The sequence below is a fragment of the Streptomyces sp. NPDC006529 genome (assembly GCF_040611795.1).
GTDB lineage: Bacteria > Actinomycetota > Actinomycetes > Streptomycetales > Streptomycetaceae > Streptomyces.
This window is the reverse complement of record NZ_JBEXPB010000007.1, coordinates 1-115,343: the sequence shown is the minus strand read 5'-3', so window position 1 is coordinate 115,343 and position 115,343 is coordinate 1. Positions and strand designations below refer to the sequence as shown.

The 115,343-nt window shown below is 73.0% G+C and carries 90 protein-coding genes, 1 tRNA gene and 1 rRNA gene (1 of these 92 running past the window's edge); 29 read left to right on the top strand and 63 right to left on the bottom strand.

Annotated features, from left to right (window positions below):
• From ABZY31_RS08420 to ABZY31_RS08410, 3 genes are all read right to left on the bottom strand, one after another.
• Nucleotides 1-1,171 carry the 5' portion of a cation acetate symporter gene (locus ABZY31_RS08420; protein WP_356406155.1) on the bottom strand. It extends 422 nt beyond the left edge of the window, so only the first 1,171 of its 1,593 coding nucleotides appear in the window; the start codon lies at nt 1,169-1,171; the stop codon falls past the left edge of the window.
• On the bottom strand, nt 1,168-1,683 hold the full coding sequence (locus tag ABZY31_RS08415) for a DUF485 domain-containing protein (RefSeq protein ID WP_356406153.1): 516 nt from the start codon (nt 1,681-1,683) through the stop codon (nt 1,168-1,170). Before ABZY31_RS08415 ends, ABZY31_RS08420 begins: the two co-directional genes overlap by 4 nt.
• Before the next feature lie 253 nt (nt 1,684-1,936).
• Complete coding sequence (locus ABZY31_RS08410; protein WP_356406151.1) at nt 1,937-4,057, bottom strand: DNA topoisomerase IV subunit B; 2,121 nt, start codon at nt 4,055-4,057, stop codon at nt 1,937-1,939.
• 444 nt (nt 4,058-4,501) lie between these two features.
• Here ABZY31_RS08410 and ABZY31_RS08405 point away from each other — a divergent pair, with 444 nt between their 5' ends.
• Nucleotides 4,502-4,735 (top strand): hypothetical protein, encoded by a 234-nt coding sequence (locus ABZY31_RS08405; protein ID WP_356406149.1) that lies wholly within the window; start codon nt 4,502-4,504, stop codon nt 4,733-4,735.
• A 158-nt stretch (nt 4,736-4,893) separates the two neighbouring features.
• Here ABZY31_RS08405 and ABZY31_RS08400 read toward each other — a convergent pair whose 3' ends face one another.
• The 7 genes from ABZY31_RS08400 to ABZY31_RS08370 form a co-directional block, all read right to left on the bottom strand.
• Complete coding sequence (locus ABZY31_RS08400; RefSeq protein ID WP_356406147.1) at nt 4,894-5,733, bottom strand: serine protease; 840 nt, start codon at nt 5,731-5,733, stop codon at nt 4,894-4,896.
• A 102-nt stretch (nt 5,734-5,835) separates the two neighbouring features.
• The gene (locus tag ABZY31_RS08395) at nt 5,836-7,437 is read right to left on the bottom strand and encodes an RNA polymerase sigma factor (RefSeq protein WP_356406145.1); all 1,602 of its coding nucleotides are present in this window, start codon (nt 7,435-7,437) and stop codon (nt 5,836-5,838) included.
• A 365-nt stretch (nt 7,438-7,802) separates the two neighbouring features.
• The gene (locus ABZY31_RS08390; RefSeq protein ID WP_356406143.1) at nt 7,803-8,744 is read right to left on the bottom strand and encodes a FadR/GntR family transcriptional regulator; all 942 of its coding nucleotides are present in this window, start codon (nt 8,742-8,744) and stop codon (nt 7,803-7,805) included.
• A 137-nt stretch (nt 8,745-8,881) separates the two neighbouring features.
• On the bottom strand, nt 8,882-10,714 hold the full coding sequence (locus ABZY31_RS08385; RefSeq protein WP_356406141.1) for an ABC transporter ATP-binding protein: 1,833 nt from the start codon (nt 10,712-10,714) through the stop codon (nt 8,882-8,884).
• A 245-nt stretch (nt 10,715-10,959) separates the two neighbouring features.
• A complete protein-coding gene (locus ABZY31_RS08380; protein ID WP_356406139.1) occupies nt 10,960-11,709 on the bottom strand; it encodes an NUDIX domain-containing protein in 750 nt (249 codons plus the stop codon).
• A 132-nt stretch (nt 11,710-11,841) separates the two neighbouring features.
• Nucleotides 11,842-13,809: a glycogen debranching N-terminal domain-containing protein gene (locus ABZY31_RS08375; protein WP_356406137.1), complete on the bottom strand. Its 1,968-nt coding sequence runs from the start codon at nt 13,807-13,809 to the stop codon at nt 11,842-11,844.
• 251 nt (nt 13,810-14,060) lie between these two features.
• The gene (locus tag ABZY31_RS08370; protein WP_356406135.1) at nt 14,061-15,419 is read right to left on the bottom strand and encodes a DUF4192 domain-containing protein; all 1,359 of its coding nucleotides are present in this window, start codon (nt 15,417-15,419) and stop codon (nt 14,061-14,063) included.
• Nucleotides 15,420-15,530: 111 nt separating this feature from the next.
• On the opposite strand from ABZY31_RS08370, the gene ABZY31_RS08365 reads away from it, so the two are divergent.
• Nucleotides 15,531-17,690, top strand: a complete 2,160-nt coding sequence (locus tag ABZY31_RS08365; RefSeq protein WP_356406133.1) for a RecQ family ATP-dependent DNA helicase — start codon at nt 15,531-15,533, stop codon at nt 17,688-17,690.
• A gap of 216 nt (nt 17,691-17,906) precedes the next feature.
• Nucleotides 17,907-18,536 (top strand): hypothetical protein, encoded by a 630-nt coding sequence (locus ABZY31_RS08360; RefSeq protein ID WP_356406131.1) that lies wholly within the window; start codon nt 17,907-17,909, stop codon nt 18,534-18,536.
• A gap of 142 nt (nt 18,537-18,678) precedes the next feature.
• Here the strand turns inward: ABZY31_RS08360 and ABZY31_RS08355 are convergent, their stop codons facing one another.
• From ABZY31_RS08355 to ABZY31_RS08345, 3 genes are read right to left on the bottom strand one after another with little or no spacing between them, the layout of a single operon-like run.
• On the bottom strand, nt 18,679-19,326 hold the full coding sequence (locus ABZY31_RS08355) for a hypothetical protein (protein ID WP_356406130.1): 648 nt from the start codon (nt 19,324-19,326) through the stop codon (nt 18,679-18,681).
• A 59-nt stretch (nt 19,327-19,385) separates the two neighbouring features.
• Nucleotides 19,386-20,096 (bottom strand): ribonuclease HII, encoded by a 711-nt coding sequence (locus ABZY31_RS08350; RefSeq protein ID WP_356406128.1) that lies wholly within the window; start codon nt 20,094-20,096, stop codon nt 19,386-19,388.
• A 57-nt stretch (nt 20,097-20,153) separates the two neighbouring features.
• A complete protein-coding gene (locus tag ABZY31_RS08345) occupies nt 20,154-20,756 on the bottom strand; it encodes a TetR/AcrR family transcriptional regulator (RefSeq protein WP_356406126.1) in 603 nt (200 codons plus the stop codon).
• Between the two features lie 142 nt (nt 20,757-20,898).
• On the opposite strand from ABZY31_RS08345, the gene ABZY31_RS08340 reads away from it, so the two are divergent.
• The gene (locus tag ABZY31_RS08340; RefSeq protein ID WP_356406124.1) at nt 20,899-22,452 is read left to right on the top strand and encodes an MFS transporter; all 1,554 of its coding nucleotides are present in this window, start codon (nt 20,899-20,901) and stop codon (nt 22,450-22,452) included.
• Between the two features lie 109 nt (nt 22,453-22,561).
• Here ABZY31_RS08340 and ABZY31_RS08335 read toward each other — a convergent pair whose 3' ends face one another.
• From ABZY31_RS08335 to nrdR, 8 genes are all read right to left on the bottom strand, one after another.
• The gene (locus tag ABZY31_RS08335; RefSeq protein ID WP_356406122.1) at nt 22,562-24,136 is read right to left on the bottom strand and encodes a DUF4173 domain-containing protein; all 1,575 of its coding nucleotides are present in this window, start codon (nt 24,134-24,136) and stop codon (nt 22,562-22,564) included.
• 429 nt (nt 24,137-24,565) lie between these two features.
• Complete coding sequence (locus ABZY31_RS08330; protein WP_356406120.1) at nt 24,566-25,480, bottom strand: ADP-ribosylglycohydrolase family protein; 915 nt, start codon at nt 25,478-25,480, stop codon at nt 24,566-24,568.
• Between the two features lie 11 nt (nt 25,481-25,491).
• Complete coding sequence (locus ABZY31_RS08325; protein ID WP_356406118.1) at nt 25,492-26,151, bottom strand: histidine phosphatase family protein; 660 nt, start codon at nt 26,149-26,151, stop codon at nt 25,492-25,494.
• 150 nt (nt 26,152-26,301) lie between these two features.
• The gene (locus ABZY31_RS08320; RefSeq protein WP_356406116.1) at nt 26,302-26,907 is read right to left on the bottom strand and encodes a YdbC family protein; all 606 of its coding nucleotides are present in this window, start codon (nt 26,905-26,907) and stop codon (nt 26,302-26,304) included.
• A gap of 33 nt (nt 26,908-26,940) precedes the next feature.
• Nucleotides 26,941-27,771 (bottom strand): arylamine N-acetyltransferase, encoded by an 831-nt coding sequence (locus tag ABZY31_RS08315; protein WP_356406114.1) that lies wholly within the window; start codon nt 27,769-27,771, stop codon nt 26,941-26,943.
• A gap of 78 nt (nt 27,772-27,849) precedes the next feature.
• Nucleotides 27,850-28,542, bottom strand: coding sequence for a DUF6215 domain-containing protein (locus tag ABZY31_RS08310; protein WP_356406113.1), 693 nt, complete (start codon nt 28,540-28,542; stop codon nt 27,850-27,852).
• A 177-nt stretch (nt 28,543-28,719) separates the two neighbouring features.
• A complete protein-coding gene (locus ABZY31_RS08305) occupies nt 28,720-31,605 on the bottom strand; it encodes a vitamin B12-dependent ribonucleotide reductase (RefSeq protein WP_356406111.1) in 2,886 nt (961 codons plus the stop codon).
• A 116-nt stretch (nt 31,606-31,721) separates the two neighbouring features.
• A complete protein-coding gene (nrdR, locus tag ABZY31_RS08300; protein WP_356406109.1) occupies nt 31,722-32,234 on the bottom strand; it encodes a transcriptional regulator NrdR in 513 nt (170 codons plus the stop codon).
• 484 nt (nt 32,235-32,718) lie between these two features.
• Here nrdR and lexA point away from each other — a divergent pair, with 484 nt between their 5' ends.
• Nucleotides 32,719-33,510: a transcriptional repressor LexA gene (gene lexA, locus ABZY31_RS08295; protein ID WP_356406107.1), complete on the top strand. Its 792-nt coding sequence runs from the start codon at nt 32,719-32,721 to the stop codon at nt 33,508-33,510.
• A 122-nt stretch (nt 33,511-33,632) separates the two neighbouring features.
• Here lexA and ABZY31_RS08290 read toward each other — a convergent pair whose 3' ends face one another.
• The 4 genes from ABZY31_RS08290 to ABZY31_RS08275 all read right to left on the bottom strand — a co-directional run bounded on the left by ABZY31_RS08290 (nt 33,633) and on the right by ABZY31_RS08275 (nt 40,228).
• On the bottom strand, nt 33,633-35,603 hold the full coding sequence (locus ABZY31_RS08290) for an ATP-dependent DNA helicase (protein ID WP_356406105.1): 1,971 nt from the start codon (nt 35,601-35,603) through the stop codon (nt 33,633-33,635).
• A 248-nt stretch (nt 35,604-35,851) separates the two neighbouring features.
• Entirely contained in the window at nt 35,852-36,508 is a 657-nt protein-coding gene (locus tag ABZY31_RS08285; protein ID WP_356406103.1) for a GNAT family N-acetyltransferase, read from the bottom strand.
• A 139-nt stretch (nt 36,509-36,647) separates the two neighbouring features.
• Nucleotides 36,648-38,549, bottom strand: a complete 1,902-nt coding sequence (locus ABZY31_RS08280; RefSeq protein ID WP_356406308.1) for an IucA/IucC family protein — start codon at nt 38,547-38,549, stop codon at nt 36,648-36,650.
• Nucleotides 38,550-38,680: 131 nt separating this feature from the next.
• Complete coding sequence (locus tag ABZY31_RS08275; RefSeq protein WP_356406102.1) at nt 38,681-40,228, bottom strand: diaminobutyrate--2-oxoglutarate transaminase family protein; 1,548 nt, start codon at nt 40,226-40,228, stop codon at nt 38,681-38,683.
• Nucleotides 40,229-40,866: 638 nt separating this feature from the next.
• Between ABZY31_RS08275 and ABZY31_RS08270 the strand changes: the two genes are divergently transcribed.
• Nucleotides 40,867-42,048 carry a hypothetical protein gene (locus ABZY31_RS08270; RefSeq protein WP_356406100.1) on the top strand — a complete coding sequence of 394 codons (1,182 nt, stop codon included), beginning with the start codon at nt 40,867-40,869 and terminating at the stop codon, nt 42,046-42,048.
• Nucleotides 42,049-42,168: 120 nt separating this feature from the next.
• On the opposite strand, the gene hflX is transcribed toward ABZY31_RS08270, so the two are convergent.
• From hflX to miaA, 6 genes are all read right to left on the bottom strand, one after another.
• Nucleotides 42,169-43,674: a GTPase HflX gene (gene hflX / locus ABZY31_RS08265; RefSeq protein ID WP_356406098.1), complete on the bottom strand. Its 1,506-nt coding sequence runs from the start codon at nt 43,672-43,674 to the stop codon at nt 42,169-42,171.
• A gap of 191 nt (nt 43,675-43,865) precedes the next feature.
• The gene (locus tag ABZY31_RS08260; RefSeq protein ID WP_356406096.1) at nt 43,866-45,308 is read right to left on the bottom strand and encodes a M1 family metallopeptidase; all 1,443 of its coding nucleotides are present in this window, start codon (nt 45,306-45,308) and stop codon (nt 43,866-43,868) included.
• Between the two features lie 200 nt (nt 45,309-45,508).
• Complete coding sequence (locus ABZY31_RS08255) at nt 45,509-47,614, bottom strand: HD domain-containing protein (protein ID WP_356406094.1); 2,106 nt, start codon at nt 47,612-47,614, stop codon at nt 45,509-45,511.
• A 141-nt stretch (nt 47,615-47,755) separates the two neighbouring features.
• A complete protein-coding gene (gene dapF / locus ABZY31_RS08250) occupies nt 47,756-48,637 on the bottom strand; it encodes a diaminopimelate epimerase (RefSeq protein WP_356406092.1) in 882 nt (293 codons plus the stop codon).
• Between the two features lie 34 nt (nt 48,638-48,671).
• Nucleotides 48,672-49,250: a hypothetical protein gene (locus ABZY31_RS08245; RefSeq protein ID WP_356406306.1), complete on the bottom strand. Its 579-nt coding sequence runs from the start codon at nt 49,248-49,250 to the stop codon at nt 48,672-48,674.
• A gap of 132 nt (nt 49,251-49,382) precedes the next feature.
• Nucleotides 49,383-50,321, bottom strand: a complete 939-nt coding sequence (gene miaA, locus ABZY31_RS08240; protein WP_356406090.1) for a tRNA (adenosine(37)-N6)-dimethylallyltransferase MiaA — start codon at nt 50,319-50,321, stop codon at nt 49,383-49,385.
• Nucleotides 50,322-50,580: 259 nt separating this feature from the next.
• On the opposite strand from miaA, the gene ABZY31_RS08235 reads away from it, so the two are divergent.
• Together ABZY31_RS08235 and ABZY31_RS08230 are read left to right on the top strand one after the other, a co-directional pair.
• Nucleotides 50,581-50,703: a hypothetical protein gene (locus ABZY31_RS08235; protein ID WP_356406088.1), complete on the top strand. Its 123-nt coding sequence runs from the start codon at nt 50,581-50,583 to the stop codon at nt 50,701-50,703.
• A 26-nt stretch (nt 50,704-50,729) separates the two neighbouring features.
• Nucleotides 50,730-50,975, top strand: a complete 246-nt coding sequence (locus ABZY31_RS08230; protein WP_356406086.1) for an antitoxin — start codon at nt 50,730-50,732, stop codon at nt 50,973-50,975.
• A gap of 87 nt (nt 50,976-51,062) precedes the next feature.
• On the opposite strand, the gene ABZY31_RS08225 is transcribed toward ABZY31_RS08230, so the two are convergent.
• Together ABZY31_RS08225 and miaB are read right to left on the bottom strand one after the other, a co-directional pair.
• The gene (locus tag ABZY31_RS08225) at nt 51,063-51,782 is read right to left on the bottom strand and encodes a hypothetical protein (RefSeq protein WP_356406084.1); all 720 of its coding nucleotides are present in this window, start codon (nt 51,780-51,782) and stop codon (nt 51,063-51,065) included.
• 648 nt (nt 51,783-52,430) lie between these two features.
• A complete protein-coding gene (gene miaB, locus ABZY31_RS08220; protein ID WP_356406305.1) occupies nt 52,431-53,924 on the bottom strand; it encodes a tRNA (N6-isopentenyl adenosine(37)-C2)-methylthiotransferase MiaB in 1,494 nt (497 codons plus the stop codon).
• Nucleotides 53,925-54,023: 99 nt separating this feature from the next.
• Between miaB and ABZY31_RS08215 the strand changes: the two genes are divergently transcribed.
• Nucleotides 54,024-55,019, top strand: coding sequence for a TAXI family TRAP transporter solute-binding subunit (locus tag ABZY31_RS08215; protein WP_356406082.1), 996 nt, complete (start codon nt 54,024-54,026; stop codon nt 55,017-55,019).
• Between the two features lie 9 nt (nt 55,020-55,028).
• Here ABZY31_RS08215 and ABZY31_RS08210 read toward each other — a convergent pair whose 3' ends face one another.
• The 3 genes from ABZY31_RS08210 to ABZY31_RS08200 all read right to left on the bottom strand — a co-directional run bounded on the left by ABZY31_RS08210 (nt 55,029) and on the right by ABZY31_RS08200 (nt 61,410).
• Nucleotides 55,029-55,952, bottom strand: a complete 924-nt coding sequence (locus ABZY31_RS08210) for an ROK family protein (RefSeq protein WP_356406303.1) — start codon at nt 55,950-55,952, stop codon at nt 55,029-55,031.
• A 101-nt stretch (nt 55,953-56,053) separates the two neighbouring features.
• Nucleotides 56,054-57,091, bottom strand: a complete 1,038-nt coding sequence (locus ABZY31_RS08205; RefSeq protein WP_356406080.1) for a LacI family DNA-binding transcriptional regulator — start codon at nt 57,089-57,091, stop codon at nt 56,054-56,056.
• Between the two features lie 11 nt (nt 57,092-57,102).
• On the bottom strand, nt 57,103-61,410 hold the full coding sequence (locus ABZY31_RS08200) for a glycoside hydrolase (RefSeq protein WP_356406078.1): 4,308 nt from the start codon (nt 61,408-61,410) through the stop codon (nt 57,103-57,105).
• Nucleotides 61,411-61,766: 356 nt separating this feature from the next.
• Here ABZY31_RS08200 and ABZY31_RS08195 point away from each other — a divergent pair, with 356 nt between their 5' ends.
• Complete coding sequence (locus tag ABZY31_RS08195) at nt 61,767-63,017, top strand: glycosyl hydrolase (protein ID WP_356406301.1); 1,251 nt, start codon at nt 61,767-61,769, stop codon at nt 63,015-63,017.
• A 52-nt stretch (nt 63,018-63,069) separates the two neighbouring features.
• On the top strand, nt 63,070-65,184 hold the full coding sequence (locus ABZY31_RS08190) for an endo-beta-N-acetylglucosaminidase (RefSeq protein ID WP_356406076.1): 2,115 nt from the start codon (nt 63,070-63,072) through the stop codon (nt 65,182-65,184).
• A gap of 39 nt (nt 65,185-65,223) precedes the next feature.
• Here ABZY31_RS08190 and ABZY31_RS08185 read toward each other — a convergent pair whose 3' ends face one another.
• Entirely contained in the window at nt 65,224-66,636 is a 1,413-nt protein-coding gene (locus ABZY31_RS08185; protein ID WP_356406074.1) for a HAMP domain-containing sensor histidine kinase, read from the bottom strand.
• An 11-nt stretch (nt 66,637-66,647) separates the two neighbouring features.
• Nucleotides 66,648-67,364 (bottom strand): response regulator transcription factor, encoded by a 717-nt coding sequence (locus tag ABZY31_RS08180; protein ID WP_356406072.1) that lies wholly within the window; start codon nt 67,362-67,364, stop codon nt 66,648-66,650.
• Nucleotides 67,365-67,623: 259 nt separating this feature from the next.
• Here ABZY31_RS08180 and ABZY31_RS08175 point away from each other — a divergent pair, with 259 nt between their 5' ends.
• From ABZY31_RS08175 to ABZY31_RS08140, 8 genes are all read left to right on the top strand, one after another.
• The gene (locus ABZY31_RS08175) at nt 67,624-68,409 is read left to right on the top strand and encodes an amino acid ABC transporter ATP-binding protein (RefSeq protein ID WP_356406070.1); all 786 of its coding nucleotides are present in this window, start codon (nt 67,624-67,626) and stop codon (nt 68,407-68,409) included.
• Between the two features lie 82 nt (nt 68,410-68,491).
• A complete protein-coding gene (locus ABZY31_RS08170) occupies nt 68,492-69,349 on the top strand; it encodes a glutamate ABC transporter substrate-binding protein (RefSeq protein WP_356406068.1) in 858 nt (285 codons plus the stop codon).
• Nucleotides 69,350-69,432: 83 nt separating this feature from the next.
• Nucleotides 69,433-70,107 carry an amino acid ABC transporter permease gene (locus tag ABZY31_RS08165; protein ID WP_356406066.1) on the top strand — a complete coding sequence of 225 codons (675 nt, stop codon included), beginning with the start codon at nt 69,433-69,435 and terminating at the stop codon, nt 70,105-70,107.
• Nucleotides 70,104-71,000, top strand: coding sequence for an amino acid ABC transporter permease (locus ABZY31_RS08160; protein ID WP_356406064.1), 897 nt, complete (start codon nt 70,104-70,106; stop codon nt 70,998-71,000). Before ABZY31_RS08165 ends, ABZY31_RS08160 begins: the two co-directional genes overlap by 4 nt.
• A gap of 164 nt (nt 71,001-71,164) precedes the next feature.
• The gene (locus tag ABZY31_RS08155) at nt 71,165-72,772 is read left to right on the top strand and encodes an FAD-dependent monooxygenase (RefSeq protein WP_356406062.1); all 1,608 of its coding nucleotides are present in this window, start codon (nt 71,165-71,167) and stop codon (nt 72,770-72,772) included.
• Between the two features lie 40 nt (nt 72,773-72,812).
• The gene (locus ABZY31_RS08150) at nt 72,813-72,899 is read left to right on the top strand and encodes a putative leader peptide (protein ID WP_311318651.1); all 87 of its coding nucleotides are present in this window, start codon (nt 72,813-72,815) and stop codon (nt 72,897-72,899) included.
• Between the two features lie 62 nt (nt 72,900-72,961).
• Nucleotides 72,962-73,516 (top strand): cysteine dioxygenase, encoded by a 555-nt coding sequence (locus ABZY31_RS08145; protein ID WP_356406060.1) that lies wholly within the window; start codon nt 72,962-72,964, stop codon nt 73,514-73,516.
• Entirely contained in the window at nt 73,513-73,920 is a 408-nt protein-coding gene (locus ABZY31_RS08140) for a rhodanese-like domain-containing protein (protein WP_356406059.1), read from the top strand. Before ABZY31_RS08145 ends, ABZY31_RS08140 begins: the two co-directional genes overlap by 4 nt.
• A gap of 79 nt (nt 73,921-73,999) precedes the next feature.
• On the opposite strand, the gene recX is transcribed toward ABZY31_RS08140, so the two are convergent.
• Nucleotides 74,000-74,578: a recombination regulator RecX gene (recX, locus tag ABZY31_RS08135; protein WP_356406299.1), complete on the bottom strand. Its 579-nt coding sequence runs from the start codon at nt 74,576-74,578 to the stop codon at nt 74,000-74,002.
• Complete coding sequence (recA, locus tag ABZY31_RS08130; protein WP_356406057.1) at nt 74,575-75,711, bottom strand: recombinase RecA; 1,137 nt, start codon at nt 75,709-75,711, stop codon at nt 74,575-74,577. The genes recX and recA overlap by 4 nt, the downstream gene beginning before the upstream one ends.
• A 275-nt stretch (nt 75,712-75,986) precedes the next feature.
• Between recA and ABZY31_RS08125 the strand changes: the two genes are divergently transcribed.
• Complete coding sequence (locus tag ABZY31_RS08125; RefSeq protein WP_356406055.1) at nt 75,987-76,274, top strand: hypothetical protein; 288 nt, start codon at nt 75,987-75,989, stop codon at nt 76,272-76,274.
• Between the two features lie 73 nt (nt 76,275-76,347).
• A complete protein-coding gene (locus ABZY31_RS08120; protein ID WP_356406054.1) occupies nt 76,348-76,782 on the top strand; it encodes a hypothetical protein in 435 nt (144 codons plus the stop codon).
• 84 nt (nt 76,783-76,866) lie between these two features.
• Here the strand turns inward: ABZY31_RS08120 and ABZY31_RS08115 are convergent, their stop codons facing one another.
• The 3 genes from ABZY31_RS08115 to ABZY31_RS08105 all read right to left on the bottom strand — a co-directional run bounded on the left by ABZY31_RS08115 (nt 76,867) and on the right by ABZY31_RS08105 (nt 79,689).
• On the bottom strand, nt 76,867-77,484 hold the full coding sequence (locus tag ABZY31_RS08115) for a TOPRIM nucleotidyl transferase/hydrolase domain-containing protein (RefSeq protein ID WP_356406053.1): 618 nt from the start codon (nt 77,482-77,484) through the stop codon (nt 76,867-76,869).
• Nucleotides 77,485-77,578: 94 nt separating this feature from the next.
• Nucleotides 77,579-78,499, bottom strand: coding sequence for an RNA polymerase sigma-70 factor (locus tag ABZY31_RS08110; protein WP_356406051.1), 921 nt, complete (start codon nt 78,497-78,499; stop codon nt 77,579-77,581).
• Nucleotides 78,496-79,689, bottom strand: a complete 1,194-nt coding sequence (locus ABZY31_RS08105) for an FAD-dependent oxidoreductase (protein WP_356406049.1) — start codon at nt 79,687-79,689, stop codon at nt 78,496-78,498. The genes ABZY31_RS08110 and ABZY31_RS08105 overlap by 4 nt, the downstream gene beginning before the upstream one ends.
• 155 nt (nt 79,690-79,844) lie before the next feature.
• On the opposite strand from ABZY31_RS08105, the gene ABZY31_RS08100 reads away from it, so the two are divergent.
• Together ABZY31_RS08100 and gap are read left to right on the top strand one after the other, a co-directional pair.
• Entirely contained in the window at nt 79,845-80,810 is a 966-nt protein-coding gene (locus ABZY31_RS08100) for a helix-turn-helix domain-containing protein (protein ID WP_356406047.1), read from the top strand.
• A 101-nt stretch (nt 80,811-80,911) separates the two neighbouring features.
• Nucleotides 80,912-81,910 (top strand): type I glyceraldehyde-3-phosphate dehydrogenase, encoded by a 999-nt coding sequence (gap, locus tag ABZY31_RS08095; RefSeq protein WP_356406045.1) that lies wholly within the window; start codon nt 80,912-80,914, stop codon nt 81,908-81,910.
• Between the two features lie 72 nt (nt 81,911-81,982).
• Here the strand turns inward: gap and ABZY31_RS08090 are convergent, their stop codons facing one another.
• From ABZY31_RS08090 to ABZY31_RS08080, 3 genes are all read right to left on the bottom strand, one after another.
• Entirely contained in the window at nt 81,983-82,828 is an 846-nt protein-coding gene (locus ABZY31_RS08090) for a serine protease (RefSeq protein WP_356406043.1), read from the bottom strand.
• A gap of 342 nt (nt 82,829-83,170) precedes the next feature.
• Nucleotides 83,171-84,616, bottom strand: a complete 1,446-nt coding sequence (locus tag ABZY31_RS08085; RefSeq protein ID WP_356406041.1) for a glyceraldehyde-3-phosphate dehydrogenase — start codon at nt 84,614-84,616, stop codon at nt 83,171-83,173.
• Between the two features lie 72 nt (nt 84,617-84,688).
• Nucleotides 84,689-85,618, bottom strand: a complete 930-nt coding sequence (locus tag ABZY31_RS08080; protein WP_356406039.1) for a TIGR04222 domain-containing membrane protein — start codon at nt 85,616-85,618, stop codon at nt 84,689-84,691.
• 181 nt (nt 85,619-85,799) lie between these two features.
• Between ABZY31_RS08080 and ABZY31_RS08075 the strand changes: the two genes are divergently transcribed.
• A complete protein-coding gene (locus ABZY31_RS08075) occupies nt 85,800-86,534 on the top strand; it encodes a Clp protease N-terminal domain-containing protein (protein ID WP_356406297.1) in 735 nt (244 codons plus the stop codon).
• Here the strand turns inward: ABZY31_RS08075 and ABZY31_RS08070 are convergent.
• From ABZY31_RS08070 to ABZY31_RS08050, 5 genes are all read right to left on the bottom strand, one after another.
• Complete coding sequence (locus ABZY31_RS08070; protein WP_356406296.1) at nt 86,467-87,621, bottom strand: AI-2E family transporter; 1,155 nt, start codon at nt 87,619-87,621, stop codon at nt 86,467-86,469. The two genes, ABZY31_RS08075 and ABZY31_RS08070, sit on opposite strands and share 68 nt — an antisense overlap.
• 157 nt (nt 87,622-87,778) lie before the next feature.
• On the bottom strand, nt 87,779-87,973 hold the full coding sequence (locus ABZY31_RS08065; protein ID WP_356406037.1) for a DUF3046 domain-containing protein: 195 nt from the start codon (nt 87,971-87,973) through the stop codon (nt 87,779-87,781).
• Between the two features lie 27 nt (nt 87,974-88,000).
• Complete coding sequence (locus ABZY31_RS08060) at nt 88,001-88,309, bottom strand: AzlD domain-containing protein (RefSeq protein ID WP_356406035.1); 309 nt, start codon at nt 88,307-88,309, stop codon at nt 88,001-88,003.
• Entirely contained in the window at nt 88,306-88,965 is a 660-nt protein-coding gene (locus ABZY31_RS08055; protein WP_356406294.1) for an AzlC family ABC transporter permease, read from the bottom strand. Before ABZY31_RS08055 ends, ABZY31_RS08060 begins: the two co-directional genes overlap by 4 nt.
• A gap of 406 nt (nt 88,966-89,371) precedes the next feature.
• Nucleotides 89,372-90,235, bottom strand: a complete 864-nt coding sequence (locus ABZY31_RS08050; protein WP_356406033.1) for an AraC family transcriptional regulator — start codon at nt 90,233-90,235, stop codon at nt 89,372-89,374.
• 79 nt (nt 90,236-90,314) lie between these two features.
• Here ABZY31_RS08050 and ABZY31_RS08045 point away from each other — a divergent pair, with 79 nt between their 5' ends.
• The 4 genes from ABZY31_RS08045 to ABZY31_RS08030 all read left to right on the top strand — a co-directional run bounded on the left by ABZY31_RS08045 (nt 90,315) and on the right by ABZY31_RS08030 (nt 97,539).
• Entirely contained in the window at nt 90,315-94,931 is a 4,617-nt protein-coding gene (locus ABZY31_RS08045) for a DEAD/DEAH box helicase (protein ID WP_356406031.1), read from the top strand.
• 168 nt (nt 94,932-95,099) lie between these two features.
• The gene (locus ABZY31_RS08040; RefSeq protein WP_356406029.1) at nt 95,100-95,756 is read left to right on the top strand and encodes a hypothetical protein; all 657 of its coding nucleotides are present in this window, start codon (nt 95,100-95,102) and stop codon (nt 95,754-95,756) included.
• 83 nt (nt 95,757-95,839) lie between these two features.
• A complete protein-coding gene (locus tag ABZY31_RS08035) occupies nt 95,840-96,631 on the top strand; it encodes a DNA-formamidopyrimidine glycosylase family protein (protein WP_356406027.1) in 792 nt (263 codons plus the stop codon).
• A gap of 32 nt (nt 96,632-96,663) precedes the next feature.
• Nucleotides 96,664-97,539: an SDR family NAD(P)-dependent oxidoreductase gene (locus ABZY31_RS08030; RefSeq protein WP_356406025.1), complete on the top strand. Its 876-nt coding sequence runs from the start codon at nt 96,664-96,666 to the stop codon at nt 97,537-97,539.
• On the opposite strand, the gene ABZY31_RS08025 is transcribed toward ABZY31_RS08030, so the two are convergent.
• From ABZY31_RS08025 to ABZY31_RS07985, 9 genes are all read right to left on the bottom strand, one after another.
• Entirely contained in the window at nt 97,487-97,693 is a 207-nt protein-coding gene (locus ABZY31_RS08025; protein ID WP_356406292.1) for a hypothetical protein, read from the bottom strand. The two genes, ABZY31_RS08030 and ABZY31_RS08025, sit on opposite strands and share 53 nt — an antisense overlap.
• A 199-nt stretch (nt 97,694-97,892) precedes the next feature.
• Nucleotides 97,893-98,276 carry a helix-turn-helix transcriptional regulator gene (locus ABZY31_RS08020; protein WP_330332964.1) on the bottom strand — a complete coding sequence of 128 codons (384 nt, stop codon included), beginning with the start codon at nt 98,274-98,276 and terminating at the stop codon, nt 97,893-97,895.
• A gap of 109 nt (nt 98,277-98,385) precedes the next feature.
• The gene (locus tag ABZY31_RS08015) at nt 98,386-98,874 is read right to left on the bottom strand and encodes a nicotinamide-nucleotide amidohydrolase family protein (protein ID WP_356406290.1); all 489 of its coding nucleotides are present in this window, start codon (nt 98,872-98,874) and stop codon (nt 98,386-98,388) included.
• 77 nt (nt 98,875-98,951) lie between these two features.
• Nucleotides 98,952-99,608, bottom strand: a complete 657-nt coding sequence (gene pgsA / locus ABZY31_RS08010) for a CDP-diacylglycerol--glycerol-3-phosphate 3-phosphatidyltransferase (protein WP_356406023.1) — start codon at nt 99,606-99,608, stop codon at nt 98,952-98,954.
• Entirely contained in the window at nt 99,605-101,122 is a 1,518-nt protein-coding gene (gene rimO, locus ABZY31_RS08005; RefSeq protein WP_356406021.1) for a 30S ribosomal protein S12 methylthiotransferase RimO, read from the bottom strand. The genes pgsA and rimO overlap by 4 nt, the downstream gene beginning before the upstream one ends.
• Nucleotides 101,123-101,257: 135 nt before the next feature.
• Entirely contained in the window at nt 101,258-102,142 is an 885-nt protein-coding gene (locus tag ABZY31_RS08000) for a RodZ domain-containing protein (protein WP_356406019.1), read from the bottom strand.
• 249 nt (nt 102,143-102,391) lie between these two features.
• Entirely contained in the window at nt 102,392-105,190 is a 2,799-nt protein-coding gene (locus tag ABZY31_RS07995) for a DNA translocase FtsK (RefSeq protein WP_356406017.1), read from the bottom strand.
• Between the two features lie 189 nt (nt 105,191-105,379).
• Nucleotides 105,380-106,060 carry a response regulator gene (locus ABZY31_RS07990; RefSeq protein ID WP_356406015.1) on the bottom strand — a complete coding sequence of 227 codons (681 nt, stop codon included), beginning with the start codon at nt 106,058-106,060 and terminating at the stop codon, nt 105,380-105,382.
• Nucleotides 106,061-106,334: 274 nt separating this feature from the next.
• Nucleotides 106,335-111,893, bottom strand: coding sequence for a HAMP domain-containing protein (locus tag ABZY31_RS07985; RefSeq protein ID WP_356406013.1), 5,559 nt, complete (start codon nt 111,891-111,893; stop codon nt 106,335-106,337).
• Nucleotides 111,894-112,117: 224 nt separating this feature from the next.
• On the opposite strand from ABZY31_RS07985, the gene ABZY31_RS07980 reads away from it, so the two are divergent.
• On the top strand, nt 112,118-114,640 hold the full coding sequence (locus ABZY31_RS07980; RefSeq protein ID WP_356406011.1) for a SpoIIE family protein phosphatase: 2,523 nt from the start codon (nt 112,118-112,120) through the stop codon (nt 114,638-114,640).
• Between the two features lie 15 nt (nt 114,641-114,655).
• Here the strand turns inward: ABZY31_RS07980 and ABZY31_RS07975 are convergent, their stop codons facing one another.
• The 3 genes from ABZY31_RS07975 to rrf form a co-directional block, all read right to left on the bottom strand.
• Nucleotides 114,656-114,847: a hypothetical protein gene (locus ABZY31_RS07975; protein WP_356406009.1), complete on the bottom strand. Its 192-nt coding sequence runs from the start codon at nt 114,845-114,847 to the stop codon at nt 114,656-114,658.
• 160 nt (nt 114,848-115,007) lie between these two features.
• Nucleotides 115,008-115,083: transfer RNA gene (locus ABZY31_RS07970), tRNA-Thr, on the bottom strand.
• A gap of 5 nt (nt 115,084-115,088) precedes the next feature.
• Nucleotides 115,089-115,205: ribosomal RNA gene (gene rrf / locus ABZY31_RS07965) — 5S ribosomal RNA — on the bottom strand.
• Nucleotides 115,206-115,343: the final 138 nt, after the last annotated feature.

Below are 115,343 nucleotides of genomic sequence, written 5' to 3'. Positions count from 1 at the left end.
TCGCCACGGCCACCTCGCCGCGCTGGCGGGCGTGGCGCCGCTTCAGCGAGGCGTACAGGTCGTGCGCGACGGAAGCGGAGGAGGCCAGCGTGATCCCGGCGACCACGGCCAGGATCGTCGCGAACGCGATGGCGGCGACGATCGCGAACAGCACGGCGCCACCGGTGGAGTCGGCCCCGCCGCCCAGATGGGCCGCGAGCAGCGGAACCGCCGTGTTACCCGAGGCGTTGGAGGCCCTGACCTGGTCCGGGCCCAACAGCGCGGCCGCGCCGAAGCCGAGCACGATGGTCATCAGGTAGAAGCCCCCGATGAGCCCGATCGCCCACACCACCGAGCGGCGGGCCGCCCGCGCGGTCGGCACCGTGTAGAACCGCGACAGGATGTGCGGCAGTCCGGCGGTACCGAGGACCAGCGCGAGCCCGAGGCTGATGAAGTCCAGGCGCGCGGCCCAGTCCCCGCCGTACCGCAGACCGGGGCCCAGGAACTTCCTGCCGTGGCCGCTGCGGTCGGCGGCGGTGGTCAGCAGCTGGTTGAAGTCACCGTGGAAGCGGATCAGCACGAGCACCGTGAGCGCCACGGCCCCGCCCATCAGCAGGACCGCCTTGACGATCTGGATCCAGGTGGTGGCGCGCATGCCGCCGAAGGACACGTAGATCACCATCAGCGCACCGACCCCGATCACGGTCCAGGTCCGGGCGCCGGTGCTCGAAGCGCCGAGCAGCAGCCCGATCAGGCTGCCCGCGCCGACCATCTGCGCGACGAGGTACAGCACCGAGACGGTGACGGACGAGACGCCCGCGGCGATCCGCACCGGCCGCTCGCTCATCCGGGACGCGACCACGTCGGCGAGGGTGAAGCGGCCGCAGTTGCGCACCAGTTCGGCGACGAGGAACAGCACCACGAGCCAGGCCACGAGGAAGCCGACGGAGTAGAGCATGCCGTCGTAGCCGAAGAGGGCGATCAGACCGGAGATCCCGAGGAAGGACGCGGCGGACATGTAGTCGCCCGCGATGGCGAATCCGTTCTCCATGGGGGAGAACAACCGCCCCCCGGCGTAGAACTCCTCCGCCGAACCGTGCCGGTTGCGGCTCACCCAGGTGGTGATGCCGAGGGTGACCGCGATGAAGAGGCTGCAGAGGATGAGGGCGAGCGTCTGGTGTTCGGTGGTCACCGGCCGGCCCCCCGCGTGCGCTCCTGGTCCCGTTCCTGCTCGAAGACGGTCCAGCGCAGGTCGAGGGCCGCTCGATCCCGGCGCAGCCGCGCGTGCCGCGTATAGGCCCAGGTCAGCAGGAAGGTGCTGAGGAACTGGCCGAGTCCGGCGAGCAGGGCCACGTTGACGGCGCCGACGACGGGACGGGCCATCAGGTCCGGCGCGACGGTCGCCGCGATGATGTAGGCGAGGTACCAGAGCAAGAAGCCGACGGTGGCGGGGACCACGAATCCGCGGTAGCGGCCGCGGACCTCCTGGAAGGCGGCGCTGCGCTGCACCTCGAGGTAGATGTCGGCCGCCCTGGGGCCGTACCGTCCGTCGTCCGCACCGCCGGCCGGACGCGGTCCGGGAACGCCCGGGACTGCCCCGTCGCTCTCCCCCTCGCCTTCGCCCCAGCCCGCGGCGAGGGCCTCGTACCAGGGGTCGTCATACCGGATAATCGTTCCGGCGTCTGGCCCTTCTTGCTTGTCCACCGGGCTCTCCTTGTCCGCGGCCGCAGTAGCCGCGTACCGCCAAGGATGGCGGGAGGGAAGGGCCCGAAACCAATCTCAGGGCCCTCTTCACTCCATTAGGTGATGGCCGGGCGTGGCGCGCGGAAACGCCGGTCGATCCGTGCGGGCCCCACCCGCGGACGGGTCGCGGGAGGGGCTCCGGAGACCGGGCGCGGGCAGCCCCCGGGAGCCGGCGTGGACGGCCCCCGGGGAGCGGCGCAGGTGCGCCCGCGGGTCAGGCGTCGATCCGCGAGCGGTCCAGGGTCGCCGCCGAGCTGGTGATGAACTCCTTGCGGGGGGCGACCTCATTGCCCATGAGCAGGTCGAAGACCTGCTCGGCCCCGTCCAGGTCACCGATGTTGATCCGGCGCAGGGTGCGGAAGCGGGGGTCCATGGTGGTCTCCGCCAGCTGGTCGGCGTCCATCTCGCCCAGACCCTTGTAGCGCTGGATGGTGTCCTTGTAGCGGATGTTCTTGCGCTGATACTCCAGCAGCGTCTGGCGCAGCTCGTTGTCGGAGTAGGTGTAGACGTACTTGTCCTGGCCCTTCTTGGGCTGGACCAGCTCGATCCGGTGCAGCGGCGGTACGGCCGCGAACACCCGGCCCGCCTCGACCATCGGGCGCATGTAGCGCTGGAAGAGGGTCAGCAGCAGGCAGCGGATGTGGGCGCCGTCCACATCGGCGTCGACGAGCAGGACGATCTTCCCGTACCGGGCGGCGTCGATGTCGAAGGTGCGGCCCGACCCGGCTCCTATGACCTGGATGATCGCGCCGCACTCGGCGTTCTTGAGCATGTCCGAGACCGACGACTTCTGGACGTTGAGGATCTTGCCGCGGATCGGCAGGAGGGCCTGGAACTCGGAGTTGCGCGCAAGCTTGGCCGTGCCGAGGGCGGAGTCGCCCTCGACGATGAACAGCTCGCTGCGGTCCACGTCGTCACTGCGGCAGTCGGCCAGCTTCGCGGGCAGCGAGGAGGACTCCAGCGCGGTCTTGCGGCGCTGCGCCTCCTTGTGCTGGCGGGCCGCGATGCGGGTCCGCGCCGCCGCGACGATCTTCTCCATCACGGAGCGCGCCTGCTGCTTGTCGTCGCGCTTCGTGGAGGTCAGGAACGCCTTGAGCTCCTTGGCGACCACCGCGGCGACGATCCGGGTGGCGGCCGAGGTCCCGAGGACCTCCTTGGTCTGGCCTTCGAACTGGGGTTCGGCGAGCCGGACGGTCACGACCGCGGTCATGCCCTCCATCGCGTCGTCCTTGACCACGTCGTCCTCGGCCACGCGCAGCAGCTTCGCCGAGCGGAGCACCTCGTTCACCGTCTTGGTGACGGAGCGCTCGAAGCCCGAGATGTGGGTGCCGCCCTTGGGGGTGGCGATGATGTTGACGTAGGACCGGACCGTGCTCTCGTACCCGGTGCCCCAGCGCAGGGCGATGTCGACGCCCAGCTCGCGGGTGACCTCGGTGGGGGTCATGTGTCCGCGCTCGTCCAGGACCGGGACGGTCTCCTTGAAGGTCCCCGAGCCGGTCAGCCGCAGCACGTCGCAGACGGCCTTGTCCTGGGCGAGGTACTCGCAGAACTCGCTGATGCCCCCGTCGAAGCGGAAGGTCTCTTCCGTCTTGCCCGCGCCCTCCAGGGCCCGCTCGTCGCGGACGACGATGGTCAGGCCGGGCACGAGGAAGGCGGTCTGCCGGGCACGCTGGTAGAGCGTGTCCAGGGTCAGCCGGGCGTCCTTGAGGAAGATCTGGCGGTCGGCCCAGTAGCGCACCCGGGTGCCGGTGCGGCCCTTGGTGACGCGCTTGACCTTGCGCAGGCCGTTGGCCGGATCGAAGGGGCTGTCGGGGCCCGGCTCGGTGAACATCCCCGGAACGCCGCGCCGGAAGCTGATCGCGTGCGTGGAGCCGTTGCGGTCGACCTCGACGTCGAGGCGGGCGGAGAGCGCGTTCACGACGGAGGCGCCGACGCCGTGCAGGCCGCCGGAGGCCGCGTACGAGCCGCCGCCGAACTTTCCGCCGGCGTGCAGCTTGGTCATCACGACCTCGACGCCGGACAGCCCCGTCTTCGGCTCGACGTCGACCGGGATGCCCCGGCCGTTGTCGCGCACCTCGACGGAGGCGTCCTCGTGGAGGATCACCTCGATGTGGTCGCAGTAGCCCCCGAGGGCCTCATCGACGGAATTGTCGATGATCTCCCAGAGGCAGTGCATGAGGCCACGGCTGTCCGTGGACCCGATATACATGCCGGGGCGCTTGCGGACGGCCTCGAGGCCCTCGAGGACGAGCAGGTGCCGCGCGGTGTAGTTGGAACCGTCCCGGTCTGCTCCGGACAGCAGCGCGCTGGAAGGCACGGACGTGTCGGCGGTCACGCAGTTCGCTCCTCGCTGAATTTCTTTTCTGGCCCGGTCGGGCGCAGGGGTGGCTCGGGTGCCGGTCAGAGGGTACCGAGGCCTGGTAGAGCCGATGTAACGCCACCCTCGTGATCCTTCAGCCTAGTGCAGGCCCGCACGGATGTTCGATCGCTCGCGGGAGTGAAGCAAACATCACGTTCCCTTCCAGGCATGAACCATTTAGTGTTCGGGCACGTCCTCATCAACAACCGGCGCTTCGCCGGAGAGGGCCGAACCTGCAAGAAGCAACGACAGACAACGCGAAACCGTAAAGCAAAGCAATACGGCTCCTTCGCCGCCAACCGGCAACAGCCGGCCAGCTTCGGAAGGAAGTTTCGAGGAAAAGCCGCGAGCGGGAACGTTTTCGGCCTGGTTGGATGTTGACCCTGGTACGACAGCTCGTCGAGCTAGAGAAGAGGCGACGTGACTACTGTTCTGACACCCGCGACCCCGCTGACGGCCGCCGATCGATGCGACCGTTGCGGCGCCCAGGCATACCTGCGCGTCGTCCTGCTGAGCGGCGGTGAACTGCTCTTCTGCGCCCACCACGGACGCAAGTTCGAGCCGGAACTCAAGAAGATCGCCGCGGAAATACAGGATGAGACCGAGCGGCTCGCGACGGCTCCGGCCGCCGTGGCCGACCCCGAGGACCGCTGACACAGGCCTTACCTCGCATCCCGACGAGCCAGGACCGGCGCAGGCCGGTCAACGGGCGGCACCCCTGAGACCCAGGGGGACCGCCCGTTCTCATGTCCGGGTACGGGGCGACCCGGGCTTCCCGCGGCGCCCGACGGCGGCCCCGGCGACCGGGCCGCTCATCCCAGCCGACCCGTCCCGCCGACGAAACCGATCAGCGGGGCGATCCGCGTGTACACACCCGGGCTGTCAGCGCGCCCGCAGCCCCTCCCCCAGGACACCAGCCCGATGAGCCTCCCCTGGGCCACCAGAGGCCCCCCGGAGTCCCCCTGGCAGGCATCCCTGCCGCCTCCCCGGACCCCGGCGCAGACCATGGACGCCTCCTGGTACTGCCCGTCGGCGTCCCCGGGGTAGGCGCGGCGGCACTCCGCGTCCGCCAGCACCGTGACCGGGGCGGCATGCAGGGCGTACGCGTAGTCACCGAAGCCGCTGGTGTCCCCCCAGCCGTATACGGTCGCGTCCGCACCGGGGGCGTAGCCGGGATGCCCGGCGGCGGCCATCGCGAGCACGTACGCGGCGGGGACGGCCTCGCCCAGTTCCAGTACGGCGATGTCCCCGGCATTGGTCACCGGGTCGTAGGCGGGGTTCACCCGCGCCGCCCGCACCTTGATCTCACGGCCTTCGGCGCCCGTCAGCTCGGTCCGGCCGGCGATCACCACGAGGTCGGGCACCGAGGCCACCGGCCCGCCCAGGACGTTGTCGCCAAGGCAGTGCGCCGCCGTGACCACCTTCGTCGGCCCGACGATCACGCCCCCGCAGAACTGCCCGGCCCGGGTACGCCCGAACCGGTCACGGCTGGCCAGTGCCACCACCCAGGGACTGTCGGCCACCTTCACGGGCTGCCCGCCGATCACCACCCCGTCCGCGAGGGCGCGCGGTGCCTGGACCAGCGGGGCCACACCCGCCCCCGCCACCAGGGTCAGCACACCTGCCAGAGCACGGGCAAAGGGACGACGCATAGGGCCTCCTGACTCTGTGTGTACACGACTCCACCCAGAGTGGAATGCCCGGAGGCCGCGCGCACCCGCGCACGGCCTCCCACGCCGCCCCCGACGGGGCTGCTAGTCCAGATAGTCGCGGAGCACCTGCGAGCGCGACGGGTGCCGGAGCTTCGACATCGTCTTCGACTCGATCTGGCGGATCCGCTCGCGCGTGACGCCGTACACCTTGCCGATCTCGTCGAGGGTCTTCGGCTGGCCGTCGGTGAGGCCGAAGCGCATCGAGACCACCCCCGCCTCGCGCTCGCTGAGGGTGTCGAGGACCGAGTGCAGCTGCTCCTGGAGGAGCGTGAAGGAGACCGCGTCGGCCGGGACGACCGCCTCGGAGTCCTCGATGAGGTCACCGAACTCGCTGTCGCCGTCCTCGCCGAGCGGCGTGTGCAGCGAGATCGGCTCGCGGCCGTACTTCTGGACCTCGATGACCTTTTCGGGGGTCATGTCGAGTTCCTTGGCCAGCTCCTCCGGGGTGGGCTCGCGGCCCAGGTCCTGGAGCATCTGACGCTGGACGCGGGCCAGCTTGTTGATCACTTCGACCATGTGCACCGGGATGCGGATGGTGCGGGCCTGGTCGGCCATGGCGCGGGTGATCGCCTGGCGGATCCACCACGTGGCGTAGGTGGAGAACTTGTAGCCCTTGGTGTAGTCGAACTTCTCAACGGCTCGGATCAGACCCAGGTTCCCCTCCTGGATCAAGTCCAGGAAGAGCATGCCGCGGCCGGTGTAACGCTTGGCCAGCGAGACCACGAGGCGGAGGTTGGCCTCCAGCAGGTGGTTCTTGGCCCGGCGGCCGTCCTCGGCGATGATCTCCAGCTCGCGCTTGAGCTTGGGGGCGAGCTTGTCGGAGTTCGCCAGCTTGTCCTCGGCGAAGAGGCCCGCCTCGATCCGCTTGGCCAGCTCCACCTCCTGCTCCGCGTTGAGGAGGGGGACCTTGCCGATCTGCTTGAGGTAGTCCTTGACCGGGTCGGCGGTGGCTCCCGCGACCGCGACCTGCTGGGCGGGGGCGTCGTCCTCGTCGTCGGAGAGCACGAAGCCCTTGGCCTCGCCGCCCTCCTCCTCTTCGCCGTCCTCGGCCTTGGCGGCGCCGGGGGTGCCCTCGGCGGACTCGTCGTCGGCCGCGTCGTCGCCGTCCTTCTTGGCCGCCGTCTTCTTCGCCGCGGTCTTCTTGGCGGTGGTCTTCTTGGCCGCCGTCTTCTTGGCCGCGGTCTTCTTCGCCGCCGCCTTCTTGGCGGGCGCGGGAGGCTCGGCTTCGGTCCCCGCCGCCGTCACGTCCTGCGAGCCGCTTACCTCCGCGAGCGCGTCCGCCTGCTCCGGGTCCGCCGCCCCGGCCCCGGGGGCCGTGGGAGCGACGGGAGCGGCCGCCGTCTTCCCCGTGACCGTCTTCGTGGCCGTCCGCTTGGCGGGGCTCTTCGCCGCCACGCTCTTCCGAGGGCGCTTGGGCGACTCCGCGGCACTGACCATCAGCGTCACACCCTCTTCCTCGAGGATCTGGTTGAGGCTGCGCAGAACATTCTTCCACTGGGTCGGCGGAATCTGGTCAGCCTCGAAGGCCCGACGCACGTCATCGCCGGCGATCTGCCCCTCGGCCTTGCCCCGCTCGATGAGAGCCATCACGGAATCCGACTCGGCGATCTCCGGCGGGAGCGTACGGGATGTGCTGGCCGACACGAACAACCTCTCGGAACGATGGAAACGGCTTCCGACCCCGGCCTGGTCCTGAACCGGAGCCGACGACCACCGACTGGGGATGGGCCGGCGGCGCGGGGAACGGCCGGGGAGCTGCACAGCACCGGGAACGGCTGCTGTGTTCCTTCCGTCGGCCATCACCTCTTAGGTCATCGCGTGACCTCGCAGAGCGTTACGCCCAATCTTCGTGGCCCGAGTCACATCCCGCGTGCTCCCATGCCGGTCATTCGGGCACGGGTCCCCGAGTTCGCGTCGCCCGGACGCCGGTGTCGCCGGACCCGACCGGGCCCGGCGACATGCGTCCATCCCATCCTCGCGCTCCTCGCGCCGGTCCGCGGCCGGGTGCGTCAGTGCTCGCGCGGTGCGGGAACCACGCGCTCGACCTCCGGATGGACCGTCAGGAGCTGGCGCATCGCGGTCTCCGCGCCGGTGGCGTCGCCCGCGGCGATCGCCTCGACCATCCGCGCGTGGTGCGCGACGCCGCTCTCGCTCGGGCGCTCGCAGGCGGTGATCGGGCTGCCGGACACCTGGAGGGCGCAGGAGACGATGCCCGAGAGGTGCTCCAGCATCCGGTTGCCGGCGACCTGGATGAGCAGGGAGTGGAACTCGTTGTCCGCGCGGGCGAAGGTGATCCCGTCGCCCTGGCCGAGGGCGTGGCCCATGATCTCGACCATGTCGGCGAGCCGCTGCTGGATGTCGGGGCGGCCGTGGCCGGCGGCGAGGCGGGCGGCGAGGGGCTCGATCGTCCAGCGCATCTCGTTCAGCTCGCGCCGCTGGTCGTCGCGCTGGGGTCCGTAGGCGCGCCACTCGATGATGTCCGGGTCGAGCAGGTTCCAGTCGGCGACCGGGCGGACCCGGGTGCCGACGTTGGGGCGGGCGCTGACGAGGCCCTTGGCCTCCAGGACCCGCAGCGATTCGCGGACGACCGTGCGGGAGACCTCGAAACGCTGCCCGATCTCCTCGGGGACCAGCGGACGGTCCGCTCCGAGGTCGCCGGAGACGATCATCTGGCCGAGCTGCTGGACGAGTTGGCCGTGCAGCCCGCGGCCACGGCTGCCCGCCGTGCGGCGGCCCACCCGGCTCAACTCGACGTCGGCTCCGTCCCAGTGGGGTGCACCGACGCGGTCGGTGCCGGAGGCCTCCGCGTAGGGGTAGCGGTCGAGCTCGCCCGGGCCGGCGAGGCCGGTGTCGGCGTGGCGGGCGGCGGTCATCATGGTGTGCGCAAGGGTACTCACGAATCCTTTGTCGGCCGTGCTCCGGCGACCCTTGAGGTCTTTGGTGAAAAGCACACGAAAGGGTGATCGGTGCCCCCTACGCAATTGACGACTTATCGTAAAGAACCGGGCTTTTTACAAGGACTTGCGATCCTGTTCGAGTGAACCGGGCTCCAACGGTCGCCCGGTGTCCCGGTTGCGCTTCGCACCGGTCACCAACGGACGCGGCCGCGCAGGCCGGTGAACCCGTAGGCGCACAACAGGACCAGCAGGGACAGCGCCAGGGCCGCGCCCACGGGCTGGGCCATCACGCGCAGGGCCCCGAGCACGAGCCGGTCGGCCTCGGGGGGCCACTGCGCCCAGGACAGGCCGCGCAGTCGGGCCGCCAGCCCGGACGCGGGGTAGGCGGACGGACCGTCGAGGGCCTTGCGCAGGAGCGGTACGACGAGCAGCGGTACGGAGACCACCGCGCCCAGGCCCGCCAGGGCGGAGCGGAACACCCCGGCGGCCAGCACCCCGGACCACGCGCAGCCGACGAGCAGGCCGGCCCACGCGGCGGCGGGGGCGATCCACTGCGCCGGGGGCCGCAGCGGCCCCCGGTCGAAGACCAGCGCGAGGGCGGCCGCGTCGGCCGTGACCGCGAGGGCGCCGAGCAGCAGCGCGAGAGCCCCGCAGACCCCGAGCTTGGCGATGAGCAGGCCCAGTCGGCGCGGCACGGTGCCGCGGTCGGCGGCGAGCGCGGGATACCGGTACTCCTCGCCGAAGGCCAGGGCGCCGAGCAGTCCGGCGCCGAGGGCTGCGGGCGGCAGCGGGAACGGCTCGGGCCACGCGGCGAGCAGGCGGTTCTGCGGTGTGTGCCCGAGCCGGGCGAGCAGCAGGGCGGTGACCACGGAGACGGCCACCACCACGGCGGCCGTCAGCAGCGGGGTGGCGGTGCCGAAGGCGCGGCGCAGCTCGTAGCGCAGCGGCCGCAGGGGACCGCCCACGCGCCGAACGGGTGACGCGGGCCGCGGGGAGCCCGGCCGGCCCCCGCGCCCTTCGACGCCCCCGGTGCGGGCCGGGACGCGGGCACCGGGGACCGCGGCCTCCTGTCCACCGGCCGCGGCCGTGACGGTAGCGCCCGAGGCGGTCGCGCCCGGGGCGGTCGCGGTACGGGCCTGAGGTACCGGTGTCCCGCTGTCGCCGGTCTCGTCGGCGAGCTGGTGGACGAGCACGCCGTGCCGGAAGGCGGCCTCGCCGACTTCGGCGCAGGTACTGCCGTAGACGGAGAGGCGGCTGCCGCTCTCCTCGACGACCTCGACGGCCCGCTGGGCGGCCCGCGCCTCGCGGCCCAGTACGTCGGCGAGCCGGGCGGCGTGCGGGGTCCTTACGGCCACTCGCGGGCGCAGCCGGGTCCGGGCGAAGTCGGCGGCGTCCTGGTCGGCCACGAGGCGCCCCGCCTCGATGCTGACCACGCGGTCGGCGCTGCGGGCGGCTTCCTTGGCGTCGTCGGTGGTGAACAGCACCGCTCCGCCGAGGGAAGCGTGCCCGCGCAGCAGCCCGTGCAGCCAGTTCCGCTCCCGGGGGGAGAGCCCGGCGGCGGGCTCGTCGAGGAGCAGGGTGCACGGATCGGCCAGCAGGGCGGCGGCGATCCCGACCCGGCGGTCCATGCCGAGTGAGAGCGACCCGAGCCGCTGGTCGCGCAGGCCCGCGATGCCGACGACTTCGAGCATGGCGTCCGCCCGGGAGGCCGGGACCCCGGCGGCGGCGCAGAGCATCCGCAACTGCCCGCGGACCGTGCGGGCGGGGTGCCCGGGCACATCGCCGAGCAGGACGCCGACCTCGCGCCCCGGGTGCGGAATCCGGTGCAGGGGGCGCCCGCGGAAGTACGTGACGCCCCGGCCCGGTTCGAGTTCGAGCATGAGCCGGAGCGCGGTGGTCTTGCCCGAACCGGGCGCGCCCAACAGGGCGGTGACCTGACCGGGGCGGGCCTCGAAGGTGAGGTCGTCCACCCTGGGCGGAAGGTCTCGGCGGGGTGCACTGGTGAGTCCGATGGCCTGGAGCATCGCTTCTCTCGCGGGGTGTGAGACCACTGTGCGGCAGTGTGAGTACCACGGGAAAGATAACGCGATATGTCCTTTTTGCCCCGGAACCGCACCGCGGCGGTGTCGGATCGTCTGACTTTCGCCCACCAGAAGCCGGGAGGGTGGTCTCCCCAGGGAGGCACTGCCTGGGGGCGGTCTCCCGGACGGCGGACTCCCGGGTGTCGGGCTCCGGGGAATCAGACGTCCGAGTAACAGACTTCCGGGTATCAGACTTCCGGCCGCAGCATCGGCGGGTTGAGCAGGGTGGCTCCCCCGGCCCTGAACAGCTGGGCGGGCCGACCGCCCTGACGGGTCGTCGTTCCTCCGGCCGGGACCAGGAACCCCGGCGTGCCGGTGACCTTGCGGTGGAAGTTGCGCGGGTCCAGAGCCACGCCCCACACCGCCTCGTACACCCGGCGCAGCTCACCCACGGTGAACTCGGGCGGGCAGAAGGCCGTGGCCAGCGAGGAGTATTCAATCTTCGACCGGGCCCGCTCCACCCCGTCCCCCAGGATCCGCGCGTGGTCGAAGGCGAGTCCCGTGGACGCCTCCTCGGCGGTGGCGAGCACTTCGTCGACGGGGGCCCAGCGCGCGCTGTTGGCGTCCCCTCCGGCCCGGGGCGCGGGCAGGTCGGGGGCCAGCACCAGGTGCGCCACGCTGACCACCCGCATCCGCGGATCCCGCCGCGGGTCACCGTAGGTGGCGAGCTGTTCCAGATGCGCGCCGTGCCCGGCGTCGCCGCCTGCGGCCGACTCGTGGGCGCACAGTCCGGTCTCCTCCGAGAGCTCCCTCGCGGCCGCGGCCGCCAGGTCCTCGTCGCCGCGGACGAAGCCGCCGGGCAGCGCCCATCGTCCCTGGAACGGCTGCTCACCCCGTCGCACGACCAGCGCGCAAAGCGCGTGGCGCCGCACGGTGAGCACGACCAGGTCGACGGTGACGGCGAAGGGCGGAAAGGCCGACGGGTCGTAGGGCGACATGCGGCGATCATAGTCGTCTGCCTGACGATAAACAGCGCTTTGGTGATCCGGAAGACCACTCTCGACAGGCCGGACTCCTCGTGGCCCGCCCTCGGGGGTGCGGCGCGGGCCGTGCGTCGCATCCGAAGGGCGTCAGACGCCCAGTTGCAGTGCATCGGAGGCCTCCTCCACCATGCCCAGACCCAGCCGGCTGATGCGGACCGCGAAGGGCTCCCCCGCCACCCGCAGTCCGGAGAGCCGCACCTCTCCGAGCGGCGCACCGGGCAGCGGAGCCAGCGCCACCGTGCCCGCGGGGGCGTCGGGGCGGATCCCGGCCAGCGCGGCCAGTACGTGGATCGCGGCGGCAGCGGCGACGGCGGCCGGCCGACAGGCCGCCGGGTGCGGTAGCGGAGCGCTGCCCGCCGTGCGCTGCTCGGCGGCGTACATCTCGGGCAACCGGTACCCGAAGCGCTCCGCCGCGTCCAGGAGGCCCCGGAGCAGCCCGACCGCCTCCTTCTCGAAGGCGGCGGCCGCCAGCCCCGCCACCGCGACGGCGCTTTCGTACGCCCGCACGGCGCCCGAGTGGTGACCGAACGGGTTGTGTCCCGGCTCCCGCACCGCCATGCTGCGCAGCCCCCAGCCGGAGTCCATCGCCGGCGCACTCAGCAGGCGGGCCAGCTGCTCGGTCCGGATCCGGTCCAGCAGGCCGGGCGCGAGCCGCCCGCCGCCCAGTAGTCCGGTGTCCAGCAGGTGCGCCGCCGCTCCGGTCAGCCGGGGCAGCGGTCTCCCGTCCGGATGCAGCGCCGCCGCGGGCCGGCCCCCGTCCGGACCGTCGAGCCAGAAGGCCCGCGCGAAGCGGCTCCGCAGGGCGGCGGCCCACTCGCGCCATTCCTCGGCGCCGGGCCGCCCGCACCCGTCGAGCAGGTCTGCCCCGAGCAGCGCGGCCCGGTGCGCGTGGGCCTGTGTCTCGCAGCGCCGCGGCCCGGGATCGGGGTCGGCCAGGAAACCGTCCTCGGACAGTGCCCCGCGCAGCCAGTCCAGGCACCGCTCCGCCGTGGGCAGCAGCCGCTCCACCTCCGGTTCCGCCAGCCCCCAGCGCCGGGCCTCGGCGAGCACCGCGGGGAAGGCCAGCGTCGCCTCCGTGCCGGTGCAGCCGGGCGGTAGCTGCGGCCCGGCGGCCCGCAACGGCCCCGGGATCTTCCCGGCGCCGGGTCCCTGTCCGGTCTCCTGGGTCCGGGCCAGGACGCGCAGGGTCGCTGCGGCGAGGCCGGTGCCGAGGGGAAGCGCCATCCGGGCGGCCCACAGCGATTCGGCCGGAGCCAGCCCGCAGCGCCACGGGACACCTGCCGCGGCGAAGGCGTCGGAGGGATCCCCGGTATCCCTGAGCAGCAGGGCTCCCAGGTCGTCGATGCCGGTCCGGAGCCAGGGGCCGACCCTGGGGTCGTCGCACTCGGCGCTGGCGGGGGCGAGGGGGTTCGCGACCTGCCCGGCGGAGGCCCGCGCGCCCCGGTCCTGGGAGGTCCGCAGTTCGATGGTGTGGGACTCCCCGGGCGCCAGCTCCAGCTGCCAGCGCAGCAGGCCGGTCGCGGCGAGCGCGTCATCGGGAGCGGGGTCCGCCGTCGTGACCGCCTGGACCCGGCCCGTACTCCAGCGCAGGCCCCCGGCGTGCACGGCGGCGGGCAGTTCGGGCCCCCCGCGCCCGGTGGTGATAGCGGCCAGTTCGGCCAGGTCGGTGGCGAGCGAGATCTCCACGGGCAGCCGCACCCGGCGGGCGGTGTAGCTGCGCAGGGTGATCCGCTCGGTGCCGTCGGCGTGCCGGATCCGCTCCACGCCGATGTCCGGGTCGGGCCCCGGTTCCGCGCCGATGCGGACGGTCGCGGTGAAGGCGGCCCGGTCGGCGCCGAGGCTGCGGCCCTGCACGGCGACCGGGTCGCGGCCGCCGATCCGCAGCACGCAGCGGGACAGCAGCCGGCGGCCGGAACGGTAGATCCCGTCCACCCCGTGCCCGGTCAGCTGCCCGTGTTCGGGCGAGATGACGAGACAGGGAGCGGCGACGCAGATGAGGGCGCCGTGCACGGGCGGCAACTCGGGCCGTCGGGCGGGGGGAACGGGGTGCACCATGCGTCGCCTTGTCTGCGTTCCGGTCGGTTGCGCAGGGCGGCGGCTCGACCAGGGCCCCGCCACCCCACAGCTGAACGCCCTCACCCCCGCCCGGGACACGGCCGATGGGGGCGGCTGCGCGCGGGCGGCGGCTTCGCGGCGGCCGAAGGCGGCGCCCGCCGCGCTCCACCAGCGGTGCGCCGCACGTCGTACGGCCGCCGCGTCGCCCAGGCCGCGCCGCGGTGCGCGGTGCCGCGCAGCCCGGTGCCGGTTCACTGCTCGCTCCCCGCCGTGGGGCGCGGCTCGCGACGGGTGGCCCGGGTGCGGCGCCCCGGCGGGCGGGTGACGGCGGCGGCGCGCTTGCGGCGCGGCTCGCGGCGGCCCCGCTCCGCGCGCAAGCAGGCGCGGAGGTCTTCCGGGTCGAGGCCTTCGTTGCAGGCGTGGTGCAGGAGTTGGGCGAAGCGGTAGTCGGCATCGGCCCGCAGGGCCAGTCCCAGGGCGATGCGGGCGGTCGGCTCGTCGCCGGTGGACCACGAGACCCAGCCCGCCAGGGTCAGCGGGGCGGCCGCGTGCTCGCCGTAGGCGCCGACACAGCGGCGGGCGAGGGCGCGCCACAGACGCAGCGCCGGGGCCGCTTCCTCGTCCTCCATCCACTCCGCGGCGATGTCCCTGATCTCGCGGTCCTGGAGGCCGAGGATGAGGGAAGCCGCCTCGTCGTGTCCGAGGAGCGCGTCGTCCCAGTCCTCGGCGCAGGGCCCGCCGTCGGCGGGCGGGGCGAGGGTGAGCCGCCGCATCACCGTCCGGGCGAGGTCCAAGGTGTCCGCGCCCACCTCCTCCCGGGTGGCTCCGTCGAGGATCTTCGGCACCAGGGCGGTGGCGGCCCGGTCCAGGGCCCGCTCCTGCTCGTCGGCGAGGGGTCCGCGCAGCGGTGCCATGCGGCCTTCGATCTCCTGCAGCGAACCGCGGACCCGGAGCCCGGCGTAGGTGGCGGCCGCTGCCATGACCGAGGTTCCCGGCACGCTCAGGGCGGTCCCCTCCGCCGGGCAGCACCGGGCGTCGGGGCAGCAGTAGGACCAGTACCGCCCGCCGGAGACGCACAGGGCCTCCAGCACGGGCACGTCCAGCGATCCGCAGGCCAGCCGGATGCGCTGGGCGAAGGGGCGCAGCCGGGTCATCACGCGCTGCCCGCTCTCCCCGCCCCGCGGATCCTGGCAGAGGAAGACGACGATGCCGTCGGGCTTGCCCCCGCGCCGTTCGCTGCCGAGCACCAGGCAGTCGGCGACCTGGCGGGCGGTGTCCTCCCATTCCCCGTGGTCGGCGGGAATGCCGACCCGCAGCCGACCGCCGAAGCGGCCGCCCTCGCCGTGCACGGCCACCATGACGAGGGAGTCGGTGGGGTGGAAGCCGAGCATGTAGGGCAGGGCGTCGGCCAGCTCGGCCGGGCTGCGCAGGGTGATCTGCGGGTCGCCGGCCGGAGCGGCCGGCGCGCCCGCGAGAGCGGCGTGGTTGACGGCGGGCCGGACGACGGACTGGTTGGTGCGCCGGGCGCCGGGCTTGGTCGGTGGCTTTCCGGGAGACGCCTTGCGGGGCCTGATTCCGGACGGGTCGGGTGATTCCTGGTTCTTCGTCATGGCTCGACGGTCCCGTGATCTCTCCGATCGGGAAACCCCTGTGGATAACTTTATCCACAGGCACGGAGGTGCCATTGGCGCGATGTCACAGGCATCGGGTTGCATGGGGGCATGAACCCTGACCTGAGGTCTTCCGCCGATTCCGTTCTCGCCCGCCTCGTCGGCGATCCGACGGGCACCGCTCGGCTGCGTGAGGACCAGTGGCGGGCGATCGAAGCCCTGGTCGCGCACAAGCGCCGGGCTCTGGTGGTCCAGCGGACCGGCTGGGGCAAGTCCGCCGTGTACTTCGTCGCGACCTCGCTGCTGCGGGCGAGCGGGGCCGGACCCACCGTGATCGTCTCCCCCCTGCTCGCGCTGATGCGCAATCAGGTCGAAGCGGCGGCCCGCGCCGGGATCCGGGCCCGCACCATCAATTCCGCCAACCCGGAGGAGTGGGAGGGGATCCAGGCCGAGGTGGCCGCCGGAGAGGTGGACGTCCTGCTGGTGAGCCCCGAGCGGCTGAACAATCCGGACTTCCGCGACCAGGTGCTCCCCAAGCTCTCCGCCGCCACCGGTCTCCTGGTGGTGGACGAGGCGCACTGCATCTCGGACTGGGGGCACGATTTCCGGCCCGACTACCGGCGACTGCGCACGATGCTCGCGGACCTGCCGCCCGGTGTGCCGGTGCTCGCGACGACGGCGACGGCCAACGCGCGGGTGACGGCCGACGTCGCGGAGCAGCTGGGCACCGGAGCGGCCACGGACGCGCTGGTCCTGCGCGGTCCGCTGGACCGGGAGAGCCTGAGCCTGGCCGTGCTCGCGCTGCCCGACGCCGCGCACCGGCTGGCGTGGCTCGCCGACCACCTGGGCGATCTGCCGGGGTCCGGGATCATCTACACGCTGACGGTGGCCGCCGCCGAGGAGGTGACGGCGTACCTGCGGCACCGCGGGCACACCGTCTCCTCGTACACGGGCAAGACCGAGAACGCGGACCGCGAGCAGGCGGAGAACGACCTCCAGGCCAACCGGGTCAAGGCCCTGGTGGCGACCTCCGCGCTGGGCATGGGATTCGACAAGCCCGACCTCGGCTTCGTGGTCCACCTGGGTTCTCCGTCGTCGCCGATCGCCTACTACCAGCAGGTCGGCCGGGCCGGCCGCGGCGTGGAGCACGCCGAGGTGCTGCTGCTGCCCGGCCGCGAGGACGAGGCGATCTGGCAGTACTTCGCGTCGGTGGCCTTCCCGCCGGAGGAGCAGGTCCGCCGCACTCTGGACGTGCTGGCCCAGGCCGGGCGGCCGTTGTCGCTGCCCGCGCTGGAGCCCCTGGTCGACCTGCGGCGGACCCGGCTGGAGACCATGCTCAAGGTGCTCGACGTGGACGGGGCGGTGCACCGGGTGAAGGGCGGCTGGACCTCGACAGGTGAGCCGTGGGCGTACGACGCCGAGCGGTACGCGTGGGTGGCGCGCCAGCGCGCGGCCGAACAGCAGGCGATGCGCGACTACGCGGCGTCCACCGACTGCCGGATGGAGTTCCTGCGGCGCCAGTTGGACGACGAGCAGGCCGCTCCGTGCGGCCGCTGCGACAACTGCGCGGGGGCCCGCTTCACGGTGGAGGTGTCCTCGACGGCGCTGGACACCGCGCGCGGTGAGCTGGGGCGCCCGGGCGTGGAGCTGGATCCGCGCAAGATGTGGCCGACCGGTCTGGCGGCGGTCGGGGTGGACCTCAAGGGGCGCATCCCCGCCGGGGAGCAGGCCTCGACGGGGCGGGCCCTGGGGCGGCTGTCCGACATCGGGTGGGGCAACCGGCTGCGCCCGATGCTGGCGGCGCAGACCGCCGACCAACCGATTCCGGACGATGTCGCCCAGGCCGTGGTGGCCGTGCTGGCGGACTGGGCGCGAGGACCCGGTGGCTGGGCCTCGGGGGCGCCGGGCGCGCCCGCGCGGCCCGTGGGGGTGGTGGCCCTGCCCTCGCGGAGCAAGCCCCAGCTGATCGGATCGCTGGCCGCGCGGATCGCCGAGGTGGGCCGCATGCCCCTGCTCGGGTCGCTCGCGTACACCGATCAGGTGCCGGAGTACGGGCTGCCCTCCTCCAACAGCGCTCAGCGCGTGCGGGGACTCCACCAGGCCTTGACCGTGCCTCCTGAGCTCGCTGCGACGCTCGCGGAGACCCCCGGTCCCGTGCTCCTCGTGGACGATCGCGCGGAGAGCGGATGGACCCTGGCCGTCGCCGCCCGACTGCTCCGGCGGGCCGGCGCTCAGGAGGTGTTTCCGCTGGTACTGGCGGTCCAGCCGTAACCGGATGCGTCATCGTCGGCGTGGCGGGGCAAGGATATGAACGGCATACCGGCCAATTACGGTCCGCGGTGCCGATTGCTCGTTGCCGCATGCTCGCGGGCCGCGCGAGAATTGCAGTGTTCCCGCTCGGCCCGTCGGCGCTCGTGATGGCCGCGCTGCGGCGTGCCCGCAACCCAGCTGTGCCCATCAGCGGCTCGTGTACCCGGAGGGAGGACCGTGACCTTCGGATTCGCCCCGCCCGCGACCACCTCGCCGGGCATGATCACCGGCGGGCCCAGCCGGCACGGCAGACTGCTGGAGCCCGCCGAATGGACCGCCGCCGGGGTCCCCCTGCTGCGCAATCCGCGCGAGGTCGTCAGCGGGCTGCACTCCCGCCACGCTCCGGTGCCATCGACCGCCGTGATCGCGGTGCTCGGCCCCGAGGAACGGCTCGTCGCAAGTGCCTCGTTCGTCCAGGGCGCCGTGTCGGCGGACGGCTGGGAGTACCGCAACGCACTGCTGGCGCGGCTGCGCCGGGTGCTGCCCCACGACCTTCGCAGACGGACGCCGGTGCGGACGGCCGTGCTGCTCTACTGCCGCGACGGCGACGAGCGCTGGACCGAGGAGGACGGGGCCTGGATGTGGGGGCTGCGGGACGCCTGCACCCTGCACGGGCTGCGCTGCGGCGCGTACATCACCCTGACCCGGGGCGGCTGGCAGGTGCTGGGCGAGGGCCGGGGCGGCCGGCAGCCCAGTTCGGATTCCCGGCCGGTCCGGATCGGCGAGATCGTGTCGGATCCGGCTCCGCTGACCCTGCGCACCGGTGGGGGCGCGGCCGAGGCACTGCGCCGTACCGCCGCCCGCTGAACCCCGGCCAAGGCACCGCGCCCCACGCCTGCCCCGCGCCGCGTGCGCACGCGGCGCGGGGCAGCGCGGGAACCGCGGGCCGCGGCGGGGCCGGCACAGGGCCCGCCCCGCTGCTCGCCCGCGGGCGGCCGGGAACGGGACGTCAGACGCCCGCGCCCAGCACCGAGTTGATCCGCTCCGGGTCGCCGCACACGACCAGCAGCGCACCGGCACGCGTGAGCGCGACCGGCAGGGCCGCCGCGATCGCGTCGGCCGTTCCGCCGTTGGCCGCGAAGACCACGACCGGGCGGCCGGTGGCGCGCTGTACGTGCGCCGCGTCCGCGTAGAAGACGTCGTCCCGGGCGTCCTGCTGGGCCCAGTACGCGCTTTCGCCGAAGGACAGCTCGTGCGCCGCCCACGGGTGCGGGTCGCCGCTGGTGAGCACCAGGATGTCGCCCGGCGCGCGGCCGGTGTCGAGCAACAGGTCCACGGCCTCTTCGGCCGCGTCCAGCGCGCCCTCGGCCGAAGCCGGGATCAGCTGGATCTGCGGCACCGCGGCGGAGACCGACGGTGCGGTGGGGGCCGCGGGCGCGGCCGGGGTGACGGAGGGGGTTCCGGAGGTGGCCTGCTGCGGCACGCGCTGGGCGGGCGGAGCGGGCCGGACGGGACCGGGACGCCCGGGCCGGGGTACGGCGGCCGGACGCGGACCAGGTACGGGGCGGGGGGTCTGCGCGGTGCGGCTCGCGGCCGGGGTGACGCGGGGACCCTGGGCACTCTCGTGAATCTGAGGCTCCTCGTGGGTGAGAGGCATGAGTGGACATCAATCAAACACCGGTGCGAAACGTACCGGTGGGCCGCACGTGAGTGCGATCAGAATTCGAAGCCGAGCTGGCCTCCGTTTTCCAGTTCGAGCGATTCCTCGCTGCGGCGCACCTTTTTGAGGTGGCGCCACCGGGGCAGTGCGTCCAGGTAGGACCACGAGAGCCGGTGGTACGCGGTGGGCCCCCGCTCCTCGAGCGCCGCCCGGTGCACGGGCGAGGGGTATCCGGCGTTGGCGCCGAAGGCGAAGTCCTCGATGCCGTCGCCCGGTTCGCCGAGTCCGGCCATCATCCGGTCGCGCCACACCTTGGCGATGACCGAGGCCGCGGCGACGGCGACGCAGGACTGGTCGCCCTTGATCACCGTGCGGACCCGCCACGGAGCGCCGAGGTAGTCGTGCTTGCCGTCGAGGATCACCACGTCGGGCCGAACGGGCAGCGCCTCCAGGGCGCGCACCGCGGCGAGCCGCAGCGCGGCGGTCATCCCCAACTCGTCGATCTCCTGCGGGGAGGCGTGCCCGAGGGCGTGCGCCGTCACCCAGCCCTCCAGGACGACCGCGAGCTTGTCGCGCCGCTTGGGAGTGATCAGCTTGGAGTCGGTGAGGCCTTCGGGCGGGCGGCGCAGGCCGGTGACGGCCGCGCACACGGTGACGGGTCCGGCCCAGGCCCCTCGTCCGACTTCGTCGACCCCGGCTACGACCTTGGCGCCGGTGGTTGCGCGGAGGGAGCGTTCGACGGCGTGTGTGGGTGCTTCGTACGGCATGGCGCCAGCAAGGTTACGCCGCCCGGCGCCGCCTGCACACCCCGGGCCGGTCCTGGCTCACGCACGGAGCAGCGGCATCAGGACCTGGTCGATCATTTCCCGGATGTCCGGGTCCCCCCATTCGCTGCCGCACACCTTCGACCGGTACATCATGAGCGCCGGGATGACGTCCGCGACGAAGGCCCCGGTGGCATCCGGCCGGACGTCACCACGCTCGATTCCACGCTGCACCAATGCGAGGAAGAGCCGGTGGGAGGGTTCCGTGAGCCCGGTCCGGATCAGTTCGTGGAACCGGTCGGCGCTCACCGTGTCGCATTCGTGAAGGACCGAGCGAAGAGCGGTTCCGGCGCGCGAGATCATCGCGTCCCGCATGCCACGGCACAGGACGACGAGGTCCGCCCGGATGGAGCCGTGATCGGGGATCTCACCGAGCGGCGGCAGCCCCGCCCGCAGCACGTCCGCGACGAGGTCCGCCTTCGAGGACCAGCGCCGGTAGACGGCGGCCTTGCCGGTACGGGCCCCCGCGGCCACCCCCTCCATCGTGAGCCCGTTCCAGCCGACGGTGCTCAACTGCTCCAGGGCCGCGTCGAGAATCGCCGAGTCCAGCTCGACCCCCCGTCTGCGCCCCAGTGACCGAGCTGACCAGCTCGAATCCACCACTGCCGCCACCTCCGCCCGATCCACCCGCCGGTCGCACACGTTTCCAGCCTTAATGAACGCTTGCGTTCACTAGATCGCAGCTCCTACCTTGGGCCCCGCAGTGAACGAATGCGTTCACTATTTCACTTTGGGGGGATCCTCAGTGACAAGTCCGCAACTCGCCAAGCCCCGGATACCGGGCGCCGCCCGGCGCGAAGGCCGCCCCGGAGTGGCGTTGGCCGTCATCGCCGCGTGCCAGCTCATGGTGGTCCTGGACGCCACCATCGTGAACATCGCGCTCCCGCACATCCAGGACGCCCTGTCCTTCTCCACCACCGACCTCTCCTGGGTGCTGAGCGCCTACACCCTGACCTTCGGCGGCCTGTTGCTGCTCGGCGGCCGGGCGGGCGACATCCTGGGCCGGCGCCGCGTGTTCATGGCCGGAATCCTGCTCTTCACCCTCGCCTCCCTGCTCGGCGGCTTCGCTCAGGAACCCTGGCACCTGCTGGCGGCCCGCGCCCTCCAAGGGGCCGGCGGGGCCATCGCCTCCCCCACCGCCCTCGCCCTGATCACGACGACGTTCCCGGAAGGGCCCGCACGCAACCGGGCCTTCGGGGTGTTCGCCGCCGTCTCCGCGGGCGGCGGCGCCCTGGGCCTCCTCACCGGCGGCATGCTCACCGAGTGGCTCGACTGGCGCTGGGTGCTCTTCGTCAACGTCCCCATCGGCGCCCTGATCGTGGTCCTCGCCCCGCTGTACATCAGCGAATCCGAACGCCACCCCGGCCGCTTCGACCTCGCGGGCGCGCTCACCTCCACCAGCGGCATGGCCTCGCTCGTCTACGGCTTCATCCGGGCCTCCGAGAACGGCTGGCGCGACGGGCTGACCCTCGGCTCCTTCGCCGCCGCCGTCGTCCTGCTCGCGCTCTTCGCCCTCGTCGAGTCCCGGGCGCGCGAACCGATCACGCCCCTGCGGATGTTCGCCGACCGCAACCGCGCGGGCACCTACCTGATCATGCTCAGCCTCGCCGCTGCGATGTTCGGCATGTTCTTCTTCATCGTGCAGTTCGTCCAGAACGTCCTGGGCTTCTCCCCGATCAGGTCCGGCTTCGCCTTCCTGCCGGTAACCGTCGCGATCGGCGCCGCCGCCGGCCTCTCGCAGCGCTTGCTGCCGCGCTTCGGCCCCAAGCCCTTCATGGTCGTCGGCTCCACGCTGGTCGGCTGCGGCCTGGCCTGGCTGACCTTCATCCGGACCGATTCCTCGTACGTGTCCGGCGTCCTCGGACCCATGCTGCTCTTCGGTTTCGGCATGGGCCTGAACTTCGTGACCCTCACCCTGACCGCCGTCTCCGGAGTGGCCCCCGAGGAAGCGGGCGCGGCGTCCGGGCTCCTCAACGCCAGCCAGCAGGTGGGCGGCTCGCTCGGCCTGTCCATCCTGGTCACCGTCTTCGGCACCGCGAGCCGGACGGAGGCAGACCGGCAGATCCCCGACTTCCTGGCCCACGCCGACCCGGACCAGCTGGCCGCGTTCAAGGAGAGCCGACGGCTGCCCGGGGCCTGGGGGCACGCGGTGCTGACCCAGGGCATCTCCACCGCGTTCATCGCCGCCGTCGCCATGGCGGCCGTCGCCCTGCTGTCGGCGACCCTGGTGATCCGGGTCCGCGCGAGCGACCTGGAGGCCCTCAACGGCGCGGCCGCGCAGGCAGGTTCGGCGGCGTGACGGCGCGCCGGGAGGCCGTACGGACAGCCCGTACGGCCTCCCGGCGCAGGCCCCGGCCTCCGGCCTCGGCTTGGGCTTGGGCTTGGGCTTGGGCCGAGCGTCCGGCCGATCAGTACTCGCTCCGGCTCCTGAAGGTGCCGAGCCCCGCGCACGTCTCGAAGGATGCCTTCACCGGACGCTCCCGCAGGATCTCGCGGGCCCGGCGGTCGCCCAGGCTCATGCCGTACCACGGCACCTCGCCCTCGTCCGCCAGGTCGTCGTTGATGCCGCGCAGCGCGCAGGAACGCAGTGGTTCCGGCAGCCGGTCCAGTGCGGGCACGGCGTCCGCGGACAGCGACTGGAAGTACGCGAGGTCGATCTTGCCCTGCTCCGTGTAGCGTCCGACGTTGCTCTCCGCGACCATCCCGTCCGGTGACAGCAGCCCGAGGGCCAGTACGGTGGCCCCCGCGCTCGCCATCACGGCCCGGGGCAGCCACCGCGCGCCGAAGACCCCGGCCGCGATGATCAGTACGATCACCACGCCGAGCCACAGCTCCATCGTGACCACCGACACCCGGAGCCGGGTGAGTCCGAAGGCGTGCACGTAGAAGTCCATGCGGCGCACCGCGGAAGCCACCACGACCAGCGTGAGCAGGCACAGCGCACCCAGCACACCGCGCACGAGCCGCCTGTCCCGGGGTCCCGAACGCGGCGCCCAGCGCAGGGCGAGGGCGATCACCACGAGCGTGAGAACCGTGGCCCACAGCAGCTGCCAGAACCCCTGCCGGGCGTACTCAGCCGGGAGCAGACCGGTGCGCTCCTTCACGTTGCCGTACCCGCCGAAGAGGACGGCGAGCTGGACGCCGATGAAGCCGGCGAAGAGCAAGTTGAGCAGCACCAGTGGAAGCGCCCACTCCACCGGGGACCGGGGCGTGCCGGGAGCCACGGTGACGCGGTCCCAGCGCAGCGGTGCGCCCGCGGCTCGGGCGGCCGCGAGGGCCACGACCACGCCGAGCACGAAGAGCGCCACCCGCACCGGACCGTCCGACACGGACACGTCGGGAACCACCCCACCGAGGACATCGGCGAACGCCGCGTCGGCGGACGCGAACAGTGCTCCGAAGACCACCAGCAGGGCGATTCCCACACCCGCTGCCTTCACAACGGGCCACACGTTCCGGGCGTTCCCGGTGCGCCGCGCCCGCACTCCCTGCCACGCCCACCGGACCCCGGTCGGCGCCGCTTCGAGGAGTCCGAGGGGGCTGAGCAGCACCCCGGGCCAGGTGCGGCTGCCGAAGAGGGCGAGGGCGCCGAGACCGATGGCGGCCAGGATCGCCAGTGTGGAGGGCCAAGCCGACTCCCGCAGCGCCGGTACGACGAGCAGCGCCAGGCTGCCGACCCCCCACACCAGGGTCCACGGCCGGGGCCGGCGCCCCGCGGCACGGGCGGCGACGTAGGCCGCCGCGACGGCGGGCACGGCGGCGATCAGGAGCCCCGGACCGACCCCGTCGCCGAGCAGCAGGGCGGCGATGAGGCCGCTCGCCAGGGCGGCGATGAGGGTCTCGGTGCGGATCGGCACCGGCTCGACGGGCCGCAGCGCGGCGGACCAGTCGATGCTCCGGGCCCGCTTCCGGGCCAGGCGCTCCGCTTGGCGGGCGGCCTGCTGCGCCTCCCAGTACCGCTGGCGCTCCACGTGCTGGGCCATCCTGGCCTGCTCGACGCTCGGTCGCGGAGCCGCCGACTGCGCGGCGGGCTGCGGCGCGGGCCCCTGCCCGACGTGCTGACCGCCTCGTTGCGCGGCAGCTCCCGCCGAAGTCCCGGGGCCCGGTGCAGCGGCTGCGTCGGCCTTCTTTGCCCCGGCCGCCCCTGTGGCCTCAGTTGCACCCTTGTGCTCATCAGGCTCATTGGCCCCGCCCGTCATGTTTTCCGTCATGCGATCCCCTCCCGACAACCGCCCCCGATCGCTCGGCAGAGGGGCGGCGAAGCGGTCAGAGTAGGGGCCTGACGTGCGCTTTCGGCCGATCGGGGAGGCGCCTGTGGCAGGACCGTGACAAAACCCCGCGAGCGCCGCGGAGGGGACGCACAGAAGCGGATTCACCGCCTCCGCGCCCTGGACGGACGCGACGCGCCGGTCCTAGACCGCCGCCGCGGCCTCCGGCAGCCAGGCGGGCAGTGCCTCCGTCTGCGCCGTCCAGGCCGTCGGCAGCACCTCGTCCCCGCGCGCGCCCAGCACCCCGCCGACAATGGCGCAGGTCGTGTCGACGTCCCCGCCGACCTGCGCGGTCGTCCAGAACGCCTGCTCGTAGTCGTGCAACGAACGCGCCGCCGACCACAGGGCGAAGGGCACCGTGTCGTGGGCGCTGGTGCGCCGTCCGCAGCCCAGTACGGCCGCGACCGTGGTGGCGTCGGCGTAGTCCAGCATGTCCCGCGCGCGGCGCAGTCCGGCCCCGACCGCACTGCGCGGCACCAGGGCGATCACCCCGTCCAGCAGCGCGCCGGGCGTCGGCGGTCCGGCCGGCGCGGCCGCCAGTGCGGCCGCCGCGGCCACCGCCATCGCCCCGCACACGGCCTCGCGGTGCTGGTGGGTGGTGTAGGCGGAGATCTCCGCCTGGTGCGTGGCCTGCTCGGGGTCGTCGGCGTACCAGGCTCCGAGGGGTGCGATGCGCATCGCGGCGCCATTGCCCCAGGAGCCCTGCCCGTTGAAGAGGGCCGAGGACAGCTCGCGCCAGTCCTGTCCCTCGCGGACGAGCCGCAGCATGCGGTTGACGGCGGGCCCGTAGCCACGGTCGAAGTCGTGGTGCTCCGCGAAGGAGCGGGCCAGCGCGTCCTGGTCGATCCGCCCGTGGTCGGCGAGGACGGCGGCGACCGAGCACGCCATCTCGGTGTCGTCGGTCCACTGCCAGGGCCCGGGCGGCAGCTCGCGCCGCTTGAGCAGGGGGTAGTTGACGGGGACGAAGAACTGGGAGCCCAGCGCGTCACCCAGCGCCAGCCCGCGCAGGCTGGCCATGGCGCGTGCGTAGCGCCGGTCGGAAGCGGGTTCAGGGGTCATCGCGGGTCACTCTAGCCGTCCAGATCGTAGGGCTCGGGTGTGGTCCACCGTTCGAAAGGGCGGTCCATCCGGTAGCGGTCGTCGTCCCCCAGCCGCAGTACCCGGAAGTCACCGTTCGGGGGGTTCGACAGGCACTCGAACTCGGACACCGACCAGTGGAACCAGCGCATGCAGAACAGCCGCATGGTCAGCCCGTGGGTCACCAGCAGCACGTTCGGCGGATGGTCCGGGGCCTCGAAGCTGCGGTAGAGGCTCTCCAGGAAGGCTCCGACCCGGTCGTAGACGTCCGCCCCCGACTCGCCCTGCGCGAAGCGGTAGAAGAAGTGCCCGTAGGCGTCCCGGTAGGCCTTCTGCAGCCGGACGTCGTCGCGGTCCTGCCAGTTGCCCCAGTCCTGCTCGCGCAGCCGCGGCTCCTCGCGCACGCGGACGCGGGCCGGGTCCAGCTTGAGGTCGCGGAAGGTCTGCAGGGTGCGCCGGTACGGGGAGACGTACGCGCTGACCGAATCGTCGCCGAAGAGGGCCCGCAGCCGCTCGCCCGTGGCGGCCGCCTGCTCGTGCCCGGTGGGGGTCATGCGCAGGGCGTGGTCGGGTTCCCGTTCGTACACCGAGTCGTCGGCATTGCCCTCCGATTCCCCGTGCCGGACGAGGACGATGCGCCGCGGTCGTGCCATCCCATGACCCTAATCCGGCCATCGCCGCGGAACGAGCGGAGCGCGCCGATCACGCCTGTGGTCCTGGTGACATTCCTACGGTCACACCGCCACCCGACCACGGGCGCCCGGGCCGCGGCCGCGCGGCCGGACAGCCCAGCGGCCACGCGATCAGACCGTCCAGGACGGTTCCAGGTCGACGACGTCCCCGGTCAGCGCCTCGACGTCGGCCTCGGTCTGCGCCCGCAGGGTGAGCCGTTCGACCCGTTCCTGGCGGTACTTGCCGTGTTCGGCCGCCGCGTGCCACATGGACAGCACCAGGAACTCCCGGCCCGGAGCCTCGCCGAAGAGCCCGCGCAGCATCCCGGGCGAGCCCGCCATGGCCGGATTCCACACCTTCTCCTGCATGAGAGCAAAGTGGTCCGTCCGCCCCTCCCGCACTTTGCAGTGCGCCACGCGCACCACGTCGGCGTCGGTGAAGCGCGGCTCGAACCCCGTCTTCACGTCGAAGCGGTGGTCGAAAAGGGTGACCCGCGGACTCGTGAACGTGCCGTGCTGGGCCGCGGCCAGCCGGTCGTGCGAACGCGCCATGAAGGAGTCGTAGAACGAACGGCTCTCCCAGAACGTGAAGACGTGCGCGACCCCTTGCCGGCCCCGGCTCCAGCCGCCGCCCTGCCCCCGGAATCCGGGTTCACCCGGCAGCCCCGCCCATTTCCGCTGCCCCCGCTCGAACCCGCGTCGGTCCGTCACCGTGCAGCGAATCCACTTGACCAGCACCGCGCCATCGTACGGTGCCCGGCACGGCCCGGGTCAGTACTCGGCCCGGTACATCCGTACCAGTTCGCCCGCGTCCCGCTCGGAGAGCCGGATCCCGAACTCCCGGTCGAGGACCGGGATCAGCTCCTCGGGCGGGACGCGCCTCCGCTCGGTCCGCCCGTCTGGGTGGAGCCGGGTGAACTCGTCGCGGACGAGCGAGATCCGGTGGTCGGCCCCGGGCACCGCGGGTCGGTGCGCGACCAGTTGCCCGATGAACGCGGAGCGCGGGTGCGAGGAGCTGTAGTGGTTCATCAGGACGTAGTCGACCGGGTAGGCGGCCTGCGGGCCGAAGGCGTACAGATCCCGCCAGGCGCCCTCGCGCAGGAAGGTCAGGACGAGCACGCCGTCGGCCTCTTCCCGGATGCCGTACGTCCACTCCCCCTGGCGCGCTTCGGCGCCCGGCCGGCTCAGCGGGACGGGCTCGCGCGGCCCCTGGTGACCGAAACCCGCGTCGCACAGCCAGGGTTCGCCGTCCACGGTGACCACAAGAACGGCATGCGTGACGGGCAGCAGCGCGTCGCCGCGGGTGCGGTTGCGGGCACCGCGCCCGGCGACGGTGAAGCCGATCCGCTCCAGAGCGGCGGCGAGCAGCGTGTTCTGCTCGTAGCAGTACCCGCCGCGGCGGCTGTGCACGAGCTTGTCCTCGATGCTCTTGACGTCGAGCGCGAGGGGGCGGCCGAGCAGGACGTCGATGCTCTCGAAGGGGATGGCGGCGGTGTGCGCCCTGTGCACCGCGTACAACGTGTTCAGGTCCGGGACGAGTTCCCCGGCGTATCCGATCCGGTCCAGATAGGCATCCAGATCGAGTGCGTCACCGCTCCACATGTCTCCCCCGCTTCATTCGTCCGCTTCCCCGTCGGCGCGCGACCGGGTCGGCGCGCCCCCGCACCATGATCCCCTCCGTCAGGCGGCGCTCCAGCCCGGGACCGTCGGCAGCACCTGCTCGGCGAGGCGGAGCAGCGCGGCGTCGTCGGGCAGCAGGCCGTCCTGGCGCCAGACGACCAGTTCGAAGGAGCCGCCGCCGTCCTTCCCGTCCCTGGCGACCAGCAGGCTGCGGGCCATCACGCCGGGGGCGGCGCTGCCCTTGCCGCCCGCGAGGTTGAGGGTGAGGGCCATGGTCCGGTCGGAGGAGAGGACCGCCTGGTGTCCCAGGACCGTCTGCTGCTGCGCGCTCGCCCCCAGCAGGCCGGCCAGCTGGGCGACCGGGAAACGGTCGTAGGACGACGTGAGCTTCACGTGGTGGGTCTTCAGCTCGACCTCCGCCGCGGGGGTGGCCGTCCTGGTGCCGTCGGCGTGCTCGATCGCGCCGTCGCTGCCCCAGGCGGTCACCGCGTGCTCCCCCGGCGTGCCGAGCAGTGTCGCCAGGTCGGCCCGGTTCAGCGCCGCGCAGATCTGCGCTCCGGAGACGTACTGCGAAGCGGGCGGCGCACTCCGCGCCGGCGAGCAGGTCGCCGGTTCGTTCGCGCCCCGCGTGGTGCCGGACGCGCCCTGGAGCCCCCACAGCGCGCCGAAGAGCCCCCCGACCGTCACCACCGCGGCGATCACCTGCGCCCCCGCGCTCATCCCCTTGCCGCTTACCGCATTCTCGTCGGCCATGTTCCCCACCTCGGCGTTCGCGCCCGCATGGCGCGCTGATGGAGCCTAACCGGTGATCGTTTCGGGGGAAACGGACAACCGTACCCGCTGGTAAGGGCGGGGGAAACGCAGAGGGCGGTGGAGCCCTTTCGGCTCCACCGCCCTCGACCGCTAGATCACATCAAGCGGAATCCGCGATCAGCTGCATCCGCTGGTCGAGCCGCAGCCCTCGCAGATGTAGCAGGACCCCGCGCGCTGCATCTTCGTACCGCAGGAGAAGCACAGCGGTGCGTCGGCGCTCACGCCGAGCTGCATCTCCACCAGTTCCGCGCTCGAGTGCGCCTGCTTGGGAGCGGGCACCTCCACCGCGGGCTTCGGCGCGGCCGGGACGACCGTGAGCGGGGCGGCCGGAGCCAGCGACTCCGTGTCCAGCTCGTCCTCCTCCAGCGGCTCGTACGAACCGGTGTCGAGGTGGCGCTGGCGCTCTTCGGCGGAGTGGATGCCGAGGGCGGAGCGGGTCTCGAAGGGCAGGAAGTCGAGCGCGACGCGACGGAAGATGTAGTCGACGATCGACTGCGCCATCCGCACGTCCGGGTCGTCCGTCATGCCGGCCGGCTCGAAGCGCATGTTCGTGAACTTGGAGACGTACGTCTCCAGCGGGACGCCGTACTGCAGACCGACCGAGACCGCGATGGAGAAGGCGTCCATCATGCCCGCGAGGGTCGAACCCTGCTTGGACATCTTCAGGAAGACCTCGCCCAGACCGTCGTCCGGGTAGGAGTTCGCCGTCATGTACCCCTCGGCGCCACCGACCGTGAAGGAGGTGGTGATGCCCGGGCGGCCCTTGGGCAGGCGCTTGCGGACCGGGCGGTACTCGATGACCTTCTCGACGGCCGTGCGGATGATCTCCTCGGCCTTCTCGGTGACCTCGGCCTTCTCCTCTTCCTTCTTCTTCGCGGAGAGGGGCTGGCCGACCTTGCAGTTGTCGCGGTAGATCGCGAGGGCCTTGACGCCGAGCTTCCAGGCCTCGAAGTAGATCTCCTCGATCTCTTCGACGGTCGCCGTCTCCGGCATGTTGACCGTCTTGGAGATCGCGCCGGAGATCCAGGGCTGGATCGCGGCCATCATGCGCACGTGGCCCATCGCGGAGATGGAACGCTCGCCCATCGCGCAGTCGAAGACCGAGTAGTGCTCGGGCTTGAGGCCCGGGGCGTCCACGACCACCCCGTGCTCGGCGATGTGGGCGACGATCGCCTCGATCTGCTCTTCCTGGTAGCCCATGCGACGCAGGGCCTGCGGCACGGTGCCGTTGACGATCTGCATCGAGCCGCCGCCGACGAGCTTCTTGAACTTGACCAGGGCCAGGTCCGGCTCGACGCCCGTGGTGTCGCAGGACATCGCGAGACCGATGGTGCCGGTCGGCGCGAGCACGGAGGCCTGCGCGTTGCGGAAGCCGTTCTTCTCGCCGAGGCGGATCACGTCCTGCCAGGCCTCGGTGGCCGCGGCCCAGATCGTGTTGTCCAGGTCCTCGGTGCGCGGCGCGACCGCGTTGGCGTCGGCGTGCTGGCGCATGACGCGCTTGTGCGACTCGGCGTTGCGGGCGTAGCCGTCGTACGGACCGACGATCGCGGCCAGCTCGGCGGAGCGCTTGTACGCCGTGCCGGTCATCAGCGAGGTGATCGAAGCGGCGAGGGTGCGGCCGCCGTCCGAGTCGTACGCGTGGCCGGTGGCCATCAGCAGGGCGCCGAGGTTGGCGTAGCCGATGCCCAGCTGGCGGAAGGCGCGGGTGTTCTCGCCGATCTTCTGGGTCGGGAAGTCCGCGAAGCAGATGGAGATGTCCATCGCGGTGATGACCAGCTCGACGACCTTGGAGAAGCGCTCGGCGTCGAAGGACTGGTTGCCCTTGCCGTCGTCGTTGAGGAACTTCATCAGGTTCAGCGAGGCGAGGTTGCAGGACGTGTTGTCCAGGTGCATGTACTCGCTGCACGGGTTCGAGGCGGTGATGCGGCCGGACTCGGGGCAGGTGTGCCAGTTGTTGATCACACCGTCGTACTGGATGCCCGGGTCGGCGCAGGCCCACGCGGCCTCGGCGAGCTTGCGGAAGAGCGCCTTGGCGTCGACCTTCTCGATGACCTCGCCGGTCATGCGGGCGCGCAGGCCGAACTCGGTGCCGTTCTCGACGGCCGTCATGAACTCGTCGTTCACGCGGACGGAGTTGTTGGCGTTCTGGTACTGGACGGACGTGATGTCGTCGCCGCCCAGGTCCATGTCGAAGCCCGCGTCGCGCAGGGCGCGGATCTTCTCCTCTTCCTTCACCTTGGTGGCGATGAAGTCCTCGACGTCCGGGTGGTCCACGTCCAGGACGACCATCTTGGCCGCACGGCGGGTGGCGCCGCCCGACTTGATCGTTCCGGCGGACGCGTCGGCGCCGCGCATGAAGGAGACCGGGCCGGAGGCGTTGCCGCCGGAGGAGAGGAGCTCCTTGGAGGAGCGGATGCGGGAGAGGTTCAGGCCGGCGCCGGAGCCGCCCTTGAAGATCATGCCCTCTTCCTTGTACCAGTCGAGGATCGACTCCATGGAGTCGTCGACGGCCAGGATGAAGCAGGCGGAGACCTGCTGCGGCTGGGGCGTGCCGACGTTGAACCACACCGGCGAGTTGAAGCTGAAGATCTGGTGCAGGAGCGCGTAGGTCAGCTCGTGCTCGAAGATCTCGGCGTCGGCGGGCGAGGCGAAGTAGTCGAAGTCCTCGCCGGCCTTCGTGTAGGTCTTCACGATCCGGTCGATCAGCTGCTTGAGACCGGTCTCGCGCTGCGGGGTGCCGACGGCCCCGCGGAAGTACTTGCTGGTGACGATGTTGACCGCGTTCACCGACCAGAAGTCGGGGAACTCGACGCCACGCTGCTCGAAATTGACCGAGCCGTCGCGCCAGTTGGTCATGACGACGTCACGACGTTCCCAGGCCACCTCGTCGTACGGGTGCACGCCGGGCGTCGTGTGGATGCGCTCGATCCGAAGGCCGCTCTTGGCCGCCTTGGTTCCCTTGGTGCGGGAACCTCGTGCCGAGCCGCTCGCCGTCTCTGTCATTGCCGCCTCCCATATACGGGCGAAACGCCCTGATGTGCCAGTGAAATTCCGTGGCACGGTGTTGTGTGATCTACGTACGTGGCCTGGCTGATCCCGGCCGCGCAGCGGCCGCCCGGTCAGTCGGCGGCGGAGGCGGGCACGGGGACCGGGGAGGTCCCGCCGGGCTCGCACTCTCGGGGCTGAGCCCGCCGGTCACGGAGTTCCGTGATGGCGGTCTCGAAGTCTTCAAGCGAATCGAACGCTTTGTACACGGACGCGAACCGCAGGTACGCGACCAGGTCCAGCTCCTGCAACGGTCCGAGTATGGCCAGGCCCACGTCGTGGGTGGTCAGCTCGGCGCTTCCGGTGGCGCGCAGCGCCTCCTCGACCCGCTGGCCGAGTTTGGCGAGGGCGTCCTCGGTGACCGGTCGTCCCTGGCACGCCTTGCGGACGCCGGAGATGACCTTGGTACGGCTGAAGGGCTCGGTCACCCCGCTCCGCTTGATCACCATCAGTGACGCGGTCTCGACCGTGGTGAAACGGCGAGAGCAGTCCGGGCACTGACGGCGCCTGCGGATCGACGTTCCGTCGTCCGTGGTGCGGCTGTCGACGACGCGGCTGTCGGGGTGCCTGCAGAAGGGGCAGTGCACGGCTCCCAACCCTCCTTCTCGGCACGACTGAATCACTTCCCGGAAAGCCCGGTGAGCAGCGGCCGACAACAGAGTCAGGGCTCTGTCACGGGCTCGGGAAGCAGCCACCAGCATATGCGATGTCGGGGAGCCCGGCAGACCCGGGGACCACAACCTCTGGGTGACTTCGCCCATCCAACCACTAGATCTTGGGTTGTGGAGGATTTACGGCGTTCCGCGTGTCGCGGCCCGCGATGGCCTGATCCAGGGGCTGGGAGTGCCAAACTGGGCGCGGACCCGGGCGGGGCGATTCAACCGGCAAGGGTACCGTAAGCGGAAGATGCGGGACCGAACCTGCGTTCGGTCGGACGCTCGCCTATACACCTCTTAATACCGCCAAGATGAGCGATCCGCGATTTTTCACTCGAACGTGTGTTTGGCGCAACCTTTCGAAAGCAACTACCGTTGTCCAGCGAGGGAGAACATTTCGAGAGGGGCCGCAGACGTGACCACCACCGCAGACAGTGCCACCATCACTGCCCAGAACCGCTCCCAGAGCCGACTCGAGCCGGTGCATGCAATGAACGACTCAAGCCTGAACCCGGAGGCGGAGCCCGCACGCGCCGCGCGCTCGCTGCCGGGGCGCCCTCCAGGCATCCGCGCCGACAGCTCCGGACTCACGGACCGGCAGCGGAGGGTCATCGAGGTCATCCGCGACTCGGTGCAGCGCCGCGGCTACCCGCCGTCGATGCGGGAGATCGGCCAGGCGGTCGGCCTGTCCAGCACGTCTTCGGTCGCCCACCAGCTGATGGCTCTGGAGCGCAAGGGCTTCCTGCGCCGTGACCCGCACCGGCCGCGTGCGTACGAAGTACGGGGCTCCGACCAGCCCAGCTCGCAGCCCACGGACACCACCGGCAAGCCCGCCGCGTCGTACGTCCCCCTGGTGGGCCGGATCGCCGCCGGCGGCCCGATCCTCGCCGAGGAGTCGGTCGAGGACGTGTTCCCCCTCCCCCGGCAGCTCGTCGGCGACGGTGAGCTGTTCGTCCTCAAGGTGGTCGGCGACTCCATGATCGAGGCCGCCATCTGTGACGGCGACTGGGTCACGGTCCGCCGCCAGCCCGTGGCGGAGAACGGCGACATCGTCGCCGCGATGCTCGACGGCGAGGCCACGGTCAAGCGCTTCAAGCGCGAGGACGGCCACGTCTGGCTGCTCCCGCACAACTCCGCGTACCAGCCGATCCCGGGTGACGAGGCGACGATCCTCGGCAAGGTGGTCGCGGTACTGCGGCGGCTCTGACAGCCGCTGCCACCATCCGGCCCCGGGACTCACTGCGCCGTGTCCCGGGGCTGCTTCATGCCCGCGGCCCCTTTGCCCGCCGTCGGCGCAGGTGTCCGGCTCTACCTGCAAGTGGCCGGCTCCTACTTGCCGTCGGCCTTCGCCGTCGCGTCGATGGCGGCCAGTGAGCGGCGCACCTGGTTGCGGTCCGTGGTGTACCAGAAGTCCGGCAGCGTGGCGCGCACGAAGCTGCCGTAGCGGGCGGTGGCGAGCCGGGGGTCCAGCACCGCCACCACGCCGCGGTCGCCGGAAGCCCGTACCAGCCGGCCCGCGCCCTGGGCCATGAGCAGGGCCGCGTGGGTCGCGGCGACCGCCATGAAGCCGTTCCCGCCCCGCTCCTCGACCGCCTTCTGCCGCGCGCTCATCAGCGGGTCGTCGGGCCGGGGGAAGGGAATGCGGTCCATGACCACCAGCTGGCAGCTGGGGCCGGGCACGTCGACGCCCTGCCAGAGCGAGAGCGTGCCGAACAGGCAGGTCTTCGGATCGGCGGCGAAGGCCTTGATCAACTCGCCGAGCGTCTCCTCGCCCTGGAGCAGGATCGGGTGGTCGAGGCGCCCGCGCAGTTCCTCCGCGGCCGCCTTGGCTCCGCGCATGGAGGAGAACAGTCCCAGCGTCCGGCCGCCCGCCGCCTCGATCAGCTCGGCCAGCTCGTCGACCATGTCCCCGCGGGTGCCCTCGCGCCCGGGGGTGGCCAGGTGCTTGGCGACGTAGAGGATGCCCTGCTTCGGGTAGTCGAACGGCGAGCCGACGTCCAGGCCCTTCCAGACCGGCGCCTCGTCGCCCTCGACCCCTTCGGGGGACAGGCCCATGGAGGCCGCGACGCCGTTGAAGTCGCCGCCGAGCTTGAGCGTCGCGGAGGTGAGGACCACGGAGCGGTCCTCGAACAGCTTCTCGCGCAGCAGGCCGGACACCGAGAGCGGGGCGACCCGCAGGGTCGCGCCGAAGCGGTCGTGCCGCTCGTACCAAACCACGTCGTACGGGGAGCCCAGGGTGATCCGCTCCGCCACCCCGTGGATGCTCTCCACGGCGGCGAGGGCCTGCTTGCGCACCGCGTCCTCGTCCTGGACGGACTTGTCGCGGGTGCCGCCGATCGCCGAGATCACGTTGCGCGAGGCATCGCGCAGGGCGAGCAGCGCGTAGCCGAGGTCCTCCGGGATCTCTTCGAGGCGTCCGGGCAGGGCCAGCTCCATCACCCGCTCGAAGGTCTCGGCGGCGGTCTGGAGGGAATCGGCGATCTTCTCGTTGACCAGCTTCGCGGACCGCTTCACGGCGCGGTTGACCTGGCCGGGGGTGAGTTCGCCGGTGGCGACGCCGGTCACCCGCGAGACCAGCTCGTGGGCCTCGTCGACGATCAGCACCTCGTGCGACGGGAGCACCGGTGCGCCTTCGATCGCATCGATGGCGAGGAGGGCGTGGTTGGTGACGACGACGTCGGCGAGTTTGGCGCGCTCGCGGGCCGCCTCGGCGAAGCACTCGGCGCCGTACGCGCACTTCGTCGCGCCCAGGCACTCGCGCGAGGAGACGGAGATCTGGGACCAGGCCTTGTCGGATACGCCGGGGGTCAGGTCGTCCCGGTCGCCCGTCTCGGTCTCGTCGGACCAGTCGCGCAGCCGGATCAGGTCCTGGCCGAGCTTGCTCGTGGGGGCCGCCGCTTCGAACTGGTCGAAGAGGCCTTCCTCCTCGTCCTGCGGAGCGCCTTCGTGCAGGCGGTGCAGGCAGAGGTAGTTGGAACGGCCCTTGAGCATGGCGAACTGGGGCCGCCGGCGCAGCTGCGGGTGCAGCGCCTCGACCGTGCGCGGCAGGTCCCGCTCGACGAGCTGACGCTGGAGCGCGAGCGTGGCGGTGGCAACGACCACGCGCTCGCCGTGGGCGAGGGCGGGCACCAGGTAGCCGAGGGACTTTCCGGTGCCGGTGCCTGCCTGGATGAGCCGGTGGGAGTTGTCGTCGATCGCTTCGGCGACGGCTTCCGCCATGGCCACCTGGCCGGGACGCTCCGTGCCGCCGACGGCGGTGACGGCGGCGTGCAGCAGGTCGGTGAGAGAGGGCTTCGTCATAGCACTGCCAACCCTACGGGGCGCCACCGACAGCGACGGCACCGGCGAGTGGTCACGACGGAGGAGGGAGAGGGATGCGGCTCCGCCGGCCCGGGGATGCGGAACCTCCCGCTGCCCGGTATCCGCCCGAATGAGCGACGACCGGAGAGCAGGCGGCAGGAGCCGACAAGAGCCGCGGCGGGGGAAGAACGCGCGCCGGAAATTTTCGAGCGCCGGGAACTTAGCTGCGCGACGCAGAGTTTATTGGGTCAGAGGAGAGTGCGCAGGGCCCGCTCGCGGACCATCAGGGCGGCGCGCTTTCCGGGGAGGTCGAGCTCCGCGCAGCAGCGGAAACCGGAGCTGAGGAAGGCTGATACGGAGGGGGTGTTGCGCATGTCCGGTTCGGCGATGACGCGCGTGCAACGGGGACGGTGGTCGAGCACCAGGTCGGCGACGGCCCGCAGCAGGGCGGTGCCGAGTCCCTTGCCGCGGTTCGTTCCGTCTCCGATGAGCAGGTGGATACCGGCGTCGTGGGGGCGCGCCGGGTAGTGGCGCGCGAGCGGGTCGAGGTCGGCCCGGTAGATCTCCCAGTAGCTCATCGGGGTGTCGTCCAGGATGCCGAGGCAGGGAATGCTGCGGCCGTCGCCGTCGAGCTGCTCGCGCACGTGCGCGGCGGTCACGGAGGCGGGTCCGGAGAGGTCCCAGAAGGCGGCCACCTCCGGGTCGTTCATCCACCGGGTGAGGAGTTCCAGATCGCGTTCGAGGCGTACGGGTTCCAGGCGGAAGGCACCGGCCGGGGTGACGGCGGCGCCCCAGGCGGCCGGTGACTCCAGGAGGTCGGCTTCGGCGAGCAGCGGCAGCAGCTCGGCGGGGAAGCGCGCGTCGATGGTCGCGTCGGCGGTGGAGCCGGCGTGGGTGGAGGGCATGGGGGCTCTTCTCCGCGTCAGTCGTGAAGGGGGTGTTCGTCGCGAGGGGGCGACAGCCGGGAAGGCGCGTCAGCCGTGGAGCGGGTGTCAGTCGGGAAAGGCGTGTCAGTCGTGAAGGGGGTCAGTCGGGAAAGGCGTGTCAGTCGTGAAGGGGGTTGGCGATGGTGACGTAGACGGACTGGGTGTCGACGGGACCGACGAGTTCGTCGAGGCCTCCGAGGCGGGTGAGCAGGTTCGCCTTGCACCGCAGGGTGGGTGAGTCGAGGAGCTGCGCGGGGAGCGGCCCGAGGCCGGCTGCCTTGTGGAGGAATCGACGGAAGGCGGCGAGCAGGACGCGCTCGTCGGCGAGCCGCTGGGAACCGAAGGCTCCGATCAGGCCGAAGACGTTGTTGATGGCCAGGTAATAGGCGAAGCGCTCGTCGGTGACGGCGTCGGAGACGAAGGTGTCGCTGACGCTGCCGATGCCGGGCAGCCGGTGCTCCAGTTCCGCGCGGTGGGAGTCGCGGAAGTAGTAGCCCTGGTTGTCGCGGTAGCGGCCGCCGACGGGCCAGCCCGCGGGGTCGAGCAGGACCAGGGTGTTCTGCTGGTGCGCTTCGAGGGCGATGCCCGCAAGGGCGTCGAGGGCCAGCACCGGCAGGACGACGTGGTCGAGGTAGCGCAGGAACCACTCGGCGGCGACGGCGGATGCGGAGCGTCCGGTGGCGAGGGAGAGCCGGGCCATCAGGTCGGACAGGCGCGAACGCATCGTGGTGCGGCCGGGCCTCGGTCGGGGGGAGGTGAGTGCGGCGACGCAGACGGCGTCGTCGCCCGGACGGAAGGGGTTGTGGCGCAGGAGGGCGTCGAGGCCGGGGACGGGGGTGCCGTCCGGGGCGTCGACGGCGACCCAGGCGGGGTCGCGCACGATGTCGAATCCGGGGTGGATCGCCTGCCACTCCTCGACCAGGCCGGAGCGCAGCAGCCGGTGCACCTCGACGCCGCGGTGGAGTTCCTTGCGGAGGTTCTCCCGGCGGGAGTTGGTGATGCGCAGGCCCAGCGACAGCTTGATCATCGCCGGGGCGCCGGGGCGGTGGACGGTGCGGACGGAGGAGGTCGGGAACCAGGGGTCGCCGTACGGACCGAGGTCGTGCAGGAGCCCCGCGTCGAGGAGGGCGGCGACGGCGGGGCGCTGGAAGAGGTCACGGGCCTGCCAGGGGTGCAGGGGAAGGGGGGTGGTGCCGTCGGGGAACCGCAGCCTGGGGGCCAGGCGGGCGAGCAGTCGTTCGGCGGGGACGAGGCGGCCGCGTTCGGTCCACGCCGAGTCGGTGGCGAGGACGGAGGGGTCGACGGCGGTCCAGTGCAGGGGGAAGGAGCCGTGCAGTTCGGGTGAGTAACGGCGGATGTCCGCCTCGGAGAGTCCCTCGCGGCTCTTCGGGGTGGGGTGGAGGGGGTGACCGAGGAGGAGGGACTGCTCGGCGGTGAGGAAGAGGTCTCCCGCGACCGGAGCGGGGGCCAGGGGACGCACGCGCCGGTCGGCAATGAACTCGGCGGTGCGGCGGACCGAGTCGGCGACGCGGCCCACCAGGTCGGCGCCGCCTCGCCCGCCGCCTTCGCGGGCGAGGAGTCCGGCGAGGGTGACGGCGTCCAGCGCGGGGGCGTCGGACGGAGCCCCTTCGAGACGGGCCGGGGAGAAGCGGTGCCAGCCCGCCGGGGACCAGTGCCTCACCGCGACGAGCAGGGCCGTGCCGGAGGCGGGGAGGGGGATGCGCAGCAGGGTTCCGAGGGGCCCGACGGGGCGGCCGGTCCCGCTCTCGCGGACCCAGCACCGCAGCAGGTTCTCCACGGCCGCCGCTTCGGCCGCGATGGCCGGGTCGGGGTGGTCCAGCAGGTCGGGCAGGGCCAGCGGGTCGGGTCCGGACAGGCCCGCGCCGGAGCCGGCTCCGGGCGCCCCCCTCCCGGCCGCCCCGTCCGCTCCCGGGGCGAGGGGTGCCGGGAAGGGTCTGGGGGTGCCGTCCTTCTGCCGGGGGACGGTGGCCGGGGGTGCCACCGCGGCCTGCGGTGCCACGGCCTCGGGAGCCGGGCCGGGGACCGACCCCGGGGGCGCGGCGGGGGGCTGGGTGCGGTCGGCCGGGTCCTGGGGCTGGTGCGGCTGCGGATCGGGGGTGGAGGTCACGGGGGTTCCTTGGAGAGGCTCGGTCAGCGGGGGCCCGGTGCTGCGGTTCGGGGGTGCCGGGTGCGTGCGGCCGCGGTCAGGGCGTCGGCGAGGCGGTCCAGGACGGCGGCGGCCTGCTCGTCGGTGATCGTGAGCGGGGGCAGCAGCCGTACGACGCTGGAGTGGCGTCCGCCCAGCTCGACGATGAGCCCCCGGTCCAGGCACTCCTGGCGCACGGCCGCGGCGATGAGCGGGGCCCCACCCCCCGCTGCTCCCGCCCGGTGTCCCGCCCCGTATCCCGCACGGTGTCCCGCTCCGTACCTGGACGCGGCGCCTGAGCCGGCCGTGGGCCCCGCGCCGACCCCGGGCCCGGCGCCGGCCGTGAACCCGGCGTCGACCGTGGCGTCGGGGGTCGCGAGGAGGTCGTCGGTGACGTGGGGCTCGGGGGTGGCGCGGGCCTCGCGGGCCTCGGGGTCGACGAGTTCGACGCCCAGCATCAGGCCGCGGCCGCGGACGTCGCCGATGCAGGGGTGCTCGGCGGCCAGCGCGCGCAGGGCGGTGAGCATGCGGTCGCCGACTTCGGCCGCGCGGGTGGCCAGGCCGTTACGGCGGACGAAGGCGAGGGTGGCCGTGCCCGCGGCCATGGCGAGCTGGTTGCCGCGGAAGGTGCCGGCGTGGGCGCCCGGCTCCCAGACGTCCAGTTCGGACCGGTACACGATCACGGCGAGCGGCAGGCTGCCGCCGATCGCCTTGGACAGCACCATCACGTCCGGGACCACCCCGGCGTGGTCGACCCCCCAGAAGGCGCCGGTACGCCCCACGCCGGTCTGCACCTCGTCGGCGATCAGCGGGATGCCGCGGGCCGCGGTGATCTCGCGCATCCGCCGCAGCCAGGCGTCCGGGGCCGGGATGACCCCGCCCTCGCCCTGGACCGGTTCGACGATCATGCCGGCGGGGGCGGGGACGCCGCTCTTGGGGTCGTCCAGCAGGCTCTCGGTCCAGTGGGCCCCGAGCCGGGCGCCCTCGGCCCCGCCGACGCCGAACGGGCAGTCGCGGTCGCGGGGGTAGGGCAGCCGGGTCACCGTCACGTCCCGGGCCCCGCCGGAGGCGGCCAGGGCTCCGGCCGTCATGCCGTGGTAGGCGCCGGTGAAGGCGAGCAGACCCGTGCGCCCGGTGGCGGTGCGCACGAGGGTGAGGGCCGCCTCGACCGCGTCCGTACCGGCGGGTCCGCAGAACTGGACCCGCGCGTCGGCCGCCAGCGCGGGCGGCAGGTGGGCGAACAGCTCGGTGGTGAAGGCGTCCTTGACCGGTGTGGCCAGGTCGAGGGCGTGCAGGGGGGCGCCGGAGTCGATGACCTTGCGGATCGCCTCCAGCACCACCGGATGGTTGTGCCCCAGGGCGAGGGTTCCGGCGCCGGAGAGGCAGTCGAGGTACCGGCGGCCGTCGGCGCCCTCGATCGTCATCCCGCGGGCGCGGACGGGGACGATGGGCAGCGCGCGGGCGTAGGTCCGGGCGGCGGACTCCCTGAGCGACTGCCGGCGCAGGATGGCCTGGGACCCGGACCGCCCACCCGGTGCGCCCTGCGCGGGCACGTGCGGCTCGGGGGCGTGCGGGTCGCCTTCGGGGGCGTGCGCTTGCGGGTCGGGCGGGGCCGGAGCGTGCGGGGCCGGGGCGTGCGCTTGCTGCCAGTGCCGTTCGGGTTCGTGCGCTTCCGGCCCGCGACCGTCCGGCTCATCCGGTTCCGGCTCGTCCCGTTCCGGCTCAGGCGGTACGGCCGCGGGCGACCCTGCCCCCTGCGGCGCCGGCTCCTGGGACGGCGTGCCCGTCGTGGCCCCAGGGTGAGGGGCGTCGTCGCGGTCGGGGCCGGGGGCAGGGGCGAACGGCACGGGGGCGGTTCGTGCCACCGCCGCGGCCGGCTCGGTCAAGGCCACGGGTGTCGGTCCTCCCACTCGGATCGCCCTGTCACGTCGTCGTCGCGTACGCACGTGCTCAGGTGCTCGGTTGCTCGGCTGCTCGCTCGCGGAACGCGTCTCGCACGCGAGCGCCGTTCGCTCATCCCCCGCCCGTACCAACGACGATGACGACGGCTGATCACGGGCGGGCGCCAAGATCCTTGCGGGGAGGGCCCGTCCGAGCCGCAACCGCCGCCCCGCCCGGTGTCGTCCCCCAGGGCATCGGCATAGTGGGGGGCTGCACTCCACGCCTCGACCCACCCAGGGGGATTCACGACATGCGACGACCGAACCGACCGGTCACCGCCGTACTGTGCGCGGCCGCGCTCGCGCTGACCGCCGCGGCCTGCGGACCCGGCAACGGTGAGGCCGGCGGCGACGCCAAGCCGACCGCTGCGGCGAGCCTTCCGTCCGGATCCGGCACCATCAAGATCCCGGACGAGCTCAAGGACAAGCTCAAGCAGCACGGCTTCGACATGGACAAGTGGAAGGGGGGCGAGTGGAAGAACTGGAAGAAGGACGACTGGCTCCGCGAGGCGGGCGACTACATCAACCCCATCATCGCGGGCCTGTGGGACCCGGACCGCATGCGTGACGCCGACGTCCCGCCGGACCGCCCGGTCACCGACCCGAACATCGGCGCGGACCAGGGCGTCACCGACCCCGCGCCCGCGCCGGTCACCGCGAAGGCGGCCGCTCCGCCCTTCCACCAGAGCGTCCCGGAGGCCGGCAAGGTCTTCTTCGACGGCCCCGAGGGCTCGATGGTCTGCTCGGCGACCGTGGTCAAGGACCCGGCGCACCCCGGCAAGTCCAACATGGTCTGGACGGCCGGCCACTGCGTGCACGCGGGCAAGAGCGGCGGCTGGTACCGCAACATCGCCTTCGTGCCCTCCTACAACAACTCCGGCAAGTCCTCCGCGCAGCTCAAGGGCGCGAGCCGGGAGCAGGTCGCGCCGTACGGCGTGTGGTGGAGCGACTGGGCGCAGACCTCGGACCAGTGGATCGCCCAGGGCGGTCCGTCCGGCGGCGCGGGCGCTCCGTACGACTTCGCGGTCCTGCACGTGACCCCGGAGGAGGGCGGCGGCCGCAAGTCCCTGGAGGAGACGGTCGGTTCGGCCCTCCCGGTGGACTTCAACGCGCCGGCCGTGGCCAAGGTCGCGAGCATCACGGCGACCGGCTTCCCGGCGGCGACGCCGTTCGACGGCCAGAAGGCCTACCAGTGCACCGACAAGCCGGGCCGGTTCTCGCTGGCCGCGTCGGCGCCGGTGATGTACCGCATCGGCTGCACCATGACCGGCGGTTCCTCGGGTGGCGGCTGGGTCGCCACGGGCGCCGACGGCAAGCGCGCGCTGGTGTCCAACACCTCGATCGGTCCGGTCAAGGCGGGCTGGCTGGCCGGCCCGCGGCTGGGTCCGGAGGCGAAGGGCGTCTTCGACGCGGTGAGCGGCAAGTTCAAGTAGCCGACACGGTCAAGTAGCGGACGTGGTCAAGCAGTAGGTGCCGACAACAGGGAGGGCCCCCGCGGTGCGGGGGCCCTCCCTGTTGGTGACGTCGCCGGTGCTACCGGGTCGCGCCGTCGGTCAGTGCTTCGCGGGGACGTACGGAGCGAGGTCCGCCGCCAGTTCCTGATGGACCCGCGCCTTCAGCAGGGTGCCCTCCGGGGTGTGCTCCTCGGAGATGACCTCGCCTTCGGCGTGTGCCCGGGCGATCAGACCGCCGTGGGTGTACGGCACGAGCGCCTCCACCTCGACCTCGGGTCGCGGCAGTTCGCGGTCGATCAGTGCGAGCAGTTCCTCGATGCCCTGGCCCGTGCGGGCCGAGACGGCGATGGAGTGCCGCTCGATGCGCAGCAGGCGCTGCAGGACCAGCGGGTCCGCGGCGTCCGCCTTGTTGATGACCACGATCTCGGGCACCTTGACGGCGCCGACCTCGCGGATCACCTCGCGCACCGCCGCCAGCTGCTCCTCCGGCGCCGGGTGCGAGCCGTCCACGATGTGCAGGATGAGGTCGGAGTCGCCGACCTCCTCCATCGTGGAGCGGAACGCCTCGACGAGGTGGTGGGGCAGGTGCCGGACGAAGCCGACGGTGTCGGCCAAGGTGTAGATCCGGCCGCTCGGCGTCTCGGCCCGGCGCACGGTCGGATCGAGGGTGGCGAACAGCGAGTTCTCCACCAGAACGCCCGCGCCCGTGAGGCGGTTGAGCAGCGAGGACTTGCCCGCGTTGGTGTAGCCGGCGATGGCGACCGAGGGAACCTTGTTTCGGCGCCGTTCCTGCCGCTTGATGTCCCGGCCGGTCTTCATGTCCGCGATCTCGCGGCGCATCTTCGCCATCTTCTCGCGGATCCGGCGCCGGTCGGTCTCGATCTTGGTCTCACCGGGACCGCGCGTGGCCATGCCGCCACCGCCGCCGCCACCCATCTGCCGGGAGAGCGAGGCACCCCAGCCGCGCAGTCGCGGCAGCATGTACTGCATCTGCGCGAGCGCGACCTGGGCCTTGCCCTCTCGGGACTTGGCGTGCTGGGCGAAGATGTCGAGGATCAGGGCGGTCCGGTCGACCACCTTGACCTTGACGACGTCTTCGAGGGCGATGAGCTGGCCGGGGCTGAGTTCGCCGTCGCAGACGACGGTGTCCGCACCCGTCTCGGTGACGATGTCGCGCAGCTCCCGCGCCTTGCCGGAACCGATGAAAGTGGCCGGATCGGGCTTGTCGCGGCGCTGGATGACGCCGTCGAGCACGAGGGCGCCCGCGGTCTCGGCGAGCGCGGCCAGCTCCGCGAGGGAGTTGTCCGCGTCCTGCACGGTGCCGGTCGTCCACACGCCGACGAGGACCACGCGCTCCAGGCGGAGCTGGCGGTACTCGACCTCGGTGACGTCTTCGAGTTCGGTGGAGAGGCCGACGACGCGGCGCAGCGCCGCGCGCTCGGAGCGCTCGAACTGCTCGCCGTCACGCTCGCCGTCGATCTCGTGGCTCCAGGCGACGTCCTCTTCCATCAGGGCATCGGCCCGAAGGCTCTCGGTGAAGCTCTGCGCGTCCTTCGCCGCGGGCGAGTCCTGCGCGTCCTGGGAAGGGGAAGAAGAGGAGGTCATTGGATCCTTACGTCGTTTTCGGATGGTTCCCGCGCCGCCCACGGGGTGGGAGCGCGGCCTGTACGTACAACGTGTCACACCGGCCGGAGATTCCCTACGGGGCACCCGGTCCGGCGGCCGCGTCGCCGACCTGTCGATGGTGACATGCCCGTTCCCCGGCAGTCACACCCTTTTCCCCCTGCCCGGTCCCGTCAGCCGGCCTTCGGGGCGCTCCATTGCGGATGTCCGGGCATGGGCGGCGTGGTCTTCCCGTACAGCCACGGCCTCAGGAAGGCGGCCAGGTCCCGCCCCGCCACGTCCGAGGCCAGCCGTACGAAATCGTCCGTACCCGCCACCCCGTCGGCGTGCTCGCTCACCCAGCGGCGCTCGACCTGCTCGAAGGCGGCCGCGCCGATCTCCTGGCGCAGTGCGTAGAGGATCAGGGCGGCTCCGTCGTAGACCACCGGGCGGAACAGTCCGATCTTCTGCCCGGGCGCCGCCGCCTTGGGCGCGGCCGGGGGGCCGCCCGCCGCCCGCCACTGGTCGGAGCGCTGGTACGCCTCGCGCATGCGGCGTTCCAGGGAGTAGGTGCCGAGGCCGTCGGCGTACAGCGCCTCGTACCAGGTGGCGTGTCCTTCGTTGAGCCACAGGTCGGACCAGGTGCGGGGGCTGACGCTGTCGCCGAACCACTGGTGGGCCAGCTCGTGGACCATGATCGACTCGACGTACCACTCGGGGTAGCCGGGCCCGGTGAAGATGCCGCGTTCGAAGAGCGAGAGGGTCTGGGTCTCCAGCTCGAAGCCGGTGCTGGCGTGGGCGATCAGCACCCCGTACGTCTCGAAGGGGTAGCGGCCGACCCGCTTCTCCATCCACGCGATCTGGTCGGGGGTCTTCTTCAGCCAGGGCTCCAGCCGTGCCCGGTCCGCGGTGGGGACGACGTCGCGCAGTTCCATCCCGTGCGGTCCCTCGCGGTGGACCACCGAAGAGGCCCCGAGCGAGACCTGGGCCAGCTCGGTCGCCATGGGGTGCACGGTGCGGTAGGTCCAGGTGGTCGCACCGGCGGAGCGGCCCGCCGAGAGGACCGGCAGGCCGTTGGCGACCGCGGTGGTCCCGTTCGGGGCGGTGATGTGGAAGGTGAAGAAGGCCTTGTCGGCGGGGTGGTCGTTGCAGGGGAAGACCCGGTGGGCCGCGTCCGCCTGGTTGGCCATCGCCAGGCCGTCCGCGGTGGTGACCCAGCCGCCGTCCCCGCCCCCGCGCGGGTCGCTGGTGTGGTGGATGGTGATGTGCAGCGGCGCATCGGCGGCGAGGGTGTGCTCGGGGGTCAGGACGAGGTCCTCCCCGGTGCTCGCGAAGGGCGCGGGCCGGCCGTTGACCTCGGCGGACAGGACCGTGCCGCGGGTGAAGTCGAGGTTGATCCGCTCCAGCGACGTCAGCGTGCGGGCATTGATGACGGTGACCGCGTCGAGCGGGGTGCGGTTGTCCTTGTACGTGAAGGACAGGTCGTACGAGCGGACGTCGTAGCCGGGGTTGCCCAGCTCCGGGAAGAGCCGGTCGCCGATGCCCAGCGCGGTCGGCGGGGGCAGCACGGCGGCGACGAGGGTGAGGGAGGCCGCGGCGAGCAGGGCGGCGCGCGGGCGGGAGGAGGTGAGGCGCATCCCCACCGCATACCAGCGCCCGCCGCACGTCCCCGCGCGACGCGTCGGGGACCCGGACGGCCCCACCCGAAGGGGTGACTCCGCCTCCGTACCGGGCCCCTCGGTACGCGCCCCCGCCCCGTCGGTACGCGCCCCCGCCCGCCCCCTCGCGTACGCGCCCCCGCGCCCCGTCAGCCGCCGCGCATCTCCCCCGGCGCGCGCTACACGCGGCTCACGTCGTAGACCCCCGGCACGTCCCGCATGGCCCGCATCAGCCCCGGCAGCCCGGTCGCGTCGCGCAGGTGAAGGGTGTAGGTGTGCCGGACGCGCTGCTCGACGGGCGGTTCGACGGTGGCCGAGATGACCTCGACGCCCTCGTGGGCGATGGCTTCGGTGAGATCGGCCAGCAGGTGGGGCCGGCCGAACGATTCGGCGACCAGGGTCACCCGGCAGTCGGTGGTGGCCCGCCAGTGCACGGCGACCGGGGTCCGGCCCACGGAGCGCATCTGCTGGACGGCCGGGCAGGCGATCCGGTGCACCGTGACCGCCCCGCCCCGTACGACGAACCCGGCGACCGCGTCGGGCGGCACCGGCGTGCAGCAGCCCGCGAGCCGGACGGGCGCGTCCGGCAGGTCCGCGACGGCGTTGCGCCCGCCGGGCCGCAGGCTCACCATCGGCAGCGGCGCCCGGGGCGGCGCGGTGGGCGGCTTGACCGCGGCGGGATGGGACTGGAGCCAGGTGCTGATGGCGATCCGGGCGGCCGGGGTGCGCGCGTGGTCGAGCCAGTCGGCGGCGGGCCCGGAGGAGGCGTCGTGCGCGAGCAGCAGCTGCACGGTGTCGGCGTCGGCCAGCCGGGTGGCCAGCGAGGTGAGGCGCCCGTTGACCCGGGCGCCGATACAGCCGTGCGCGGCCTCGCCGTACTGGGCGTAGGCCGCGTCGATACAGGTGGCCCCGGCGGGCAGGCTGATCGTGCCGTCGGCGCCCCCGCCGTCGGCCCGGAAGACGGTGATCTCGCGGTCCTGGGCCAGCTCGGCGCGCAGCGAGCTCCAGAACGTGTCGGGGTCCGGCACCGCCTGCTGCCAGTCGAGCAACCGGGAGAGCCAGCCGGGCCGGGTGGGGTCGATCCGCTCCTCGTCGCCCTCGCCGTCGCCGGCGCCGGCCGGGGAGCCGACGGCTCCGCCCTCCCCGAAGGTGTAGGGGTTGCCGAGGGCGACGACTCCGGCCTCGGCGACCCGGTGCATGCGGTGGGTGCGGACGATGACCTCGGCGACGCTGCCCTCGGGCGTGGCGATGGCGGTGTGCAGGGATTGGTAGAGGTTGAACTTGGGTACCGCGATGAAGTCCTTGAACTCGGAGACGACCGGGGTGAAGCAGGTGTGCAGCTCCCCCAGCACCCCGTAGCAGTCGGCGTTCTCGGCGACGAGCACGAGGAGGCGGCCGAAGTCGGAGCCGCGCGGTTCGCCGCGGGTGAGGGAGATGCGGTGGACGGAGACGAAGTGGCGGGGGCGGATCCGTACTTCGGCCTGGATGCCGGATTCGCGCAGGACCGCGCGGACGGAGTCGGCGATGCCGGGGAGCGGGTCGCGCTCGCCCGCGTGGGCGGCGATGAGGGCGCGCGTGCGCTCGTACTCCTCGGGATGCAGGATCGCGAAGACGAGGTCTTCCAGCTCGGTCTTGAGGGCCTGGACGCCGAGCCGTTCGGCGAGCGGGATGAGGACGTCCCGGGTGACCTTGGCGATGCGGACCTGTTTCTCCGGGCGCATCACGCCGAGGGTGCGCATGTTGTGCAGCCGGTCGGCGAGCTTGATGGACATCACGCGGACGTCGTTGCCGGTGGCGACGAGCATCTTGCGGAAGGTCTCGGGTTCGGCGGCGGCGCCGTAGTCGATCCGCTCGACCTTGGTGACGCCGTCGACGATGAAGCAGACCTCCTCGCCGAACTCCGCGCGGACCTGATCGAGGGTCACGTCGGTGTCCTCGACGGTGTCGTGGAGGAGGGAGGCCGTCAACGTGGTGGTCTCGGCGCCGAGTTCGGCCAGGATCAGAGTGACGGCGAGGGGGTGGGTGATGTAGGGCTCGCCGCTCTTGCGCATCTGGCCGCGGTGCGAGCTCTCGGCGAGCATGTAGGCGCGGCGCAGTACGGACAGGTCCGCGTCCGGATAGTGGGCGCGGTGGGCTTCGGCGACGTGGCCGATGGCATCGGGGAGCCGGTCCCGGGACGTCGGCCCGAGCAGGGCCGCACGTCCCAGCCGGAGCAGATCGAGCCGGGTCCGGTCACGTCTGCGGAACTCGGGGCGTGCGTCGGGGTTCGTGGCCTCTGCACTCATGGGGCACCTCCGGCGGCTTCGACCGGCGGTGGTGGGCATGCGGTGAGCCCTCAGGGCCGGTGCCTGATGCTACCGACCCCACCACGTGGCGCAGTCCAGCTCCCGCACAGCGTGAAACGGATCACCCATTAGAGGGAAGCTCTAGCCGAAAGCCGTTTCGGTGAGCCAGGCCGGATCGAACTCGCCCGCGGCCACGATGACGGCCGGTCCGGTCATGTCCACCGAACCGTCGGGGTGTTCGGTGATGAGCAGGGTGCCGCCGGGCAGGTCGACGGTGTACGTGACCGGCTCGCCGGTGACGGCGGGGTCGGCCCCGTCGCGGCGGGCGGTGGCCACGGCGACCGCGCAGGCGCCGGTACCGCAGGAGCGGGTCTCGCCGGAGCCGCGCTCGTGGACGCGCATGGCGACGTGCCGGGGGCCGCGGTCGACGACGAACTCGACATTGACCCCCGTCGGGTAGGCGGACGCCGGGGTGAAGGCGGGGGCGGTGAGCAGGTTCCCGGCGTCGTCGAGGGATTCAACGAAGGCGACGGCGTGCGGGTTCCCCATGTTCACGTTGCGGGCGGGCCAGTTCTTCGCACCGACCGCCACGGTGACCTCGCCCTCGGGGAGGGCCGCGCGCCCCATGGCGACGGTGACGGCGCCGTCCTTGTGGAGGTGGACGCGCTTGACCCCGCCGCGGGTGGCGACGGACAGGTCGCCGGCCTCGGCGTACCCGGCGTGCTGGAGGTAGCGGGCGAAGACGCGGACGCCGTTGCCGCACATCTCGGCGACGGAACCGTCCCCGTTGCGGTAGTCCATGAACCACTCGGCCTCGTCGGCCATCGACCGGGCCTCGGGGTGCGCGGCGGAGCGCACCACGTGCAGCACTCCGTCACCACCGATCCCGGCCCGGCGGTCGCAGAGCCGGGCGACGGCGGCGGCGGGCAGCTCGATGGCGTTGTCCGGGTCCGGGACGATCACGAAGTCGTTCTCGGTTCCGTGGCCCTTGAGGAACGCCAGCGGCGCGGAGGTGGTGGTCACGTCCACATCGTACAAACCCTCGCCGCGCGAGGGGTCAGCGGAGCCGGGCCACGCGCAGGACGGCCAGGGCGACGACGGTCAGGACGACCAGCGCGTAGAGGGCGGCGATGCGCCAGTCCGGGCGGCGGCCGGAGCCGCGGGCCGGGAGCCCCGGCCAGGTGTAGCCGACGCGGCGGGCGGCCATCATGCCCCAGCCTCCGGCGCAGGAGCTGATCAGCAGTCCCAGCATGGCGACGACGGCTCCGCCGTCCCCGAACTCGAAGGCGAGCGGGAAGGCGAACATCAGGGATCCGGCGGCGGCCAGGATCACGATGGGCGCGATCTGCCAGATCCGCAGGCGCCGCTGCGGGCGCAGTTCGACCTCGAACTCGGGGGCCTGGGCGGCCGCGGCGTCCGCGCTGTCGAGGCCGGACAGGCCGGGCAGGTCGTCCAGGCCGCCCGGGCGGCCGTCGATGCCCGCCAGACCGTCCAGGCCCGCGAGCACGTCGGGCCCGTCCGGGCCGTCGGGAGTCAACCGCACCGGTTCGGCGGGCAGGCCGAGTCCGCCCTGAAGCAGCGGATCCGTTTCCTGCCGGTCGCTGTCCCGCCCGGTGTCTCGAGGGCCGGCCTCCATCGCCACGCGCCCTCCCCACTCGGACTTCGTACGCTGTTGATCACCGCCGGTGTCCACACCGGCCGGAGTTTGATGATGGCACGCCCCCGGCCCCCGAACAGGCGCCCGGAGCGTCCCGATGCCATCACGTGATCAGGCTGTGACCGCTCGTTCGACCAACGACTGCGCGAGTCCGGGGAGTTCCCCGCGGTCGGACGCCGCGCCGCTGAGCCAGTGCACCCGCGGGTCCCGGCGGAACCAGGAGTCCTGCCTGCGGGCGAACCGCTTGGTGGCGCGGACGGTTTCGGCCTTGGCCTCCGCTTCGGTGCAGCGTCCCGCCAGCGCGTCCAGCACCTGCTGGTAGCCGAGCGCCCGGGAGGCGGTGACCCCTTCGCGCAGCCCCCGGGCCTCCAGGGCCCGCACTTCCTCGACGAGCCCGTCCTCCCACATCCGGTCCACGCGCAGGGCGATCCGCTCGTCCAGCTCGGGCCGGGCCACGTCCACGCCGATCTGCACGGTGTCGTAGACAGACTCGTGGCCGGGCAGGTTCGCCGTGTACGGGCGTCCGGTGATCTCGATGACCTCCAGGGCCCGGACGATCCTGCGGCCGTTGCTCGGCAGGATCGCGAGGGCGGCGGCCGGGTCGGCGGCGGCGAGGCGGGCGTGCAGGGCGCCGGGGCCGCGCAGGGTGACCTCTTCCTCCAGCCGCGCGCGGACCTCGGGGTCGGTCCCGGGGAACTCCATGGCGTCCAGGGCGCCGCGGACGTACAGCCCGGAGCCGCCGACGAGGACGGGCGTGCGCCCTTCGGCGAGCAGCCGGTCGATCTCGATCCGCGCGAGGCGCTGGTACTCGGCGACGCTGGCGGTCTCCGTCACGTCCCAGACGTCGAGGAGGCGGTGGACGACGCCACCGCGCTCGGCGGGCGTCAGTTTGGCGGTCCCGATGTCCATCCCACGGTAGAGCTGCATGGAGTCGGCGTTGACGACTTCGCCGTCGAAACGGCGGGCCAGGGCGACGCCCAGATCGGACTTTCCGGCTGCCGTGGGGCCGACGACGGCGATGACCCGCGGTGCGGGGGCTGGGCTTCTCACCGTCCCAGTCTCGCAAACCCCCGGGCGTGTACCCGATCGAGCTACGTGACGGGCCGCGAACGGGGTCGTTGCCCTGGCGAGGTTCCGCCCGGCGTGCGCCCGGCTGCGGCCGGTCCGGCCGAGGCGGAACTTCACCCGCACGAGTAACGTTATGGGAGTAGACATGGGCGTTTTTGATCGGTTTCGCCGGAAGACCGCGGAGGCTACGGCCGACGCTCCGGCGGAGGGTGCCGAGTCGGCCGCAGCGGTAGAGGCCGCGGTGAGCGACGAGGCCCCCGCGGCCGCGACGGAGACCCCCGCGCCGGAGGGCGTGGAGATCCCCAAGCAGCAGTGTGCGGAGGAAGCCGCGGACAGCGAGGCCGGTGAGGGCGCCCGCACGTAGGAGTCACTGCGACTGGAAGGTGTCCCATGGGCCTGCTGGACAATTTGAAGGCCAAGCTCACGCCGGCCAAGGACAAGCTGGGTGACCTCGCGCAGCAGCACGAGGGCAGGATCGGCGAGGGTCTGGACAAGGTCGCCAAGGTCGTGGACTCCAAGACCAAGGGCAAGTACAGCGGCCAGATCTCCTCCGGCACGGGCAAGGCGAAGGACGCCCTGGGCAAGGTCGCGCACAAGGACAGCCCCGGCGGGCCGACACCGCCGGCGTCTGCCTGACGTGATCCGGGAAAGGGGCGCGGGGACTTCCCCGCGCCCCTTTTGTATGTCAGGTCGGGGTGCCGCTCACCCGTTCGGCTCTGAGGGCTAGGACCAGGCGGCGACGAAGTAGCCGACGCCGTACGGAGCGTCCTCGTACAGCAGGCGGCCTTCCAGGCCCGCGTCCTCGGCGGCGCCGGCCAGCACCTGCCAGGGGGCCCGGCCCGCGGCCTTGAGCTCGGCCGCCAGGCCCGCGTCGAGGGCGGTCAGGGCGGCCACGTCTGCGCTGCCGAGGGCGCGGGCGGCGGCCTCGTCGAAGGCGGCAGCCCGGTCGTCCAGGTAGCCGGGGGCCTTGAGGGTCCGGCAGGCGCTGCCGTCGCCCACGACCAGCAGGGCGACCCGGTCGGCGCGGGCGGCCAGCTCGCGGCCCGCCGCCAGGCAGTGGGCGGTGTCCAGGTGCTCCTCCACGCCGAGGCCCTCGACGGGGGCGCCGGACCAGGCGGTGTGGTGCAGCAGCCAGGCGGCGACGGCCAGGGGGGCGGGGAGCGGGCGCGTGTCCTGCGGGGCGTCGGCCTCGCCCTCACCCAGGCGTACGTCGCTCTCGACGCCGAAGCCGTGGAAGCCGCCGGGGGTTCCCTGCGGGTACGGGCCCCCCGCGCCCGGGTCGGCGTGGCCGACCACGACCAGCCGGTCGGGGCGGGAGGCGGCGAGCACCGCGAGGGCGTCGGAGCAGGCTGTGCGGGCGTCGGCGAGTTCACCGGCGGCTCCGGCGGCCACCGCGGGCACGAGGAGGGGCGGGGCGGGGCAGACGGCTGCGGCTACGAGCATGATCGAAGCGTAGCGGCCGTGCGGCGGGGGGTGGCGGTCCCTTCCGGCTCCGCCGGTCCCCTGGCCGGGGTCCGCATCCGGCGCCGCCCGCGACGCGGGGTCGGGCCGAGCCCGTGCCCGTTGCGGTGCCGGTGGGCGGCAGGCGCGATGCCCGGCTTCCGCCCGGGCTGCCTCCGGCGGCGCCTCAAACGCCGGCGAGGCTGGAGTGGGTACGCCGACCCCCGGGCACGGCCTCGCCCGGGAGGCCCCGGGGTGGGCAGCACGATGCCCGGCTTCCGCCTGCGGCTGCCTCCGGCGGCGCCTCAAACGCCGGCGGGGCTGGATTTGGCCCCGGCGGGCGGGCAGAGCAAAGCCCGGCCGCCGGACTCAACCGTGAACCGTGGGCAGCCAGAGCGCGTGCCCGGCTTTCGCTCCGGGTGCCTCCGGCGGCGCCTCAAACGCCGGCGGGGCTGGAGCTGGCCCCGGCGGGCTGGATTCGCCCAGCGAGTGGCCGCACTCGACGTACGGCGGGAAGGCACACATCAGCCCCGCCGGCGTTTGAGGCGCCGCCGGAGGCGACCCGCGGCGCGGGCACGATTCAGCCTCGCCGGCGTTTGAGGCGGTCCCCGGCGTGGGGCCACCGCATCGCCGGGGCCGGGGGTGGGGCCGTCAGGGGGTGGGGGTCGCGCAGGGCGAGGGGGTGGCAGGGAGGGGGGTCGGGACGCCCAGGGTGGGGATGCCGAGCATGACGCCCGCAGGCTGGGCGGGGGCGGCGTTCCGCTTCTGCCAGGCGTCGCCCGCGCGGGTGCGCCGCACCGCGCCCGTCGGGCCCTCGGCCAGGAGGTGGTGCGGGGCGGCGTAGGTGATGTCCACCGTCACCACGTCACCGGGGCGGACCTCTTCGTCGGGCTTCGTGAAGTGGACCAGGCGGTTGTCGGGCGCGCGCCCGGACAGCCGGTGCGTGGCCCCGTCCTTGCGGCCCTCGCCCTCCGCGACCATGACCTCCAGGGTCCGGCCGACCTGCTTCTTGTTCTCCTCCCAGGAGATCTCCTCCTGGAGGGCGACCAGGCGCATGTAGCGCTCCTGGACGACCTCCTTGGGGATCTGCCCCTCCATGTCGGCCGCCGGGGTCCCGGGCCGCTTGGAGTACTGGAAGGTGAAGGCGTTCGCGAAGCGGGCCTCGCGCACGGCGTGCATCGTCTGCTGGAAGTCCTCCTCGGTCTCGCCGGGGAAGCCCACGATGATGTCGGTGGAGATGGCCGCGTGCGGAATGGCGGCGCGGACCTTCTCGATGATGCCGAGGAACCGGTCCTGCCGGTAGGAGCGGCGCATCGCCTTCAGGATGGTGTCCGAACCGGACTGCATCGGCATGTGCAGCTGCGGCATCACGTTCGGGGTCTCGACCATCGCCGCGATCACGTCGTCCGTGAAGTCGCGCGGGTGCGGCGAGGTGAAGCGGACCCGCTCCAGGCCCTCGATCTTCCCGCAGGCGCGCAGCAGCTTCGAGAAGGCCTCGCGGTCGCCCATGCCGGAGCCGTAGGCGTTGACGTTCTGGCCGAGGAGGGTGATCTCGGATACGCCCTCGGCGACGAGGGCCTCGATCTCGGCGAGGATGTCGCCGGGGCGGCGGTCCTCCTCCTTGCCGCGCAGCGCCGGGACGATGCAGAAGGTGCAGGTGTTGTTGCAGCCGACGGAGATCGAGACCCAGGCCGCGTAGGCGGACTCGCGGCGGGTCGGCAGCGTGGAGGGGAACGCCTCCAGCGATTCGGCGATCTCGATCTGCGCCTCCTCCTGGATGCGGGCGCGCTCCAGGAGCACCGGCAGCTTGCCGATGTTGTGCGTGCCGAACACCACGTCGACCCAGGGGGCCCGCTGGACGATGGTGTCGCGGTCCTTCTGGGCGAGGCAGCCGCCGACGGCGATCTGCATGCCGGGGCGCTTGGTCTTCATGGGCGCGAGGCGGCCGAGGTTGCCGTACAGCTTGTTGTCGGCGTTCTCGCGGACGGCGCAGGTGTTGAAGACCACGACGTCGGCGTCGCCGTCGGAGCCCTCGGGCGCGCGGACGTACCCGGCGTCCTCCAGCAGGCCCGAGAGCCGCTCGGAGTCGTGCACGTTCATCTGGCACCCGTACGTGCGCACCTCGTACGTGCCCTTGGCTTCCATGACGTCCACTGCTCCACCCGGCTCCGCGCTGCTCATGTGACAAGGGTAGGCGCTCGGCGCACCGTGACAGGACGCCGGTCGGCTGGCAGGATCGCCGCCATGCCCCTCGCACTGGACCCGGTCGGCAGGCGCCGCGCGCTGCGGGGCCTGGTGGCCGTGCTGGCCGGGACCGGCCTGCTGCTCTGGTGGCTGTGGCCGTTCGGGCAGCAGGAGCTGCGCGGGACGCTGGTCTTCAGTACGGGCGTGCGCAGCGGGGTGTACCAGCGCTACGGGGAGCTGCTCCAGCAGGAGCTCGCGACCGACGTGCCGGGGGTCGACGTACGGCTGGTGACCAGCGAGGGCTCGCAGCAGAACCTGGAGCGGGTGGCCAACGGCCAGGCGGACTTCACGGTGGCCACCGCGGACGCGGTGGCCAAGTACCAGCGGGACGGGAAGCCGGGGGCGGACCGCCTGCGCGGGGTCGCGCGGCTCTACGACGACTACGTGCAGCTGGTGGTCCCGGCGGTGTCGAAGATCCAGTCGACCAAGGACCTGCGGGGCAGGCGGGTCGCGGTCGGCCAGCCGGGGTCCGGGGTGCGGCTGATCTCCGACCGGATGCTGGCGGCGGCGAAGCTGGATCCGGAGCGAGACGTCACGGCCGTGCCGATCGGCATCGACACGATGCCCGCGGAGCTGGAGGCGGGGCGGATCGACGCGTTCTTCTGGTCGGGCGGGCTGCCGACCAGCGCGGTGCGGGGGCTCTCGGAGCGCTTCGAGATCCGGCTGGTGCCGCTCGGCGACCTGGTGCCCGAGCTGCAGAACGCAGGCAGTCCGACGCACTACTACCGCGCCGCGGTGATGCCGCAGGACGCCTACGCGCGGGCCCGCAACACCTCGGCGGTGGCGACCCTGGCGGTGCCGAACCTGCTGGTCACCACGGACCGCACCGGCGCGGAGCTGACCGAGCGGTTCACCCGGACCGTGATCGACAGCCGGGACCGGATCGGCCACGAGGTGCACGCGGCGCAGCTCGTGGACCTGCGGACGGCGATCTACACGGAGCCGCTGGACCTGCACGAGGGCGCCCGCCGGTACTACCGGTCGGTCAAGCCCTGACGCTGCCGGTCAGCTCCCGGCGGGAAGCAGCATGGCCGCCGAGGCGGCCGCGCCGATGAGGCCCGCGTGCGTGCCGAGGGCGGCCGGGACGACCTTCAGCCCTTGGACGAAGGACAGGGTGGCGTACGAGGCCAAGTGGGCCCGGACCGGGCCGAAGAGGGTGTCCCCGGCGGCCGCGACGCCGCCGCCGATGACCACGATGTCCGTCTCGACCAGGGTGGCGGTGGCCGCGATGGCGGCGGCCAGGGCGCGGCCCGCCCGGTCGTAGGCGGCCAGGGCGACGGGATCGCCCGCGTCGGCTGCCGCCGCGACGCCCGCGGCGCTGCGGTCCGCGCCGGGCCCGGGGGTCCAGCCCTGGTCCAGGGCGCGGCGGGCGATGGCGGTGCCGGAGGCGAGGGATTCCACGCAGCCGCGTCCGCCGCAGACGCACGGGTCGCCGTCGAAGGCGACGCTGATGTGGCCGATGTGTCCGGCGTTGCCGGTGGGGCCGGGGTGGAGCTGGTTGTTCAGGATCAGGCCGCCGCCGACGCCGGTGGAGACGACCATGCACAGGGCGTTGGCGTGCCCGCGGGCCGCGCCCAGCCAGTGTTCGCCCGCGGTCATGGCCACGCCGTCGCCCGCGAGGACGGTCGGCAGGTCCGCTCCGTGGCGGGCCAGCTCGGCGACCACCCGGTCCAGGACCGGGAACTCCCGCCAGGCGCCGATGTTCACCGGGCTGACCGTGCCGCGCGAGGTGTCCACGGGGCCCGCGCTGCCGATCCCGCACCGCACCGCCGAGGACCACTGCGGGGAGGCGGCGAGGTCGGCGACGACCTCGGCGACCGCCGCCATCACGGCTTCCCCGTCGGTCCCGCGCGGGGTGGGCCGCCGGGTGGTGGCGGTCATCGTGCCGTCGGGGTGCACCAGCGCCCCGGCGATCTTCGTACCGCCGATGTCGAGGGCGACGGTGGGCCCGGCGGCCCGGGCGGCCGTGGGGGGCGGGGCCGGGAGGGCTGAGGCGGGAGTGGTCACGGGAGGCTCCTGGGGTTCGTACGTCAGTATGCCGCCGTGGGCGGGGCCGTACTCTCACGGGGCTCCAGCCTCGGCTGCTCCCCCTGCCGGGCCCGCGGCGCGCCGCCCGCGAGGACCGCGAGGAGCTCCTCGGCGGCGAGCCGGCCGAAGGCGGCGGTGTCGCGGACCAGCGCGGTCAGCCGGGGGTGGGTGACCCTGCACAGCGCCGAGTCGTCCCAGGCGACCACCGACAGGCTGCCGGGCACGGCGATGCCCGCCTCGGCGGCGACGGCGAGTCCGGCGACCGCCATCACGTCGTTGTCGTAGACCAGGGCGGTCGGCGGCAGCGGCCCGCGCAGCACCCGCCGCGTGGCCTCGGCGCCCTGGGCGTCGGAGTAGTCGGTGGTGATCGAGGACACCTCGGCCGGGGTGAGCCCGCGCCGGTCCGCCTCGGCGCGCAGCGAGGCGATCCGGCGCTCGGTGTGGGCGAGCCCGGGCAGGCCCGCGATGTGAGTGATCCGGCGGTGGCCGAGGGCGTGCAGGTGGTCCAGGACGCGGGCCATCGCCCCGGCGTCGTCGGCCCAGACCGAGGAGAGCACGGCCGGTCCGGGGCCGCCGGGCGCGCCGACGGTGACGGCGGGCAGGCCCAGCCCGTCGAGGAGCGCCGGGCGGGGGTCGTCCGTGCGCGGGTCGACGACGAGCACGCCGTCGACCCGGCGTTCGGCCCACCAGCGGCGGTAGAGGGCGCATTCGGCGTCGAGGTCGTCGACCACCTGGAAGAGCAGGGCCGTGCGCTGGGCGGCCAGGACCTCCTGTATTCCGGAGACCAGCTGGAGGAAGAACGACTCGACGCCGAGGGTGTGCGCGGGCCGGGGCAGGACCAGGCCGACGGCGCCGGAGCGTTCGCCGGACAGGGCGCGGGCCGCGATGCTGGCCTGCCAGCCCAGTTCCTCGGCGACGCGCCGGATCCGGGCGCGGGTGTCCTGGGAGACGCCCGGGCGGTCGTTGAGCGCGAAGGACACGGCGCTTTCGGACACCCCGGCCTGGCGGGCGATGTCCTTGATGGTGGGTCTGCGGGCCATGGCCTGCCTCATCATCCTTCGGGTACGTGCGGTGCGGCGGGCGCGGGAGGGGCGCCGGCCACACGGATGGCAATGGCCGGACCGTACGCGATCCTGCCCTGGCACACCGCCTTGACCACGGCCCAGTAGCTCCCCGGCGGGGTCGCGGGCGGCGGGTGGACCTCGAACTCCAGCTCGGCCGGCGCTCCGTCGGGCACGCGCAGGGGCAGGGTGGCGGGGCCGATCAGCGCGCGGGTGCCGTGCGGGGAGACGACGTACGCCCGGCCGGTCAGCGGGGAGCGCGTGCCGGTGCTGCCGACGACCGCCCGTACGACGGCCCGCGCGCCCGCGGTGACGCGCACCTCGGCGTCGGGGGCCGCCACCCACAGCCCGGCCGGGGTCTCGCCGCCGGGCACGGTCACGGTGAGGACGTCCTCGAAGCGGCCCGCCGGGGTGAAGGCGAGGACCCGCACCAGGTGGTCGCCGGGCGCGGCCGCCGGATCGGGGGCGACCGCCAGCGTCCGCCGCACGTGGCCGCCGTCGGGCAGCTCGGCCTCGTGGACCGTCCAGGCGGTCCACCAGCCCTCGGGCGGGTGGACCTCCAGGCGGACGGGGCCGCCCGCGCCGTGGGCGGCGAGCGTGACCCGGGCTTCGCGCGCGGCGCCCTCGACGGTGACCGTGTAGGGGGCGTCGCCGAGCGGGGCGGTGCCGGTGTTGTGGAGCCAGTAGCGGCTGAACACGGGCTGGTGGGGCTCCTGTTCGCCGCGCCGCTCCGGCAGCGGGAAGGGGGTGGGGAGCAGGACGGTGGTGGTCGCGGCGCCGTGGACCTCGCCGCGGAAGGGGCCGAGGGGGCGGTCGAGGAGGTCGGCTTGGAGCGGGTCCGGGCCGGTGGGTCCGGTGGGGCGCAGGAGGCGGGCGGGGGCGGGGCGGCCGTGGGTTTCGCGGAGCCGGACGGCGAGGGCGTCCCCCGCGGCGGCCCGGGCCACGGATTCGACGAGGACCCGGTCGGCGGGCTCCACGCCGAGCAGGGAGCGGGCGGACGGCTGCGGGCCCGCGCCGGGCGCGGCGGTGACGGCGGTGAGCGGTTTGTTGAAGGCGCGCCCTCTGCGCACCAGATCGGCCGCGCGCCAGTCGCCGTCGGCGGCGACCAGGGCGTGTTCGAAGACGTGGGTCCAGTGCTGGAGCTGGAAGGAGCTGCCGTCGGGGGCGGTGCGCCGGGGCGGGTCCATCCAGGCGCCGCTGGGGCGGCCGGTGCAGGACCGCATGAGGGAGGCGTGCAGGCGGCCCGCCGTGTCGACGGCGAAGCCGGGGGTGCCGCGGCCGAGCAGGGCGACCGTGCGGTCCTCGAAGGCGGCGTGTTCGGCTGCGCCTTCGGCCGGCCGGGGGTGGTGGGCCTCGATCCGCCCGGCTTCGGCGAGGGCCCGCGCGAGGGCGGCCGGGCCGCCGGTGACGACCAGGACGGGCAGGTCCCGTACGCCGGTCAGGTCGCAGCCGGGCCGCCACACCTCGCGCAGGGCCGCCCGGGCCGGGATCCACACGACCGGGTGGTCGCGGACGGCCTCGGCGTAGCTACGGTCGCAGGCGCCCAGCACCCGGGCGGTGAAGGCGTTCTCTGCGGGCCCGCCGAGCGCGATCCGGACGTCGGGGAGGCTGCTGTCCACGGCCAGGTCCCCCCACCGCGGCCCCCGGGCCCGGGTCGGGGCGGCCGTGACGCCGAACCGCCCGAGGGCGGTGACCAGTGGGCGCAGCCCCTCGGGGGCGCCCGCGTCCGGCATGACGATCTCGGCCGCGCCCAGCGCCCGCTGCCCGGCCGGGTCCCCGCCGGGCCCGGTCAGCGCCGCGCGGAGGGTGGAAGACAGGGCGAACCAGTTGAGGCAGGGGCTGTCCAGGGTCCAGGGCGCCCGGGTGTGGTCGGCTCCGGCGTCCACCTCGGGGAAGGCGAATCCGCGTCCCACGGCCGAGGCGGCGGTCTCGGCCACCGGGAGCGCGCCGGGCACGTCGGCGGGGACGCGCAGCCGCAGCAGCTGGTCGCTGCCGTCGAAGGCGTCCACGCGAGTGGTGAGTTCGACCCGGTCCAGGCCGTCCCAGAGGGTGGTGAGGCGGGTCCAGCGGACGGGTCCGGTCCGGCCGGTGGACACGATCCGCGCGCCGAGCGGGCCGCGTTCGGCGCGGCAGGTGTCGGCGGGCGCGGCGGCCGAGCCGGTGCCGGGGCCCCGGGGCAGCAGGTGCCAGGGGCCCTCGCCGAAGAAGGGGTGCTGGTCGTACTCGTCCTGCACGACGAGTTCGTCGACCTGGCCCCGGGTGAGCAGGTCGCGGCCGGTGCGCCGGTCGACCAGCGAGGCCAGGCCGCCGCCGCGCGCGGGGTCCGCCTCGGCGCGGAAGGTCCCGTTCTCGATCGTGAGGCCCGGGGCGGGCGCCCAGCCGCCGGACCGGGCCGGGCCGTCGGCGGTGAGCCACCAGGTGCGGTGGCCGAGCGCCGGCACGTCCGCGGCGAGGAAGGCGATCTCCGCCGTGCCGCCGGCGACGGCTTCCAGGTGCACGGGGGCGCGGCGGCCGCCGGCGTCGCACACGGCGATCCGGTGCGGGTCGGCGGCGGCGCCGCCGGAGCCCAGCGCCGCTAGGTCGACCGTGGTGCGGACGAGGTCGGTCCGGGTCCAGGACAGCGGGTTGTGCACGGTGACCGCGAGGGTTGCGGGCGGCGGGACGGAGTCCTCGGTCCGGGAGGCGCCGAGGTCCGGTGCGCGGGTGTCGGCCGCGGCGGTCAGGACCCGCAGCGCGTCCGCCCGTACGCCCTCGGCGAGGTCCTGGGCCTCGCGCCAGGTGGGGAGCAGGTCCAGGTAGACCTGGTCGGAGAAGGTGCCGGTGACGGCGTCGTGGTGCGCGGCGTGCAGGAGGTGGCGCCAGGCTTTGTCGAGCCTCTGGCGCGGGTGCTCGGCGAGACCTTCGGCGCAGGCCAGGGCGGCGAAGGCCTCGGCTTCCTCGACGAGGTTCTCCGCGGCCCGGTGGGCCTGCTTCACATCGGCGTAGCTGACGTCCTTGCCGGTGTAGACGGGTCCCATCTCGCGGGTGACGGGCAGCGGTTCCCGGCCGCGGGCGGCGAGTTCGGCGCGCACGGCGTCGAAGTGGGCGCGGGGGCCGCTGTGTTCCATGCGCGGCCAGCAGTAGCGGCGGTTCCAGGCGTGCTGGACGTCCAGGCTCCAGCGGTGCGGCCAGGAGAAGTCGGTGCCCAGCGGGACGAGGACGTTGCGGGTCGCCGCGCTCGGGCGCAGCAGCTCGTACAGCTCCAGCAGTTGACCGGCGGCGCTCTCCGCATCGGGGGCGGCGTCGGAGGGCCAGCCCGCCGAGTAGTGAGCGGGCAGGTAGTGCAGCAGCAGCCCCTCGCCGCTGGGCGCGATCCACTCGTACTCGGCGGGCAGTTGCATCGCGGTCGGCGGGCGCAGCGGGGCGCCCCAGGTGTCCGTCATCGGGCCCCATTGGTGATGGGGGCCGCGGGCGAGGACCGCCGAGTCCAGGCCCGCGCCCGCCATCAGGGCCGGGAAGGACGGGTCGTGGCCGAAGACGTCGAGCTGCCAGGCGGTCCGCGGATCGGCGCCGAGGGTGCCGCGGTGCAGGGCGAGGCCGTGGACGGCGCTGCGGAGGGTGGATCCGGCGGAGGTGAGGTTGGTGCTGGGTTCGTTGTAGGTGCCGCCGACGATCTCCACGCGGCCCGCGGCGATCAGGGCGAGCAGTTCGGCGCGGTCCTCGGGATGGCTGTCCCACCAGGGCTTGAGGTAGTCGACCTCGGAGAGGACGAAGGCGTACGCCGGGTCGTCGCGGGCCTGCTGGAGGTGGAGCGGGAGGAGGGTGAAGGCGGGGACGCCGGTGTACTCCCAGCCGCGCGCGGGGGCGCCGGGGGCGGCCGGGGCGTCCCACAGGGCGGTGTAGGCGGCCTGGGTGTTCCACCACAGGGGGTCGTAGTGGAAGTGCGGGACCAGGCGCACGGTCCAGCCGGGTTCGGCGACCGTCAGGGGGAAGGGGCGGGCGGCGAGGGGGCGGCCGTCGGGGGTGGTGACCGTGACGGTGGCGGGCAGCCGCTCGCCGGGGGCGGTGCCGGGCGTACGGACGGCCACCTCGACGGTGGTTCCGTCCGTGCCCGCGGGTGCGTCGGTGTCCGCGCGCAGGATCCGCGGGTGCGGGGTGGTGACGCCCGGGCCGCGCACCTGGACGTGGAGCGGTCCGGCGGGCCGAGTGCGGCGGATCCGGACCCGGATCACCTGGAGCGGATCGCCGCAGGCTCCGGTGAAGAGCGCCGGGGTGGTGACGGAGGTGACCGTGATACCGCTGTCGCTGCCGCTGTCCATTTTCCGCACACTTCCTTGTGGGGCCATTGACCAGCGCGCTCACTAAAGCGCATTAGTCGCCACAGCTTCACGCCCTCACACCCGCCTGTCAACGGGACTGAAGCGCATAAGTACCCGATGTGCAGAGGTCAGGGACTTCGAGCCGTCGAAACGGGGTCGGTCTCGGATATGGGCCCTGTTGACTTTCCCTGCGGAAGAGCGGCAGCGTGGGGCGCCCGGTGAATTCCCGAGCCCCGCGACGCCCCGGTTCCTCCGACTCCAGGACACTCATGCACTCCGCTGCCGTCCCCGTCCCCGATGTCCCCGTGCCCGATGTCCCCGCCGCCGCGGACCCCGCCCCGGCGGCCCGCCCTCGCATCCCGCGCAGCCCGCGCTTCGGCGCGAACTACGCTCCGACGCGCGGGTGGTTCCACCACTGGCTGGACTTCGACCTCGACGAGGTGAAGGCGGACCTCGACTCCCTCGCCGGCCTCGGCCTGGACCACGTCCGGGTCTTCCCGCTCTGGCCGCTCTTCCAGCCGAACCGCGCCCTGATCCGCCCGCGTGCGGTCGAACAGCTCGTGGAACTGGCCGACGCGGCGGGCGAGCGCGGGCTCGACGTGGCCGTGGACGGCCTCCAGGGCCACCTGTCGAGCTTCGACTTCCTGCCCGCCTGGACCCGAACCTGGCACCGCCGCAACCTCTTCACCGACCCGCAGGTCGTCGCCGGGCAGGAGGAGTACCTGCGCACCCTCGCCGCCGCCCTCGCCGACCGGCCGCACTTCCTCGGCATGACGGTGGGCAACGAGATCGACCAGTTCTCCGACGACCCGCACCCCGACCCCGACCGGATCACGCGGGAGCAGGCGGACCACTGGCTGGAGCGGATGCTGGCGGCCTGCGAGCGCGGGGCGCCGGGCAGGTTCCACCTGCACGCCGCCTACGACGCCGCCTGGTACCAGGACGGGCACCCCTTCACGGTGGGGCAGGCGGCCCGGCTCGGCGCGGCGACCGCCGTCCACTCCTGGGTGTTCAACGGCACCGCCCAGCGCCACGGCCGCGCCGGTACGGCCACCGAGCAGCACGCGGCCTACATGATCGAGACGTCCAAGGCCTGGGCCACCGATCCGCACCGCCCGGTCTGGCTCCAGGAGGTGGGGGCCCCGGCCCCGCTGATACCGCCCGAGCACGCCGCCGCCTTCACCGAGGCCACCGTGGCGGCCGCCCTGGACTGCCCGGACCTCTGGGGCGTGACCTGGTGGTGCTCGCACGACGTGAGCCGCGAGCTGGCCGACTTCCCCGAGCTGGAGTACGGCCTCGGCCTGCTCACCAACGACCGCGCCCCCAAGCCCGCGGGCGAGACCGTCGCCCGGATCGCCAAGGAGTGGCGGGGCCGCGAACACCGCCCGCCACCGCGCTCCACCGCGCTCGTGGCCGACGTCGGCGGGGCGCGGGACGCGCCCCGGCGCTCGGTCTGCGCGCCCGGCGGGCCGGTGTTCGAGGCCTGGGCCGTGCTGGCCGCCCAGGGGGTCCGCCCCGCGGTGGTCCTGGCCGACCGCGCCGGGGACCCGGCCCACCTGGCCGCGCGCGGGATCACCGAGCTGGTCCACGTCGCAGACGTCCGCTGACCGCACCGCTCCGCACCGCTCCCGTCCACCGCCTGCCCCTTGAGGAGACCTCATGCGCGAGACCGACCACGGCGCCGACGCCCGTCCGCTGCGCCCGACCCGTCCCACCCGGCGCGGGCTGCTGCTCGCGGGCGCCGGGGCCGGAGCCGGAGCCGTGCTGGGCGGCCCCGCCGTGAGCGGGGCCGCCGCGGCGGCCCCCCGGGCACCGCTCGCCGACCCGGCCGGCGGGGCTCCGTACGCCTCGTACTGGTTCCCGGACTCCCTCCCGGCGGGCACGCCCGGCCCCGGGATCGTGTGGCGCTCGCTGAAGCAGTGGCGGCCCGAGAGCGATCCCGACCTCGCCCACAACACGGCGAGCGTGCCGCTGGCCGCGCGGTTCACGCCGGTGGCGGCCAATACGACGGCCCGCGCCGGACAGGCCCGGATCTCCTCCCTGGTCTCCTTCGGGCCGACGGCCCAGAACCCCTCCCAGGGCGGTGCCGGCGCCGACTTCTACGCCCTCACCCACTGGGCGTACCTCGACGAGCTGGTCTTCTGGGGCGGCTCCTCCGGCGAGGGCATCGTGCTCGCCCCCAACGCGCCCGTCATCGACGCCGCGCACCGCAACGGCGTACGGGTACTGGGCAACGTGTTCCTGCCGCCGGTGGCCTACGGCGGCGACCTGCGCTGGACCCGCGACCTGGTCCAACAGGACGCCTACGGCCGCTACCCGCTCGCGCACAAGCTGGTGGAGGTGGCGACGGCGTACGGCTTCGACGGCTGGTTCGTCAACGCCGAGACCGACGGCGGCGACAGCGAACTCGCCACCGCCATGCGGGGCTTCCTGCGGGCGCTCCGCGCCGCCGGGGAGCCGCACGGGCTGCGGATCACCTGGTACGACGCGATGAACAGCACGGGCCGGGTCGGCTGGCGGGGCGCGCTGGACCCGCTGAACCAGGAGTTCTTCGAGGACCGCGAGGGCAGGGTCGCCGACACCCTGTTCGTCGACTTCCGCTGGACCGCGGGCTCGCTGGCCTCCTCGGGCGCCCTCGCGCAGCGGCTGGGGCGCGACCGGTACGAGCTGTGGGCGGGCGTGGACGTCGAGTCCGCGGGGTGGAACACGGACCCCGGATGGGACGCGATCGTGCCGCGCGGGCGCGACCACGTGGTCAGCTACGGCTTCTACCGGCCGGAGTGGACCCGCAACCACCTCACCGACCGCTCCCCCGGCGCCTTCCACGCGGCCGACGACCGGTTCTGGACCGGCGAGTCCCTGGACCCGTCCCGGCCCGCGGCGGACAGCGCCTGGCGGGCTCCGGCCACCGTGGTCGCCGACCGGTCCACGGTCTCCACGCTGCCCTTCGCCACCACCTTCAACACCGGGCACGGGCTGCGCTGGTACGACAACGGCACGGCCGTATCGCAGGCCCCCTGGAACCACCTCGGGCTCCAGGACCGGCTGCCGGGGCGCCGCTGGGTCGTGGAGAGCGCCGGTCCGCGGCCCGCCGTCACGCTGGACTTCGCGGACGCCTGGCGCGGCGGCTCCAGCCTGCTGGTGGCGGGGGCGCTGACCGCCCCGGCCGCCGTCGCCCTGCACGCGACGCGGCTGCCGCTGACGGCGGCGAGCACGCTGGAGCTGGTGTACCGCACGGATGCGGGGGCGGTGGACGTGGAGGGGGGGGTGGCCGTGCGCGAGCCGTCGGCGCCGGGCGGGTCCGTCCCGTACACCTGGCTGGCGGCGCGGGCCTCGGGCGGCGGACGGGGCTGGCGGACCGCCCGGGTGCCGCTGGGCGCGCTGGCCGGGAGGACGGCGTACGGCCTGGCGGTCCGGCTGACCCGGCGCGGTACGGCGCCGGTGCGCTGGCGGCTGGGGTCGCTCGCGGTGGCCGACGGCGCAGAGCGGCCCGCCGCCCCGGGCGCCCTGCGCGTGGACGCGGCGGTCCGCGGGGGCGCGGAGGTGTCGCTGCGCCTGTCGTGGCGGCGGGCGCCGGGCGCGGCGCGCCACTACGAGCTGTACCGGGTGCTCGCGGACGGTACCCGCGCCTTCCTCGGCGGCACCTGCGGTACGGCGCTGTACGTACCGGGGCTGGCGCGGTCCGGGCAGGAGCGGAAGACCGCCTTGGAGGTGCGGACGGTGAGCGAGCTGTACGCGGTCTCGGAGGCGGCGGGGGCGTCGTACACCTGGTGACGCGGCGCACCGGCCGGGGCGCGCTCGACGGCGGTGCGCTCAGCCCGCGTGCGGGCCGGTCCGGGGCACCGTGACGGTGACGCGCAGCCCGTGCGGCGGGTTCGTCTCGTACGAGAGGGACCCGCCGCCCGCGGCCAGCAGGGCCCGGGAGATCGACAGGCCGAGCCCGGAGCCCTTGACGTTCTGGTGGCGGCCGCTGCGCCAGAAGCGGTCGCCGACGCGGGCCAGCTCCTCCTCGGTCAGGCCGGGCCCCCGGTCGGCGACGCTGACGTGGACCGAGCGTGCCTCGGCGGTCACCGAAACCCGCACTTCCTCGCCTGCGGGCGTGAATTTGAGGGCGTTGTCGATGACCGCGTCGAGGGCGCTGGACAGCGCGATGGGGTCGGCCCAGCCGGTGACGGCGGTGCGGCCGTCCTCGGTGAGCCGCACGCCCTTCTCCTCGGCGAGCGGGCGCCAGGCGGCGACGCGCTCGCCGGCCAGCTCCCCGATGTCGGTGAGGCTGATCTCGGCGGAGGCGTGTTCGGCCAGCGCCAGGTCCAGGAGGTCGTCCAGGACCTGGGTCAGGCGCTTGCCCTCGGTGCGCACCGAGGCGATCTCCGCGTTGCCCTCGGGGAGTTCGAGGGCGAGCAGTTCGATGCGCAGGAGCAGCGCGGCGAGCGGGTTGCGCAGCTGGTGGGAGGCGTCCGCGACGAACGCCCGCTGCTGCTCCAGTACCTCTTCGACGTTGTCGGCCATCTCGTTGAACGACCGGGCCAGGCGCCTGAGTTCCGGCGGGCCCCCGCCGGCCGCGACGCGCGAGTTCATCCGCCCGGTGGCGATCCCGTGGGCGGCCGCGTCCAGGGTCCGCACGGGCCTCAGCACCCAGCTGGTCAGCCGCAGGGCCGCCCCGAAGGCGACGAGCATCGCGGCGGCCAGTCCCCCGATGATGAACAGCCAGCCGCGCACGGTGCCCGCGCGCATCTGGTCGGTGGGCGATTCGGTGACGACGACGGCGACGACGTCGCCGTCGAGGACCACCGGGGAGGCCACGAGCAGTTTGCCGCCGCGCTGCCAGGGCCAGACCTGGGCCGGGTCGTGGCTGCGCCGGCCCGCGAGCGCCTCCTCGAAGGCGCGCCGCCCCTCCCCGGTCTCCGGGAGCTGCCACCAGCCGGGGGCGCGGGCCATGGCGTTGTCGTCGCGGTAGAAGATGCCGGCCCGGATCCCGTACAGCCCCTGGTAGCGGGCGAGTTCCAGCTGGAGGGTCTCGCGGCGGTCGCCCGCGCCCTTGTCCCCGGAGCCCTCGGAGTCGATGACGAACTGGGCGAGGGCGGCGAAGCGGGCGCTGTCGTCGATCCGGTCGACGACCACCCGCTGCTGCTGCGCGGCGGCAAGGCTGACCGCGAGGGGGAAGCCGAGGGCGAGCAGGGTGCCCGCCATCAGGATGACGAGCAGGGGCAGCAGCCGGGTGCGCACGGCCGGGTCCGCTACGGGGCGGCCGGGGTGACGAGCCGGTAGCCCACCCCGCGGACGGTTTCGATCAGCGCGGGCATCGCGAGCTTGGAGCGCAGCGAGGCGACGTGCACTTCCAGCGTCCGCCCGGTGCCTTCCCAGCTGGTGCGCCACACCTCGCTGATGATCTGCTCGCGGCGGAAGACCACGCCCGGGCGCTGCGCGAGGAGCGCGAGCAGGTCGAACTCCTTGCGGGTGAGCGGTACGTCGGCGCCGTCCACGCAGACGCGCCGGGTGGGCAGCTCGATGCTGACGCGGCCGAAGCGGACGATGGCGGGCGCGCCGCCGGGGGCCGCCGAGCCGTCGTCGGAGACCCCGGTGCGGCGGGCCACGGCGTGGATCCGGGCGAGCAGCTCACCGGTGTCGTAGGGCTTGGTGACGTAGTCGTCGGCGCCCATGTTGAGGCCGTGGATGCGCGAGCGGACGTCGGCCCGCGCGGTCACCATGATCACGGGGGTGCTGGTGCGCTTGCGGATCTTGCCGCAGACCTCGTAGCCGTCCTGGTCGGGCAGGCCGAGGTCCAGCAGGATCACCCCGTAGGGCGAGACGCTGGGCGGGGCGCCCGCGGGCAGCAGCGCCTGGAGGGCCTCTTCGCCGCTGCGCGCGTGGGTCACCTTGAAGCCGTGGCGGGCGAGGATCGCGGACAGGGCCGCGGCGACGTGGTCGTCGTCCTCGACGAGCAGCAGTCTCATGCGTCCCCCTTTCCTCGTCTCGCGATGTGGGCAAACATGGCCAACCTGCATCCACGCGGATGCGGGGGGCCCACGTCAAGGGGGTTCCGGTCCGGCGCGCCTACCGTTATGCACCCGGTACGGGCACGTCGAGACCGTACACGCAGCGTGGCGGGGCGAGGCCGTATCGTTATCCTCAATTCTCGCTCAGATGTGATGACGGTGTGCGGATCACCTCATTACTCTCCTCCCCAACCGAGGTGGACGGAGCAAGAGGCCGATGAGCGGAGTATCAGTGACCGAAGGCACGCAGGACGCGGCGCCGGCCGCGGACGGCCTGGTCGTACTGAGCAACGTCAACAAGCACTTCGGCGCGCTGCACGTGCTTCAGGACATCGATCTGAGCATTGCCCGCGGCGAAGTCGTCGTGGTGATCGGCCCCTCCGGGTCGGGCAAGTCCACGCTGTGCCGGACGATCAACCGGCTGGAGACCATCGACTCGGGCACCATCACGCTCGACGGCCGCCCGCTGCCCGCCGAGGGCAAGGAGCTGGCCCGGCTGCGCGCCGACGTCGGCATGGTGTTCCAGTCGTTCAACCTCTTCGCGCACAAGACGGTGCTGGAGAACGTCATGCTCGGCCAGCTGAAGGTCCGCAAGACGGACCGGGCGGCGGCCGAGGAGAAGGCGCGGGCCCTGCTGGACCGGGTGGGCGTCGGCACGCAGGCCGACAAGTACCCGGCGCAGCTGTCCGGCGGTCAGCAGCAGCGCGTGGCGATCGCCCGTGCGCTGGCGATGGGCCCGAAGGTGATGCTCTTCGACGAGCCGACGTCGGCGCTCGACCCGGAGATGATCAACGAGGTGCTGGAGGTCATGCAGCAGCTCGCCGGTGAGGGCATGACGATGGTCGTCGTCACGCACGAGATGGGCTTCGCCCGTTCTGCGGCCAACCGGGTGGTCTTCATGGCGGACGGAAAGATCGTCGAAGAGGCCACGCCGGACCAGTTCTTCAGCAATCCGCGCAGCGACCGCGCCAAGGACTTCCTGTCGAAGATCCTGCACCACTGACGACTTCGTCTGGTAGTGATCCGGTCGACGGGGAACATCGTCGCCCGTCGTACAACAACGTCTCATCCGAGGGAAGTTCACCATGAAGGTTCTGAAGGCCGGCGCGGCCGTCGCCATCGCCGTCGCCCTGGCGTTCACCGCGACCGCCTGCGGCAGCGACAAGAAGGACGACACCGCGAGCGACGCGGGTGCCTCGGGCGGTGCCAAGAAGGACAAGATCGTCATCGGCATCAAGTTCGACCAGCCGGGTCTGGGGCTGAAGACCCCCGACGGCAAGTTCGAGGGCTTCGACGTCGACGTGGCCACCTACGTCGCCAAGGAACTGGGCTACGCGCCCGACCAGATCCAGTTCAAGCAGGCCATCAGCGCCGAGCGCGAGAACCTGATCTCCAACGGCGACGTCAAGTTCATCGTGGCGAGCTACTCGATCAACGACAAGCGCAAGGCGAAGGTCGACTTCGCCGGCCCGTACCTCCTCGCGCACCAGGACCTGCTGGTCCGCGCCGACGACACCAGCATCACCAAGCCCGAGGACCTCAACAGCAAGAAGCTGTGCTCGGTCACCGGCTCCACCTCGGCGCAGAACGTCAAGACGAAGCTGGCCCCCAAGGCCGACCTCCAGGAGTTCCCGGGCTACTCCGAGTGCCTGACCGGCCTGGAGAGCAAGGCCGTCGACGCGCTGACCACGGACAACTCGATCCTGGCCGGTTACGCCTCGCAGGAGAAGAACAAGGGCAAGTTCAAGCTGGTCGGGCTGAGCCTGAGCAACGAGAACTACGGCATCGGCCTGAAGAAGGGCGACAAGGACCTTCAGACCAAGATCAACGCCGCCATCAAGAAGATGGAAGCGGACGGCGCCTGGGAAGCGGCCGTGAAGAAGAACTTCGGTCCGGCCAACTACAAGAACGAGCCGGCCCCGCAGATCACCGAAGGCAGCTGATTCATCGGTGAGGTGCGTCGCCGCCCGCCTGTCACGGGCGGCGCCGTGCCTCACCGGCCATCCTGGGGAGAGCGCAGGGCATCGTGTTCGATTTTCTTGATTCCGGGCAGTACGACCTGCTCGGAGCCTTCTGGGTGACGGTTCAGCTCACCCTCTACTCGGCGGCCGGGTCCCTGGTCTGGGGCACCGTCCTGGCCGGGATGCGGGTCAGTCCCGTCCCGCTCATGCGGGGCTTCGGCACCGCTTACGTCAACGTGGTGCGCAACACGCCCCTGACCGTCCTGATGATCGGCTGCTCCCTGGGGCTCTACCAGACCCTGACCATCACCCTGGGCGGCGACACCTCCAAGGAGACCGGCTTCCGGCTGGCCGTCCTCGCGCTGACCGCCTACACCGGCACCTTCGTCTGCGAGGCGCTGCGCTCGGGCATCAACACCGTGCCGGTCGGCCAGGCCGAGGCGGCCCGTGCGCTGGGCCTGAGCTTCTTCCAGGTGCTCACCCTGATCGTGCTCCCCCAGGCTTTCCGGGCGGTCATCGGGCCGCTCACGAACGTACTGATCGCCCTCACCAAGAACACCACGGTGGCGGCGGCCATCGGCGTGGCCGAAGCGGCCCTGCTGATGAAGGAAATGATCGAGAACGAGGCGCAGGCCCTCTTCACGGTCTTCGGGATCTTCGCCCTCGGCTTCGTCCTGCTGACCCTGCCGACCGGCCTGATCCTCGGCTGGGTGGCCAAGCGAGTGGCGGTGAAGCGATGACCTCCGTGCTGTACGACACGCCGGGCCCCAAGGCCAAGGCGCGCAACTGGATCTACTCCGCCGTCTTCTTCGTGCTGCTCGGGCTCGCTCTGTGGTGGGTCCTGTCCACCATGTCGGACAAGGGTCAGCTCGACGGCGACAAGTGGTCCCCCTTCGTCACCGAGGGCGACATCTGGTCGACCTGGCTGATTCCGGGTCTGCTGGAGACCCTCAAGGCCGGTCTGATCGCGATGGTCATCGCGCTCCCGCTGGGCGCGGTGCTGGGCATCGGGCGCCTCTCCGACCACGCGTGGGTCCGCACGTCCGTCGGCGCGTTCGTCGAGTTCTTCCGCGCCATCCCGGTGCTGATGCTGATGCTCTTCGGTTCCGCCCTCTACGTGCGGTTCAGCGACGTCAGCTCGGAACTGCGGCCCATCTACGCCGTGGTGACCGGACTGGTCCTGTACAACGCCGCGGTCATCGCGGAGATCGTCCGGGCGGGCGTGCTCTCGCTGCCCTCCGGCCAGACGGACGCCGCCAAGGCGATCGGCATGCGCAAGGGCCAGACCATGCTCTACGTGCTGGTCCCGCAGGCCGTGACGGCGATGCTCCCGGCGCTGATCAGCCAGCTCGTGGTGATCCTCAAGGACACCGCGCTCGGCGGGTCGCTGCTCGGCCTGGCCGAGCTGCTGTCGATGGCCCGGCAGATCTCGGCCAACTACAGCAACACGATCCCGTCCCTGGTCGTGATCGCCCTCCTCTTCATCGCCCTGAACTTCGCGCTGACCACGGCCGCCTCGGCCCTGGAGTCGCGACTGCGCAAGTCGAAGAAGAGCACCGGAGCGACGGTGGACATCACCGACGTGACGGAGGGGACCATGGGCACCACCGGCCCCGGCGGCGGCGTGGTCTGACACCGGCCTGACGCCCGGTCAGTATGATGGCGTGATCCCTGTGGTGCGACGGAAGTCTTCCGTCGCACCACAAGGCGTCACACCTACCAGTGTCACTTGACGCATGCGCATTCAGTGGGTTGCATACGTTCTGTGATCACATACCGGACATCGGGAGCCGTGCCGTGGACCCGGTGATCGTCGTGGGCGCGGGACCGGTCGGGCTGACCCTCTCGCTCGCCCTGGCCGGCGCGGGCGTGCCCTCCGTCGTCCTCGACGAGGGTCCGGGCAAGGAGGAGTCCCGCCCCGCCCGTACGGTCGTCCTGCACGCCGACACCGCGGCGATGGCGCACCGTCTCGGCTGCACGACCCTGCGCGACGAGGGCGCGCACTTCGCCGCCTGGCGCACCGTGCGGCGCGGCCGGGACACCCGCCGGACCACCTTCGAGGACGCCACCGCCCCGCTGCACCTGCCGCAGCACGCCCTCACCCGGGGCCTGCGCGACGCCGCCGCGGCGCACCCGCTCGTCCAACTGGTCACCGACAGCCACCTCGATGCCCTGGAACAGGACGCCCTCGGGGTCACCGCGCACACCCGGGGCGCCGCCACCACCTGGTGGCGCGGCAGCCACCTGGTCGGCTGCGACGGCGCCCGCTCGACCGTCCGCAAGCTGCTGGGCATCCGCTTCCCCGGGCGCACCGCCGTCGAGCGGCACGCCGTGGCCGCGCTGCGCACCGAACTCCCCTGGCCCGGCGAGGCCGTCCTCCAGCGCGGCCGTTCCGCGAAGGCTCCCGAGGTGACGGCGCGGCCGCTGCCCGACGGGGTGTGGCGGCTGGACTGGCTGCTGCCGCCGCGCGGGGACCTCGTCACGCCCGACGCCCTGATCGGGATGATCCGCGACACCCTCGCCGCCTGGTGCGGGGGCAGCACGCCCCCGTACGACCTGATCGACACCGGCGTGTACACGCTGCACCACCGGCTGGCCCGGCGCTGGCGCGACGGCCGTGCCTTCCTCGCCGGGGACGCGGCCCACCTGCTGGGCGCCCTGGGCACGCAAGGGGTGGAGGAGGGGCTGCGGGACGCCGAGAACCTGGCCTGGCGGCTGTCGCTGGCCTGGCACCAGGGCGCCTCCGAAGCCCTCCTCGACGGGTACGAGGCCGAGCGGCGCACCGCGGTCGCGGCCCGGCTGCGCGCCGCCGACCAGGCCATGCCCGTGCTGCGCGGCGGGGGCGGGCTGCGCACGTACGTCCCGGGCGCCACGCGCAGCCACGAAACACTGCTCACGGACGGCCACTTGGGGCGCGGGCCGCTGGGCGCGCCCCCGGCGTACGCCCCGCCCGTCGCCGTACGGGAGGTCCCGACCGACACCGAGCCGGGCGGCGCGGCGGCGAACGTACCCGTGACCGCACCGGACGGGGCGACCGTCCCGCTGCGCGACCTGCTGGGGCGGGGGCGTCTCCTGGTGCTCCTCGTCGCTCCGGGGACCGGGGTGTGGGACCGGCGGCACTGGGTCGGCGCCGGTCTGATGCCGCGGCTGGCGGCCGCGGTCAGCGCCCTGCCGGTGCGCGCCGATCTGCTGGTCGCCGACGGCTATCCGGGGGCCGCCGCGCACACCGTGCTGCTGCTGCGCCCGGACGGTCACCTCGCGGCCACCTTCGCGGGCGTCCGGCCCGCCGAGCTGTACGAGGCGGCCGACGCGGTACGTGCGGGCGCGCCCGGCGCCGCACTGCCCGCGCTGCCTGCCCCCGCGCCGCGGGCCCTGCCCGAGGCGTCCGCCACACCCCACCCGTGATCGATTGACCCTCAAGTCCGCCCGTGGTTCACTCGCGACCATGACCGGTAACGACGTGCGCCTGTGGCGGAGGGTCCATATGGACCTCCTCCGCTATGCGGGCTGCGTCTGTCGCCCCTCCTGCTGACTCGCCTCCCTCGCGCGCGCCCGTGCGCCGCGCCTTCGCGACTCCCAGGACGGTCATCCCCCATGTCTGCATCCGCATCCCTGCTGAGCCCTGCCCCGGCCGGTTCCGGCCCTGCCCGCGCCGCCGGGCCGGACGCAGCGGAACTCCTCGACTTCGCCCTGCGCACCGCCGCCGATCCGGCGCTGATCGCCTCCCTGCCCCTCGACCCCGAGGGCCGCACCTGGGTGCGCCTCGACGGCCCGGGCGGCAGCGAGGCCTGGCTGATCGGCTGGCCGCCGGGTACCGGCACCGGCTGGCACGACCACGCCGAGTCGCGCGGCGCCTTCGCCACCGCGCGCGGCCGCCTCACCGAACACTCCCTGTCCGTGCGGCTGCCGTCGGAGGGCTGGCGGTCCCTGCACCTGGCCTCCGGCCTGGACCGCACCCGGACCCTGGAGGCGGGCGCGGGGCGCGCCTTCGGCGAGCACCACGTGCACGAGGTGCTGAACGGGTCCCCCACCGAGCACGCCGTCTCGGTGCACGCCTACTATCCGCCGCTCCCGCTGATCCGCCGGTTCAGCCGCAGCGGGGCCGTGCTGACGCTGGAGCAGGTCGAGCGTCCGGCGGACTGGCAGTGAGCGCGGGCGCCGCCGACGTCCCCATCGGGATCGACGAGCTGCTGGAGCGGGTCCGCGCCACCTACGCGCGGATCGGGGCGGCCGAGGCACACGCCGCCTCTCGCGAGGGGGCCCTGCTGGTGGACATCCGCTACCAGGCGCTGCGGGAGCGCGACGGACTGATCCCGGGCGCGCTGGTGATCGAGCGCAACGAACTGGAGTGGCGGCTGGATCCGCGCGGCAGCCACCGCGTCCCCGAGGCCACCTCCCACGACCTGCGGATCGTGGTGATCTGCAACGAGGGGTACGCCTCGACGCTGGCCGCGGCCTCCCTGCACGCGCTCGGCCTGACCGGCGCCACGGACCTGACCGGCGGCTTCCAGGCATGGAAGGCCGCCGGGCTCCCCGTGACCGCCCCCGGCTGACGCCGCCTCGCCCCGCGGGACGACCGCGCGGTGGTGGGGCGGTGGGCGCCCCTGACGGACCGGCGGCGCGGCCGGGCGGTCAGAGCGCCCGGTACTCCGGCCCGTCGAGTTCGTCCGCGTCCTCGCCCTCGGCTTCGAGGGCGCGCCGCACCACCCGCAGGGCCATGCCCTCCCCGTAGCCCTTGCGGGCCAGCATCCCGGCGAGGCGGCGGATGCGCTTGTCCCGCTCCAGGCCGCGGGTGGCCCGCAGCTTGCGCTCCACCAGCTCGCGGGCGGTCTGCTCCTCCTGCTCGGAGTCCAGCTGTTCCAGGGCCTCGTCCACCAGGGTGGCGTGCACCCCTTTGGTGCGCAGTTCGCGGGCGAGCGCCCGGCGGGCGAGGCCGCGGCTGTGGTGCCGGGACTCGACCCACGCCCCGGCGAAGGCGGCGTCGTCGATCAGGCCCACCTCCTCGAACCGGGAGAGGACCTGCTGCGACACCTCCTCGGGGATCTCCCGCTTGGCCAGGGCGTCCGCGAGCTGCTGCCGGGTGCGCGGGGACCCGGTGAGCAGGCGCAGGCAGATCGCCCGCGCCTGCTCTTCGGGGCTCTGGGGCGGCAATCCCCGCTCGGCCCTCGGCGTGCCGGAACCGGCCGCCCCCTGCTGCTCCCGCACGGTCAGCTCTTGGCTACGGCGGCCTTGGCCGTCTTGGCCTTCGTCGCCGGGGCGGGAACCGTCTTGGCCGCGTCATCGGCCGCCGGGGCCACGCCGCCCGCCGCGTCCGGACCGGGCTCGGCGTCGGGGGTCTTGCGGATGCCCACGCCCAGCTTCTCCTTGATCTTCTTCTCGATCTCGTCCGAGAGGTCGGGGTTGTCGCACAGGAACTTGCGCGCGTTCTCCTTGCCCTGGCCGAGCTGGTCGCCCTCGTAGGTGTACCAGGCACCGGCCTTGCGGACGAAGCCGTGCTCCACGCCCATGTCGATCAGGCCGCCCTCGCGGCTGATCCCGTGGCCGTAGAGGATGTCGAACTCGGCCTGCTTGAAGGGCGGCGCGACCTTGTTCTTGACGACCTTGACGCGGGTGCGGTTGCCGACCGCGTCCGTGCCGTCCTTCAGGGTCTCGATCCGGCGGATGTCCAGACGCACAGAGGCGTAGAACTTCAGCGCGCGGCCACCGGTGGTGGTCTCCGGCGAGCCGAACATCACACCGATCTTCTCGCGGAGCTGGTTGATGAAGATCGCGGTGGTCTTGGACTGGTTGAGCGCACCGGTGATCTTGCGGAGGGCCTGGCTCATCAGACGGGCCTGCAGACCCACGTGCGAGTCGCCCATCTCACCCTCGATCTCCGCGCGCGGCACGAGCGCCGCGACGGAGTCGATGACGATGAGGTCGAGGGCGCCGGAGCGGACGAGCATGTCCACGATTTCCAGCGCCTGCTCACCGGTGTCCGGCTGGGACAGGATGAGGTTGTCGGTGTCGACGCCCAGGGCCTTGGCGTACTCGGGGTCGAGGGCGTGCTCGGCGTCGACGAAGGCGACGGTGCCGCCGGCCTTCTGCGCGTTGGCCACGGCGTGCAGGGTCAGGGTCGTCTTACCGGAGGACTCCGGCCCGTACACCTCCACCACGCGGCCGCGCGGCAGCCCGCCGACACCGAGGGCGATGTCCAGCGCGGTCGACCCCGTGGGGATCACGTCGATGGGGTCATTCGGCTTGTCGCCAAGGCGCATGACCGCGCCCTTGCCGAACTGCCGTTCAATCTGCGCGAGCGCTGCGTCGAGCGCCTTCTCGCGGTCGGTGCCTGCCATGGGTTCCACCCGATTTGCTTGAGTCGATCGCTTCACGCCATTGACGCTAACGCCTGCCACTGACAACGCGCCTCCACGCACGGTTCGCCTGTGGATAACCCATCAGAATGGATGTTCGATTTCCGTGTCAAGCGCGCCACGCCCGACCCCCCGGGAGCGGGCCCGCCCGGCACGCTTCCCCTTCCAGTATCCGGCCGCACTCCCAGCGGGTGCGGGCGGCATGCGGCTGATCTAGCGTCGGAAGGGGGAGGAAATCCCCTGATCCCGGAGAGCAGGTACGTCCCATGCGTACGTCGATCCGTAGCGCGAGCGTCCGTCTCGCGAGTGTCCTCACCGGCCTGACCCTGGCCCTCGGCGGGGCGGCCCTCACGGCCCCCGCCGCCCACGCGGACGTCAATTCCTGCATCAACCAGGTCGAGCGCGAACTGAAGGGCGGCGAGGCTCCGGAGGCCGTCCGCGCGGCGCGCTACGTCGGGGTGGCCGGCGCCCAGGACGAGTGCGTGTCCGGCCTCGCCGAGAGCCACGTCACCCACGCGACCTCGGTGACCGCCTGCCGGCTGGCCGCCAAGTAGCCGGGCGCGCCCTGCCGGGCCGACGGGCCGGGCAGGACCCCGGCGCGCCCGCGGCGCCGCGTACCCTCGGCCCATGCCGCGCCGCGAGAACACGCCCCGCCGCCTGGTCGCCGACGGACGCGCGTACCGGTGGACGGTGCGCCACGGCCACCGCGCGGAAGACGCCGGTCGGCCCGTGGACTGCCGCCAGACCCTGACCCTGTCCCCGCAGCCCGCCGGCACCGGCGGGCCGCTGCGCGTCGTCTTCGCCGCGGGCCCGGGCCGGTTCGTCCCGGGCGGGGGCTACACGGGCTCGGGGGACGTGGGCCTCCTGCGGGGCGCGTCCCTGAACCTGCACGAGCCGGGAGCCGTCCGGGCCCTGCTCGATGCGGCACTGGCCCGCGGCTGGCGGCCCGAGGTGCGGGGGCCGGCGGAGGTCGACGGATGGACCCTGATCGAGGAGGCGGCCGCCGCGCGGCACTCCTGCGGGGAGTCCGCCGGCGCCGGACCGCCGCCCGCCGGGCGCTGAGCCGTACGTCGGGCACTGGGCCGCGCCCCGGGCACTGGGCCGTACCCAGGCCGGGGGCGCCGGGCCGCACCCCGGACGCCGGAATCACAGGCTCCCGAGGAGCTCGTCGAGCGGGGCCGGTACCCGCCCCGGGTCCAGGGCCTCCGCCAGGAGGCGGCCGTAGCGGATCTTGCGGCCCTTCTTCGTGCCGAGGAAGCGCCGCAGCTGGCGCTCGCGCGGCCGGCCGTGCTGGGCGGGCTGGCGCAGGAAGGTCTGCCAGGACCGCAGGTCGCCCTCGTCCCCGATGATCTCCTCGACGGCTCCCGTGCCCAGCGCGCGGACGAGCTCGTCCTCCAGGTCCGCGACACACACGAAGAAGCCGCCCGCCGGGGCCCCGGCCCGCTTCAGCCCGCGGTCGTAGAAGCCCTGCTCGCCCGCGTCGCACAGGCCCCGCAGATCCAGGCCGAGACCGGGCGGTCCGAGCAGGTCCGCGTAGCGGGCGATGCTCATCGCCCCGCCCATCGGGACGACGCACACCCCTTCGGCGGCCAGGTCCCGGCCGCGTCGTGCGGCCAGCGCCTCGACGGCCTCCCGGTCGCTGGGCCCTTCGAGCAGGACGGCCGTCCGCAGCCCCAGCCTCCCGGCCAGCTCGCCCGCCGGTTCGCCGGGGCCCCCGGCCGCCCAGCGGCCGACCGCCTCCCGGAATGCGCAGATGTCCGTCATGGAGCGAGTCTGCCCGCCCGCGGACCGCTACGACAGGCAATATCGCCGGGGCGCCCGACGACGGCCGGCCCGGCCCGGCCCGGACCGGACCGGCTCAGGACAGGTCGTACCGCGTGCCGCCCGCGACGGCGCGGAGCTTGTCCGGGTTGGCCACGTTGTGGAGGGCCGTGATGCGTCCCTCCGCGTCGAAATCGAAGGTCAGCGTGGCGATCACGCGGTCCGGGCCGTGGAAGACCACGCCGGGGCCGCCGTTGATCCAGGTGACTTCCGCCCGCATCCGCCCGGGCTCGATGCCCTGGTAGGTCGCGGTCCCGAGCGCGGCGAACCAACGGGCCACGCTCTCCTGGCCGATGACCGGCTTGAGGGCCTGGCGGACCTTGCCGCCGCCGTCCGTCCACAACGTCACGTCCGGGGCGAGCAGTTCCATGAGCGCGTTGAGGTCGCCGCCCGAGACCGCCCCGAAGAAGCGCTCCGTGACGTCGCGTTGGCGGGCGCGGTCCGCCGGGAAGCGCGGCCGCCGGGCCCGGACGTGCTCGCGGGCGCGGTGCGCGGCCTGCCGCACCGCCGCCTCCGAGCGCTCCACCGCCTCGGCGATCTCCGCGTGGCTGAAGGCGAAGACCTCCTTCAGGACGAACACCGCGCGCTCCAGCGGGCTCAGCGACTCCAGGACGACCAGCAGCGCCAGGGAGACCGAGTCCGCCGCGGCGACGCCGTCGGCGGTGTCCGGAGCGGTCAGGACCGGCTCGGGGAGCCACGGCCCGACGTAGGTCTCGCGCTGCCGGCGGGTGGAACGCAGGCGCTCCATCGACAGGTTGGAGACGATCCGGGTCAGGTACGACTTGGGGTCCGCGACCTGGGACCGGTCCGCCGCCGACCACTTGAGCCAGGCGTCCTGCACCACGTCCTCGGCGTCGGCGGCGGTGCCGAGGAGGCGGTAGGCGACGGAGAAGAGCAGCGTGCGGTACTGCTGGAAGGCGGCCTGGTCCGGCAGCTCGGGTCCCTGCGGCTGGGTCACTTGGCACTCCGGATCCTGGTGTGGCGGCCGCCGTGCGGCCAGAACGCGCCCGAGGCGGGCATCTTCTTCATGCGGGCGAAGGTGGCCCACGGAGCGGCCGTGACCGCCTCCTTGTACGTCGCGGCCCGCTTGCCCGTCAGGACGAGCCGGCGCGGGCTGTCGTCGGGGCGGGTGAACTGTACGACGGCGTCGGCGCGGCCCAGGCTGACGGGGGTGTGGTAGTAGCCGAAACGGAAGGGCTTGGGCTCCTTGCCGCCCAGCACCCGCAGGATGGACAGGGCCGCGTGCACCCCGGTGGGCATGCCGCCCTGGCAGGTCCCGTGCATCACGCCGTAGCGCTGGCGGACCGCCGCCGCGTCGCCCACGGCGTAGACGTCCGGGTGGGAGACCGAGCGCAGCGCGCCGTCGGTGACCACGCGGCCGCGCTCGTCGACGCTCAGGCCCGCGGCGGCGGCCAGCGGCGGGACGCGGGTGCCGCTGGTCCACAGCACCGCGGCGGTGGGGATGGCGGTCCCGTCCGCGAGCCGGACACCGTCGGGCAGCACCTCGGTCACCTCGACGCCGCCGCGCACCCGTACGCCGAGCCGGGCGAGCGCCGCGTCCAGGTGGGCCCTGGCCTTCGGGTGGAGGCCGGTGCCGGGCGCCTGCCGGCCCAGCAGTTCGACCGTGAGCCGCGGGTACCGCTCGGCGATCTCCGCGGCGGCTTCGACGCCGGTGAGGCCGCTGCCGCCGACCACGACGGTCCCGCCGTCGAGCCGGGCCAGCCGGTCGGCAAGGAGGGCGGCGTCCTGCGGGCCGTCCAGGGTGTAGGCGTGGTCGTCCGCGCCGGGCACGGTGACGGTGTCCGCGACGCTGCCCAGGCCGTAGACCAGGGTGTCGTAGCGCAGGACCCGGTCGTCGTCGATCCGGACGGTCTTCGCCCCGGCGTCCACGGCGGTGACCCAGCCGCGGACGAAGGCGGCGCCGGTGCCCTCCAGCAGCTCGGGGATGTTCATCTCGGCCGTCTGCTGACCGGTGGCGGTCAGGTGCAGCCGCAGCCGCTCGGTGAAGTGGTCGTGGGGATTGACCAGCGTCACGCGCAGGTTCCCGCGCTTCCTGGTGCGGGCCGCGAGCTGGACCGCCGCGGCGAGACCGGCGTAACCGGCGCCCAGGACCAGGACCTCGTGCTGCCGCGCTGTCGTCGTGTTCATCGCTCTGCCTCTTTCGTGGGGCCGTTCCCGCCGTGCGGACGACCATCAGACGCGAGCAGGGCCTCCGTTCGTGACACGGGTGCGGTGTGACCCCCGTCACGCGTCCTTACCGGCCGGTCACCGCGGGCCGGCCGTCCCCGCGTAGGCTCAAGGCCGTGCCCGTCCCGCCCGCCTCCCGTCCGCACCGCGTCGCCGTCCTGGTCCTCGAAGGGGCCAAGCCGCTCGACGTCGGCATCCCCGCACAGGTCTTCTCGGCCCGGGCGAGCATGCCGTACGAGGTCCGCGTCTGCGGGGCGGCGCCCGGCCTCGTGACCGGCGGCGACGGGCTCTCGTACGCCGTCGCCCACGGTCTCGACGCGCTGGCGTGGGCCGACATCGTCTTCGTCCCCGGCTACCGGTTCCCGGACCGCGACGATCCGCCGCCGGCCGTCGTCGACGCGCTGGTCGCGGCGCACGCGCGGGGCGCGCGGCTCGCCGCCATCTCGACCGGCGCCTTCGCGCTGGCCGCCACCGGCCTGCTCGACGGGAAGCGCGCCACCACCCACTGGCACTACGCGCGGGCGCTCGCGGCGAAGTGGCCGCGGGTGCGGGTCGACGAGAACGTGCTGTTCGTCGACGAGGGCAGCCTGCTGACCTCGGCGGGCGCCGCCTCGGGCATCGACCTGTGCCTGCACGTCCTGCGCGGCGACCTCGGGGTGGCGGCCTCGAACCACACGGCCCGGCGGCTGGTCGCGGCCCCCTACCGCAGCGGCGGCCAGGCACAGTACGTACCGCGCAGCGTGCCCGAGCCCCTCGGCGAGCGGTTCGCCGCCACCCGCGAGTGGGCGCTGCACCGCCTCGGCGAACCGCTGACGCTGGAGGCGCTCGCCCGGCAGGCGGGGGTGTCGCCGCGCACCTTCTCGCGGCGCTTCGCAGAGGACACCGGCTACACGCCGATGCAATGGGTCATGCGCGCCCGCCTCGACACGGCCCGTGAGCTGCTGGAACGCTCGGAGCGCAGTGTGGAGCGGATCGCCGCCGACGTGGGCCTGGGCACCGGGGCGAACCTGCGGCTGCACTTCCAGCGGATCCTGCGCACCACTCCGAGCGAGTACCGGCGCACCTTCGCCCGCGGCGAGTAGCGCACCTGGCGCGATCCTTGCGGACCGTGGCGATCACGCCGCTGTCACCGGGCGGCGCCGCGCGCGAAGCTGGAGGGGAACCCGAAGGGATACCGATACTCATGACCCGCATCGCCATCAACGGATTCGGCCGCATCGGACGCAACGTGCTGCGCGCGCTGCTCGAACGCGACAGCGACCTGGAGGTCGTGGCCGTCAACGACCTCACCGAGCCCGCCACCCTGGCGCGGCTGCTGGCCTTCGACACGACCGCGGGACGGTTCGGCCGCCCGGTGCGGGTCGACGGGGACGACCTCGTCGTCGACGGGCGCCGCATCACCGTCCTCGCCGAGCGCGAGCCGGAGCAGCTGCCGTGGGAGAAGCTCGGGGTCGACATCGTGCTGGAGGCGACCGGCCGTTTCACGTCCGCCACCGCCGCGCGCGCCCACATCACCGCGGGCGCGAAGAAGGTGCTGGTCAGCGCGCCGGCGGACGGGGCCGACGTGACGCTCGCCTACGGGGTGAACACCGGTGCCTACGACCCGGCCGCGCACACCATCGTCTCGAACGCCTCGTGCACGACCAACGCGCTCGCGCCGCTGGCCTCGGTCCTGGACGACCTCGCGGGCATCGAGCACGGTTTCATGACGACGGTGCACGCCTACACGCAGGAGCAGAACCTGCAGGACGGCCCGCACCGCGACCCGCGGCGCGCCCGCGCCGCGGGCGTCAACATCGTGCCGACCACGACGGGCGCCGCGAAGGCGATCGGGCTGGTGCTGCCGAACCTCGCGGGCAAGCTGTCGGGCGACTCGATCCGGGTGCCGGTACCGGTCGGGTCGATCGTCGAACTCAACACGACGGTGGCGCGCGAGGTGACGCGCGAGGACGTGCTGGCGGCGTACCGCGCCGCCGCGGACGGACCGCTCGCGGGCGTCCTGGAGTACTCGGACGACCCGCTCGTCTCCTCCGACATCACCGGCAACCCGGCATCGTCGATCTTCGACTCGGCGCTCACCCGCGTCGACGGCCGCCACGTCAAGGTGGTCGCCTGGTACGACAACGAGTGGGGCTTCTCGCACCGCGTCATCGACACCCTCGAACTCCTCGCGGCCGGCTGACCGCGCCGGAGAGTGCGCCGACCGCCCGCCGACCGCCCGCGAGAGGGCGGCCGGCGCGCGGAGCGGGCGGGGTTACGGCCGCGGCAGGGTGCAGCCGGGGCGGGTCAGGTCGATCTTGCTGCCGGCACCTATGCAGGGGACGATGATGTAGGTCTCCTGCCCGTAGTTGATGCCCTGGCGGACCGTCACGTTGCCGTTCTGGTCGACCTCGCACGGGTTGTTCTCGGTGCAGCGCTGGCCGTCCTCGTTGCCCGTGTTGTTGACGGCGACGACGCGGCCGGTCGCGGTGTCGATCACCGGCGAGCCGGAGGTCCCGCCGATCGTGTTGCAGGACGAGGTGTAGCGGATCGAGTCCTTCCAGGTCCAGTCGCCCTCCTTGAGGCGGTAGGCGAACCCGTCCACGTTGCAGGTGTAGATCCGCTTCCAGTACCCCGACACGACCTTGATCGAGGTGCCCTGCACCGGGTGCGCGTCGTTGAGGGTGAGCGCGCCGATGCCGTACTGGCTCTGGATCTGCGCGTACGTCTTGGTCAGCTGGTAGACCGAGATGTCGGTGTCGGTCATCGTGGCGTACGCGACCTTGCTGGCCCGCAGCGTCGCGACCTTGGTACCGGCCCCGTTGAGCAGCGAGAACGACCGGCTGGACGGCTGGTCCTTGATGACCTCGCCCGCGGCGGGGAAACCGGTTTCCAGGCAGTGGCCGTTGGAGAGCACGAGCGCGGGGTCGCTCGCCAGGGAGTTGGGCGTCCGGACGACCGAGCCGGAACAGTTGCTGAGCGCGACCGTTCCCGCGAAGTTGACCGTGACGGCCGGCGCGGCCTTCTCGGTGTCCGCCCGGGGGCCGGAGGCCACGGCCGGTGCTGCCGCCGCGCCGATCAGGAGCAGCGAGAGCAGTGCGCCGACGAGAGGCTTCTTCATGTGGGGGTTCCCCTCTGCATGACGGTGCAACCGAAGATCCTTCGGTTGTCATGCGCATTGTTGGGACCCCCGCCTCAACTGGCAAGAGGGCGGCGGGCGTTGCGGAACCACCCGATCCGGCCATGATCATCCCGGCCGCGCGGGCGGCCCGCGCGGGCCGCGCCGCCACCGGGCGCGATCAGGGACGTACGGACGCCGCCGCGCTCGGGCACAAGTCACCTCTCGGCCGGATCGCGCGCGGCGACACCCCCCGGGAACCCCCGGAAAACCGCTGCCCGCCCGGCCCGGGTCCCGCGGTGCGGGACGGGGGCCGGACGGGCAGCGGGCCGGACGGAGGGCGGATCAGACCGCCGGAGCCGGGTAGGTCGGGTACTCCACGCCGGAGACGTACTGGACGACCCGGATGACCTGGCACGAGTAGCCGAACTCGTTGTCGTACCAGAGGTAGAGGATGGCGTTGTCGCCGTCGACCTTGGTGGCGCCCGCGTCGACGATCGAGGCGTGCCGCGAGCCGATGAAGTCGCTGGAGACCGCGTCGGGGGCGGTGGTGAAGTCGATCTGGCGCTTCAGCGGCGAGGTCAGCGAGACGTTCCGCAGGTAGTCGAGGACTTCCTCGCGGGTGGTCTCGCGCCCGAGCCGCAGGCTCAGGATCGCGATCGAGACGTCCGGCACCGGGACGCGGATCGAGCTGCCGCTGATCGGCGCCTTGAGGTCGGGCAGCGCCTTGGCGACGGCCGAGGCGGCGCCGGTCTCGGTCATCACCATGTTGAGCGGCGCGGAGCGGCCGCGACGGTCGGCGCTGTGGTAATTGTCCAGCAGGTTCTGGTCGTTGGTGAACGAGTGGACGGTCTCCACGTGGCCGCGCAGGACGCCGTACTCGTCCGCCATCGCCTTCAGCGGCGGGACGATCGCGTTGGTGGTGCACGAGGCGCAGGACAGGATCTGCTCGTCCGGCTTGATCGTGTCGTGGTTGACGCCGTGCACGATGTTGGGGACGTCGCCCTTGCCCGGAGCCGTCAGGACGATCTTGTCGATGCCGGGGCGCAGGTGCTTCGAGAGGCCCGCGCGGTCACGCCACTTGCCCGTGTTGTCGATGAGGATGGCGTCCTTGATGCCGTACGCCGTGTAGTCGATCTCCGACGGGTCGTTGGCGTAGATCACCTTGATCTCGTTGCCGTTGGCGATGATCTTGTTGTTCGCCTCGTCAACGGTGATCGTGCCCTGGAACTGACCGTGGATGGAGTCGCGGCGCAGCAGCGAGGCGCGCTTGACGATGTCCTGGTCGCCGCCCTGGCGGACGACGATGGCGCGCAGCCGCAGGCCGTTGCCGGAGCCGGCCTTCTCGATCAGCAGGCGGGCGACCAGGCGGCCGATGCGGCCGAAGCCGTAGAGGACCACGTCCCGCGCCTCGCGGCGCTCGATCTTGTCCTCGCCCGTGGCGCCGGCGACGGCCTCGGCGGTGAACTCCGTGACGGAGAGGCCGCGGCTGTCGGCCTTGTACGTCGCGGCGAGCATGCCGAGGTCGATCTGCGAGGGGCCGAGATCGAGGGTGGTGAGCGCCTGCAGGAAGGGAAGCGTCTCGGTGACCGAGAGTTCCTCACCGGCTATCTGCCGGGCGAATCGGTGGATCTTGAGAATGCTGACCACCGACTTGTTCACCAAGGAGCGGCTGTGCAGCAGGACGGTCACGTCCCGCTCGCGGTGCAGCTTCCCGATGATCGGGATCATCGACTCCGCGATCTCCTCGCGGTTCTTCCAGTTGGTGAACGCGTCGTCTTTGACAGTCACAGGTTTATCTTTCGAGCTAGGGGGCGCTCATATGCTATCCCCCTCCTCTTTTGATCGTTCAAACGGTGCCCCCTATCCGCACCCGCACCCTCCGCAGCCCCCGCCGCACCCGCCTCCGCAGCCGCTCCCGCACCCACCGCCGCAACTGCCCGCCGCCTTCGAGGCGGAGGAGTCCGAGGCGAGCGCGGACGAGGACCCGGCCGCGCCGGCGACCACCGGGACCAGTGGCCACGGGGCGGTCAGCAGGGGTACGAGCGCCGCGGGCGCGCGGCCGGAGCCGTGCCGGGCGACGTCCGCCAGTACGCCCGCCCCCGCGCCCGGCTCCCCGGCCGCCGGCCGCGGCTGCCAGGTACGGTCCTGCACGACCTCCCGCAGCCGCCGCAGCCCCGCCCGCGTCGCGTGCGGAGAGGGGGCGCGCACCAGGCGCCGGGGGGCGAGCCAGACCCCCAGAGCGACCACGCCCAGCACCCCGAAGGCGATCAGCGGCGCGACCCCACTGCCCTGCCCGGTCAGCGAGTCGGTGACCAGGGCCGCGATCCCCAGCAGGGCGGCGAGCACCGCGAGCACGCCCACCAGGTCGTCGAGCCGCCCCGCCGGCCGCGCCCGTTTGCCTCCCGGGGCCAGGCCGCGGCCGCCCAGCACCTCCTCGACGCGCCGCACCGGCGCACTCAGCGCCGCCCGCCGCCTGACCTCGGCGGCGGGCTCGCCCCGGCCCGCGTCCCCCGCAGCCGCGTACGCCGCCGCCCGGACCGGGTCGCCCGGCGCGGGTCCGTCCAGCGGGGCCAGCCGCTTGCCCTCCCGCACCTCCAGCCGCCCGGCCAGGTACAGGGAGACCAGTGCCACGTCGGCGACGGCGGTCCGGCCGCCTCGCAGGTACGCCGCCTCGTACAGCGTGAGCGGCTCGTGATCGGCGGGCGGGACGAGCGCCCGGTGGGCGCGCAGGCGCCATCCGACCGCCGCAAGCAGCGGCGCGGCCGCCGCGACGAAGAGGAAGATCCACACAACTACCCCCCACAGCAGTCTCCTTGGGGACGAGTGTGCGGTCGGCGCAGCACCCGGGGCAATCTCCCAGCGAAGTGACAACCCAGGGTTGACACCCCTTCGACTGTCAACCTACGGTTGCGCTATGACGCACCCGACGAACCCTCCGGCGGGCTCCGCAGAGAACGCGGCCCCCGCACGCATGACCAACCCCGTCCGCCTCGACGACCTGATCGCGGGCATCAAGCAGACCCACCCCGACGCCCTGGAACAGCTCAGCGGGGCCGTCGTCGTCGCCGAGCACCTCGGGGACGTCGCCGACCACCTCATCGGCCACTTCGTCGACCAGGCGCGCCGCTCGGGCGCCTCCTGGACCGACATCGGGCGGAGCATGGGCGTCACCCGCCAGGCCGCCCAGAAGCGCTTCGTGCCCAAGGGCGACGGGGACCTCGACGCGAGCCAGGGCTTCTCCCGCTTCACCCCGCGGGCCCGCAACGTCGTCGTCACCTCCCAGAGCGAGGCCCGCGCGGCCGGCGGCGCCGAGATCCGCCCCGAGCACCTCGTCCTCGGCCTCCTCGCCGAACCCGAGGGCCTCGCGGCCCTCGCGCTGAGCGCCCAGGGCATCGACCCGGACGCCGTACGGGCCGCCGCCACCGCCACCCTGCCGCCTCCCGCGGACCGGATCCCCGACCTCATCCCCTTCGACGCGAACGCCAAGAAGGCCCTGGAGCTCAGCTTCCGCGAGGCCCTGCGCCTGGGCCACAACTACGTCGGCACCGAGCACATCCTGCTCGCCCTCCTCGAACTGGAGGACGGCGACGGCGTGCTCAGCGGGCTCGGCGTCGACAAGGCCGCCGCCGAGGCGCACGTCACCGAGGCCGTGGACGCCGTACTCGCCGCGACCAGGCAGCAGCAGCCCGGGACGCCCGCCCCGTGACTCCCGCGAAGGGGCCGGGTCCCGCGCCGGATCCGGCGTCCTCCCCCTCGCCCTCCTCGTCGACCACCGCGTACCGCCGTACGTAAGCGCCGAGGAAGGCCTGGAGGGTCGCGACGGCCGGGATCGCGATCAGCGCGCCGACCGCGCCGAGCAGGGCCGTCCCCGCGATGACCGACCCGAAGGCCACCGCGGGGTGGATGTCGACCGTCTTCGAGGTCAGCTTCGGCTGGAGCACGTAGTTCTCGAACTGCTGGTAGACCACCACGAACCCGAGGACGTACAGCGCGTACCAGGGGTCGACCGTGAAGGCGAGCAGCATCGGCAGCGCGCCCGCCAGGTAGGTGCCGATGGTGGGGATGAACTGGGAGACCAGGCCCACCCACACCGCGAGCGCGGGCGCGTACGGCACGTGCAGCACCACGAAGACGACGTAGTGCGCGACCCCGGAGACCAGCGCCATCAGGCCGCGCGAGTAGAGGTAGCCGCCGGTCTTGGCGACGGCGATCTCCCAGGCGCGCAGCACCTCCGACTGCTTCGCGGGCGGCAGGACGGAGCACAGCGCACGCCGCAGCCGCGGCCCGTCGGCGGCGAAGTAGAAGGCGAACAGCCCGACCGTCAGCAGTTGGAAGAGCCCGCCGAGCACCGTGGCGGAGACGTCCAGCACGCCGGACGCGCTGTTCTGCACGTACTTCTGCAGCCAGTCCGAGTGCAGCAGGCTGTCCTGGATGTCCAGACGGGACAGGTCGGTGTGGAAGGTGCGGTTGATCGAGCCGACCACCGAGTCGAGGGTGCCGGGGAAACCGCCCACCATCGCCACGATCTGCTCGGCGAGCATCGAGCCGAGCAGGACGACGAAACCGGCGGCCGCGACGAAGACCCCGAGGAAGACCAGGAAGGTGGCCAGCCCGCGGCGCATCCCGCGGGCCGCCATCCGGGCCACCGCCGGTTCGATCGCGAGCGCGAGGAAGAACGCGATCAGGATGTTGATGAGCAGCCCGATGAGCTGGTGGAACGCCCAGCTGCCGAGCTGGAAGCAGGCGATCAGCGCGAGGACGAGGACCACCGCGCGCGGCAGCCAGCGCGGCATCCGCTCGTGGGAGGCGCCGCCGGAAGCGGCCGGCCACCCCGCGGGCGGGCGCGCACCGGGCGGGGGCGTCGGATCCGTCGGGTCGGTGTCGAACTGGTCAGTGGCTGCCACACCGACCAGTCTCCCGCACCGGCGGCGGCGCCGCGGACCGGCGCGGTCAGCGCAGCGAGGCCGGCACGTCCATGGCCGAACAGACCGCCCGCCACACGTCCTTCGTTTCCCAGCCCGCTTCCAGCGCCTGGACCACCGTGCGCCCGCCCAGCTCCGCCATCACGTGGTCGCGGGCGAAGGACTCCGCGTAGGCCGCTCCGAAGTGCTCCGCCATCCGTTCCCAGAAAATCGTCAACCGCATGCGTCCATTATCCCGCCCCCGCCGGGCTCAGCCGCCCAGGGCCCGCACCCCCGCGGTGACGGCGACGGCGACCGCGATGACCACCAGGAACGGGGCCCGCAGCAGCAGCGCGACCCCGGCGCCCACGAGCCCGGCGGCGCGGGCGTCGACCACCAGGGCGGAGCCGGTGCTGAAGGTCTGCTGCGCGGTGAGCGCGGCCAGCAGCGCGACCGGCAGCAGCGCGGAGAGCCGCCGGACCAGGGGCCGCTCCAGCACCCCGGCCGGTACGAGCAGCCCGGCGAGCTTGACGGCGTAGCAGCCGAGGGCGGTGAGCCCGATGGCGATCCAGACGTTCACGAGCGGGGTCCCTTCGTGCGGCGGCCGGTGAGGAAGAGGACGGCGGGCGCGGCGAGCGCCGCCACCAGGACCGGTGCCCCGGCGGGCAGCACCGGCAGGAAGCCGAGCCCGAGCACCAGGGCGAGCAGGGCCACGGCCCGCTCGGTGGTGGTGCGCAGCATCGGCGCGAGCAGCGCGAGGAAGACGGCGGGCCCGGCCGCGTCCAGGCCCCAGGCGTTCGTGTCGCCAATGGCTTCGGCGCCGAGCGCGCCCAGCAGGGTGGTGAGGTTCCACAGCAGGTAGAGGGTGAGCCCGGTGACGGTGAAGCCGAGGCGGGCGTGGGACCGGCCGCGCTGCGCGAGGGCGACGGCCGTGGTCTCGTCGATGACCCAGTGCGCGGCGAGCGGGCGCACGGCGCGGGGCAGCCGCAGGAGCGGGGACAGCCGCAGCCCGTAGAAGGCGTTGCGGGTCCCGAGGAAGAAGGCCCCGGCGGCGGCCGTGAAGGGATTGCCGCCCGCGGCGAGCGCCCCGACCAGGGCGAACTGCGAGGCGCCGGTGAAGACCAGCAGGCTCAGCACGCAGGCCTGCGCGGTGCTGATCCCGGCTCCGGCGGCGGTCACGCCGAAGGCGAAGCCGGACAGCCCCACGGCCACCCCGACGCCGAGCGCGTCCCGCACGACGGCCCGCCGCCCGGCCCGGCGGTCGGGCCCGTCCGGGTCACCCGGCCCGTCCGGGCCGCCCCCGCCGGCCGCGCCGCGCGTGCCGTCCGCAGGGGCCGGTCCGTCCGGGCCACCCGGGTCACCCGGGCCGCTCGGGCCGTCCACGCCGGTCGGTCCGTACCCGTCGCTCCGGTCCCCACGGTCACCCCGGTCACCCCGGTCACGCCCGCCGGGCCCGGCCGCCCGGGCGCCGCCGTCGGCCCTCGGCCCGGCCGGATCCGCATCCACTGTCCGCTGCTCTCTCACCCGGCGACGCTATGGCGGCGCCCACCGACCCGTCTTGTACGTTCTTGCGCCCGCCCCGGCGGCCCGGCCCCGGCGGGGCACCCGGTACGGCAGGGCACGCCCCGCGCCCCGCGGGCGCTCACGCGGCGCCCGCCCGGCCCCGGCGGTACGCCCCCGGCGGCACCCCCACGATCCGGGTGAAGTGCCGGTTCAGGTGCGGCTGGTCCGTGAAGCCGACCGCGAGGGCCGCCTCGGCGGGCGGGGTCCCCGCCTCCAGCAGCAGCCGGGCCCGCCGGACCCGGGCGTCCGTCAGCCAGGTGTGCGGCGGCATCCCGTACCGCTCCCGGAAGGCCCGCAGCAGCGCGAACGGCCTCGTGCCGAGCTGCGCCGCGAGCCGTTCCAGCGACGGCGGCTCGCACATCCGCGCCTCCAGGACCTCCCGGGCCCGCTCGGCGTCGGCGGCCCCCGCGGCGGTGGCCGCGCGGGCGGGCAGCGGGCCGGCGTGCCGGCGCAGCATCCGCGCCACCACGCCCCGCAGCAGCGTGTCGGCTGCGAGCGGGTTGCCCGCCTCGGCCGCCCGGTGCACGTCCGCGATCATCCGCGCGGCCCGCGGGTCCATGACCATGTCGGGGGTGAATCCGGGGGTGCCGCGCGGGGCGCCGTCGTCCTCGGCGACCTCCGCGATCAGCTCCCGCGAGGGGTAGAGGGTCGCGTAGGCCCAGCCCTCGGGGACCCCGGCGGGTGCGGAGTGCGGGACCTCGGGGTTGATCAGGACCACGCTGCCCGGGCCCGCCCGCACGACCCCGCCGGGCAGCCCTATCTCCTCGACGCCGCCGGTGACGGCCGCGATCACGTACCCGTCGTGCGCGTGCCGCGGAAAGGTGTGGCGCACGTAGTGGGCGCGCAGCAGGTCCAGGCCGGGCAGCTCGGCGTACTGCCAGTGCCGGGCCCACTCGCCGGTCCCGCCCGCGCCGCGCCGCGCGCCGTCCTCCGCTGCCGCCATTCCTCCATTCTGCGCCCTCCTTCCGGGTGCGTCCGCGCAGGTCCGGGCCGTTGTCAGTGGCGGGGTGCACGATGGGGGCATGGCCGGCTCCGCGCTCGATTCGTTCTCCCCCGCGACCCGCTCCTGGTTCACGGGGGCCTTCCGTACGCCCACCGCCGCGCAGGAAGGGGCCTGGCGGGCCATCGGCGAGGGCTCGGACGTCCTCGTGGTGGCGCCCACGGGCTCGGGCAAGACCCTCGCCGCGTTCCTCGCCGCGCTGGACCGGCTGGCGGCCGTACCCCCGCCGGCCGAGCCGAAGAAGCGCTGCCGGGTGCTGTACGTATCGCCCCTCAAGGCCCTCGCGGTGGACGTGGAGCGCAATCTGCGCAGCCCGCTGACCGGGATCCGGCAGGAGTCGCTGCGGCTCGGGCTGCCCGAGCCCGACATCCGGGTCGGGATCCGGTCCGGTGACACCCCGCCCGCGGAGCGCCGGGCGCTGGCGACCCGCCCGCCGGACATCCTCATCACCACCCCCGAGTCCCTGTTCCTGATGCTGACCTCGGCCGCCCGCGAGGCCCTCACCGGGATCGAGACGGTCATCGTCGACGAGGTGCACGCGGTCGCCGCGACCAAGCGCGGCGCCCACCTGGCGCTGTCCCTGGAGCGGCTCGACGAACTGCTGCCCCGCCCGGCCCGCCGGATCGGCCTGTCGGCGACGGTCCGGCCGGTGGACGAGGTGGCCCGCTATCTGGCCCCGCGCGGCAAGGTGGAGATCGTCCAGCCGCCCTCGACCAAGGAGTTCGACCTGTCGGTGGTCGTCCCGGTGCAGGACATGGGCGAGCTGGGCGGCTCGCCCGCCACCGAGGGCAAGGAGGGCGGCGACAAGCCGTCGATCTGGCCGCATGTGGAGGAGCGGATCGCGGACCTCGTGCAGGCCCACCGGTCCACGATCGTGTTCGCCAACTCGCGGCGCCTCGCCGAGCGGCTGTGCAACCGGCTCAACGAGATCGCCTATGAGCGGGCGATGGGCGAGCCGCTGCCCTCGGGCTCTCCCCCCGCCGAGATCATGGCCCAGTCGGGCGCCGCGCAGGGTGCCCCGCCGCTGCTCGCCCGCGCCCACCACGGCTCGGTGTCCAAGGAACAGCGGGCACTGGTCGAGGAGGACCTGAAGGCCGGGCGGCTGCCCGCCGTCGTCGCCACGTCCAGTCTCGAACTGGGCATCGACATGGGCGCGGTGGACCTGGTCGTACAGGTGGAGTCGCCGCCGTCGGTGGCCTCCGGCCTCCAGCGCGTGGGCCGCGCCGGACACCAGGTCGGCGCGGTCTCCACCGGCGTGGTGTTCCCGAAGTACCGCGGCGACCTGGTCCAGGCGGCCGTGGTCACCGAGCGGATGCGCAGCGGGTCCATCGAGTCCCTGCGCGTCCCCGCCAATCCGCTGGACGTGCTGGCGCAGCAGCTGGTGGCGATGACCTCGATGGACACCTGGCAGGTGGACGACCTGCTCGCCCTGGTGCGGCGGGCGGCGTCCTTCGCCGCGCTGCCGGAGTCGGCGTTCACCGCGGTCCTGGACATGCTGGCCGGGCGCTATCCCTCCGACGCGTTCGCGGAACTGCGGCCGCGCGTGGTGTGGGACCGCGTGGCGGGTACGGCCACGGGCCGGCCGGGGGCCCAGCGCCTCGCGGTCACCTCCGGGGGCACCATCCCGGACCGCGGCCTGTTCGGCGTCTTCCTGGTCGGCTCGGACCCGAAGAAGGGCGGCGGCCGGGTCGGCGAGCTGGACGAGGAGATGGTCTACGAGTCCCGGGTGGGCGATGTCTTCACCCTCGGCACCACCTCCTGGCGCATCGAGGACATCACGCGGGACCGGGTCCTGGTCACCCCGGCGCCCGGGGTGCCCGGGCGGCTGCCGTTCTGGAAGGGCGACCAGCTGGGCCGCCCGCTGGAACTGGGCCGCGCGGTGGGCGCGTTCGTCCGCGAGGTCGGCGCCCTGTCCGAGGAGGACGGGCGGCTGCGGCTGCTCGCCGCCGGCCTGGACGCCTGGGCCGCGCAGAACGTGCTGGCGTACCTCGCCGAGCAGCGCGAGGCCTGCGGGCACGTGCCCGACGACCGGACCATCGTGGTCGAGCGGTTCCGCGACGAGCTGGGCGACTGGCGGGTGGTGGTCCACTCCCCCTTCGGCGCCCAGGTGCACGCGCCGTGGGCGCTGGCGCTGAGCGCCCGCCTCGCCGAGCGCTACGGGATGGACGCGCAGGTCATGCACGCCGACGACGGCATCGTGCTGCGCCTGCCGGACGCCGACCTGCTGGGCCTCGGCGGTGAGCCGCTCGACCTGCTGGACCACGACCCGGCCCCGGCGAGCTCCGCGACCGCCTTCGAGTTCGACGACGAGAAGGCCCCGCTGGGCGCGGCCGACGTCACCTTCGACCACGGCGAGGTCCAGGGCATCGTCACCGAACAGGTTGGCGGATCGGCGCTGTTCGCGTCCCGCTTCCGCGAGTGCGCGGCGCGCGCCCTGCTGCTGCCGCGGCGCAATCCCGGCAAGCGCACCCCGCTGTGGCAGCAGCGCCAGCGGGCTTCGCAACTCCTCCAGGTGGCCTCCGAGTTCGGTTCGTTCCCGATCGTCCTGGAGGCGGTGCGCGAATGCCTCCAGGACGTCTTCGACGTTCCGGGGCTGACCGAGCTGATGGGGGACATCGAGTCCCGCCGGGTCCGCCTGGTGGAGGTCACCACCGCCGAGCCCTCGCCCTTCGCCCGCTCCCTGCTGTTCGGTTACGTCGCCCAGTTCCTCTACGAGGGGGACTCGCCGCTGGCCGAGCGCAGGGCGGCCGCGCTCTCCCTGGACTCCCGGCTGCTGGCCGAGCTGCTCGGCCAGGCGGAGCTGCGCGAGCTGCTGGACGCGGAGGTACTGGCCGAGCTGGAGCGGGAGCTGCAGTGGCTGACCGCGGAGCGCCGGGCCCGGGACGCGGAGTCGGTGGCCGACCTGCTGCGGCTGCTGGGCCCCCTCACGGAGGCGGAGCTGGCCGAGCGGGGCGCCGAGCCGGCCTGGGCGCGGTCCCTGGCCACGGCCCGGCGGGTGATCGCGGTGCGGATCGGCGGCGCGGAGCACTGGGCCTCCATCGAGGACGCGGGGCGGCTGCGGGACGCGCTGGGGACCGCGCTGCCGGTGGGCGTGCCCGAGGCGTTCACCGAGCCGGTCAAGGACCCGCTGGGCGATCTCCTTGCCCGGTACGCCCGTACGCACGGCCCCTTCACCACGGCGGCCGTCGCCGCCCGCTTCGGCCTGGGCACGGCCACCGCCGACGGGGCCCTGCACCGGCTCGCCGCGGCGGGCCGGGTGGTCCAGGGCGAGTTCCACCCGGCGGGCATCGGCCAGGAGTGGTGCGACGCGACCGTGCTGCGCAGGCTGCGCCGCCGCTCGCTGGCCGCGCTGCGCCAGGAGCTGGAACCGGTCCCGCCGACCGCCCTGGCCACCTTCCTCCCCCAGTGGCAGCACCTGGGCGGCGCGCTGCGCGGGATCGACGGCCTGGCCCGGGCGGTCGAGCAGCTCCAGGGCGCGCCGGTCCCGGCGTCGGCGCTGGAGCGGCTGATCCTGCCGTCGCGGGTCAGCGGCTTCTCCCCCGCGCTGCTGGACGAGCTGACGACCAGCGGCGAGGTGCTCTGGGCGGGCGCCGGAGCGCTGCCCGGCAAGGACGGCTGGGTCTCGCTCTACCTGGCGGACGCGGCGCCGCTGCTGCTGCCGCCGCCGCACCCGCTGGATCCGTCCCCGCTGCACCAGGGGGTCCTGGACGCCCTCTCCGGCGGGTACGGCCTGTTCTTCCGGCAGATCGCGGAGTCCTTGCGGAGCGGCCCGCTGCCCGAGGTGAGCGACGTCCAGCTGTCCGAGGCCCTGTGGGACCTGGCCTGGTCGGGGCGGCTGACGAACGACAGCCTGGCGCCGCTGCGCGCACTGCTCGGCTCGGGCCGGACGGCGGGCGCGACCGCCCACCGCGCCCGGCGGACGGTGCCGCGCGGGCGGTACGGCACGCTCGGCGCGCAGGTCTCGCGGACCGGTCCGCCGACGGTCTCGGGGCGCTGGTCGCTGCTGCCCGCCCGCGCGGCCGATCCCACGCACCGGGCGCACGCGCTGGCCCGGACCCTGCTCGACCGGCACGGGGTGGTGACGCGGGGGGCGGTCGCCGCGGAGGGCGTCGAGGGCGGGTTCAGTGCGGTCTACCGGATCCTGTCGGCCTTCGAGGACAGCGGGCAGGCCCGGCGCGGCTATGTGGTGGAGGGGCTGGGGGCGGCCCAGTTCGCGATGGACGGCGCGGTGGACCGGCTGCGGGCCGCCGAGCGGAACCCGCCCCCGCTGGCGGCGGTGGTGCTGGCGGCGGCCGATCCGGCCTCCGCGTACGGCGCGGCCCTGCCGTGGCCGGAGCCCCCGGCCGGCTCGGCCCACAAGCCGGGCCGCAAGGCGGGCTCACTGGTGGTGCTGGTGGACGGGGAACTGACGCTCTATCTGGAGCGGGGCGGCAAGACCCTGCTGGCGTGGCCCGAGGTGGACGATCCACGGCTGACGGCGGCGCTGGGCGTCCTGGCGGCCGCGTGCCGGGCGGGCACGGTGGCGCCGCTGACGGTGGAGCGGATCAACGCCTCCCCGGCGCTCACCTCGCCGCTCGGCCCGGGCCTGGAGGCCGCGGGCTTCCACGCGACCCCAAGGGGGCTGCGGCTGCGGCCGTGACCGGGCCGCGGTGCGCGCCGACGCAAGCGGAAGGGCTGGTACCAGGCTGAGACGGTCTTGGGACGCGGCCGGCGCAATCCGGCCCGCCCGGCCGCTTACGCTGCTCGCTGATCATCCGATTGACCATGCACAGTCACATTCATGGGGGACACAGTGAGCACAACCGGCATGCGCCGAACCACCCTGGCGGCCACGGGCCTGGCGGTCGTCGCCGTCCTGGCCCTGAGCGGCTGCAAGAGCGGCAACGAGGAGGCGGACGCGGCGAAGACGACCGCGCCCTCCGCCCAGCCGTCGCAGTCCGCCCAGCAGCCCGGGGCGAGCACCGCGCCCAGCGCCTCCGCGAGCGCGCCCGCCGCCGGCGGCAGCGGCGCCACGGCCACGGCGGGCCAGAAGTTCGCCCTCGGCGAGCAGGCGCAGTTCCCGTTCACCTCCGGCAGCACCAAGGGCACCATCACGCTCGCCGTCACGGCCATCGAGAAGGGCCAGCCGGCCGACCTCGCGCCGTTCAAGCTCGGCGACAAGGTGAAGGGGATGGTTCCGTACTACATCCGCTACCAGGTCAAGAACGTCGGCACCACGGACCTGTCGTTCGCCTCGGTCGGCCACATCAAGGGCCACCTCGGCGACGACAGCGAGGCCCAGGAACTCACCGTCATCGGCAAGTTCGAGAAGTGCCCGAACAACTCCCTGCCCAAGGGCTTCACCAACGGGCAGGTCATGTCGGGCTGCGCGGTCGCGCTGGCCCCGTCCGCCGAGACGAAGGTCGCCTCCGCCGAATACTGGGGCGACCCGTTCACCCTGGGCAAGGGCCTCGTCTGGAAGTGAGGCGCGAGCCGGCCGTGACGCCCGGCGCATTCGCCCGGCGCCGACGCCCGGCGCACCTTCGGGCACGGGGCCACAATGGCCCCATGCCCGAAGGTGACAGCATCTGGCGCGCGGCCCACCGCCTGCGCACCGCCCTGGCCGGCCACCCCCTGGTCGTGAGCGACCTGCGCGTCCCGCGCCTGGCCACCGTCGACCTCACCGGCCGCACCACCCTGGACGTCGTCCCGCGCGGCAAGCACCTCCTGCACCGCGTCGAGGGCGGCCTCACCCTGCACAGCCACCTGCGGATGGACGGCTCCTGGCGGGTGTTCGAGCCCGGCGCCCCCTGGCGCGGCGGCCCCGAGTACGAGATCCGCGCCGTCCTCGGCACGGCGGAGCAAACGGCCGTGGGCTACCGCCTGCCCGTACTGGACCTGCTCCGCACCATCGACGAGCACCGCGTCGTCGGCCACCTCGGCCCCGACCTGCTGGGCCCGGACTGGGATCCGCAGCTCGCCGCCCGCAACCTGCTCGCCGACCCGGACCGCCCCCTCGGCGAGGCCCTGCTCGACCAGCGCAACCTCGCCGGGATCGGCAACATCTTCAAGGCCGAGGTGTGCTTCCTGGCCCAGGTGACCCCCTGGACCCCGGTCGGCGCCCTGGCCGAACCGGAGCGCACCCTGCCGCGCGTGGCGGCCGCCGCGCACCGCCTCCTGGACGCCAACAAGGACCGGTCCCGCAACACCACCGGCAGTCCCCGGCGCGGCCAGGAACTCTTCGTGTACGGGCGGCTGCGCCGCCCGTGCCTGCGCTGCGGCACCCCGATCCGCGAGGCCCCGCAGGACGGCCGGCCCACCTACTGGTGCCCGCGCTGCCAATCGGGCCCGACCAGTTGACGCTCCGTCAGATACGGTCGTACGGTCCCGGCATGTCCTCACCCCACCCGCTGCCCGCTCCCACCGCCCCCCTCGCCGCACCGGCGCCCGCACCCGCACCTCCGCCCGTGCCCGCCCCGGCCGCCGCACCGGCCCCTCCCCCGCCCCTGCCCGCGTACGACCTCACCGGCCGCACCGCGCTGGTCACGGGAGCGGCCGGCGGCATAGGCCGCGCCACCGCCGTGCTCCTCGCCGAGGCGGGCGCGGCCGTGCGCTGCGTGGACCTGGACGCACGGGGCCTGGACGAGACAGCCGCCCTCGTGGCCAAGGGCGGGGGCCCGCCCGCCACCGTCCACGTCCTCGACGTCACCGACCGCGCCGCCCTGCGCGCCGTGGTGGAGGTCGCCGGACCACCGGACATCACCGCCGCGGTCGCCGGGATCATGCACACCAGCACCGTGCTGGAGACCCGGGACGAGGACCTGGACCGGGTGATGAACGTGAACTTCAAGGGGATCCTGTTCACCTGCCAGGAGGCGGCCCGCGCCCTGATCGCGGCCGGGCGGCCCGGCTCGATCGTCACCATGGCCTCCGGAGCGGTCGACGCCGCCCAGCCCGGCCTGCTCTGCTACAGCGCGGCCAAGGCCGCGGTGGTCCAGCTGACCAAGACCCTGGCGACCGAGGCGGGCCCGCACGGCATCCGTGTCAACGCGGTCGCGCCCGGGTGGGTCCGTACCCCGATGACCGCCCGGCACGGCCGGGAGGTCCAGGAGCGGACGGAGGCGGCGATGGTCCGCATGTCCCCGCTGCGCCGGGTCGGCGAGCCCGAGGACGTCGCGCAGGCGGTGCTCTTCCTCGCCTCGGAGGCCTCGTCGTTCATGACGGGGCAGATCCTGCGTCCGAACGGCGGCGTCGCGATGCCCTGGTAGCGGCGCCGTGGCGGGCGCAGTGCACCGGCAGCAGCCCCAGCCCCCAGCCGCCCGCGGCCACCGCCCCCTCGACCGGCCCGGCGGCCGCGGGCGCCAGCGCGAGCCGGAGCACCGCCCACCACCACAGCGCGCCCAGGACCAGGGCCAGGGGTATCCACAGGTTCCGTAACCGCCGCACGGCAGCCTCCCAGGGCCGGGATGGACTCGCCCCATCCTCCCGCACCCCCCGCGCGCCCGCACCCAGAAGCGGTCCGCGGAGCCACCCCGGCCTGCCGGCGGTCCGGAACGGCACGGAGCCCCGGCCGGCGCATCACACGCCGACCGGGGCTCCGGCCACACTCACGCTCTGAACATCAAGCGGCGACGACGTTCACCGCTTCCACGGGCGACTTGATGGTCACCCGCTCCGGCGGGCCACCCGTGACCGAGGCCACGGAGACCGAATTGAGCATCGGGCGCACCGGTGCCGGGACCGGTTCGCTCGCCGCGGCCGACTGCGCGAGTTCGGCGAGCGACAGTTCGTCGCTCACTTCGCGCATCAGCTCGGACATCCGTACGTCCAGCGCGTCGCAGATCGCGGAGAGCAGCTCGGAGGATGCCTCCTTCTGCCCCCGCTCCACCTCGGAGAGATAGCCGAGCGAAACTCGGGCGGACGAGGAGACTTCGCGCAGAGTACGGCCCTGGCGCTGGCGCTGCCGACGCAGCACGTCACCCAGCAGGCGACGGAGCAGAATCATCGGTGGCTCCCTCCTCTGACCGTGTAGCCGTAACCTTCACGCCCCACCGTACCGCCTCGCGCCGCGGCCGTGCGGGGAGCGATGTCGTGTTCACTCAGGGCTGCAAACATCAAATCCCCCCGTTCCGTTCCGTGTCCTGCCTTCGGAGATTCTCGCGGAGTTCGCTCGAGAGAAGTTCGAGCACTGTCCGTACACTCTCCCTACGAATTTCCGCCCGTGAGCCGTTCAACCTCAGCCGGGCCGATTTCCTGCCCGCGGGCCCCGCGACGGCGATGAAAACCGTCCCCACCGGCTGCCCGTCCTGGGGCTCCGGACCGGCCACCCCGGTGGTCGATATCCCCCAGGTCGCGTCCAGCAGGCGCCGCACTCCCGCCGCCATCTCCTGCGCGACCTGCGCGTTCACCGCTCCGTGCGCCGCGAGCAGCTCGGCGTCGACGCCGAGCACCCGCTCTTTGATCTCGGTGGCGTACGCCGTGACCGAGCCGCGGAAGGAGCGCGAGGCACCGGGAACCGATGTCAGCTCGGCGGCGACCAGTCCGCCCGTGAGCGACTCCGCAACGGCGAGCGTCCCGTCACTCTCCGCGAGCAGATCGAGCACTTCCGCAGCCGTGGCGGCGGCGTCCGCCGCCGTCTGCGGCCCCTGCGGGGACCCCTCGGACCGAGCGCTCGCGTGCGTCACCTCGCGGCCCGCTCCGCGATGATGCCCTGCCGGCGCAGCACGACGGCCTGGCGGATGTAGTCCAAACCGGTGACGACTGTGAGAAGTACGGCCACCGCCATGACCCAGAACCGCAAGGTCGCCAGCGGCCCGGTCAGCGCCAGCACGTACATGCCGACCGCCGTCCCCTGGGCGAGGGTCTTGAGCTTCCCGCCCCGGCTCGCCGGGATCACCCCGTAGCGGATCACCCAGAACCGCAGCAGGGTGATCCCCAGCTCGCGCCCCAGGATCACGCCGGTGACCCACCAGGGCAGGTCACCGAGCCAGGACAGACACACCAGAGCCGACCCCATGATCGCCTTGTCGGCGATGGGGTCGGCGATCTTGCCGAAGTCGGTGACCAGGTCGTAGGTCCGGGCCAGGTGGCCGTCGAAGATGTCGGTGATCATGGCCACGGCGAACGCCGCCCACGCCAGCGCCCGCCAGACGGGGTCGTAGCCTCCGTCGGCGAGCAGCAGCAGGACGAACCCCGGCACGAGCACGAGCCGGATCATCGTCAGGATGTTGGCGATGTTCCACAGGCTGGCCTGGTTGACGGCCGCCGCCCCCAGCTTCGCGCCGGGCGCCGGCCGGCGGCCGGTCCCGCCCGCCGCGGGTGCCGGGACTCCGGTCATCCGGCCGCCTCCTCAAGGTTCCCGATCCCGATCCCCAGCGGCTCGGCCACCAGGTCCACGCCCAGCGTGCCGACCACCTTCGCAGTGACGATCCGCCCGGGCACCAGGCCCGCGCCGTCGGTGAAGACGACCTGGCCGTCGGTTTCGGGCGCCTGGTGCGCCGCGCGCCCGTAGGCACCCGCGTCGTCGCCGTTCTCGTCGTGCCCGCCGTCAATCGCGACGACGGTCTCGACGAGTACCTCCAGGGTCTCTCCGATCCGCTCCTCCGCGCGCTGCGAGGTCAGCTCCTCCGCCAGCCGCTGCATGTGCGCGAGCCGCTCGGCGATGGTGTCCTCGTCCAGCTTGTTCTCGTAGGTGACGGCTTCGGTGCCGTCCTCGTCCGAGTAGCCGAAGACGCCGATGGCGTCGAGGCGGGCGTGGGTGAGGAAACGCTCCAGCTCGGCGAAGTCCGCTTCCGTCTCGCCGGGGAAGCCGACGATGAAGTTGGACCGCACGCCGGCCGTGGGGGCCTTGGAGCGGATGGTGTCGAGCAGCTCCAGGAACCGGTCGGTGTCACCGAAGCGGCGCATGGCGCGCAGCACGTCGGGCGCGGAGTGCTGGAAGGACAGGTCGAAGTACGGGACGACCTTGGGGGTCGAGGTGAGCACGTCGATCAGGCCGGGCCGCATCTCGGCGGGCTGGAGGTAGCTGACGCGGACGCGCTCGATGCCGTCCACGGCGGCCAGCTCGGGCAGCAGGGTCTCCAGCAGGCGGATGTCGCCCAGGTCCTTGCCGTACGAGGTGTTGTTCTCGGAGACCAGCATGATCTCCTTGACGCCCTGCTCCGCGAGCCAGCGCGTCTCGCCCAGCACGTCGCTGGGGCGGCGGGAGATGAAGGAGCCGCGGAAGGACGGGATGGCGCAGAAGGAGCAGCGGCGGTCGCAGCCGGAAGCGAGCTTCACGGAGGCGACGGGGCTGTTGCCGAGGCGGCGGCGCAGGGGCGCGCGCGGCCCGGAGGCGGGCGCGAGCCCGTCCGGCAGGTCCGCGGGGGCTTCGGCGACCGGCTCCTGGGCGTGCCCGGGCAGGGCGACGTCGGTGTCCTGGCGGGCGGCCGGGCTGATCGGCAGCAGCTTGCGCCGGTCCCGGGGGGTGTGGGAGGCGTGGATGCCGCCGTTGAGGATCGTCTGGAGGCGGTCGGAGATGTCGGCGTAGTCGTCGAAACCGAGGACTCCGTCGGCTTCGGGGAGCGCTTCGGCGAGTTCCTTGCCGTAGCGCTCGGCCATACAGCCGACGGCTACGACGGCCTGCGTGCGGCCGTGATCCTTGAGATCGTTGGCTTCCAGCAGGGCGTCTACGGAGTCCTTCTTGGCGGCTTCGACGAAGCCGCAGGTGTTGACGACGGCTACGTCCGCGTCGGCGGCGTCCTCGACGAGCTCCCAGCCATCCGCCGCCAAGCGGCCTGCGAGCTCCTCCGAGTCCACCTCGTTACGGGCGCAGCCAAGAGTGACAAGGGCGACGGTACGGCGTTCGGGCATGGACTCAAGACTACTTCGTCCCGGCACCGGCCCCCGCCCCGTCCGTCGCCGCGCCCGGGACAGCGCGGACCCCGGGGTGCGCGGGGCTCCCCGGGGTCCGCCGGATGGGTGCGTGGATGACGGTGAAACGGCCGGTCAGCCCGCCTGCGCGGTGCCCTGGCGCTGATCGTCCTTGGTGTAGGTGAGGCGCTCCACCTGTCCCGACTGGAAGCCGCCCTTGATCTCCTTGCCGTTCACGAACAGCTGGACGGCCCCGGCGTCGCCGAGCACGAGATCGATGGACTGCTTGTCGGTGAAGGTCTTGGTCTCTCCCGGCTGGAGGGTTCCGTCGAAGAGCAGGCGACCACTGTGGTCCTTCGCGGAGATCCAGCTCTCACCGGTGGTGGCCGTCATGACCACGGTGACGAGGTCCTTCGGGGCCGCGGCGATGGCACTGTCGGAGGGCTCCGGCTTGGGTGCCTGCGGGGTCGGTGCGGCCGGCTTGGCCGGCTTGGCACCGGACTGCTTGGGCGTGGCCTGCGGGGAGGCGGAACCTTCCGCCACCGGCCGCTTGGTGTCGGCGTCGCCGCCCTTGAGCGCGGTGAAGCCGACGAAGCCGATCACGGCGACGATCGCCGCGACCATGGCGGCGGTCCAGTTGGGCCGCTGCCGCTCGGGACGGATCCGTTCCGCCTCGAACATCGGAGCGGCGGGGGTCGGCGCCGGGCGGCCCCCGTGGGCGGCGTCGTAGCTCTCGACCAGGGGTTCCGGATCGAGGTGCACGGCGCGGGCGAGGGTACGGATGTGACCGCGGGCGTAGACGTCGCCGCCGCAGCGCGTGAAGTCGTCCTGCTCGATCGCGTGCACGATCGGGATGCGCACGCGGGTGGTGGAACTGACCTCGTCGACGGTGAGCCCGGCGGCGATCCGGGCCTGCTGGAGGGCCGTCCCGATGGACGGACCGGCGGCGGGCCGCTCGACGATCAGGTCGTCGGTCGAAGGCCGGTCATCTTCGGGGGAATTGGAGTTGCCGATGGACACGGGGGCGCCTTTCGAGCGTGTAGCCACCTGCTGGATGTCCAGTCTAGGGGGGTGACGAAAGGGTGGAGCAACCGGAGGGTGGCCTCCGTACGCCATCCGTATGGCATCGGGACGCTTGCCCCGCTTCCCCGCGGATACGCGCCCCGTTTCCCTGCGGACGCGCGGCGCGGGCGCACACGGCGCCACCCCTTTCCTCAACTTGACGAGCGGCCGGGGGAAACGGTTGCCCCCGTTTTCTTCACGACCCGGTCACGGTCCGGTCTCGCCCCGGATGACCGCGAGGACCCCGTCCAGCTCGTCCGGTTTGACCATCACGTCGCGCGCCTTGGACCCTTCGCTGGGCCCGACGATGCCGCGTGACTCCATGAGGTCCATCAGCCGTCCGGCCTTGGCGAAGCCGACGCGCAGCTTGCGCTGGAGCATGGAGGTCGAGCCGAACTGCGTGGTGACGACCAGTTCGGCGGCCTGGCACAGCAGGTCGAGGTCGTCCCCGATCTCCTCGTCGATCTCCTTCTTCTGCTTCTGGCCGACCGTCACGTCGTCCCGGAAGACGGGCGCCATCTGGTCCTTGCAGTGCTGGACGATCCCGGCGATCTCGTCCTCGGTGACGAAGGCGCCCTGGAGCCGGACCGGTTTGTTGGCCCCCATCGGCAGGAACAGCCCGTCGCCCTTGCCGATGAGCTTCTCGGCGCCGGGCTGGTCGAGGATGACCCGGCTGTCGGCGAGCGAGGAGGTGGCGAAGGCGAGCCGCGAGGGCACGTTCGCCTTGATCAGGCCGGTCACCACGTCCACTGACGGACGCTGGGTGGCGAGCACGAGGTGGATGCCGGCCGCGCGGGCCAACTGGGTGATGCGGACGATGGAGTCCTCGACGTCGCGCGGGGCGACCATCATCAGGTCGGCCAGCTCGTCGACGATCACCAGCAGGTACGGATAGGGGCTCAGCTCCCGCTCGCTGCCCGGCGGCAGCTTGATCTTGCCGTCCCGGATGGCCTTGTTGAAGTCGTCGATGTGCCGGAAGCCGAAGGCGGCCAGGTCGTCGTAGCGCAGGTCCATCTCGCGCACGACCCACTGGAGGGCCTCGGCGGCCCGCTTCGGGTTGGTGATGATCGGCGTGATCAGGTGCGGGATGCCCTCGTACGCCGTCAGCTCGACCCGCTTGGGGTCGACCAGCACCATCCGGACGTCCTCCGGGGTCGCCCGCACCATCACCGAGGTGATGAGGCAGTTGATGCAGGAGGACTTGCCGGAACCGGTGGCACCGGCGACCAGGACGTGCGGCATCTTGGCGAGGTTGGCCATGACGTAGCCGCCCTCGACGTCCTTGCCGAGCGCGACGAGCATCGGGTGGTCGTCCTCCGCCGCGTCCGCGAGGCGCAGGACGTCGCCGAGGTTGACCATCTCGCGGTCGGTGTTCGGGATCTCGATGCCGACCGCCGACTTGCCCGGGATCGGGCTGATGATCCGCACGTCGGGCGAGGCCACGGCGTAGGCGATGTTCTTGGCCAGGGCCGTGATCCGCTCGACCTTGACCGCCGGGCCCAGCTCCACCTCGTAGCGGGTGACCGTCGGGCCCCGGGTGAAGCCGGTGACCCTCGCGTCGACCTTGAACTCCATGAAGACGTTGCTCAGCGAGGCGACCACCGCGTCGTTGGCGGCGCTGCGGGTCTTGCCGGGGCCGCCGCGCTCCAGCAGGTCGAGCGAGGGCAGCGCGTACGTGATGTCCCCGCGCAGCTGGAGCTGCTCGGCGCGCGGCGGCAGCGCCTCGGTCCGCGGCGGAGCCTTGGTCAGATCGGGTACGCCGCCCGGTCCGGCGGCGGGGGCGGGCGCGGCCGCCGGGGCGGGCGGGGCCGCGGCCGGGGAGCCCTGGGGGGCGCCCGTTTCCTTCGGCTCGCCGCGCTGCTCGCGGGCGGGCGGCACCGGGGCCGTGATCTCGACGTCCTCCCGCGCGGGCGCGACCCCGTGGGTCAGGTCGGCGACGAGCGGTGAGGGCGGCATGCCGCCGTACACCGCTCCGTCCAGGGCGGCGGCCGCCGCGGCGGCGACGTCCACCGCGTCCATCCCGCGGTCCATGGCGGGCCGCGCCGGAGCGCGCCGGGGCCTGCGCCGCCGGGCGGCGAGGGCTTCCTCCTCGGCGGAGGCCGCCGGAGCGGCCGCGTCCGGGCGAGCCGCGGCGCCGGCCTGCTCGTTGGCCCGCCACCGCTCGGGATCGTGGCGGTCGCCCTCCTGCTCGGCGTAGGCGGTGTCGTACTCGTTGGGCGCGATCACCCCGAGCCGGATCCCGAGCCGGCGCAGCCGCTGCGGGATCGCGTTGACCGGGGTGGCGGTGACCACGAGCAGCCCGAAGACGGTGAGCAGCACGAGCAGCGGCACGGCCAGGGGCGCGCCCATGGTGAAGATGAGGGGTTTGGAGGCGCCCCAGCCGATCAGGCCGCCCGCGTTCTGCATGGCGGTGGTGCCCTCGTCCCGGCCGGGCGCGCCGCAGGCGATGTGGACCAGCCCCAGGACTCCGATGACCAGCGCGGTCAGGCCGATGCCGATCCGGCCGTTGGCGTCGCTCTGCTCGGGGTGGCGGATGAAGCGCACCGCCATGACCCCGAGGAGGACCGGCACCAGCAGGTCGAGCCGTCCGAACGCCCCGGTGATGAGCATCGTGACCAGATCCCCGACGGGACCGCTCAGGTTCGACCAGGTTCCGGCGGCGACGATCAGCGCGAGGGCGAGCAGGAGCAGCCCGACCCCGTCCTTGCGGTGGGCCGGGTCGAGGTTCTTCGCGCCGCGCCCCATGCCGCGGAAGACGGCGCCCACCGCGTGCGCGAGGCCGAGCCACACGGCGCGCACCAGGCGCACCACGCCCCCGGTCGGGGACGGTGCGGGCTTGGGCGCGGTCTTGCGGACCGGGGCGCGCTTGGCGGCCGCGGCCTTCTTCGCGGGCGGCCTGCCCGCGGGCGACGCAGCCTTCTTCGCCGGCGCCGTCGTACGGCCGGTGCGGGCCTTCGCGGCACCCGCGGCGCTCTGGGAACCCTTGCCGGACGTACGTGAGGCCATGGCCCCGAGGTTACCGGTGCGCACCCCGGTGGACACGCGTGCCCACCCCTTCACCCGTTCGTGTCGTCGTCCCGGTGCGTCATTTGACGTACGGCCAGAGCTGACAGCCCCTCAGCGCCGGTACCGCGCAAAGGGACCGGGCGGGCCGCTCGTCGCGGCCCGCCCGGTCTCCTTGCAGTGCGCCCCGGCTCAGGCCTGCGCGGGCAGCATCGTCGATCCGCCGCCGGTGCCCGGCTCCAGCGCGTCCAGCGCCCGGCGCAGACCGGTCAGCTTCCGCTCCAGATGGGCGGCGGTCGCCACCACCGCGGGATCGGCCGCTTCCTCGCCGAGCTGCTTGGTGAGCGCCTCCGCCTGCTCCTCGACCGCCGCGAGCCGGGCCGACAGCTCGGCCAGCAGGCCCGCCGTCTCCTTGCCCTCGACGCCGCCGGACCCGCCGCCCTCCAGCTGGAGCCGCAGCAGCGACGCCTGCTCCCGCAGCTGGCAGTTCTTCGTGTACAGCTCGACGAAGACCGAGACCTTGGCCCGCAGCACCCACGGGTCGAAGGGCTTGGAGATGTAGTCCACGGCCCCGGCGGCATAGCCGCGGAAGGTGTGGTGCGGACCGTGGTTGATCGCGGTCAGGAAGATGATCGGGATGTCCCGGGTCCGCTCCCGCCGCTTGATGTGCGCGGCCGTCTCGAAACCGTCCATCCCGGGCATCTGCACATCCAGCAGGATGACCGCGAAATCGTCTGTCAGCAGCGCCTTGAGCGCTTCCTCCCCCGACGACGCCCTGACCAGTGTCTGATCGAGCGCGGAGAGGATGGCCTCCAGCGCCAGCAGATTCTCCGGCCGGTCGTCGACCAGGAGGATCTTGGCCTTCTGCACCATGCCCTGTCCTCCTCGCCCCGGCATGGGGCCTCCCCGGCTCCTGGCTCCAGCGCTCAGCCCGGGGCCCGCCCCAGCAGGCGGCTTCCGTGCGCCGTCCGTCCTTGTGCCGGTCATCGTAGCCCCAGTCCCGAGATCGCCACACCCTGTCACCAAGATGTCACTGTGCACGAAGCAGAAACGGTGTGGGGGAGCAGAAGGTTCCCCGTATACCGCCCTCCCACACCGATGCGGACACAGTGCGTCAGCAATCGATACGTCTTCGTTCCCGTATCGATCACTTCCCGCGCATCCACTGCTCCATCACCGACAGCAGGAAGTCGGGATCGACGGGCTTGGTGACATAGTCGGACGCTCCGGAGTCGATCGCCTTCTCCCGGTCCCCCTTCATCGCCTTCGCCGTCAGCGCGATGATCGGCAGCCCCGCGAACTGCGGCATCCGCCGGATCGCCGACGTCGTCGCGTAGCCGTCCATCTCCGGCATCATGATGTCCATCAGAACGACCGTCACGTCGTCGTGCTGCTCCAGGACTTCGATGCCCTCGCGGCCATTCTCCGCGTACAGCACCGAAAGGCCGTGCTGCTCCAGCACACTGGTCAGCGCGAAGACGTTGCGCACGTCGTCGTCGACGATCAGCACCTTCTCGCCGTGAAAGTCGTAGGTGCGGGGCACCACCGGCAGCTCGTCCAGCGCGCCGCCCCACTCCTCCTCGTACCCCTGCGCCCCGTTCTGCGCACCCGGCATCCCCGGCCGCGCTCCCTGGTCGCCGGCCGCCTTGCGCCGCCGCCGGAACAGCGTCGCCGCCCCGTGCCCCTGCCCCGCGTGCTGCCCGTCGGCCCCCGGCGTACCGGAGGGCGCAGCCGCCACGGGCTGTACGGGCACGGCCGGCCCCGCCGGAGTCGTCGGCGCGGCCGGCAGTGACGGCATCACCGGAAGCGCGGACGCGACCTCGGCCGCCCTGCGGTACAGGTCCCCGCGGCCGCCGGGCGCGGGCGGCGAGTACCCCTGCGGCGGCAGTTCGCTCGGGTGCAGCGGCAGGTACAGCGTGAAGGTGGAACCGCGTCCCGGCTCACTGGCCGCGTGGATCTCGCCGCCCAGCAGCCGCGCGATCTCCCGGCTGATGGACAGCCCGAGCCCGGTACCGCCGTACTTGCGGCTCGTCGTCCCGTCCGCCTGCTTGAACGCCTCGAAGATCACCAGCATCTTGCTCGCCGCGATCCCGATCCCGGTGTCGGTCACCGAGAAGGCGATCAGGTCCGCGTCCGCCTCCCGCAGCGACCCGGCCTCCAGCAACTGCTCCCGGATCGCCTGCGGTACGTCCGCCCCGGCGGGCCGGATCACCAGCTCCACCGCGCCGCCGTCGGTGAACTTCACCGCGTTGGACAGCAGGTTGCGCAGCACCTGCAACAGCCGCTGCTCGTCGGTGTGCAAGGTGGCCGGCAGCTCCGGCGAGACCCGCACCGAGAAGTCCAGGCCCTTCTCCGCCGTCAGCGGCCGGAAGGTCGCCTCCACGTAGTCCACGAGCTGGACCAGCGCGATCCGCGTCGGCGAGACGTCCATCTTGCCCGCCTCGACCTTCGACAGGTCCAGGATGTCGTTGATCAGCTGGAGCAGGTCCGAACCCGCGCCGTGGATCGTCTCGGCGAACTCCACCTGCTTCGGCGAGAGGTTCTCGTCCGCGTTGTCCGCGAGCAGTTTGGCCAGGATCAGCAGCGAGTTGAGCGGGGTGCGCAGCTCGTGCGACATGTTGGCCAGGAACTCCGACTTGTAGCGCATCGAGACCGCGAGCTGCTCGGCGCGCTCCTCCAGGACCTGCCGGGCCTCCTCGATCTCGGTGTTCTTCACCTCGATGTCCCGGTTCTGCTGGGCCAGCAGCTCGGCCTTCTCCTCCAGTTCCGCGTTGGCGGCCTGGAGCGCCTTCTGCCGGTTCTCCAGCTCGTCGGAGCGCTCGCGCAGCTGCTCGGTCATCTCCTGCGACTGCTTGAGCAGCATCTCCGTCTTGGAGTTGACGCTGATGGTGTTGACGCTCGTACCGATCATCTCGGCGATCTGGCTGAGGAAGTCCTTCTGGATCTGCGTGAACGGCTGGAAGGACGCCAGCTCGATGACGCCGAGCAGGTTCCCCTCGAACAGCACCGGCAGCACGATCACATGGGCCGGCGGCGCCTCGCCCAGCCCCGAGGAGATCTTCAGGTAGCCCGGCGGGGTGTTCTCGACCAGGATCGTCCGCTTCTCCTCGGCGACCGTCCCGATCAACCCCTCCCCCGGCCGGAACGAGGTCGGCATGGAGCCGCCCGCGTACGCGTAGCTGCCGCGCATGCGCAGCTCGTACGGGCCGTCGTGGACGCCGTCGGCGCCGATCTCGGTGGCCCCGCCGGACGGCAGCGCCAGGAAGAACGCGCCGTGCTGCGCCGAGACCACCGGGGTCAGCTCGCTCATGATCAGCGAAGCCACGTCGTCCAGCTCCCGGCGGCCCTGCATGAGCGCCGAGATCCGGGCCAGGTTGCCCTTGAGCCAGTCCTGCTCCTTGTTGGCCAGGGTGGTGTCGCGCAGGTTGGCGATCATCGTGTTGATGTTGTCCTGGAGGACCTGGATCTCGCCCGCCGCGTCCACGTCGATCTTCAGGTTCAGATCGCCGCGGGTCACCGCCGTGGCCACGGCCGCGATCGCCCGTACCTGCCGGGTGAGGTTCCCGGCCATCTCGTTCACGGACTCCGTGAGGTCGCGCCAGGTGCCGTCCACGTCCCGGACCCGGGCCTGGCCGCCCAGGATCCCCTCGGTGCCCACCTCGCGGGCCACCCGGGTGACCTGGTCGGCGAAGGACGACAGCTGGTCGACCATGGTGTTGATGGTGGTCTTCAGCTCCAGGATCTCGCCCCGGGCGTCGATGTCGATCTTCTTGGTCATGTCGCCCTTGGCGATGGCGGTCGTGACCATGGCGATCTGCCGCACCTGACCGGTGAGGTTGGAGGCCATGAAGTTCACCGAGTCGGTGAGGTCCTTCCAGGTCCCCGAGACCCCGGGCACGTGCGCCTGACCGCCGAGGCGGCCCTCGGTGCCCACCTCGCGGGCCACCCGGGTCACCTCGTCGGCGAACGACGACAGCGTCTTGACCATGGTGTTGACCGTGTCCGCGAGCTGCGCGACCTCGCCGCGCGCCTCGACCGTGACCTTCTTGGTCAGATCGCCGTTGGCGACCGCCGCCGAGACCTGGGAGATGTTGCGCACCTGCGACGTCAGGTTGTTGGCCATCAGGTTGACGTTGTCGGTCAGGTCCTTCCAGATACCGGTCACCCCGCGCACCCGGGCCTGGCCGCCGAGGATGCCCTCGGAGCCCACCTCGCGCGCCACCCGCGTGACCTGCTCCGCGAAGGAGGACAGCTGGTCGACCATGGTGTTGACGGTCGTCACCAGCTCCAGGATCTCGCCCTTGGCGTCGACCGTGATCTTCTTCGACAGGTCGCCCATCGCGACCGCCGTGGTCACCTCCGCGATGTTGCGGACCTGCGAGGTCAGGTTGTTGGCCATGAAGTTGACCGACTGCGTGAGGTCCTTCCAGGTACCGGAGACCCCCTTCACCTCGGCCTGGCCGCCCAGGATGCCCTCGGTGCCCACCTCGCGGGCGACCCGGGTCACCTGCTCCGCGAAGTTCGAGAGCTGGTCCACCATCGTGTTGAGGGTGTTCTTCAGCTCCAGGATCTCGCCGCGCGCGTCCACGTCGATCTTCTGCGACAGGTCGCCGCGCGCCACCGCGGTCGCGACCTGGGCGATGTTGCGCACCTGCGAGGTCAGGTTCCCGGCCATGCCGTTCACCGAATCGGTCAGGTCGCGCCACACGCCGGCCACGCCGGGCACCTGCGCCTGACCGCCCAGGCGGCCCTCCGTGCCCACGTCCCGGGCCACCCGGGTCACCTGCTCGGCGAAGGCGGAGAGCTGGTCCACCATCGTGTTGATGGTGTTCTTCAGCTCCAGGATCTCGCCCCGCGCGTCCACGTCGATCTTCTGCGACAGGTCACCGCGCGCCACCGCCGTCGTCACCTGGGCGATCTGGCGCACCTGGGACGTCAGGTTCCCGGCCATGAAGTTGACCGAGTCGGTCAGCTCCTTCCAGGTACCGGACACCCCCTCGACCCGCGCCTGACCGCCGAGGCGGCCCTCCGTCCCCACGTCCCGCGCCATCCGCGTGACCTGGTCGGCGAAGGACGACAGCTGGTCCACCATCGTGTTCACGGTGTTCTTCAGCTGGAGCATCTCGCCGGAGACGTCCACGGTGACCTTCTGCGACAGGTCGCCGTTGGCCACCGCCGTGGTCACCTGGGCGATGTTGCGGACCTGGCCGGTCAGGTTCCGGAAGGCGGTGTTCACCGAATCGGTGAGGTCCTTCCACGTCCCCGCCGCCCCCGGCACCTGCGCCTGACCGCCCAGCTCGCCCTCGACGCCGACCTCGCGGGCCACCCGCGTCACCTCGGAACCGAAGGACTGGAGCTGGTCCACCATCGTGTTGACGGTGTTCTTCAGCTCCAGCATCTCGCCGGCCACGTCCACGGTGACCTTCTGCGACAGGTCGCCGTTGGCCACCGCAGTGGTCACCTGCGCGATGTCGCGCACCTGCGTGGTGAGGTTGCGGAAGACCGTGTTCACCGAATCGGTGAGGTCCTTCCACGTCCCCGCCGCCCCCGGCACCTGCGCCTGGCCGCCGAGCAGCCCCTTGGCGCCGACCTCGCTCGCCACCCGCGTGACCTCGTCCGCGAAGGTCCGCAGCGTCTCGGTCATCTGATTGATCGTTTCGGCGAGCTGGGCCACCTCGCCGCGCGCGCTCACCGTCACCTTCTGCGACAGGTCACCGCTGGCCACCGCGGTCGTGACCTGCGCGATCCCGCGCACCTGGGCGGTCAGGTTCCCCGCCATGGTGTTGACGGAGTCCGTCAGGTCCTTCCACACGCCCGCGACCCCGGGCACCTTCGCCTGGCCGCCCAGCTCGCCCTCGGTGCCCACCTCGCGGGCCACCCGCGTCACTTCGGAGGAGAACGACGACAGCTGGTCCACCATCGTGTTCACGGTGTTCTTCAGCTGGAGCATCTCGCCGGCCACGTGCACGGTGACCTTGCGCGACAGGTCGCCCTTCGCCACCGCCGTCGTGACGAGAGCGATGTCACGCACCTGGGCGGTGAGCCGGTAGGCCATCGTGTTGACCGAATCGGTCAGGTCCTTCCAGGAACCCGACATCCCGCGCACCTGCGCCTGACCGCCGAGCTTGCCCTCGGTGCCGACCTCCAGCGCCACCCGGGTCACCTCGTCGGTGAACGCCGAGAGCTGGTCGACCAGGTTGTTGACCGTCCGGCCGATCTTGAGGAACTCACCGCGCAGCGGATGCCCGGCCCCCTCGGCCGCCTGAGTCCGCAGGTCCATCCGCTGGTCCAGATCGCCCTCGGCGACCGCCGAGAGCACCCGGCCGACCTCGGAGACCGGCCGGGCCAGATCGTCCACCAGCTGGTTCGAGGCGTCGATCGCGGCCGCCCAGGAGCCCTCGCAGGCCCCCGTCTCCAGCCGCTCGCTCAGCTTGCCCTCGCGCCCGACCATCCGCCGGACCCGCGACAGCTCACCGGTGAGGTGCAGGTTTCGGTCGGCGACCTCGTTGTAGACAGCGGCGATCTCCGCCATCACGCCGTCGCCGGACACCGTCAGCCGCTTGCGGAAGTTCCCGTCCCGCATCGACACCAGGGCCGTGACCAGACGGTTCAATGCGGCGGTATCGACCTCGGTCGTGCTGCCCCGCCGGGACCGTCCGCCCTTCGCACGCGCACCTGTCCTGCGCGCTGCTACGCCAGACTCCACCGTGTCCCTCCCGAAAGGGTCGACCGCACCGCCGGGTCCTGACTCCACGCAACCCGGCTCTCCAAGCCTGTCCAGTGTTTCACCCCGGCCGAACCAGGCCATAACACTTCGGCACCTTCGCACACGGTCCACACCCTGTGGGGGGAATACCGGACGACCGCACCGCGCCGACCGCGAAGGTAAGTAACCTGGCACCCGATGTCCAACCGCGTCGGAGGAGACTTGTGATCACGGCACGGGCCGCTGCCAGCTTCGATCCGCTCGGGCGCTCCGTCGCCACCGCCCGCGCCTTCGTCCGCGACACCCTCCAGGGCTGGGGCTTCGCGGACATCGTCGACGACGCCGTGGTGCTCACCAGTGAGCTGGTCACGAACGCCGTGGTGCACGCCGGCACCCGGGCCGAGGTCCTGTGCCTGCGCACCGAGGACGGCGTACGGGTCGAGGTAGCCGACCGCTATCCGGAACGCGCCCTCCCGCTGGAGTACCCGGGAGAGCGGCCCTACGCGGACCCGGACCGCGAGAGCGGCCGCGGCCTCATGCTGTGCGCCGCCCTGGCCACCCGCTGGGGCGTCGAGTACACCGCCACCCACAAGCACGTGTGGTTCCGCCTGGACCTCCCGGACCGTCCGGTCGGTACCCGCTCGGCGGGCCCCGTCGTCCCGGACCAGCTGCTGCCGCTCGCGGACAGCCGCGTCCGCGTCGCCGTCGTCCAGATCGACGCCTCCGACGAGGTCATCGCCTGGAACGAGGACGCCGAGCACATCTTCGGCCACCCCGCCGAGAAGGCCGTGGGCCGCCCCCTCGCCGAGCTCGCCGCCTGGCCGCAGACCCCCGGCACCGGCACCGGCATCGCCGAAGCCCTGCGCCTGTCGCGCTGGGAGGGCAGCTACGGCATCCGCGGCGCCGACGGCCGCGTCATCCCCGTCTACGCCTCCCACCTGCGCGTCCGCGACGCCCACGGCGAGCCGTCCATCGTCTGCCTGCTCGTCCACGACGACGAGCGGGCCCTGCTCCAGAGCCCGGTCCGGATCCCCGCCGACGGCGGCATGCTCACCGAACCTCGCGCCGCCGACCCCTTCGAGATCTTCATCGGCTCTCCGGCCCCCGACGACCTCGACGGCCTGCTCCAGCGCACCGTCGAACGCGCCCGCGACCTCCTGGACGCCGACTCCGCCTTCCTGCTGCTCGCCACCGACGACGAGACCGAACTGGAGGTACGGGCCACCACCGGCCTGCCCTCCACCCGCCAGCGCTTCGCCCGCGTCCCCGTCGAGGCGGGCACCAACCGCTACGGCTCCGCCCGGATGCCCGCGGTCCACGACGACCTCGCCGCCGTCCCCGGAGCCGTCCCTCTCCTCGAATCCACCGGCATGCGCTCCGCGGTCACCGTCCCCCTCAAGGTGGAGGGCCGCCTCACCGGTTCCCTCGGCATCGCCGCCGAGGGCCCGGGCCGCTACTCGAACGAGGACGCCCTGCGCCTGCAGTTCGCGGCCGACCGGATCGCGCTCGCCGTGGAATCCGCCCGCCTCGGCGAGCTGGAACGCCTGCGCCGCGGCTCGCTCTCCTTCCTCGTCGAAGCCTCCGACCTGCTCGCGGGCACCCTCGACCGGGACCAGACCCTGGCCCTCATGGCCCAGATGACCGTGCCGACCCTGGCCACCTGGTGCGCCGTCTACACCATCGCCGACCAGTCCTCGGAGCCGTTCCTCTCCTTCGTCCTGCACGAGGACGAGGAACGCATCGACGACCTCAAGGTCCTGCTGTCCCGCGTCGCTCCGCCGGAGGCGCTGCGCGAGGCGGGCGCCCGTCCCTGGCCCGAGGCTTCGGCCGCCGTCGCCGGCGAGACCGTCGTCCTGCCGCTGATGGCCCGCAACCGCGTCATCGGCCTGCTCACCCTGGGCAAGCCCAGCGAGGAGCACTTCCGCCAGGAGATCCTCGAACTCGCCGAGGACCTCTCCCGCCGGGCCGCCCTGGCCCTCGACAACGCCCGGCTCTACTCCGAGCGCACCGCGATCAGCCGCTCCCTCCAGCGCAGCCTCCTGCCGCCCGGCTCCCCCGCCATCCCCGGCATGGAGGTCGAGGTCATCTACCGCGCGGCCGGCGAGGGCAACGAGGTGGGCGGCGACTTCTACGACGTCTTCCCGATCCGCACCGGGGTGTACGGCTTCGCCATCGGCGACGTGTGCGGTACGGGCCCCGAGGCGGCGGCGGTCACCGGCCTCGCCCGGCACGCGCTGCGCCTGCTGGCCCGCGAGGGCCTCGGCGGCCCGGCGGTCCTGGAGCGCCTCAACGCGGCCATCCTCGACGAGGGCGCCCGCAGCCGCTTCCTCACCCTGCTCTACGGCGAACTGCACCCGCAGCCCGACGGCAGCGCCCTGATGAAGGTCGTCTGCGCGGGCCACCCGCTCCCGCTGCGCCTGCGCCCGAACGGCGAGGTGGTCCCGGCCGCGGAACCGCAGCCACTGCTCGGCGTGATCGACGACCTGGACCTCTACGAGGAGACCGTCACCCTGGATCCGGGCGATGTCCTGCTCTGCGTCACGGACGGCGTGACCGAGCGCCGCGAGGGCACCCGGATGCTGGGCGACGACGGCCTCGCCGAAGTCCTCACGACCTGCACCGGCCTCACCGCGGGCGCGGTGGCCGCCCGCGTCCTGCGCGCGGTGGAACGCTTCGCCGCCGAACCCGCCTCGGACGACATGGCCATCCTCGCCTTCCGCGTCCCGCAGCCCCGCGAGGGCGACTGAGCACGCCCCCGGCCGCTATTTCCGGGGCAGAGTCGACAGGATCATGAAGGACGGCGCCGCCATCTGCCACGACCGGGGCTCACTGCCCCTGACGGCGACGTGGTGGACGGACCCTCCGCCGGGACCGGTGGGCAGCGGGGAGGCGCCTGCGACGGCGTGGACGGTCTTCGCCGTACGGACGGGTCGGCGGATCGGTTCGACGCTCATGGGGAGTCCTTCCGTGGTTCGGTGAACGCGAGCTGCTCTGCTCCCATTGCGCCCCGAACGCCGGCCCACGTCACGGCCCGAAGGTTCGGGGCTTGACACGCGGGACGGATACTGCCTGAAATGCAAGAAGGCCCCCGCCAATGGCGGGGGCCTTCTTTGTTGGAGCCCTTTAACGGAATCGAACCGTTGACCTTCTCCTTACCATGGAGACGCTCTACCGACTGAGCTAAAAGGGCGGGTTGTTCGGCGGCGTCCTACTCTCCCACAGGGTCCCCCCTGCAGTACCATCGGCGCTGAAAGGCTTAGCTTCCGGGTTCGAAATGTAACCGGGCGTTTCCCTAACGCTATGACCACCGAAACACTATGAAGTTAACCAAACCGGATATAGGCACAGTTCGTTACTTCAGAACTAACACAGTGGACGCGAGCAACTGAGGACAAGCCCTCGGCCTATTAGTACCAGTCAGCTCCACCCGTTACCGGGCTTCCACATCTG

Coding starts and splice junctions, on each gene's coding strand:
- ABZY31_RS08125 (WP_356406055.1), top strand. CDS start 75,987: ATGCGTACGTCGATCCGTAGCGCGAGCGTCCGTCTCGCGAGTGTCCTC.
- ABZY31_RS08330 (WP_356406120.1), bottom strand. CDS start 25,480: ATGACCCCTGAACCCGCTTCCGACCGGCGCTACGCACGCGCCATGGCC.
- ABZY31_RS08290 (WP_356406105.1), bottom strand. CDS start 35,603: ATGACGAAGCCCTCTCTCACCGACCTGCTGCACGCCGCCGTCACCGCC.
- ABZY31_RS07975 (WP_356406009.1), bottom strand. CDS start 114,847: ATGAGCGTCGAACCGATCCGCCGACCCGTCCGTACGGCGAAGACCGTC.
- pgsA (WP_356406023.1), bottom strand. CDS start 99,608: ATGACCGGAGTCCCGGCACCCGCGGCGGGCGGGACCGGCCGCCGGCCG.
- ABZY31_RS08325 (WP_356406118.1), bottom strand. CDS start 26,151: ATGGCACGACCGCGGCGCATCGTCCTCGTCCGGCACGGGGAATCGGAG.
- ABZY31_RS08355 (WP_356406130.1), bottom strand. CDS start 19,326: ATGCCTCTCACCCACGAGGAGCCTCAGATTCACGAGAGTGCCCAGGGT.
- ABZY31_RS08245 (WP_356406306.1), bottom strand. CDS start 49,250: ATGGAGGCCGGCCCTCGAGACACCGGGCGGGACAGCGACCGGCAGGAA.
- ABZY31_RS08090 (WP_356406043.1), bottom strand. CDS start 82,828: ATGAAGAAGCCTCTCGTCGGCGCACTGCTCTCGCTGCTCCTGATCGGC.
- ABZY31_RS08230 (WP_356406086.1), top strand. CDS start 50,730: ATGGGCCTGCTGGACAATTTGAAGGCCAAGCTCACGCCGGCCAAGGAC.
- ABZY31_RS08045 (WP_356406031.1), top strand. CDS start 90,315: ATGGCCGGCTCCGCGCTCGATTCGTTCTCCCCCGCGACCCGCTCCTGG.
- miaB (WP_356406305.1), bottom strand. CDS start 53,924: ATGGAAGCCAAGGGCACGTACGAGGTGCGCACGTACGGGTGCCAGATG.
- ABZY31_RS08035 (WP_356406027.1), top strand. CDS start 95,840: ATGCCCGAAGGTGACAGCATCTGGCGCGCGGCCCACCGCCTGCGCACC.
- ABZY31_RS08075 (WP_356406297.1), top strand. CDS start 85,800: ATGACCAACCCCGTCCGCCTCGACGACCTGATCGCGGGCATCAAGCAG.
- ABZY31_RS08255 (WP_356406094.1), bottom strand. CDS start 47,614: ATGAGTGCAGAGGCCACGAACCCCGACGCACGCCCCGAGTTCCGCAGA.
- ABZY31_RS08145 (WP_356406060.1), top strand. CDS start 72,962: ATGTCTGCATCCGCATCCCTGCTGAGCCCTGCCCCGGCCGGTTCCGGC.
- ABZY31_RS08365 (WP_356406133.1), top strand. CDS start 15,531: ATGAACCCTGACCTGAGGTCTTCCGCCGATTCCGTTCTCGCCCGCCTC.
- ABZY31_RS08175 (WP_356406070.1), top strand. CDS start 67,624: ATGAGCGGAGTATCAGTGACCGAAGGCACGCAGGACGCGGCGCCGGCC.
- gap (WP_356406045.1), top strand. CDS start 80,912: ATGACCCGCATCGCCATCAACGGATTCGGCCGCATCGGACGCAACGTG.
- ABZY31_RS08270 (WP_356406100.1), top strand. CDS start 40,867: ATGCGACGACCGAACCGACCGGTCACCGCCGTACTGTGCGCGGCCGCG.
- ABZY31_RS08380 (WP_356406139.1), bottom strand. CDS start 11,709: ATGTCGCCCTACGACCCGTCGGCCTTTCCGCCCTTCGCCGTCACCGTC.
- ABZY31_RS08370 (WP_356406135.1), bottom strand. CDS start 15,419: ATGACGAAGAACCAGGAATCACCCGACCCGTCCGGAATCAGGCCCCGC.
- ABZY31_RS08115 (WP_356406053.1), bottom strand. CDS start 77,484: ATGACGGACATCTGCGCATTCCGGGAGGCGGTCGGCCGCTGGGCGGCC.
- ABZY31_RS08205 (WP_356406080.1), bottom strand. CDS start 57,091: ATGGCCCGCAGACCCACCATCAAGGACATCGCCCGCCAGGCCGGGGTG.
- ABZY31_RS08200 (WP_356406078.1), bottom strand. CDS start 61,410: ATGGACAGCGGCAGCGACAGCGGTATCACGGTCACCTCCGTCACCACC.
- ABZY31_RS08310 (WP_356406113.1), bottom strand. CDS start 28,542: ATGGCCGACGAGAATGCGGTAAGCGGCAAGGGGATGAGCGCGGGGGCG.
- ABZY31_RS08215 (WP_356406082.1), top strand. CDS start 54,024: ATGCCCCTCGCACTGGACCCGGTCGGCAGGCGCCGCGCGCTGCGGGGC.
- ABZY31_RS08315 (WP_356406114.1), bottom strand. CDS start 27,771: ATGTGGAGCGGTGACGCACTCGATCTGGATGCCTATCTGGACCGGATC.
- hflX (WP_356406098.1), bottom strand. CDS start 43,674: ATGACCTCCTCTTCTTCCCCTTCCCAGGACGCGCAGGACTCGCCCGCG.
- ABZY31_RS08305 (WP_356406111.1), bottom strand. CDS start 31,605: ATGACAGAGACGGCGAGCGGCTCGGCACGAGGTTCCCGCACCAAGGGA.
- ABZY31_RS08020 (WP_330332964.1), bottom strand. CDS start 98,276: ATGATTCTGCTCCGTCGCCTGCTGGGTGACGTGCTGCGTCGGCAGCGC.
- ABZY31_RS08385 (WP_356406141.1), bottom strand. CDS start 10,714: ATGCTCCAGGCCATCGGACTCACCAGTGCACCCCGCCGAGACCTTCCG.
- ABZY31_RS08260 (WP_356406096.1), bottom strand. CDS start 45,308: ATGCGCCTCACCTCCTCCCGCCCGCGCGCCGCCCTGCTCGCCGCGGCC.
- ABZY31_RS08040 (WP_356406029.1), top strand. CDS start 95,100: ATGCGCCGAACCACCCTGGCGGCCACGGGCCTGGCGGTCGTCGCCGTC.
- ABZY31_RS08350 (WP_356406128.1), bottom strand. CDS start 20,096: ATGCCGTACGAAGCACCCACACACGCCGTCGAACGCTCCCTCCGCGCA.
- ABZY31_RS08050 (WP_356406033.1), bottom strand. CDS start 90,235: ATGGCGGCAGCGGAGGACGGCGCGCGGCGCGGCGCGGGCGGGACCGGC.
- rimO (WP_356406021.1), bottom strand. CDS start 101,122: ATGCCCGAACGCCGTACCGTCGCCCTTGTCACTCTTGGCTGCGCCCGT.
- ABZY31_RS08225 (WP_356406084.1), bottom strand. CDS start 51,782: ATGCTCGTAGCCGCAGCCGTCTGCCCCGCCCCGCCCCTCCTCGTGCCC.
- ABZY31_RS08070 (WP_356406296.1), bottom strand. CDS start 87,621: ATGCCGCGCTGGCTGCCGCGCGCGGTGGTCCTCGTCCTCGCGCTGATC.
- ABZY31_RS08065 (WP_356406037.1), bottom strand. CDS start 87,973: ATGCGGTTGACGATTTTCTGGGAACGGATGGCGGAGCACTTCGGAGCG.
- ABZY31_RS08105 (WP_356406049.1), bottom strand. CDS start 79,689: ATGAACACGACGACAGCGCGGCAGCACGAGGTCCTGGTCCTGGGCGCC.
- ABZY31_RS08030 (WP_356406025.1), top strand. CDS start 96,664: ATGTCCTCACCCCACCCGCTGCCCGCTCCCACCGCCCCCCTCGCCGCA.
- ABZY31_RS07990 (WP_356406015.1), bottom strand. CDS start 106,060: ATGGTGCAGAAGGCCAAGATCCTCCTGGTCGACGACCGGCCGGAGAAT.
- ABZY31_RS08170 (WP_356406068.1), top strand. CDS start 68,492: ATGAAGGTTCTGAAGGCCGGCGCGGCCGTCGCCATCGCCGTCGCCCTG.
- ABZY31_RS08400 (WP_356406147.1), bottom strand. CDS start 5,733: ATGCGTCGTCCCTTTGCCCGTGCTCTGGCAGGTGTGCTGACCCTGGTG.
- ABZY31_RS08180 (WP_356406072.1), bottom strand. CDS start 67,364: ATGAGACTGCTGCTCGTCGAGGACGACGACCACGTCGCCGCGGCCCTG.
- ABZY31_RS08335 (WP_356406122.1), bottom strand. CDS start 24,136: ATGGCCCAGCACGTGGAGCGCCAGCGGTACTGGGAGGCGCAGCAGGCC.
- ABZY31_RS08190 (WP_356406076.1), top strand. CDS start 63,070: ATGCGCGAGACCGACCACGGCGCCGACGCCCGTCCGCTGCGCCCGACC.
- ABZY31_RS08285 (WP_356406103.1), bottom strand. CDS start 36,508: ATGCCCTCCACCCACGCCGGCTCCACCGCCGACGCGACCATCGACGCG.
- ABZY31_RS07995 (WP_356406017.1), bottom strand. CDS start 105,190: ATGGCCTCACGTACGTCCGGCAAGGGTTCCCAGAGCGCCGCGGGTGCC.
- ABZY31_RS08375 (WP_356406137.1), bottom strand. CDS start 13,809: ATGGTGCACCCCGTTCCCCCCGCCCGACGGCCCGAGTTGCCGCCCGTG.
- ABZY31_RS08120 (WP_356406054.1), top strand. CDS start 76,348: ATGCCGCGCCGCGAGAACACGCCCCGCCGCCTGGTCGCCGACGGACGC.
- ABZY31_RS08160 (WP_356406064.1), top strand. CDS start 70,104: ATGACCTCCGTGCTGTACGACACGCCGGGCCCCAAGGCCAAGGCGCGC.
- ABZY31_RS08150 (WP_311318651.1), top strand. CDS start 72,813: ATGACCGGTAACGACGTGCGCCTGTGGCGGAGGGTCCATATGGACCTC.